The organism is Curtobacterium sp. VKM Ac-1393 (assembly GCF_015350995.1).
GTDB lineage: Bacteria > Actinomycetota > Actinomycetes > Actinomycetales > Microbacteriaceae > Curtobacterium.
Genome location: NZ_JADKRW010000003.1, coordinates 53,618 through 168,168, shown reverse-complemented (window position 1 = coordinate 168,168; position 114,551 = coordinate 53,618). Strand labels below are relative to the sequence as shown.

At 70.4% G+C, this 114,551-nt stretch carries 103 protein-coding genes (2 of these 103 running past the window's edge); 45 read left to right on the top strand and 58 right to left on the bottom strand.

Annotated features, from left to right (window positions below; all coding sequences use genetic code 11):
* The 4 genes in view from ITJ59_RS07905 to ITJ59_RS07890 are tightly spaced (at most 11 nt apart) and all read right to left on the bottom strand, a layout consistent with a single transcriptional unit that may run on beyond the window.
* Positions 1-934 carry the 5' portion of an ABC transporter substrate-binding protein gene (locus ITJ59_RS07905; protein WP_194650564.1) on the bottom strand. It extends 77 nt beyond the left edge of the window, so only the first 934 of its 1,011 coding nucleotides appear in the window; it begins with the start codon at positions 932-934; its stop codon lies off the left edge, out of view.
* An 11-nt stretch (positions 935-945) separates the two neighbouring features.
* A complete protein-coding gene (locus ITJ59_RS07900) occupies positions 946-1,806 on the bottom strand; it encodes an ABC transporter ATP-binding protein (protein ID WP_194650563.1) in 861 nt (286 codons plus the stop codon).
* Positions 1,803-2,954, bottom strand: a complete 1,152-nt coding sequence (locus tag ITJ59_RS07895; protein WP_323749448.1) for a FecCD family ABC transporter permease — start codon at positions 2,952-2,954, stop codon at positions 1,803-1,805. The genes ITJ59_RS07900 and ITJ59_RS07895 overlap by 4 nt, the downstream gene beginning before the upstream one ends.
* Positions 2,951-4,030, bottom strand: a complete 1,080-nt coding sequence (locus tag ITJ59_RS07890) for an iron ABC transporter permease (protein ID WP_323749447.1) — start codon at positions 4,028-4,030, stop codon at positions 2,951-2,953. Before ITJ59_RS07890 ends, ITJ59_RS07895 begins: the two co-directional genes overlap by 4 nt.
* A gap of 28 nt (positions 4,031-4,058) precedes the next feature.
* Between ITJ59_RS07890 and ITJ59_RS07885 the strand changes: the two genes are divergently transcribed.
* Entirely contained in the window at positions 4,059-4,898 is an 840-nt protein-coding gene (locus ITJ59_RS07885) for a siderophore-interacting protein (RefSeq protein ID WP_194650561.1), read from the top strand.
* A gap of 201 nt (positions 4,899-5,099) precedes the next feature.
* On the opposite strand, the gene ITJ59_RS07880 is transcribed toward ITJ59_RS07885, so the two are convergent.
* The 3 genes from ITJ59_RS07880 to ITJ59_RS07870 are packed head-to-tail and all read right to left on the bottom strand — an operon-like array spanning position 5,100 to position 8,397.
* Entirely contained in the window at positions 5,100-6,014 is a 915-nt protein-coding gene (locus ITJ59_RS07880; protein ID WP_194650560.1) for a carbohydrate ABC transporter permease, read from the bottom strand.
* A 1-nt stretch (position 6,015) separates the two neighbouring features.
* On the bottom strand, positions 6,016-6,987 hold the full coding sequence (locus tag ITJ59_RS07875; RefSeq protein WP_194650559.1) for a carbohydrate ABC transporter permease: 972 nt from the start codon (positions 6,985-6,987) through the stop codon (positions 6,016-6,018).
* A gap of 54 nt (positions 6,988-7,041) precedes the next feature.
* Entirely contained in the window at positions 7,042-8,397 is a 1,356-nt protein-coding gene (locus tag ITJ59_RS07870; RefSeq protein ID WP_194650558.1) for an extracellular solute-binding protein, read from the bottom strand.
* A gap of 272 nt (positions 8,398-8,669) precedes the next feature.
* On the opposite strand from ITJ59_RS07870, the gene ITJ59_RS07865 reads away from it, so the two are divergent.
* Positions 8,670-10,175, top strand: a complete 1,506-nt coding sequence (locus ITJ59_RS07865; RefSeq protein ID WP_194650557.1) for an alpha-N-arabinofuranosidase — start codon at positions 8,670-8,672, stop codon at positions 10,173-10,175.
* A 321-nt stretch (positions 10,176-10,496) separates the two neighbouring features.
* Here ITJ59_RS07865 and ITJ59_RS07860 read toward each other — a convergent pair whose 3' ends face one another.
* The gene (locus tag ITJ59_RS07860; protein WP_194650556.1) at positions 10,497-11,531 is read right to left on the bottom strand and encodes a LacI family DNA-binding transcriptional regulator; all 1,035 of its coding nucleotides are present in this window, start codon (positions 11,529-11,531) and stop codon (positions 10,497-10,499) included.
* Between the two features lie 190 nt (positions 11,532-11,721).
* Between ITJ59_RS07860 and ITJ59_RS07855 the strand changes: the two genes are divergently transcribed.
* The 4 genes from ITJ59_RS07855 (at position 11,722) to ITJ59_RS07840 (ending at position 16,987) form a co-directional block, all read left to right on the top strand.
* Positions 11,722-12,669 (top strand): carbohydrate ABC transporter permease, encoded by a 948-nt coding sequence (locus ITJ59_RS07855; protein ID WP_194650555.1) that lies wholly within the window; start codon positions 11,722-11,724, stop codon positions 12,667-12,669.
* Positions 12,666-13,655: a carbohydrate ABC transporter permease gene (locus ITJ59_RS07850; RefSeq protein ID WP_194650554.1), complete on the top strand. Its 990-nt coding sequence runs from the start codon at positions 12,666-12,668 to the stop codon at positions 13,653-13,655. Before ITJ59_RS07855 ends, ITJ59_RS07850 begins: the two co-directional genes overlap by 4 nt.
* Positions 13,656-13,755: 100 nt before the next feature.
* The gene (locus tag ITJ59_RS07845; RefSeq protein WP_194650553.1) at positions 13,756-15,090 is read left to right on the top strand and encodes an ABC transporter substrate-binding protein; all 1,335 of its coding nucleotides are present in this window, start codon (positions 13,756-13,758) and stop codon (positions 15,088-15,090) included.
* A 70-nt stretch (positions 15,091-15,160) separates the two neighbouring features.
* A complete protein-coding gene (locus ITJ59_RS07840) occupies positions 15,161-16,987 on the top strand; it encodes a glycoside hydrolase family 35 protein (protein ID WP_194650552.1) in 1,827 nt (608 codons plus the stop codon).
* Positions 16,988-17,080: 93 nt separating this feature from the next.
* On the opposite strand, the gene ITJ59_RS07835 is transcribed toward ITJ59_RS07840, so the two are convergent.
* Genes ITJ59_RS07835 through ITJ59_RS07825 form a run of 3 tightly spaced genes read right to left on the bottom strand, consistent with a single transcriptional unit; the run spans position 17,081 to position 18,945 of the window.
* Entirely contained in the window at positions 17,081-17,386 is a 306-nt protein-coding gene (locus ITJ59_RS07835) for a biopolymer transporter Tol (protein WP_194650551.1), read from the bottom strand.
* 22 nt (positions 17,387-17,408) lie between these two features.
* Positions 17,409-18,509 (bottom strand): SDR family oxidoreductase, encoded by a 1,101-nt coding sequence (locus ITJ59_RS07830; RefSeq protein WP_194650550.1) that lies wholly within the window; start codon positions 18,507-18,509, stop codon positions 17,409-17,411.
* 37 nt (positions 18,510-18,546) lie between these two features.
* The gene (locus tag ITJ59_RS07825) at positions 18,547-18,945 is read right to left on the bottom strand and encodes a DUF3253 domain-containing protein (RefSeq protein WP_194650549.1); all 399 of its coding nucleotides are present in this window, start codon (positions 18,943-18,945) and stop codon (positions 18,547-18,549) included.
* Positions 18,946-19,026: 81 nt separating this feature from the next.
* On the opposite strand from ITJ59_RS07825, the gene ITJ59_RS07820 reads away from it, so the two are divergent.
* A complete protein-coding gene (locus tag ITJ59_RS07820; RefSeq protein WP_323749446.1) occupies positions 19,027-20,361 on the top strand; it encodes an alpha-amylase family glycosyl hydrolase in 1,335 nt (444 codons plus the stop codon).
* A 90-nt stretch (positions 20,362-20,451) separates the two neighbouring features.
* Here the strand turns inward: ITJ59_RS07820 and mmsB are convergent, their stop codons facing one another.
* From mmsB to chvE, 3 genes are all read right to left on the bottom strand, one after another.
* Entirely contained in the window at positions 20,452-21,633 is a 1,182-nt protein-coding gene (mmsB, locus tag ITJ59_RS07815; RefSeq protein ID WP_194650548.1) for a multiple monosaccharide ABC transporter permease, read from the bottom strand.
* On the bottom strand, positions 21,620-23,170 hold the full coding sequence (gene mmsA / locus ITJ59_RS07810) for a multiple monosaccharide ABC transporter ATP-binding protein (RefSeq protein ID WP_194650547.1): 1,551 nt from the start codon (positions 23,168-23,170) through the stop codon (positions 21,620-21,622). The genes mmsB and mmsA overlap by 14 nt, the downstream gene beginning before the upstream one ends.
* 102 nt (positions 23,171-23,272) lie before the next feature.
* Positions 23,273-24,403 (bottom strand): multiple monosaccharide ABC transporter substrate-binding protein, encoded by a 1,131-nt coding sequence (gene chvE, locus ITJ59_RS07805; protein ID WP_194650546.1) that lies wholly within the window; start codon positions 24,401-24,403, stop codon positions 23,273-23,275.
* A 183-nt stretch (positions 24,404-24,586) separates the two neighbouring features.
* Between chvE and ITJ59_RS07800 the strand changes: the two genes are divergently transcribed.
* Positions 24,587-25,636 carry a substrate-binding domain-containing protein gene (locus ITJ59_RS07800; RefSeq protein WP_194650545.1) on the top strand — a complete coding sequence of 350 codons (1,050 nt, stop codon included), beginning with the start codon at positions 24,587-24,589 and terminating at the stop codon, positions 25,634-25,636.
* 158 nt (positions 25,637-25,794) lie between these two features.
* On the opposite strand, the gene ITJ59_RS07795 is transcribed toward ITJ59_RS07800, so the two are convergent.
* The 4 genes from ITJ59_RS07795 to ITJ59_RS07780 form a co-directional block, all read right to left on the bottom strand.
* Positions 25,795-26,748 carry a carbohydrate ABC transporter permease gene (locus ITJ59_RS07795; protein ID WP_123291928.1) on the bottom strand — a complete coding sequence of 318 codons (954 nt, stop codon included), beginning with the start codon at positions 26,746-26,748 and terminating at the stop codon, positions 25,795-25,797.
* Positions 26,749-26,751: 3 nt separating this feature from the next.
* A complete protein-coding gene (locus ITJ59_RS07790; RefSeq protein WP_194650544.1) occupies positions 26,752-27,711 on the bottom strand; it encodes a carbohydrate ABC transporter permease in 960 nt (319 codons plus the stop codon).
* 74 nt (positions 27,712-27,785) lie between these two features.
* Positions 27,786-29,093 (bottom strand): ABC transporter substrate-binding protein, encoded by a 1,308-nt coding sequence (locus tag ITJ59_RS07785; RefSeq protein ID WP_194650543.1) that lies wholly within the window; start codon positions 29,091-29,093, stop codon positions 27,786-27,788.
* Between the two features lie 4 nt (positions 29,094-29,097).
* Complete coding sequence (locus tag ITJ59_RS07780; protein WP_194650542.1) at positions 29,098-31,095, bottom strand: glycoside hydrolase family 127 protein; 1,998 nt, start codon at positions 31,093-31,095, stop codon at positions 29,098-29,100.
* A 172-nt stretch (positions 31,096-31,267) separates the two neighbouring features.
* Here ITJ59_RS07780 and ITJ59_RS07775 point away from each other — a divergent pair, with 172 nt between their 5' ends.
* The 10 genes from ITJ59_RS07775 (at position 31,268) to ITJ59_RS07730 (ending at position 44,639) form a co-directional block, all read left to right on the top strand.
* Positions 31,268-32,281: a LacI family DNA-binding transcriptional regulator gene (locus tag ITJ59_RS07775; RefSeq protein ID WP_194650541.1), complete on the top strand. Its 1,014-nt coding sequence runs from the start codon at positions 31,268-31,270 to the stop codon at positions 32,279-32,281.
* A 520-nt stretch (positions 32,282-32,801) separates the two neighbouring features.
* Positions 32,802-34,532: a xylulokinase gene (locus tag ITJ59_RS07770; protein WP_194650540.1), complete on the top strand. Its 1,731-nt coding sequence runs from the start codon at positions 32,802-32,804 to the stop codon at positions 34,530-34,532.
* Complete coding sequence (locus ITJ59_RS07765; protein WP_194650539.1) at positions 34,529-35,290, top strand: L-ribulose-5-phosphate 4-epimerase; 762 nt, start codon at positions 34,529-34,531, stop codon at positions 35,288-35,290. The genes ITJ59_RS07770 and ITJ59_RS07765 overlap by 4 nt, the downstream gene beginning before the upstream one ends.
* A complete protein-coding gene (araA, locus tag ITJ59_RS07760; RefSeq protein WP_194650538.1) occupies positions 35,287-36,807 on the top strand; it encodes an L-arabinose isomerase in 1,521 nt (506 codons plus the stop codon). The genes ITJ59_RS07765 and araA overlap by 4 nt, the downstream gene beginning before the upstream one ends.
* Before the next feature lie 10 nt (positions 36,808-36,817).
* Complete coding sequence (locus ITJ59_RS19590) at positions 36,818-38,077, top strand: D-arabinono-1,4-lactone oxidase (RefSeq protein WP_194650537.1); 1,260 nt, start codon at positions 36,818-36,820, stop codon at positions 38,075-38,077.
* A 210-nt stretch (positions 38,078-38,287) separates the two neighbouring features.
* Entirely contained in the window at positions 38,288-39,145 is an 858-nt protein-coding gene (locus ITJ59_RS07750; protein WP_194650536.1) for a hypothetical protein, read from the top strand.
* Between the two features lie 217 nt (positions 39,146-39,362).
* Positions 39,363-41,027, top strand: a complete 1,665-nt coding sequence (locus ITJ59_RS07745) for an ABC transporter substrate-binding protein (RefSeq protein ID WP_194650535.1) — start codon at positions 39,363-39,365, stop codon at positions 41,025-41,027.
* Positions 41,024-42,712, top strand: a complete 1,689-nt coding sequence (locus tag ITJ59_RS07740) for an ABC transporter ATP-binding protein (RefSeq protein ID WP_194650534.1) — start codon at positions 41,024-41,026, stop codon at positions 42,710-42,712. Before ITJ59_RS07745 ends, ITJ59_RS07740 begins: the two co-directional genes overlap by 4 nt.
* Positions 42,709-43,644 carry an ABC transporter permease gene (locus ITJ59_RS07735; protein WP_194650533.1) on the top strand — a complete coding sequence of 312 codons (936 nt, stop codon included), beginning with the start codon at positions 42,709-42,711 and terminating at the stop codon, positions 43,642-43,644. The genes ITJ59_RS07740 and ITJ59_RS07735 overlap by 4 nt, the downstream gene beginning before the upstream one ends.
* On the top strand, positions 43,641-44,639 hold the full coding sequence (locus tag ITJ59_RS07730; RefSeq protein ID WP_194650532.1) for an ABC transporter permease: 999 nt from the start codon (positions 43,641-43,643) through the stop codon (positions 44,637-44,639). Before ITJ59_RS07735 ends, ITJ59_RS07730 begins: the two co-directional genes overlap by 4 nt.
* Before the next feature lie 312 nt (positions 44,640-44,951).
* On the opposite strand, the gene ITJ59_RS07725 is transcribed toward ITJ59_RS07730, so the two are convergent.
* From ITJ59_RS07725 to ITJ59_RS07715, 3 genes are read right to left on the bottom strand one after another with little or no spacing between them, the layout of a single operon-like run.
* Positions 44,952-45,419, bottom strand: a complete 468-nt coding sequence (locus ITJ59_RS07725; RefSeq protein ID WP_194650531.1) for a DUF2087 domain-containing protein — start codon at positions 45,417-45,419, stop codon at positions 44,952-44,954.
* Positions 45,419-46,738, bottom strand: coding sequence for a GNAT family N-acetyltransferase (locus ITJ59_RS07720; protein WP_194650530.1), 1,320 nt, complete (start codon positions 46,736-46,738; stop codon positions 45,419-45,421). Before ITJ59_RS07720 ends, ITJ59_RS07725 begins: the two co-directional genes overlap by 1 nt.
* 29 nt (positions 46,739-46,767) lie before the next feature.
* On the bottom strand, positions 46,768-48,243 hold the full coding sequence (locus tag ITJ59_RS07715) for a cryptochrome/photolyase family protein (RefSeq protein ID WP_194650529.1): 1,476 nt from the start codon (positions 48,241-48,243) through the stop codon (positions 46,768-46,770).
* A gap of 191 nt (positions 48,244-48,434) precedes the next feature.
* On the opposite strand from ITJ59_RS07715, the gene ITJ59_RS07710 reads away from it, so the two are divergent.
* Positions 48,435-49,112 carry a hypothetical protein gene (locus ITJ59_RS07710; RefSeq protein ID WP_194649449.1) on the top strand — a complete coding sequence of 226 codons (678 nt, stop codon included), beginning with the start codon at positions 48,435-48,437 and terminating at the stop codon, positions 49,110-49,112.
* A 96-nt stretch (positions 49,113-49,208) separates the two neighbouring features.
* On the opposite strand, the gene ITJ59_RS07705 is transcribed toward ITJ59_RS07710, so the two are convergent.
* The 7 genes from ITJ59_RS07705 to ITJ59_RS07675 all read right to left on the bottom strand — a co-directional run bounded on the left by ITJ59_RS07705 (position 49,209) and on the right by ITJ59_RS07675 (position 53,706).
* Positions 49,209-49,568 carry a hypothetical protein gene (locus tag ITJ59_RS07705; protein ID WP_194650528.1) on the bottom strand — a complete coding sequence of 120 codons (360 nt, stop codon included), beginning with the start codon at positions 49,566-49,568 and terminating at the stop codon, positions 49,209-49,211.
* Between the two features lie 20 nt (positions 49,569-49,588).
* On the bottom strand, positions 49,589-50,254 hold the full coding sequence (locus ITJ59_RS07700; protein WP_194650527.1) for a hypothetical protein: 666 nt from the start codon (positions 50,252-50,254) through the stop codon (positions 49,589-49,591).
* 85 nt (positions 50,255-50,339) lie between these two features.
* Positions 50,340-50,867, bottom strand: a complete 528-nt coding sequence (locus ITJ59_RS07695; RefSeq protein ID WP_194650526.1) for a hypothetical protein — start codon at positions 50,865-50,867, stop codon at positions 50,340-50,342.
* Between the two features lie 11 nt (positions 50,868-50,878).
* Entirely contained in the window at positions 50,879-51,508 is a 630-nt protein-coding gene (locus tag ITJ59_RS07690) for a signal peptidase I (RefSeq protein WP_194650525.1), read from the bottom strand.
* A complete protein-coding gene (locus ITJ59_RS07685; protein WP_194650524.1) occupies positions 51,505-52,401 on the bottom strand; it encodes a hypothetical protein in 897 nt (298 codons plus the stop codon). Before ITJ59_RS07685 ends, ITJ59_RS07690 begins: the two co-directional genes overlap by 4 nt.
* Positions 52,398-52,994: a TasA family protein gene (locus ITJ59_RS07680; protein WP_194650523.1), complete on the bottom strand. Its 597-nt coding sequence runs from the start codon at positions 52,992-52,994 to the stop codon at positions 52,398-52,400. The genes ITJ59_RS07685 and ITJ59_RS07680 overlap by 4 nt, the downstream gene beginning before the upstream one ends.
* Positions 52,995-53,151: 157 nt before the next feature.
* Positions 53,152-53,706 (bottom strand): alternate-type signal peptide domain-containing protein, encoded by a 555-nt coding sequence (locus ITJ59_RS07675; protein ID WP_194650522.1) that lies wholly within the window; start codon positions 53,704-53,706, stop codon positions 53,152-53,154.
* 356 nt (positions 53,707-54,062) lie between these two features.
* Here ITJ59_RS07675 and pnuC point away from each other — a divergent pair, with 356 nt between their 5' ends.
* From pnuC to ITJ59_RS07655, 4 genes are all read left to right on the top strand, one after another.
* Positions 54,063-54,728: a nicotinamide riboside transporter PnuC gene (gene pnuC, locus ITJ59_RS07670; RefSeq protein WP_194650521.1), complete on the top strand. Its 666-nt coding sequence runs from the start codon at positions 54,063-54,065 to the stop codon at positions 54,726-54,728.
* A gap of 103 nt (positions 54,729-54,831) precedes the next feature.
* Entirely contained in the window at positions 54,832-55,533 is a 702-nt protein-coding gene (locus tag ITJ59_RS07665; RefSeq protein ID WP_194650520.1) for a TetR/AcrR family transcriptional regulator, read from the top strand.
* 64 nt (positions 55,534-55,597) lie between these two features.
* A complete protein-coding gene (locus ITJ59_RS07660) occupies positions 55,598-56,032 on the top strand; it encodes a chemotaxis protein CheY (RefSeq protein ID WP_194650519.1) in 435 nt (144 codons plus the stop codon).
* Complete coding sequence (locus ITJ59_RS07655) at positions 56,029-56,349, top strand: winged helix-turn-helix domain-containing protein (protein ID WP_194650518.1); 321 nt, start codon at positions 56,029-56,031, stop codon at positions 56,347-56,349. The genes ITJ59_RS07660 and ITJ59_RS07655 overlap by 4 nt, the downstream gene beginning before the upstream one ends.
* An 83-nt stretch (positions 56,350-56,432) precedes the next feature.
* On the opposite strand, the gene ITJ59_RS07650 is transcribed toward ITJ59_RS07655, so the two are convergent.
* The 6 genes from ITJ59_RS07650 to ITJ59_RS07625 form a co-directional block, all read right to left on the bottom strand.
* The gene (locus tag ITJ59_RS07650) at positions 56,433-57,653 is read right to left on the bottom strand and encodes an ABC transporter permease (RefSeq protein WP_194650517.1); all 1,221 of its coding nucleotides are present in this window, start codon (positions 57,651-57,653) and stop codon (positions 56,433-56,435) included.
* Positions 57,650-58,585 (bottom strand): ABC transporter ATP-binding protein, encoded by a 936-nt coding sequence (locus tag ITJ59_RS07645; protein WP_194650516.1) that lies wholly within the window; start codon positions 58,583-58,585, stop codon positions 57,650-57,652. The genes ITJ59_RS07650 and ITJ59_RS07645 overlap by 4 nt, the downstream gene beginning before the upstream one ends.
* A 145-nt stretch (positions 58,586-58,730) precedes the next feature.
* Complete coding sequence (locus tag ITJ59_RS07640; protein WP_194650515.1) at positions 58,731-60,392, bottom strand: glycoside hydrolase family 13 protein; 1,662 nt, start codon at positions 60,390-60,392, stop codon at positions 58,731-58,733.
* A gap of 89 nt (positions 60,393-60,481) precedes the next feature.
* Positions 60,482-61,387 (bottom strand): carbohydrate ABC transporter permease, encoded by a 906-nt coding sequence (locus ITJ59_RS07635; RefSeq protein ID WP_194650514.1) that lies wholly within the window; start codon positions 61,385-61,387, stop codon positions 60,482-60,484.
* Complete coding sequence (locus tag ITJ59_RS07630) at positions 61,387-62,334, bottom strand: carbohydrate ABC transporter permease (protein WP_194650513.1); 948 nt, start codon at positions 62,332-62,334, stop codon at positions 61,387-61,389. The genes ITJ59_RS07635 and ITJ59_RS07630 overlap by 1 nt, the downstream gene beginning before the upstream one ends.
* Before the next feature lie 11 nt (positions 62,335-62,345).
* A complete protein-coding gene (locus ITJ59_RS07625) occupies positions 62,346-63,608 on the bottom strand; it encodes an ABC transporter substrate-binding protein (RefSeq protein WP_323749445.1) in 1,263 nt (420 codons plus the stop codon).
* A gap of 168 nt (positions 63,609-63,776) precedes the next feature.
* Here ITJ59_RS07625 and ITJ59_RS07620 point away from each other — a divergent pair, with 168 nt between their 5' ends.
* Positions 63,777-65,009: an ROK family protein gene (locus tag ITJ59_RS07620; RefSeq protein ID WP_194650511.1), complete on the top strand. Its 1,233-nt coding sequence runs from the start codon at positions 63,777-63,779 to the stop codon at positions 65,007-65,009.
* Here ITJ59_RS07620 and ITJ59_RS07615 read toward each other — a convergent pair.
* Positions 64,924-65,610, bottom strand: coding sequence for an NUDIX hydrolase (locus ITJ59_RS07615; protein WP_194650510.1), 687 nt, complete (start codon positions 65,608-65,610; stop codon positions 64,924-64,926). The genes ITJ59_RS07620 and ITJ59_RS07615 overlap by 86 nt on opposite strands.
* Before the next feature lie 173 nt (positions 65,611-65,783).
* Here ITJ59_RS07615 and ITJ59_RS07610 point away from each other — a divergent pair, with 173 nt between their 5' ends.
* From ITJ59_RS07610 to ITJ59_RS07590, 5 genes are all read left to right on the top strand, one after another.
* Entirely contained in the window at positions 65,784-66,320 is a 537-nt protein-coding gene (locus tag ITJ59_RS07610) for a hypothetical protein (protein ID WP_194650509.1), read from the top strand.
* A 73-nt stretch (positions 66,321-66,393) separates the two neighbouring features.
* A complete protein-coding gene (locus ITJ59_RS07605) occupies positions 66,394-66,552 on the top strand; it encodes a hypothetical protein (protein WP_194650508.1) in 159 nt (52 codons plus the stop codon).
* A gap of 47 nt (positions 66,553-66,599) precedes the next feature.
* A complete protein-coding gene (locus ITJ59_RS07600; protein ID WP_194650507.1) occupies positions 66,600-67,067 on the top strand; it encodes a hypothetical protein in 468 nt (155 codons plus the stop codon).
* Positions 67,068-67,107: 40 nt separating this feature from the next.
* On the top strand, positions 67,108-67,497 hold the full coding sequence (locus tag ITJ59_RS07595) for a hypothetical protein (protein WP_194650506.1): 390 nt from the start codon (positions 67,108-67,110) through the stop codon (positions 67,495-67,497).
* 129 nt (positions 67,498-67,626) lie between these two features.
* Positions 67,627-68,220, top strand: coding sequence for a hypothetical protein (locus tag ITJ59_RS07590; RefSeq protein ID WP_194650505.1), 594 nt, complete (start codon positions 67,627-67,629; stop codon positions 68,218-68,220).
* 130 nt (positions 68,221-68,350) lie between these two features.
* On the opposite strand, the gene ITJ59_RS07585 is transcribed toward ITJ59_RS07590, so the two are convergent.
* Positions 68,351-68,557, bottom strand: a complete 207-nt coding sequence (locus ITJ59_RS07585; protein WP_194650504.1) for a hypothetical protein — start codon at positions 68,555-68,557, stop codon at positions 68,351-68,353.
* Between the two features lie 124 nt (positions 68,558-68,681).
* On the opposite strand from ITJ59_RS07585, the gene ITJ59_RS07580 reads away from it, so the two are divergent.
* Complete coding sequence (locus tag ITJ59_RS07580; RefSeq protein WP_194650503.1) at positions 68,682-68,969, top strand: hypothetical protein; 288 nt, start codon at positions 68,682-68,684, stop codon at positions 68,967-68,969.
* Between the two features lie 110 nt (positions 68,970-69,079).
* On the opposite strand, the gene ITJ59_RS19070 is transcribed toward ITJ59_RS07580, so the two are convergent.
* The 11 genes from ITJ59_RS19070 to ITJ59_RS07525 all read right to left on the bottom strand — a co-directional run bounded on the left by ITJ59_RS19070 (position 69,080) and on the right by ITJ59_RS07525 (position 84,703).
* Positions 69,080-70,066 carry a family 16 glycosylhydrolase gene (locus tag ITJ59_RS19070; RefSeq protein ID WP_228511246.1) on the bottom strand — a complete coding sequence of 329 codons (987 nt, stop codon included), beginning with the start codon at positions 70,064-70,066 and terminating at the stop codon, positions 69,080-69,082.
* A 276-nt stretch (positions 70,067-70,342) separates the two neighbouring features.
* Complete coding sequence (locus tag ITJ59_RS07570) at positions 70,343-71,536, bottom strand: alpha-hydroxy acid oxidase (RefSeq protein ID WP_228511282.1); 1,194 nt, start codon at positions 71,534-71,536, stop codon at positions 70,343-70,345.
* Between the two features lie 128 nt (positions 71,537-71,664).
* On the bottom strand, positions 71,665-73,140 hold the full coding sequence (locus tag ITJ59_RS07565; RefSeq protein ID WP_194650501.1) for a rhamnulokinase: 1,476 nt from the start codon (positions 73,138-73,140) through the stop codon (positions 71,665-71,667).
* Positions 73,141-73,161: 21 nt separating this feature from the next.
* The gene (locus ITJ59_RS07560; protein ID WP_194650500.1) at positions 73,162-75,264 is read right to left on the bottom strand and encodes a bifunctional aldolase/short-chain dehydrogenase; all 2,103 of its coding nucleotides are present in this window, start codon (positions 75,262-75,264) and stop codon (positions 73,162-73,164) included.
* Between the two features lie 5 nt (positions 75,265-75,269).
* The gene (gene rhaI / locus ITJ59_RS07555; RefSeq protein ID WP_194650499.1) at positions 75,270-76,442 is read right to left on the bottom strand and encodes an L-rhamnose isomerase; all 1,173 of its coding nucleotides are present in this window, start codon (positions 76,440-76,442) and stop codon (positions 75,270-75,272) included.
* Between the two features lie 158 nt (positions 76,443-76,600).
* Complete coding sequence (locus tag ITJ59_RS07550; protein WP_194650498.1) at positions 76,601-78,928, bottom strand: alpha-L-rhamnosidase; 2,328 nt, start codon at positions 78,926-78,928, stop codon at positions 76,601-76,603.
* Between the two features lie 120 nt (positions 78,929-79,048).
* Positions 79,049-79,855: a carbohydrate ABC transporter permease gene (locus tag ITJ59_RS07545; protein ID WP_323749468.1), complete on the bottom strand. Its 807-nt coding sequence runs from the start codon at positions 79,853-79,855 to the stop codon at positions 79,049-79,051.
* 86 nt (positions 79,856-79,941) lie between these two features.
* On the bottom strand, positions 79,942-80,877 hold the full coding sequence (locus ITJ59_RS07540; protein WP_323749444.1) for a sugar ABC transporter permease: 936 nt from the start codon (positions 80,875-80,877) through the stop codon (positions 79,942-79,944).
* A 4-nt stretch (positions 80,878-80,881) separates the two neighbouring features.
* Complete coding sequence (locus tag ITJ59_RS07535; protein WP_194650497.1) at positions 80,882-82,231, bottom strand: ABC transporter substrate-binding protein; 1,350 nt, start codon at positions 82,229-82,231, stop codon at positions 80,882-80,884.
* A gap of 294 nt (positions 82,232-82,525) precedes the next feature.
* On the bottom strand, positions 82,526-83,611 hold the full coding sequence (locus ITJ59_RS07530; protein WP_194650496.1) for a LacI family DNA-binding transcriptional regulator: 1,086 nt from the start codon (positions 83,609-83,611) through the stop codon (positions 82,526-82,528).
* An 81-nt stretch (positions 83,612-83,692) separates the two neighbouring features.
* Entirely contained in the window at positions 83,693-84,703 is a 1,011-nt protein-coding gene (locus tag ITJ59_RS07525) for a LacI family DNA-binding transcriptional regulator (RefSeq protein WP_194650495.1), read from the bottom strand.
* 181 nt (positions 84,704-84,884) lie between these two features.
* On the opposite strand from ITJ59_RS07525, the gene ITJ59_RS07520 reads away from it, so the two are divergent.
* Together ITJ59_RS07520 and ITJ59_RS07515 are read left to right on the top strand one after the other, a co-directional pair.
* Positions 84,885-85,799, top strand: coding sequence for a metallophosphoesterase (locus ITJ59_RS07520; protein ID WP_194650494.1), 915 nt, complete (start codon positions 84,885-84,887; stop codon positions 85,797-85,799).
* Positions 85,800-85,972: 173 nt separating this feature from the next.
* On the top strand, positions 85,973-86,977 hold the full coding sequence (locus ITJ59_RS07515) for an NADP-dependent oxidoreductase (protein WP_194650493.1): 1,005 nt from the start codon (positions 85,973-85,975) through the stop codon (positions 86,975-86,977).
* On the opposite strand, the gene ITJ59_RS07510 is transcribed toward ITJ59_RS07515, so the two are convergent.
* Genes ITJ59_RS07510 through ITJ59_RS07500 form a run of 3 tightly spaced genes read right to left on the bottom strand, consistent with a single transcriptional unit; the run spans position 86,970 to position 89,903 of the window.
* Positions 86,970-87,839, bottom strand: coding sequence for an ABC transporter permease (locus ITJ59_RS07510; RefSeq protein WP_228511245.1), 870 nt, complete (start codon positions 87,837-87,839; stop codon positions 86,970-86,972). The genes ITJ59_RS07515 and ITJ59_RS07510 overlap by 8 nt on opposite strands.
* Positions 87,826-88,788, bottom strand: a complete 963-nt coding sequence (locus tag ITJ59_RS07505) for an ABC transporter ATP-binding protein (protein ID WP_194650492.1) — start codon at positions 88,786-88,788, stop codon at positions 87,826-87,828. Before ITJ59_RS07505 ends, ITJ59_RS07510 begins: the two co-directional genes overlap by 14 nt.
* 38 nt (positions 88,789-88,826) lie before the next feature.
* The gene (locus ITJ59_RS07500) at positions 88,827-89,903 is read right to left on the bottom strand and encodes a LolA family protein (RefSeq protein WP_194650491.1); all 1,077 of its coding nucleotides are present in this window, start codon (positions 89,901-89,903) and stop codon (positions 88,827-88,829) included.
* 206 nt (positions 89,904-90,109) lie between these two features.
* Here ITJ59_RS07500 and ITJ59_RS07495 point away from each other — a divergent pair, with 206 nt between their 5' ends.
* Together ITJ59_RS07495 and ITJ59_RS07490 are read left to right on the top strand one after the other, a co-directional pair.
* A complete protein-coding gene (locus ITJ59_RS07495; protein ID WP_194650862.1) occupies positions 90,110-91,093 on the top strand; it encodes an Abi family protein in 984 nt (327 codons plus the stop codon).
* Positions 91,094-91,142: 49 nt separating this feature from the next.
* On the top strand, positions 91,143-92,612 hold the full coding sequence (locus tag ITJ59_RS07490) for an FGGY-family carbohydrate kinase (protein ID WP_194650490.1): 1,470 nt from the start codon (positions 91,143-91,145) through the stop codon (positions 92,610-92,612).
* A gap of 88 nt (positions 92,613-92,700) precedes the next feature.
* On the opposite strand, the gene ITJ59_RS07485 is transcribed toward ITJ59_RS07490, so the two are convergent.
* From ITJ59_RS07485 to ITJ59_RS07470, 4 genes are read right to left on the bottom strand one after another with little or no spacing between them, the layout of a single operon-like run.
* Positions 92,701-93,183: a ribose-5-phosphate isomerase gene (locus ITJ59_RS07485; RefSeq protein ID WP_194650489.1), complete on the bottom strand. Its 483-nt coding sequence runs from the start codon at positions 93,181-93,183 to the stop codon at positions 92,701-92,703.
* Positions 93,180-94,922, bottom strand: a complete 1,743-nt coding sequence (locus ITJ59_RS07480; protein WP_194650488.1) for a dihydroxyacetone kinase family protein — start codon at positions 94,920-94,922, stop codon at positions 93,180-93,182. Before ITJ59_RS07480 ends, ITJ59_RS07485 begins: the two co-directional genes overlap by 4 nt.
* Positions 94,923-94,933: 11 nt before the next feature.
* A complete protein-coding gene (locus ITJ59_RS07475; protein ID WP_228511244.1) occupies positions 94,934-96,250 on the bottom strand; it encodes an MFS transporter in 1,317 nt (438 codons plus the stop codon).
* Positions 96,251-96,277: 27 nt separating this feature from the next.
* Entirely contained in the window at positions 96,278-97,414 is a 1,137-nt protein-coding gene (locus ITJ59_RS07470; RefSeq protein WP_194650487.1) for a zinc-binding dehydrogenase, read from the bottom strand.
* Between the two features lie 106 nt (positions 97,415-97,520).
* Here ITJ59_RS07470 and ITJ59_RS07465 point away from each other — a divergent pair, with 106 nt between their 5' ends.
* Entirely contained in the window at positions 97,521-98,369 is an 849-nt protein-coding gene (locus ITJ59_RS07465) for a GolD/DthD family dehydrogenase (protein WP_228511243.1), read from the top strand.
* 61 nt (positions 98,370-98,430) lie between these two features.
* On the top strand, positions 98,431-99,393 hold the full coding sequence (locus ITJ59_RS07460) for a sugar-binding transcriptional regulator (RefSeq protein WP_194650486.1): 963 nt from the start codon (positions 98,431-98,433) through the stop codon (positions 99,391-99,393).
* Between the two features lie 79 nt (positions 99,394-99,472).
* Here ITJ59_RS07460 and ITJ59_RS07455 read toward each other — a convergent pair whose 3' ends face one another.
* Complete coding sequence (locus ITJ59_RS07455; RefSeq protein ID WP_194650485.1) at positions 99,473-99,997, bottom strand: DinB family protein; 525 nt, start codon at positions 99,995-99,997, stop codon at positions 99,473-99,475.
* A gap of 191 nt (positions 99,998-100,188) precedes the next feature.
* Here ITJ59_RS07455 and ITJ59_RS07450 point away from each other — a divergent pair, with 191 nt between their 5' ends.
* Positions 100,189-101,733 carry an MFS transporter gene (locus ITJ59_RS07450; RefSeq protein WP_194650484.1) on the top strand — a complete coding sequence of 515 codons (1,545 nt, stop codon included), beginning with the start codon at positions 100,189-100,191 and terminating at the stop codon, positions 101,731-101,733.
* 203 nt (positions 101,734-101,936) lie between these two features.
* On the opposite strand, the gene ITJ59_RS07445 is transcribed toward ITJ59_RS07450, so the two are convergent.
* Positions 101,937-102,965 carry a GTP-binding protein gene (locus ITJ59_RS07445; RefSeq protein ID WP_194650483.1) on the bottom strand — a complete coding sequence of 343 codons (1,029 nt, stop codon included), beginning with the start codon at positions 102,963-102,965 and terminating at the stop codon, positions 101,937-101,939.
* 57 nt (positions 102,966-103,022) lie between these two features.
* Between ITJ59_RS07445 and ykgO the strand changes: the two genes are divergently transcribed.
* Entirely contained in the window at positions 103,023-103,145 is a 123-nt protein-coding gene (ykgO, locus tag ITJ59_RS07440) for a type B 50S ribosomal protein L36 (protein ID WP_022905672.1), read from the top strand.
* A gap of 28 nt (positions 103,146-103,173) precedes the next feature.
* Positions 103,174-103,830, top strand: coding sequence for a histidine phosphatase family protein (locus ITJ59_RS07435; protein ID WP_194650482.1), 657 nt, complete (start codon positions 103,174-103,176; stop codon positions 103,828-103,830).
* A 100-nt stretch (positions 103,831-103,930) separates the two neighbouring features.
* Here ITJ59_RS07435 and ITJ59_RS07430 read toward each other — a convergent pair whose 3' ends face one another.
* A complete protein-coding gene (locus ITJ59_RS07430) occupies positions 103,931-105,676 on the bottom strand; it encodes a glycerol-3-phosphate dehydrogenase/oxidase (protein WP_194650481.1) in 1,746 nt (581 codons plus the stop codon).
* A gap of 191 nt (positions 105,677-105,867) precedes the next feature.
* Between ITJ59_RS07430 and ITJ59_RS07425 the strand changes: the two genes are divergently transcribed.
* From ITJ59_RS07425 to ald, 4 genes are all read left to right on the top strand, one after another.
* Complete coding sequence (locus ITJ59_RS07425) at positions 105,868-106,830, top strand: sugar-binding transcriptional regulator (protein WP_228511242.1); 963 nt, start codon at positions 105,868-105,870, stop codon at positions 106,828-106,830.
* 48 nt (positions 106,831-106,878) lie between these two features.
* Positions 106,879-107,838, top strand: coding sequence for a helix-turn-helix transcriptional regulator (locus ITJ59_RS07420; protein ID WP_194650480.1), 960 nt, complete (start codon positions 106,879-106,881; stop codon positions 107,836-107,838).
* 53 nt (positions 107,839-107,891) lie between these two features.
* Positions 107,892-109,280 (top strand): FAD-binding oxidoreductase, encoded by a 1,389-nt coding sequence (locus ITJ59_RS07415; protein WP_194650479.1) that lies wholly within the window; start codon positions 107,892-107,894, stop codon positions 109,278-109,280.
* 128 nt (positions 109,281-109,408) lie between these two features.
* Positions 109,409-110,509, top strand: coding sequence for an alanine dehydrogenase (ald, locus tag ITJ59_RS07410; RefSeq protein ID WP_194650478.1), 1,101 nt, complete (start codon positions 109,409-109,411; stop codon positions 110,507-110,509).
* Positions 110,510-110,680: 171 nt separating this feature from the next.
* Here ald and ITJ59_RS07405 read toward each other — a convergent pair whose 3' ends face one another.
* The gene (locus tag ITJ59_RS07405) at positions 110,681-111,481 is read right to left on the bottom strand and encodes a tryptophan-rich sensory protein (protein ID WP_194650477.1); all 801 of its coding nucleotides are present in this window, start codon (positions 111,479-111,481) and stop codon (positions 110,681-110,683) included.
* 154 nt (positions 111,482-111,635) lie between these two features.
* Here ITJ59_RS07405 and ITJ59_RS07400 point away from each other — a divergent pair, with 154 nt between their 5' ends.
* Together ITJ59_RS07400 and ITJ59_RS07395 are read left to right on the top strand one after the other, a co-directional pair.
* The gene (locus ITJ59_RS07400; protein ID WP_323749443.1) at positions 111,636-112,619 is read left to right on the top strand and encodes a magnesium and cobalt transport protein CorA; all 984 of its coding nucleotides are present in this window, start codon (positions 111,636-111,638) and stop codon (positions 112,617-112,619) included.
* Positions 112,620-112,636: 17 nt separating this feature from the next.
* On the top strand, positions 112,637-114,551 hold the 5' portion of the coding sequence (locus tag ITJ59_RS07395; RefSeq protein ID WP_194650857.1) for an alpha-galactosidase. Its footprint extends 200 nt past the window's final position; only the first 1,915 of its 2,115 coding nucleotides appear in the window; it begins with the start codon at positions 112,637-112,639; its stop codon lies beyond the right edge, outside the window.

Below are 114,551 nucleotides of genomic sequence, written 5' to 3'. Positions count from 1 at the left end.
CCGGGAACGTGAAGCTGTGCACCTGGCCGGCTTCGAGCGCCGCGTTGTCGGCGAAGGTCGGCTGCTTCTCGAGGTCCGCGACCTGGTAGCCCTGCTGCGACAGCAGCAGCACGTCGGCCTTGATCTGGCCCGCGTTCTCCCACGAGTAGATGCCCCAGTAGAAGCCCTTCGGCTTCGGGTTCACGAAGTCGACGCCGAACGACGAGTACATCTGCAGCAGCGGCTCGTCGGTCGGGCGGGTGACGTAGGCACCGTCGCCGTCGGCGTACATGGAGACGACCGACAGGTCCTGCTCCTTGGCGACCTTCTCGAGCTCGTCACCGGCGGTGTCGAAGCGCTTCTCGGCGGCCTCGATCGTCGACTCCTTGGCGCCGAGGGACTCGGACAGGTCGGCGATCTTCTCGATGACGTCCTCGCCCTTGCCGCCCCACTTGACCTGGACGACCGGGGCGATCGCCTCGATCTGCTTCTCCTGCTCGTTGTCCTTGAAGCCGTAGCCGGGCTGGGTGTCGTCGAGCGTGCCCTTCTCGTCCTTCGGGTAGACCGAGGTCACGACGAGGTCGGGCTTCAGCGCGGCGAGCTTCTCGAGGTCGATGTCGCCGTACGCGGTGCCGAGCTGCGTGATGCCGTCGGTGTCCAGGTCGTCGAACCGGGCGTCCTTCGCCATGGTCAGCTGCCCGAAGGTGCCGATCGGCTTCAGGCCGTACTCGATGAACGAGATCGCGATGTCGTTCAGCACGACGACGCGCTTCGGCGTGTGGTCGACCTTGACGGTCGTGCCGGTGGCGTCCTCGTAGGACCAGGCCTTCGACGCCGCGGTGTCACCGTCGGAGTCGTTCGAGTCGGTGCTCGAGCAGCCGGCGAGGAGGAGGGCCGAGACGGCCACGGAGGTCAGGAGGGTGGCTCGGAGGGAGCCGCGTCGGGAGAGCTTCACGTTAGGAGAGGCTAACCTAAGTCTGCCGCGGTCGCCAGCACGGTGTCGCGTTCGCGGATCGGCGACGGGTCGTGCTCGTCGGCCTCGGGCACGATCATCGGGGCACCAGTCACGGGATCCGGGAACACCCGGGCGTGCAGCCCGAAGGCCCGCTCGAGCAACGCCGGGGTCAGGACGTCGTTCGGCGCGCCGTCAGCGACCACACCGCCCTCGTGCAGCACGACGAGCCGGTCGGAGAACCGGGCCGCGAGCGACAGGTCGTGCAGCACCATCACGATGGTGGAACCCTGCTCGCGGTTGAGTCGACGGACCAGGCGCAGGACCTCGAGCTGGTGCGCGAGGTCGAGGTAGGTCGTCGGCTCGTCGAGCAGCAACGTGTCGGCCTGCTGCGCGACCACCAGGGCGATCCACGCACGCTGGCGCTGCCCACCGGACAGGCTCGCGACGTCGCGGTGCGCGACCTCGGTCAGGCCGGTCGCCGCGATGGCCTGCTCGGCGACGTCGGCGTCGTCCGCGGTCCACGGCTTCGCCCACGACTGGTGCGGGTTGCGGCCACGCATCACGAGGTCGAGCACGCTGGTGCCGGCGGGCGCGACGGGGGACTGCGGCAGGATCGCGAGCTTCCGTGCGACCTGGCGGTTCGGCTCCTTGCGGATCGGAGCGCCGTCGAGCAGGACCTCGCCGGACTGCGGCTTCAGCACGCGGCCGAACGCCTTGAGCAGGGTCGACTTGCCGCAGCCGTTCGCGCCGAGGAACGTCGTGACGGTGCCGCGCTCGATCCGCAGGTCCAGGTCGGTCAGCACGGGGTGCCGGTCGTAGCCGACGGACAGGCCGCGGGCTTCGAGGACCGGGGTGGACGGGGGTGTCGTCATCGGGACATCTCCTTGCGGTGACGGATGAGGAGCCAGATCAGGTAGGGGGCGCCGATCACGGTCGTGATGATGCCGACGGGCACCTGCCACGGGAACGCCGATCGGGACAGCAGGTCCGCGGCCAGGACCAGCGCGGCGCCGAGCAGGCCGGCGAGCAGGAGCGGTGGTCGGTTCGTCCCCGCCAGCCGGAGTCCGACCTGCGGGACCACGAACGCGACGAAGCCGACCGGTCCGGCGGCGGCCACGGCTGCTGCGGTGAGTACCACCGCCAGTGCGATCACGAGCAGACGGTGCCGCTGCACGGCGAGCCCGACGCCTGTGGCGACCTCGTCGCCGAGCTGCCCGATGCCGAGCGCCGCACTCGTCGCGAGAGCGATCGGCACCGCGACCGCGGCGACGATCAGCAGCGGCCAGACGCTCGACCACGAGGTGCTCGACAGGCTGCCGACGAGCCACTGCGACGCCGCCGTGGCGACGGTGATCTTGGCGCGGACGAGCAGGTAGCTCGTCACGGCGTCGAGGGTCGCGCTCACACCGATGCCGACCAGGATGAGCCGGTAGCTCTGCACCCCGCCGCGCCAGCCGAGGCCGTACACGACGGCTGCCGCGATGAGCGCACCGATCGTCGCAGCGACCGGGATCCCGCCGCCGAGCACCACAGAGGACACCGAGTACGTGCCACCGCCGAGCACGATGGCAGCCACGGCGCCGACGCTCGCACCCGACGTCACCCCGATGATGTCCGGGGTGCCGAGGGGGTTCCGGGTGAAGGTCTGCGTCAGAGCGCCGGCGATGCCGAGGGTCAGGCCGACGAACGCACCGGTGAGCACCCGGGGCAGCCGGAGCGTGGTGACGATGAAGGCGTGCGGACCGCTCTCGAGCCCGAGCAGCGAGCGCACCACGATGCCCGGGGCGATCCAGGTCGACCCGATCGCGACGCCCAGGACGACGAGCACCAGGACGAGGCCGAGGGATGCGACCGTGTACCAGAACACCCGCGGGCGCCAGGCGAGACCGATCGGGCCGATGCGGACACCGGTGCGGCCGGGTGCCCGGACCGTGACGGCGGCCACGGACACAGCTGCGCCGTCGGTCGTGCCGCGCGTGCGGTCGGTCGTGCCGCGCGTGCGGTCGGTCGTGCCGCTCACAGGGACACCAGCGATCGACGACGGGCGACGGCGACGAACACCGGACCGCCGATGACAGCGAGGACGATGCCGACCTCGACCTCGGAGAACCCGCCGATCAGACGTCCCACGACGTCGGCGAGCAGCACGAGCGCCGCCCCGACGAGCCCGGAGACCGGCAGCGTCCACCGGTGTCCGGTGCCGACCAGGGCCCGGGCGACGTGCGGAACGGTCAGGCCGACGAACCCGATCGGGCCGGCGGCCGCGGTCGCGCCGGCGGCGAGCAGCGTGATGCCACCGAGCCCGACGAGCCGCGCGGCGAGCACGTTCTCGCCCAGGCCCTTCGCCAGGTCCGACCCGAGCCCGAGCGCGTCGAGCGCCCGCACGTTCAGGACCGCGAGCACCAGCCCGGCGACCAGGAACGGCCACACCGCGCCGAGGATGTCGAGCTGCCGCGCGGCGAGGGACCCGACGACCCACAGGCGGTAGGCGTCGAGCGAGTCCTGGTCGGTCAGGACGACGAACGAGGTGAGCGCGCCGAGCAGGGCCGAGACGGCGGCGCCAGCGAGGGCGAGCGGCACCGGGCTGGCCGTCCCACTGCCCGCGACGGTCACCGAGAACACGACGACGCTCGCGACCAATGCCCCGCCGAGGGCGAACCACACGGTCGCACTCGTGCTGGTGACCCCGAACACGTACACACCGAGGACGACCGCGAGTCCGGCACCCGACGAGACCCCGAACAGCCCGGGGTCGGCGAGCGGGTTGCGGGTGTGCCCCTGCATCAGGAGCCCCGCGATGCCCAGGGCCGCACCGACCGCGGCGCCGATGAGCGTGCGCGGGACCCGGGAGCCCCAGACGATCGCCTCGTCGGTGGTCGATCCCGTCCGCAGCAGGCCGTCGAGCACCCGGTCGACGCCGATCCGGTTGCTGCCGAGGAGCATGCTCGCGACCGCCACCACGACGAGCGCGACGAGCAGTCCGACGATCACCAGGACGCGTCGGCGCACCGCGGTCCGGTGGACGCCGAGGGCTGCTGACGCTTCGGCGGTGCGGGCCTCCGAGACGGAAGCCAGGGCAGGAGAAGGGGCTGGCACGGAAAACATCTTAGGTTAGCCTTGCCTCATGGCGAAGACTCCGCGGCTCCTGCCCGAGAACCCCCGGCTCTTCCGCGCCCACGTCCTGCGGACCGAGCGCACCACGCCGTCGATGCAGCGCGTCACCGTCACCGGCGACGACCTGCACGAGTTCCCGTTCCTGGGCTTCGACCACTGGTTCCGCCTGTTCACCGGTCGCCCGGACCAGGACGCGTTCCGGATGCCGGACCTGGACGGCAAGAAGTGGTGGCCGACCTTCCTCGCGATCCCGGAGGACATCCGCCCGCACTGCGCGAACTACACCGTCGCCGCGTTCCGCCCGAGGCCCGACGGCACCGCGGAGATGGACATCGACTTCGTCGTGCACACCGACGCCGACGGCGAGCCCGAGGGCCGCGCAGCGATCTGGGCCTGCGCCGCCCGGGCCGGCGACCAGCTGGCGATGCTCGACCAGGGCTGCATCTTCGACTGCCCCGACGACACCAGCGAGATCGTGATCGCTGCCGAGGAGACCGGCCTGCCCGGCGTCCTCGGCATCGCCGCGTCGCTGCCCCGGAACGCCGTCGGCCGCATCATCCAAGAGGTCCCCACCGCCGGGGACGTCCGCGCGATCGACGCTCCGGCCGGGGTGGCGGTCACGTGGATCGTCCGCGACGAGGTCGACCACCACGCGGTCCCGGGCCGCGCTGCGCTCGCCGAACTGCAGCGGCACGTGCCCTCCGACGACCGCGGCTACGCCTTCGTCGTCGGCGAGTCGACGCTCGCCACCGAGGGGCGCCGGCACCTGCACCGCGCGGGCCTGCCGAAGTCGCGCATCACGTTCTCTGGGTTCTGGAAGCACGAGGCCAAGGAGTCCGTCTCCGCCTGAGCGGCGCCCGTTCCTTCCCATGGCGTGTGCGATGCCTGGTGCTCCCGGGCGTACCGTCACGGAACTTCTCGGCGGGTACGCCCGTTTCCGCCAGGTACGCCCGATTCCGGCAGGCGACCCGCGCCCGGGACGCGACCGACACGACGGACGGGAGGCCCGGTGCCAGCTGGCACCGGGCCTCCCGTTCGTCGTGGGGTGGCGTCAGCCCTTGAGACCGGAGCCCGTCACGCCCTCCACGATCTGCCGCTGGAAGATCAGGTAGAGGATGATCAGCGGCAACGCCGCCAGGATCGCCCCGGCCTGGATGTCCGCGTAGCGCTGACCGAAGCTGCCCTGGACCGTGGCGAGCCCGACCGGGATCGTCATGAGGTCCGGGTTCGACAGCACGAACAGCGGCAGCAGCAGGTTGTTCCAGACCCCGACGAAGGTCAGGATCGTGACCGCGGCGATCACCGGACGCGACAGCGGCAGGATGACCGACCAGTAGACCTTCCAGATGCTGGCACCGTCGATGCGTGCGGCCTCTTCCAACTCCTTCGGGATCCCGTCGAAGAACTGCTTGAAGATGAACACCGCGATCACGGCGGGGACCTGCGGGAAGATCACCGACCAGTAGGTGTTCAGCAGACCGACTGCGTTGAGTTCCTGGAAGATCGGGATGATCAGCACCTGCGTCGGGATCATGATCCCGAGGATGATGAGCAGGAACGCGATGTTCCGACCGCGGAACACGAGTCGGGACAACGCGAACGCCGCCATCGAGGCGAAGAACACCGTGAGCACCGCGGTGACGACGCTCGTGATGGCACTGGCGAGGTACCAGTTCCAGATGTCCCCGGCGCCGAAGAGCGACGCGTACGAGTGCAGTGTCGGGTTCCAGTTCGACAGGATCGAGTTCGCGCCGAGGGCTGCGACACCGTTGTCGGACAGGGACGTCTTCAAAGCGAACAGGCTGGGGATGAGCCAGATGATCGCGAACACCGACAGGATGATGCCGGCGACCAGGTTGAAGCCCTTGCCGGAGACGCCGATCTTCGCCGCGTTCGCGGGTGCTGCGGCCGAGACGCCGGTACGGAGCTTGGAACGACCGGTGGTGATGCTCTCAGTGGCGGTCATGTCAGGCCCCGATCTCACGCTTGGCGGCAGCGCGCTCGACGAGCTGCCGGATGACCGCGATCGCGACGATCACGATGAACAAGAGGACCGATGCGGCCGATGCGGCGCCGAGTCGGTTGTCGGTGAAGCCGACACCGGTGATGAGCTGCAGGGAGACCTGGGTGGAGATGCCCGGCCCGCCGTTCGTCATCAGGTACACCTGGTCGAAGATCTTCAGGCTCGCGATGATCTGCAGCAGGATCACCAGCGTCGTGGTGCGGCCGAGCAGCGGTAGCGTGATCGACTTGATCTGCTGCCAGTTCGACGCGCCGTCGACTGCGGCGGCCTCGTACAGTTCGCGCGGGATCTCCTGCAGGCCGGCCAGGTAGAGCACGAAGTTGAAGCCGAGGGTCCACCACACGGTGGCGATCGCGACACCGATCATCGCGGTGTTCGGGCTGGACAGCATGCCCGAACCCGGTGTCATGCCGAGCAGGGACTGCATGCTCGCCCACAGGCCGGTCGCCGGCGTGAAGATGAACACCCAGATGAGGGAGATCGTCGCCGACGGCAGGATGAACGGCAGGAAGAACGCCAGACGGAAGAACCACTGGCCCCTGTTCATCCGGTTCGTCAGCACGGCGAACAGGAAGGCCAGGATGACGAGCGGCGGGGTCGTGTACAGCGTGAACTGCAGGGTGTGCCAGAGCGAGGACCAGAAGTCCGGGCGTCCGAGCATCTCCGCGTAGTTCGCGAACCCGGCGAAGCTGCCGAGCCCGGTGCGGACCGTCGAGGTGTTGAAGAAGCTCGAGACGATCATCCAGACCGTCGGGCCGAGCAGGAACGCCACGTAGAACAGGCCGAACGGGGCGAGGAACAGCCAGCCGCTCCGGCCCTGGCCGCGGGTGAGACTGGTGCCGTAGGTGCGGTTCCGGCGCGGACGCGGCGCGGCAGTCGCGTCCGTGGGCCGGTCGAGGACAGGTGCTGTGGTCACGTCATCGTGCCTTTCGCGCGGTGTTCACGGCGTTCGTGGTGCTCGCGTGCCCGGTCACAGGGGGCTCGGGGTGTTGAGGTACGTCGCGAGCTGCGACTTGATGGCGCTGAGCGCCTGCGCAGGAGAGGAGCTGCCCTGTTGGACGAGGGCGAGCTGTGCGCCCACCGTGCCCTCGAAGGTCGATCCGGACCCGCCGTACCAGGCGGCGTCGTCGAACACGGCCGTCTCGGCGGCGGCCGCGTAGTTCGATTGTGGCGTGAGCTTCTTGTAGGCACTGCTGTCGAACGTGGGGATGTAGGCGGGCACGTGTCCGCCCTCGGCCCAGGTCAGGCTCTGCTCGAGCATCTGCTTGATGAACAGCATGTGCTGCTTCCGCTGCTCCGGCGTGCGGTCCTTCTTCGGCAGGACGAAGGTGTGCGAGTCGGCCTGGGTGGCGGGCTTGTCGTACAGCTGCGGGATCGGTGCCATGCCGAACTTCAGGCCCTTGATGGACTGTGCGGTGCTGATCTCCCATTCGCCCTGCATGAAGAAGCCGACCTTGCCCTCGAACATCAGCGACTCGGCGGTCGCGTAGTCGAGTGCCTTGTTCAGCCAGCCTTCCTTGACCCACTTCTGGGTGCGGCTGGTGACCTCGTTGTAGGCGTCCTCGTTGACGGTCAACTTCGAGCCGCCGTCGCTGATGAACGGCGTCGCGTCGTTCATCTGGTTGTACAGCGTCCAGAAGAAGCGCCACGGGGTCGCGGTCTCGGGCACGACGTTCGCGACGTTGAGCGCGTTGCCGCCGGTGACCTTCGAGACCGCGGCGAGGGCGCTCTCGAAGGCGTCCATGCCGTTCAGGTCCTTGAGGTTGCCGTCGCTGTCCAGCAGGCCGGCCTTCTTGCACACATCAACGTTGTAGAAGAGCACGAAGGGGTGGGTGTCGAGCGGGATGGCGATGTTGTTGCCGTCGGTCTTCTGCGCGGTCCACGCCTTCTGGTTGAAGTCGGCGGCGCTGAGACCGACCCCTGCCAGGTCCTCGGAGGTGATCGGGTCGAGCAGGTCGCCGTCCCAGAGCGGCTTCGCGCGGGTGAGGTGCGCGACCGCGACGTCCGGCGGCTTGTTCCCGACGGTGGCCAGCGTCAGCTTGGAGTAGTACGGGTTGCCCCACGCGAACGTGGTGGCCTGCAGCGAGCTCGAGCCCCCGTGCTGCTTCGCGTAGCCGGCTTCCATCGCCTGCATGCGGAGGCCGTCACCACCACCGAAGAGGTTCCAGAAGACGAGCGTCTCGGGGTCGAGGGCGCTGCCGGCCAGGCCGGCGGCGATCGGGCTCGAGCACGCGGCGAGCGGCAAGACCGTCGCGGCGGCCGCTCCGGCGGCGAGGAAACCGCGGCGCGAGAGGCGCGACGCGGGTGTTGCTGGTCGGTTCGGCATGGCATCACTCCATCGGGATGGGCCGGGCTCGGGAGCAGGGTCGGTGCTCCCGTCGGAGCGGTGGGTCGGTGCTCCGTGAGCGCTCACATTAGCGCTCGCGAAGATCATCCGCCACCCCTTTCGCGTCGCCGTGGAACCCGGTAGCGTTTCTGTCAGGTGAGCGCTCACTTTCGTGACGGCCCGCAACGGTGTCCGCACCCTGGCCGCATCGATCCCCACGTCGCTCGCCGCACGACCAGAAGCACCCGCACTCGCACGATCGAAGGAGATCCATGCCCCGCACACACCTCGTCCTCGACGCCGCGTTCACCGTGGGGCCGGTACGACGTCGCCTGTTCGGCGGGTTCGTCGAGCACCTCGGCCGCCACGTCTACGACGGCATCCACGAGCCCGCGCACGAGACCGCCGACGAGCACGGTTTCCGCCGGGACGTGGTCGAGCTCGTCAAGGAACTCGGCGTCTCCGCCATCCGCTACCCCGGCGGCAACTTCGTGTCCGGCTACAAGTGGGAGGACGGCGTCGGCCCCGTCGAGCAGCGTCCGAAGCGCCTCGACCTCGCCTGGCACTCGACCGAGACCAACGAGGTCGGTCTGCACGAGTTCCAGCACTGGCTCGACCAGGTCGGCTCGGAGCTCATGCTCGCCGTGAACCTCGGCACGCGCGGCACCGCCGAGGCGATCGAGCTGCTCGAGTACGCGAACATCGACGCCGGCACCGCACTGTCCGAGTACCGCAAGTCCAACGGCCGCCAGGAGCCCTTCGCCATCAAGATGTGGTGCCTCGGCAACGAGATGGACGGCCCGTGGCAGCTCGGCCACAAGAACGCCGAGGACTACGGCAAGCTCGCCGCCATGACCGCGAAGGCCATGCGGCAGATCCAGCCCGACCTCGAGCTCGTCGCCTGCGGTTCCTCCGGAGCGTCGATGCCGACGTTCGGCGAGTGGGAGCGCACCGTCCTCGAGCACACCTACGACGACGTGGACTACATCTCGGCGCACGCCTACTACGAAGAGGGCGACGACCTGCCGTCGTTCCTCGCCGCCGGCGTCAACATGGACCACTTCATCAAGACGGTCACCACCGCCGCCGACCACGTGCAGGCGCAGAAGAAGTCCGACAAGCGCATCGACATCTCGTTCGACGAGTGGAACGTCTGGTCGATCTCGAAGTGGAACGAGCAGCAGAAGACCTTCGGGCCGCAGGACTGGCCGGTTGCCCCGCGTCTGCTCGAGGACGTCTACACCGTCGCCGACGCCGTCGTCGTGGGTGGGCTGCTCATCTCGCTGCTCCGCCACGCGGACCGCGTCGCCTCGGCCTCGCTCGCGCAGCTCGTCAACGTCATCGGCCCGATCATGACCGAGCCCGGCGGCCCGGCCTGGCGCCAGACGACGTTCTTCCCGTTCTCGCTGACGTCGCGCCTGGCGAACGGTACGTCGCTGCAGGTCAAGGCCTCTGGTGACACCGTCGACGGCGGCAAGTACGGCGAGGTCCCGGTCGTGGACTCGGCGGCCACGGTCTCCGAGGACGGCAAGGCTGCGGTGTTCCTGATCAACCGCCACCCGTCCGAGTCGACCACCGTCACGATCGACCTCGCGGGCCTGGCGGCCTCGGGCGACGTCCGTGCCGAGGGTGTCTGGGACGACGACATCCACGCCGTGAACGACCTCGGGAACAACACGCGGGTGTCGCTCCGCACGAACGAGACGGTCAGCCGCGACGGCGACACCGTCACGATCGAACTGCCGCCCGTGTCCTGGACCGCCGTGTCGATCGGCTGAGACGCCTCGGCGTTCGCTGCGGCGGGCGTCGAGTGAGCACAGAGGACGTCGGGGGCGCGCGCCCGACGTCCTCTGCTCGTTTCGGCCGCGACTTTACGGGCTGGGCGACAGTTCACGGGGCGCTGCGCGCGTGAGGTGTCGCTGGGCACGAAACGTGCGCGCTGGCGGACGGGAGGCCCGTGGCGGGCTGGCACCGTGCCTCCCGTCCGGCGCGTGCGCGAGTTCACGGGCTGGGCGACAGTTCACGGGGCGCGGCGCGCGTGCGGTGTCGCTGGGCGCGAAACGTGCGCGCGCGTCGTGCGCGCTCGTCGTGCGCGCGCGTCAGCGCGCGGCGGGCGGCGGCGCCGTGCTCGCCCGCTCCACCAACCGCACGGGCACCAGGTCGGGGGCTGCCGACACGGACTCGCCGTCGATCTGGGCGAGCAGGTTGGCGACTGCTCGGCGTCCGACCTCGTCGAAGGACTGGTGCACGGTGGTGAGCGGCGGCCAGAACGAGTCGGACTCGGGGGAGTCGTCGAACCCCACCACGCTGAGCGACGACGGCACGGACCGCCCGGACTCGTGCGCGGCGCGGAGCACCCCGAGGGCGGTCTGGTCGTTGGCGGCGAACACGGCGGTGATGTCCGGGCGTGCGGCGATCTCGAGTCCGGCCGCGTAACCGTGCTCGGTGGTCCAGCCGCCGTGGAACACCGGCGGGACGACGCGACCGGCGCGCACGAGGGTGTCCCGCCACGCGGCCGAGCGGCGTGCGGCGGAGTACGACGAGGTCGGACCGGCGACGTGCCAGACGGTCTCGTGGCCCAGGTCGAGCAGGTGCTGCGTGGCCTGGCGGGCGCCGTCGGTCTGGTCGGTGTCGATCGCGGGGTGGTCGGTGCTGCCGGTGGAGTCGATGATGACCATGGGCACGCCGTCGGGCAGCACGACCTCGGCAGTGTCGATGATGTGCGACTCGATGATGATCACGACGCCGTCGACGGCCTGTTCGTGCAGGCGTGAGAACGCGGAGCGCACGCCTTCTTCGGTGCGCGAGGCCATCGGGAGCAGCGTGATCGTGAAGTCGGCGGCGCCCGCAGCATCGGCGATCGCCTCGAGCGTGCGCATGTTGCCGAACGAGGCGAGCGTGAACATGATCACGCCGATCGTGCGGAACCGTCCGGAGCGCAGTGCCCGGGCCGCCCGGTTCGGCCGGTAGCCCAGGGTGTCCATCGCGCGCTGTACGCGGTCGCGGGTGTCCGGGCTGACGTTCTCGAAGCCCCGGGCGACGCGCGAGACCGTCTGCATCGAGACCCCGGCGGCGTCGGCGACGGCGGCCATCGAGGGGGAGCGGCGAGTGCCGGCGGGGGACTCGGTCGTCATCGGCTCACGCTCCTTCCGGTGCGGGTTCGCGCAGTCTGCCTCCCCGGACGCTAGCGCATGTTGACGTTGCCATGCTATCGTCCTGACGTTCGATGTTGACGTCAACATCGGTGACCGCCCCGGACCCCTGATCCGTCCAGGGCTGCGACGCCGACATCGACCACCCGAACGCAGCAGACGAAGGAGTCACATGAGCACGCTCGCAGCGCGCCCCGGCGAAGCAGCCGCAGCGCAGCCGGCAGCGCCCCGCCCGGCCGGTCGGCGCACCAAGGCGCGGGGACGCTGGACCGGCTGGCTCTTCGTCGGGCCGTTCGTGGTCGTCCTGATCGCGATGCTCATCGTGCCGATCGGGTACGCCCTGTGGCTCAGCCTGTTCCGCGACCAGCTCATCGGCGGCAACCAGTTCGTCTGGTTCGCCAACTACGTGCAGCTCTTCCAGGACGCCAAGTTCTGGTCCGGGTTCGGCCGGGTCGCGATCTTCTTGGTCGTCCAGGTGCCGATCATGCTCGGGCTCGCTCTCGTCGCCGCCCTCGCGCTCGACAGCGCGCGACTCTGGGGCACGTCGTTCTTCCGCATCGCGGTGTTCCTGCCCTACGCGGTTCCCGGTGTCGTCGCGGCCCTGATCTGGGGCTTCATCTACGGCAACCAGTTCGGCCTGACGGGTGCGGCGAACGACGCGCTCGGCATCGACCTGCTGCAACCGTTCAGCCCCAGCTGGGTGCTCACCTCCATCGGCAACGTGGTCACGTGGGAGTTCCTCGGCTACAACATGCTGATCTTCTACGCCGCCCTGCGTACCGTCCCCGGCGAGCTGTACGAGGCCGCCGAGCTCGACGGTGCCGGCCCCCTGCGCACGGTCTTCTCGATCAAGCTTCCGGCGCTCCGCGGCCCGATGGTCATCGCCACGATCTTCTCGATCATCGGCAGCTTCCAGCTCTTCAACGAGCCGAACCTGCTGAAGACCCTGGCCCCGAACGTCATCGGCAGCGCCTTCACCCCGAACATGTACGCCTACTCGCTGTCCTTCAGCGGCCAGCAGTTCAACTACTCCGCCACCGTCGCGATCGTGATGGGCGTGATCACCGCGGTGATCGCCTACGTCGTCCAGGTCCGCGGAACCCGCCAGGAGAACCGATGAGCACCATCCAGCACCCCGCGACCGGCGCCGCCGGACCGGCCACGGTCACCGAGGCGACCACGACGCAGCGCGACCCACGCACCCGCTCGACCCGGGCCTCCCGGAAAGCCGAGCGGAAGGCCGAGCAGCACGTCGACGGACGCAAGCCGAAGCGTTCCGGCCTGCTCACCGCCGTCATGGTCGTCTTCGTCGTCTACTCGTTCGCGCCGCTGTTCTACCTGCTCGTGAACAGCACGAAGACGCAGTCGTCGCTGCTGTCCACCTTCGGGCTCTGGTTCGGCGGGGACTTCAACCTCTGGCAGAACATCGTCGACACCGTCACGTACAACGACGGCATCTTCCTGCAGTGGTTCGGCAACACGCTGCTCTACGTGGTCGTCGGTGCCGGTGGCGCCACGCTGCTCGCGACCGTCGCCGGCTACGGCATGGCGAAGTTCCAGTTCCCGGGTCGCCGCGCGGTGTTCGCCATCGTGCTCGGTGCCATCGCGGTGCCCGGCACGGCCCTGGCGGTCCCGACCTTCCTGCTCTTCTCCCAGGTCGGCCTGACCAACACCCCGTGGGCGATCATCCTGCCGTCGCTCATCAGCCCGTTCGGCATGTACCTCATCTGGACCTACGCGGTCGACGCGATCCCCGCCGAGCTCCTCGAGGCCGCCCGCATGGACGGCGCCGGCGAGTTCCGGATCTTCTTCACCATCGCGCTCCGCCTGCTCGCTCCCGGTGTCGTCACCGTCCTGCTCTTCGCGGTCGTCGCCACCTGGAACAACTACTTCCTGCCGCTCATCATGCTGAGCGACCCGAAGTGGTACCCCCTGACCGTCGGCCTGAACCAGTGGAACGCGCAGGCCACCGGGTCCGGCGCGCAGCCGATCTACAACCTCGTCGTCACGGGATCGCTCCTCACGATCATCCCGATCGTGGTCGCGTTCCTCTTCCTCCAGCGCTTCTGGCAGTCCGGCCTCGCGGCCGGGTCCGTCAAGGCCTGATCCGTCGGACCGGGAGGCCCGGGGCGACCCCGCCACGTGCCTGCCGGCCCGGCACACAGCAGCACTACCCCCTCTCCACGAAGAAGTGAAAGGCACCCCCATGAACAAGCGTGTCCGGCGTGGGCTCAGCGCCCTCGCCATCGGCGTCACCGCCGCGATCGCCCTCGCCGCCTGCGCGTCCGGCGGATCGTCCTCCGGTGGTTCGTCCGACGACATCACCAAGGCCTTGAAGGACGGTGGCACCCTGACCTACTGGTCCTGGACCCCGTCCGCCAAGGCCCAGGTCGCCGCGTTCGAGAAGCAGTACCCCAAGGTGAAGGTCAAGCTCGTCAACGCCGGCACCGGCGCCGACCAGTACACCAAGCTGCAGAACACCGTGAAGGCCGGCTCGGGCGCCCCCGACGTCGCCCAGGTCGAGTACTTCGCGCTGCCGCAGTTCGCCCTGTCCGACTCGCTCCTCGACCTGTCCGGCTACGGCTTCGACTCGCTCGAGGACAAGTTCGCGAAGAGCACCTGGAGCTCGGTGTCGATCGACGACAAGGTCTACGGCCTGCCGCAGGACTCCGGCCCCATGGCGCTGTTCTACAACAAGACGGTCTTCGACAAGCACGACATCGCCGTGCCGAAGACGTGGGACGAGTACGTCGCCGCCGCGAAGAAGCTGCACAAGGCCGACCCGAACGCGTACATCGCGGCCGACTCCGGCGACGCCGGCTTCACCACGAGCATGATCGCCCAGGCCGGTGGCACCCCGTTCACCACCGACGGCGACAAGGTCACGATCAACCTGCAGGACGCCGGCAGCAAGAAGTGGACGAGCACCTGGAACGAGCTCGTCGAGCAGGGCCTGCTGTCGAAGACGGTCGGCTGGACCGACGACTGGTACAAGCAGCTCGGCAACGGCGAGATCGCCACGATGATCACCGGCGCCTGGATGCCCGGCAACCTGGAGTCCGGCGTCGCCCAGGCCTCGGGTGACTGGCGCGTCGCCCCGATGCCGACCTACGACGGTGGCACCGCCCAGACCGCGAACAACGGCGGCAGCGCCGAGGTCGTCATGAAGCAGTCGAAGAACCCGGCCCTGGCCGCTGGCTTCCTGAAGTGGCTGAACTCGTCCAAGGAGTCGACCGGTGTCTTCATGAAGTCCGGTGGGTTCCCCTCGACGACCGCCGACCTCGACTCGACGGCCTTCCTCGACGAGAAGCCGTCCTACTTCGGTGGCCAGCAGATCAACAAGGTGCTCGTCGACGCGTCGAAGTCCTCGGACAACGACTTCACCTACCTGCCGTACCAGGTGTACGCGAACAGCGTCTACGCCGACACCGTCGGTCAGGCGTACGAGAACGGCACCTCGCTCGACGCCGGCCTCGAGGCCTGGCAGAAGGCGCTCGCCAAGTACGGCAAGGACCAGGGCTTCACGGTCTCGACCAAGTAGCACCGGCACCAACTCTCCGGGGTCGTGCGGACACCGTCCGCACGACCCCGCTGTCTGAAAGAGTCATCTCATGCGATTCGCCATCGGCGACACCGACTTCCTGCTCGACGGCGAGCCGCACCGGGTGCTGTCCGGCGCGATCCACTACTTCCGCGTGCACCCCGACCTGTGGGCCGACCGGATCCGCAAGGCGAAGCTGATGGGCCTCAACACCATCGAGACCTACGTCGCCTGGAACGCGCACGCGCCGTCGCCCGGCGTCTTCGACCTGACCGGCGGGCTCGACCTCGGCCGGTTCCTCGACCTGGTCGCCGCCGAGGGCATGCACGCCATCGTCCGACCCGGCCCCTACATCTGCGCGGAGTGGACCAACGGCGGCCTGCCGTACTGGCTCTTCGCCGACGGCACCGTCGGGGTCCGCCGCGACGAGCCGGGGTTCCTCGCAGCAGTCTCCTCGTACTTGCGGGCGTTGGCGCCGGTGCTGGTCCCGCGGCAGATCGACCAGGGCGGCCCGATCGTGCTCGTGCAGGTCGAGAACGAGTACGGCGCGTACGGCTCCGACCCCGTGTACCTGCAGAAGCTCGAGCAGATGCACCGGGCGATCGGGCTCACCGTCCCCTTCACGAGCGTCGACCAGCCGATGGGCACCATGCTCGAGGACGGTTCGCTGCCCTCGCTGCACAAGACCGGCTCGTTCGGCTCGCGGTCCGCCGCGCGCCTCGAGCGGCTCCGCCAGGCCCAGCCCACCGGCCCCCTGATGTGCTCCGAGTTCTGGGACGGCTGGTTCGACAGCTGGGGCGAGCACCACCACACCACACCGGCGGCTGCCTCGGCATCGGACCTCGACGTCCTGCTCGCCGCCGGCGGCTCGGTGAACATCTACATGTTCCACGGCGGCACGAACTTCGGCTTCACGAACGGCGCGAACGACAAGGGCGTGTACCGACCGATCGCGACGTCGTACGACTACGACGCGCCGCTCGACGAGGCCGGACGGCCCACCCCGAAGTTCCACGCCTTCCGCGCGGTCATCGAGCGCTACGCGCCCGTGGCGCCGCTGCCGGCGTCGATGGAGCCGGGTGGGTCGGGTCGCCTTGAATCGTATGACCATTCGGGCGACCGGGAGGCCCGGGTCATCCCCGCCACGGACCTCGCCGTCCGTCTCGACCGCGTCGCGTCGCTCCGCTCCCTGCTGCGCACGCTCACGACGTGGTCGGCGCACGACGAGCCGCCGACGTTCGACGCCCTCGGTGCAGCCAGCGGCTTCGTGCTGTACCGGACCGAGGTCGACCTGCCCACCGGCGGTGTGCTGACCATCGGCGAAGAGGTCCGCGACCGCGCGGTCGTCTCCGTCGACGGTGTCGTCGTCGGCGTCCTGGAGCGCGAGCACCACGACCGTGCCATCGCCCTGCCGCCGGTGACCGGCACGCTCGAACTGCTCGTCGAGGACCAAGGACGGGTCGACTACGGCGTCCGCATCGGCGAACCGAAGGGCCTGATCGGCAGGGTCGCCGTCGACGGTGTCCCGCTGTCGCGCTGGACCGCGGCACCGTTGGCGCTCGACCCGATCGCACCGTCCGCCCTCGAGGCGCTGTCCGCCGTGGACCCGACCGACGGCGACGTGCTCGCCGGGCCCACGTTCGCCGCGGGGTCGTTCGACCTCGACGCGGTGGACGACCGCTACCTGGCGCTCGACGGCTTCCGCAAGGGTGTCGCCTGGGTCAACGGGTTCTGCCTCGGTCGGTACTGGTCGCGCGGCCCGCAGCAGACCCTGGCGATCCCCGGTCCGGTCCTGCGGCAGGGGCGGAACGACCTCGTCGTCCTCGAGCTGCACGCCGCTGCGTCCCGCACGGCCCGCCTGCTCCTCGAGCCGTCGTTGGGCCACACCGAGGGGTAGCCGCGCGTACCTGGTCGAATCGGGCATACCTGGTCGGAACTTCCGACCAAGTATGCCCGATTCCGCTTTCCAACGCAGACGTCATGGGAAGGATCAGTCGCGGTCGAGAGCGTCCAGGTCGGCGAGGGCCTGCTCGGCATCGGCGATCCGGTCGGCCTCGGGACGCGTCCACCACTCCGGGCCCCGTTCGCCGAGCCCGTGCTTCGCCAGGCCGTTCCGGTGCCGGGCCGCGGCCAGCGCCTCGTCGTCGCCCGCGCCCTTGGCCTGCTTGACGGCGTTCCGCCCGCGGCCGAGGTGGCTCCGGAGCGCCGCCGCGACGTCCTCGGCGAGCACGGGGTCAGTCCGGCGCCATCGTCGCCCGTTGACGACGAAGAAGTGGTCGTCGGGTTCGGCAGTCATGGTCCGAGTCTGCTCCGACGACTCAGGGGATGAGCCGGTCGGCCCGGTAGCGCGCGAACAGGTCGGCGAAAGCCCGCTCGGTCCGACGGAACGCGGTGAACCCGGCCTCGCGGCTCTTCCCCATGTCGGTGACGACCTCCATCGCGCGACCGAGGTCGGCGTCGGTGTGCCACCACGAGGCGAGGCGCGTGATGTCCGCCTCGACCAGACCGTGTCGCTCGGCGATGCCGGCCCACTCGGACTCGTACGGCGCCATCTGCTGCTCGAGCGGACGCGGCTCGTCCTGGTAGCCGACCACGCGTGCGGGGTCGACGCCGAGGTGCGCGGCCAGGCGCGGCCACATCCAGCGCCAGCGGAAGACGTCGCCGTTCACGATGTTGAAGGCCTCGTCGGCGCCCTCCGGTGCGGTCGCCGCCCAGACCATCTGCTCGGCGAGGATCCCCGCTTCGGTCATGTCGGTCAGGCCGTTCCACTGCGCCTCGCTGCCCGGGAACACGAAGTCCAGGTCGAGTTCCTTCGCCAGCGTGGCCTGCACGGCGATCGTCAGCCCCATGTTCATCGCGTTCCCGACGGCGTGTCCGATCACGGTGTGCGAGCGGTGCACGGACCACGTGAACCCCTGGCGCTCGGCAGCGGCGAAGAGCTCGTCCTCTTGCGCGTAGTAGAAGTTCGGGGTGTCGAGCCGGGGCTCTTCTTCGTGGAACGGCGTGTCCGGCATCTCGCCCGCTGCGTAAGCCTCGAACGGGCCGAGGTAGTGCTTCAGCCCGGTCACCAGTGCGACGTGCGCCAGCGGTGCGTGCGCGAGTGCTGCGAGCAGGTCACGCACCATCCCGCCGTTCACGCGGATGTTCTCCGCCTCGGTCTCCTGGCGCTGCCATGCGGTGAAGAACACGTGCGTGGGGCGTTCGTCGGCCAGGGCGGCGCCGAGGCTGTCGGGGTCGCGGAGGTCGGCGGCGACGGTCCGGACGTCCTGCTGGGAGAGCGGTCGGCGGGACAGCGCGGTCACGTCCCACCCGAGTTCGAGCAGGTGGTTCACCAGGGCGGACCCGGTGATGCCGCTCGCTCCCACGACGAGGGCTCGGGGCTGGACAGGGGTCGGTTCGGTCGATCCGGTTGCAGTCATCCCTGTGCCCAACCGACGTTGCACGGCAGGTGTTCCCTCACCGCGGGCGGCGGATGCGGATCGGGCCCTTGGCGGTCGACGGGTCGACCACGGCGCCGCCCTGTGTGATCTCGACCTCGCCACGGGCCGTCATCCGTCGAGCGGCTCGCCGGGCGGGTTCCATGAGCGGCCGCCAGTCGTCGGGATCGAGCGACCGGGCGACCTCGGACGGGCAGATGCTCGAGGTCCGTGCCCGCGCGGCGAGCAGCTCGTCGATGCGCTGCTCGAGCGCCAGGTCCGTGGCGTCGACTCCGTGCCGACGGCAGGCGGCGGAGCACCACTTCGCCTCGGGCGCGGCAGACGACGGCATCCGGCGGCCGCACCCGGCGCAGGTCCGTTCCGCGTTCGCCGACTCCGACGCAGCAGCGTCCGCTTCCGTCCTGATCGCACGTCCCATGCCCACATCCTCGTCCTGCCGTCCCTGTCCGTTCCCAGCACGGGAGCGCCCAGCACAGGCGCGGCTGGCAGCATCGGAGCGGTGAGCACCGACACCGCACCGTCCCGTCCGCCCGAGCCCGCCTGGGTCCCGCACGTCATGTGGTGGCACGTGTACCCGCTCGGGTTCGTCGGTGCGGACGTCCGCCCCGGCACGCCGGTCGACGAGCGCGTCGTCGAGCACCGCCTCGGCCGCATCGAGCCCTGGCTGGACCACGTCGTGGACCTCGGCCTGAACGGCCTGCTGCTCGGACCGGTGTTCGCGAGTTCCACGCACGGCTACGACACGGTGGACCACTTCCGCATCGACCCGCGCCTCGGCGACGACGACGACTTCGACCGCCTGGTGACCGCTGCGCACGAGCGGGGGATCCGAGTGCTGCTCGACGGCGTCTTCAACCACGTCGGCCGCGAGCACCCGGCGTTCCGGGCGCTCGAGGAACAGGGGCCGGACGCGGCGGCGGAGCTGTTCGCGATCGACTGGTCGGGGTGGACGCCGGGGCAGCCGGTGCCGGTCGGGCTGTTCGAGGGGCACGACATCCTCGTCGCGCTCGACCACGACAGCCGAGCGACCGAGGACCTGGTCGTGCAGGTGATGACGCGCTGGCTGGAGCGGGGGGTCGACGGCTGGCGACTCGACGCGGCCTACGCGGTCCCGCCGGCGTTCTGGGCGCGGGTGCTGCTGCGGGTGCGCGAGCGGTTCCCGGACGCGTGGTTCAGCGGCGAGGTCATCCACGGCGACGCGGCGACGATCGCGCGGGAGTCGACGATGGACTCGCTGACGCAGTACGAGCTGTGGCAGGGCATCTGGCACGGCATCGCGGACGGCAACGGCCACGAGACGGCGCACGCGATCGAGAGGCACGACGCCCTGCTCGGGACCTTCGCGCCGACGACCTTCATCGGCAACCACGACGTGACCCGCATCGCGAGTGCGGTGGGCGAGCAGTTCGCCGGGCACGCGGCCGCGGTGCTGTTCACGGTCGCGGGGACACCGATCGTCTACGCGGGCGACGAGTACGGCTGGACCGCCGTCAAGGAGGAACGCGAGGGCGGCGACGACGCGGTCCGACCGGAGTTCCCGCCGACACCACCGGCGGCGGGCGACCTGACCCACGCGTACGAGGCGCTCATCGCCCTGCGCCGACGCAACCCGTGGTTGCACCTGGCGCACACCGACGTCGTCCACGTGACCAACACCGCGATCGTCCTGCGGACCGCGACGTCCGACGCGGCGGTCGTGACCGCCCTGAACCTGTCGGCCGACCCCGTCGAGGTCCCCGCGGGGGATGCGGCGCAGGTCGAGGCGGGCGGTGCGGACCTGCGGGACGGAACCCTGCGCCTCCCGGCCCAGGGGTGGGCAGTCCTGTCCCGCTGAACCGAGAAAGCGACAGAAGTGCGCGGATGTTCCGCAGCACTCTGTCGCTTTCGCGGGGGCAGGGGCCGGGGCGACCCCGGAAGGACGCCCCTACTTGCGCGCGGACGCCGCCCGACGCTTGTTGAACACGTCGAACGCGACGGCGGCGAGCAGCACGAGGCCCTTGATGAGGGACTGGTACTCGGTGCCGACGCCGAGGATCGACATGCCGTTGTTGAGCAGCCCGATGATGAGACCACCGACGATGGCTCCCGGCACGGTGCCGATGCCGCCCGTGACCGCTGCACCACCGATGAACACCGCGGCGATCGCGTCGAGCTCGAAGCCGTTGCCCGCACCGGGTGCCGCCAGGTTGAGCTGACCGGTGAAGACCACGCCGGCCAGGGCCGAGATGACGCCCATGTTGACGAACAGCATGAACGTGACCCGCTTGGTCTTCACGCCGGACAGCTGCGCGGCCAGGGCGTTGCCACCGATGGCGTAGACGTGGCGGCCGAACACCGCACTCCGCATGACGACCGAGTAGATCACCACGAGCGCGCCGAGGATGACGAGCACGATCGGGGTGCCGTTGTAGCTGGCCAGCAGCAGGGCCACGTAGACGACCAGCACGACGCCGAACACGAGCTTCACGATGAACCAGGCGAACGGCTCGCTCTCGAGCTGGTACTTGCGACGCGTGGCGCGGCCGCGGAACGCGGTGACCGCCATGACGGCCGCGGCGGCGAAGCCGAGGATCATCGTGAGCGGCTCGTACCCGGTGGTGCCGAACGAGGGCAGGAAGCCGGAGCCGAGGGCACGGAACCCGTCCGGGAACGGCGAGATCTGCTGGTTGTGCAGCACGATCTGGGCCGCACCGCGGAAGGCGAGCATGCCGGCCAGGGTGACGATGAACGCCGGGATCCCGAAGTAGGCGATCCAGAAGCCCTGCCAGGCGCCGACGAGCGCGCCGACGACCAGGCAGAGCACGACGGCGATCGGCCACGGGACGTGCCACTGCGTGATCATCACGCCGGCCATGGCGCCGGTGAAGGCGACGACCGACCCGACGGACAGGTCGATGTGCCCGGCGATGATGACCATCACCATGCCGATGGCGAGGATCAGGATGTAGCTGTTCTGGACGATCAGGTTCGAGACGTTGATCGGGGCCAGCGTGATGCCGCTGGTCGTCACCTGGAAGAAGATGACGATGACGATCAGCGCGATGAACAGGCCGATCTGACGGAGCTGCCCGGTGAGGTAGCCGGCGGCGGACTTAAGCGCGTTCATTGACAGGGGTCTCCCGTTCCTGGGTCATGTACTGCATGAGGACCTCTGGCGTGGCCTCGGAGCGGGGCACGTCAGCGGTGATCGTGCCCTCGGAGAGCGTGTAGATGCGGTCGCAGATGCCGAGGAGCTCCGGGAGCTCCGAGGAGATCACGATGACCCCCTTGCCCTGGTCCGCGAGGCTGTTGATGATCGTGTAGATCTCGTACTTCGCACCGACGTCGATGCCGCGGGTCGGCTCGTCGAGGATGAGCACGTCCGGATCGGTGTACATCCACTTCGACAGGACGACCTTCTGCTGGTTGCCGCCGGAGAGCTTCCCGGTGACGACGTCGACGTTCGGTGCCTTGATGTTGAGGTTCTTCAGGAACTGCCCGGCGACGGTGGTCTCCTCGGACGCGTTGACGAAGCCCCAGTTCGCGAGCTTGCCGAGCGCCGACCCGGAGATGTTCCGCTTGATGTCGTCGATCAGGTTCAGGCCGTAGCGCTTGCGGTCCTCGGTGACGTACGCGATGCCGTGGTCGATCGCCTGCGACACCGTGTGCGTCTTGATCGGGGTGCCGCGCTTGTAGACGGTCCCGCTGATCCCGGATCCGTACGACCGGCCGAAGACGCTCATCGCGAGTTCGGTCCGCCCGGCACCCATGAGCCCGGCGATGCCGACGATCTCACCGGCACGCACGTTCAGGTCGACCTGGTGGATGATCTCGCGCGAGCCGTCGAGCGGGTGGTGGACCGTCCAGTCCTCGATCCGCAGGAGCTCCTCGCCGATCTGCGGCTCGTGCTCGGGGTACCGGTTCGACAGGTCGCGGCCGACCATGCCGCGGATGATGCGGTCCTCGGACACGTCGTCGGCGTGCATGTCGAGCGTCTCGATGGTCTTGCCGTCGCGGATGATCGTGACGTTGTCCGCAATCGCCTTGATCTCGTTGAGCTTGTGGCTGATGATGATCGCCGTCATGCCCTCGGCCTGCAGCGAGCGGATGAGCTCGAGCAGGTGCGCGGAGTCGTCGTCGTTCAGGGCCGCGGTGGGCTCGTCGAGGATGAGGAGCTTGACCTCCTTCGAGAGCGCCTTCGCGATCTCGACGAGCTGCTGCTTCCCGACACCGATGTCCACGATCTTCGTGACCGGGTTGTCCTTGAGGCCGACGCGCTGCAGGAGCTCGGCAGCCGCCAGGTTCGTCTTGTTCCAGTCGATGAAGCCGCCCTTGGACCGCTCGTTGCCGAGGAAGATGTTCTCGGCGATCGACAGGAACGGGCTCAGCGCGAGCTCCTGGTGGATGATGACGACGCCAGCGGCCTCGGAGTCGTTGATGTTCGCGAACGAGACGGGTGCGCCGTCGAGCAGGATCTCGCCCTCGAAGGAACCGTGCGGGTAGACGCCCGACAGCACCTTCATGAGGGTCGACTTGCCGGCGCCGTTCTCGCCGCAGATCGCGTGGACCTGGCCGCGCTCGACCTCGATCGAGACGCCCTGCAGGGCCTTCACACCGGGGAACGTCTTGGTGATGTCACGCATCTCGAGGATCGTGTCCGTCACGTCGACCGCCTTCCGTAGTGCGCGCCGTGGCGCGCGGATGGGGCGGACGGGAGGCACGGGGCGGGGTCGACCCGTGCCTCCTGTCCGACAGGTGGGTTGCGACTACTTCAGGTCGGCTTCGGTGTAGTAGCCGGAGTCGACGAGGACTTCCTTGTAGTTGTCCTTGGTGACGACCGTCGGCTGGAACAGGAAGGTCGGGACGACCTTGACCTTGTTGTCGTAGCTCTTCGTGTCGTTGACCTCGGGCTTGTCGCCGCTGAGCAGGTCCTCGGCCATGGTGACCGACTGCTTCGCGAGCTTGCGCGTGTCCTTGTAGATGGTCGAGTACTGCTGACCGGCGATGATCGACTTGACCGAGGCGGCCTCAGCGTCCTGACCCGTCACGATCGGGAGCGGACGGTCACTGGTGCCGTAACCGGCGCCCTGCAGCGCCGAGATGATGCCGATCGAGATGCCGTCGTACGGCGAGAGCACGCCGTCCAGCGTGGTGCCGCCCGAGTAGGACTTGGCGACCAGGTTCTGCATGCGGGCCTTGGCGGTCGCCGGGTCCCACTGCTGCGTGGCGGCCTGGGACAGCGAGTCCTGCCCGGACTGGATCTTCAGCGTGCCGTCCTCGAGGTACGGCTTGAGGGTCTTCATGGCGCCGTTGAAGAAGAAGCCCGCGTTGTTGTCGTCGAGCGAGCCGGCGAAGACCTCGATGTTGAACGGGCCCTTCTTGCCGGTCTTCTCGCCCTTGTCGTCCAGGACGCCGAGGCCGGTGAGCAGGCTGGTGGCCTGGTCGACGCCGACCTTCTCGTTGTCGAACGACACGTAGTAGTCGACGTTCTTGTTGCCCGTCAGCAGGCGGTCGTAGGAGATCACCTTGATGCCGGCCTTGGCGGCGGCGTCGAGCTGGTCGGAGAGCGCGCCACCGTCGATCGACGCGATGATCAGGACCTTCGCGCCCTTCGTGATCATGTTGCTGACCTGCTGGGCCTGCTGCTGGACCTTGTTGTCGCCGTACTCGAGGTCGACCTTGTAACCGGCCTTCTCGAGGTCGCTCTTGACGGCGTTGCCGTCCTTGATCCAGCGTTCGGAGACCTTGGTCGGCATCGCGACGCCGACGAGTGCGCCCTTGTTGTCGGAGCTGCTGCCGCCGCCGTCGGTGGACGCACGGCCGCCGGCCGAGCAACCGGCAAGGGCGATGGCGATGCCGAGGGCTGCGACGCCCGCGACGATCTTGCGCTTCATCATCGAAGTACCTCTGTTCCTGCGCGTCGACATCGACGCGCTCGGGTGCCGGGGCTGCTGTGCCCCGAGGGATGTTGCTCGAAGTGAGCGCTCACATAATGGGGGATTCCGTTACGGGGTGTCAACTCGTCGTGACCGTTTCGCGATCTTGTCGCGCGGACCGGACTGCGCGGTACGGTTGGCCACGTGACGACCACGACCGCCCCAGAGGGCACGGGCGGCAAACGCCGGAAGGCGCCGACGATCTTCGACGTCGCCGAACGCGCGGGCGTCTCGCACCAGACCGTCTCCCGCGTGATCAACGGCGACCCGACCGTGCGGGACGCCTTCCGCACCCAGGTCACCGACGCCGTCGTCGAGCTCGGGTACCGTCCTCGCGCCGCCGCCCGGGCGCTCGCCGGGGGCCGCAGCCGTGCGCTCGGCATCATCACCGCGGGCGACGCCCTGTACGGTCCGTCGAGCACCGCGATCGGCTTCGAACGTGCGGCGCGGTCAGCCGGCTACCACGTGTTGCTCTCCACCCTGCCAGAGGACCCGACGCCGACGGACCTGACCGGCGCGCTCACGACACTGCTCGCGCAGGACGTCGCGGCGATCGTGCTCGTCGCCGCGGACAACCGGGTGCTCGACGCCCTCGCGTCGCTCACCGTGCCGGTCACCGTGCCCGTGGTCGTGTCGAACGCCGTGCAGCGCGACGCGGTCCGGACCCCGGTGGCGCCGACCGTCGCCGCGGTCGCGATCGACCAGGCCGCGGGGACCGAACTCGTCATGCAGCACCTGTTCGACCACGGACACCGCCGGATCGTGCACATCGCGGGGCCGCACGTCTCGCAGGAGTCCGAGGTCCGCCGGGCCACCTACGTGCGGATCATGCAGCAGGCGGGTCTCGAACCCGTCGTGCTCGAGGGCGACTGGACCCCGGCGAGCGGGTTCGCGGCTGCACGGCACATCGACGTGACGGTCGTCGATGCGGTGTTCGCCGGCAACGACCAGATGGCGCTCGGGGTGCTGCACGCCTTCGCCGACGAGGGGCTGCGCGTGCCCGACGACATCGCGGTGGTCGGGTTCGACGACGTGCCAGAGGCCGCGCACTTCACGCCGCCGCTGACCACCGTGCGGCAGGACTTCCGGGCCATGGGGGAGCGGGTGCTCGACACCGTGCGGGCCCTGGTCGAGGGGGAGCCCCGCGACGAGACGCTGCTGGCCCCCGAGCTCGTGGTGCGGCGGAGCGCCTAGCTCGGCGGACCTCGCACGGTGCGAGGGGTGGTGTCGAACGGTGCGAGGTTCCGTGCTCCGTGCGAGCCACCGGGCCTGGCACGGAGTACGGAACCTCGCACCGGAGCGGACCCTCGCACGGTGCGGGGCAGGCGCGGCCTGAAGGGCTGACCCGACCGTCAGCCCTTCAGCGCGCCCGACGACAGGCCCGCGACGTAGAACCGCTGCAGCCCGACGTAGAGCGCGATGCACGGGATCATCGCCACCACCGACCCGGCGACGAGGTTGCCGTACGACACCTGCCCGTACGCCCCGGTCTGCAGGTTGAGCAGCGCCACCGGCAGCGTGTAGAGCGAGTCCTTCGTCAGGAACGTCAGCGCCCCGAGGAACTCCGTCCACGACGCCAGGAACGCGTACAGCGCGGCGGTCGCGGCGCCGGGCAGCAGGAGCGGGCGGAGCACGGACACGACGACCCGGAAGCGGGACGCCCCGTCGACGAACGCCGAGTCCTCGAGCTCGGTCGGGATCGACTCGAACGCGTTCCGCATCACGAACACCCCGAACGGCAGGTTCACCGTCGTGTAGAACAGCACGAGCCCGAGCAGCGAGTTCGTGAGCTTCATGGCGTTCATCTCGAGGTACAGCGGGGTGAGGATCGCCTGGAACGGCACCATCATCGTCAGCAGCACCAGGCCGAAGACGATGCCCGACCCGCGGAACCGGAAGCGGGCGAACCCGTACCCGGCCATCGTCGCGATCACGGCGGTCAGCACCGCGGTGGCGATCGACACGATCAACGAGTTGAACACGCCGGTCAGCAGGTGCGACGACGAGCTGAACACCGCCGCGAAGTTCTGCCAGCCGAGCTGGAAGAAGGTCGCGGGGTCGGCGGCCTGCGTGATGACGGCCTCGGACTGGAACGCCCGCAGGATCGACCACAGCAGCGGGACACCGAAGACGAGCACCGACCCGACGCCGGCGATCACGTACAGGGTGCGCTTGACGGCGGTGTCGCGGGGGTGCCGGACGCTGCCCTGGTGGTGGCGTCGACGGCGTCCGTCACCAGTTGTGGTCAGCGTACGGGTGGACAGGTCCGGCGCCGCGAGGCCGGCACGGGAGGTCGTGGTGCTCATGGCTCAGTCCTTCTCTCGCAGTGCCCAGAACTGGAACACCGTGACGGCGGCGATGACGACGACCAGGGCGATCGACTCGGCGGTCGCGGCGCCGAGCTGCAGGTTGACGAAGCCACGGTTGTAGATCGCGTTGACGATCGTCGTGGTCTCGGTCCCCGGCCCGCCCTGGGTCAGGATGTAGAACTGGTTGAACGCGAGCAGCGAACCGATCACCGAGATGATGGCGCTGAGGGCGATGGTCGAGCGGATCATCGGCAGGGTGATGAGCCGTTCGGTCTGCCACCAGGACGCGCCTTCGAGCTGGGCGGACTCGTACACCTCGTCGGGGATGCCCTGCATGGCCGACATCAGGAGCACCATCGTCAGGCCGGACACCGCCCAGACCACGAGCACGCAGATGAGCAGCGTGGCGAGGGGGCCGTTGACGAGCCAGGCGGTGCTGCCGTCGGTGATGCCGAGCCAGCGGAGCACCATGTTCACGGCTCCGGAGTTCGGCTGCGCCTCGAGCACGAGCATGAACGACAGCGTGGTCAGGCCGACGACGTACGGCAGGAAGAACACCGTCCGCAGCAGGGTGCTGCCCCGTCGCCGTGCCCGGATGAGCACCGCCAGGAAGTAGCCGAGCACCAGGATCGGCACCGTCACGATCGCGGTGTACAGCAGCGTGTACCCGATGGCGTGCACGAACGTCGGGTCCTGGAACAGCGTCAGGTAGTTCTGCAGCCCGATGAACCGGTACGGGCCGATCAGGGGCCAGTTCGTGAACGAGATGTAGAGCGCGAACACGAGCGGCGCGAGGACGAACACCGCGACGAAGACGATCGCCGGGGTGACGAGCACGGCGCCGGCGCGCGGCGGGTGCGTGAGCGACCCGCGGGACGGCCCCGAGCGGCCCGGGCGGCCGGCGTCGCGGCCGACGGTGGGTCGGCCGGCGCCGGTCCGTCGGTTGGAGATGGTGGTCATGTCTGCACCTCTCTGTGCTTGTCGAACTGCGGGCAACGAACGAGCGAGCGAACGAACAGGCGGACGAGCGACGGTCAGGCCTGGACCTGATCGAGGATGCGGGTGTAGTCCGCCTGCGCCGTCTTCATGGCGGCAGCGGTGCCCGAGCCGAACACCGCCTCGCGGAACATCGCGAAGTACGGCGACGACGGCTGGTTGACGAGCAGGTTGTACGCCAGGGTTTGCGGCGCGTAGCCCTTGTCGATGGCGTCGAGCGGGCCGAACGCCAACGGGAACCGCTTCCGGTACTCGGGTGTCGCGGCGTCGGAACGGGTGGGGAAGTACCCGCCGTCGGGCAGTGCCTGCTGTTGCTGCAGGCCGTTCGCGTACTGCATGAACGCCCAGCCGCCGGACGGGTTCGCCGCGCCGTTCGGGATGCACATGTTGTCGCCGCCGTCGAAGAACGACCGCTGGCCGTCCCACGACGGGATGAGCACCGTCTGCATCTTCGCCCGCATCGCCTTGGTGGCGGCCGGCACCGTGGCGCCGTACGAGGTCGGGAAGATCCCGACCTTGCCGGCCCGGAAGTCCGCGCCCCACGTCGTGCCGGCGTCCGAGTAGGTCGCCTTCGACAGCGCGCCGTCCTTCCAGAGCTGCCGGTAGAACTCGAGCATCCGTTCCAAGGCTTCGTTGCCGGTGATGTTCGCCGTCTGCTTGCCGACCTCGCCGGACATCATGTCGACGCCCGTCGCCCACACGTGCGGCTGCGTGACGAAGCCGATGATGCCGGCGGCGTTGCCGGAGATCGACCACCCGTAGACGTCGTCGTCGAGCTTCCGGATGGCCTTCGCCGCGTCGAGCAGCGTGGAGAGGTCCTTCGTGGAGTCCTCGACGTCGAGCCCGGCCCGGTCGAACAGCTCGGTGTTGACGAACAGCTGCGAGTTGTCCGCCAGGTAGGGCAGCCCGTAGTACCGGTCGCGGTACTCGAGCAGCCGCAGGTGTCCCGGTGAGATCGCGTCGAAGTAGTCGAGGCCCTTGACGACGTCGGTCAGGTCGGCGAACGCCTCGCGGAAGATGAACAGCTGCGAGTTGATGTCGTCGATGTCCACGACGTCCGGCGGCTCACCGCCCCGGATCGCGGTCGCGAGCTTCGTCACGTACTGACCGTCCGGCACCGGGGTCAGCTCGACCTGCAGCTTCGGGTTCGCCTTGTTGAACCCGGCCACGGCCGAGGTCAGTCCGGCCTGGGTCGCGGACCGGCACCACACGTGCACGGTGCCGGTCGCGTCCTTCCCGAAGCTCGCCACCTTCGCGTCCACCTTCGGCAGGGTGCCGGAGCACCCCGCCAGGGCGAGGGCCGCCCCGCCGGCGACGCCGCCGACCAGGAACGCTCTGCGGTCCATCACGTCACCGCGCCAGCGGGAGCCACACGCGCATCGGCGCAGCCCCGCGGTTCGCCCAGGCGTAGTAGGGAACCGCTGTCGCGGTGACGGCCGGGAGGTCCGTGGTGGCGACCTGCGAGCCGGCCGCGTCGTCGACGCTGGTCGCGCTCACGGCGTGATCCGCGCCTCCCGGTCGGGTCGCGTCCAGCCGCTGGTACGGCCACGCTGCCTGCTCGTGTGCGGCAGGGGCGTGTCCGGGCACGCGCAGCGTGACGATGCCGTCGAGGACGTCGTCGCGGCGTTCCTCGGTGATCGGGGCGGCGGCGTCGACCGTCAGGTCGTCGACCGTGAAGCCCTGCTGGTCCGCCTGCTCCACCGCGTACACGAGGGGGCCGCGCTCGATGGCGACCTGGCCGCGGGCGGCGTCGATGCGGGAGTCCGCGACGTACCGGTGCGGCGTCGTGTCGAAGGCGAGCTCGACGGTGTCCCCGGCGGTCCAGTGCCGGTCGATGACGTGCAGCGTGCCCGGCTCCGGGTGCGCGGCCCCATCCGGTCCCTGCACCGTCGTCGCGTCCGACCAGACCGGGATCCGCAGGCCGAGGGCGAGCAGGCCGTCCTCGGTGACCGTGACGACCACGTGGCCGTCGTGCGGGTAGCCCGTCTCGACCGACACCGGGCCGAGGTCCGCGGTCGCGTACTGGTGGATCTGCAGGCCGCCGTCGGTCGCGGTCGCCAGGTAGCCGTCCAGGCTCGCGAACGTGCGCATGATGTTCGGCGGGCAGCAGGCGCAGTCGAACCAGCCGCGGCGCCCGTGAGCGGGGGAGCGGTTCTCGTCTTGGTGCGCGTGGTCCCGCTGCTGCAGGGGGTTCACGTAGAAGTACTCGGTGCCCGCCAGGCTCACGCCGGCCAGGAACGCGTTGTACAGCAGGCGCTCGATCGCGTCGGCGTAGACCGGCTTGCCGGTGGCGAGCAGCAGGCGCCACGCCCACTGCACACCGCCGATCGCCGCGCAGGTCTCGGCGTAGCCGCGGTCGGTCGGCAGCTCGTAGGGGTCGCCGAACGCCTCCCAGTCCCAGCGCGCCCCGAGGCCGCCGGTGATGAACGCCTTCGTCGCCATCATGTCGGCGAACTGGCGCTCGCTCGCGGCCAGCAGCTCGGTGTCGCCGGTCTCGATCGCGACGTCGACGGCGCCGGCTGCCAGGTACACGGCGCGGACGGCGTGGCCCTCGACGGTCGTGGCCTGCCGGCTCGGCACCCGGTCGGAGAAGTACGTCGGCTCGCCGCCGGCGCGCTCGATGATGCCCGTGCCGCGGGCGTCGACGAACCAGTGCGCCAGGTCGAGGTAGTCGCGGTTGCCGGTCTCGCGGTACAGCTCGACGAGGCCCATCTCGACGACGGGGTGGCCGTCGACGTCGCGGGTCTTCGGCGTGCCGTCCGGTGCGGTGCCGTCGCCGAACGTGCGGACGAGGTGGTCGGCGTTCTTGACCGCGACGTCGAGCAGACCGGTGTCGCCCGTCGCGCGGTGCTGCGCCACGGCCGCCTGGTACAGGTGCCCGGCGCAGTACATCTCGTGGCTCCACTTGAGGTCCGTGTACCGCTCGCCCTTGCCGCGGATCTGCTGCACGGAGTCGAGGTAGCCGTCGTCGGCCTGCGCCTGGGCGTACAGGGCGGTGACCTCGCGCTGCAGTTCGAGCAGGTCCTCGGACGGGGCGCGGCCGTACTCCCACGCCACCGCCTCGAGCCACTTCGTCACGTCCGAGTCCATGAAGATCGGACCGGTGGCCTCACCCTCCTCGAGCCCGGCGGCGATGCGCAGGTTGCGGAAGTTGCCGGCGGTCTCGAGCAGGGCGTACCCGCCGCGGACCGCGTCACGGCCGTTGCGCTCCTGCCGGAGTGCCCAGAAGCCGCCGGTGATCCGGGCGTCGCCCGTCGGCAGGGGCCGGAGCGTGAGGTGCGCGTCGGCGGTCGGGAGGACCGGGGTCGCGGTGTGCGCACGGCTGTCGGTCGCGAGCGTGGTGGTCATGTCGCCTCCTTGCGATGTGACGGGGACCGTCCCGGTGCCGCCGTTCGTGCAGCGTTTCGGAAAACGGTTTCTGCGGTGGACGTTACGACACTGGTCTTCGCCGCGCAAGAGGAGTGCTGGGTTTTCTGCGTATGCTCGTCATCACGTCCCGCGATCCGGAAAGGAACTTGCCGTGACCCTCGAGCGCACCGGTGTCGACCGCGGCACGCAGCCCGTCCGGATCACCGACGTCGCCGCGCTCGCCGGGGTGTCGATCGGCACGGCGTCGAAGGCGCTCAACGGCACCGGGCAGCTCCGCGACTCCACGCGCGCACGGGTCAAGGACGCCGCCGAGAAGCTCGGGTTCGTCGGCGACGCCCGGGCCCGGGCACTGTCCTCCGGCCGGACCTACACCGTCGGCATGATCACCACCGACTCGTTCGGCCGGTTCGCGATCCCGGTGCTGCTCGGCGCCGAGGACGCCCTGTCTGCCGGGCAGATGGCCGTCCTGCTGTGCGACACCCGCGACGACCACGTCCGCGAGGCCCACTACCTCCGTTCGCTCGCCGCCCGCGGGGTCGACGGCATCATCGTGACCGGTCGCTCCGCTGATCCCCGGCCGCCGATCGACGTGTCCATCCCCGTTGTCTACGCGTTCACGCCGTCGACCTCGGCGGAGGACGTGTCGATCACGCTCGACGACTCCGCCGGGTCTGCCATCGTCGCCTCGCACGTGCTGACGCTCGGTCTCTCCCGGGTCGCGATCGTGACCGGGCCGCAGCGCCACCAGTCGGCGGTGCGTCGCGTGTCCGGCGCGACGTCGGTGCTCGGATCTCGTCTGGTCACGCCGCCCCTGTTCGGCGAGTGGTCGGAACGGTGGGGGCGCCAGGCCGTCGACGTGCTCGCGCGGCAGTCGCCCGACGTCGACGCGATCGTGTGCGGCAGCGACCAGATCGCCCGCGGCGTGTGCGATCGGCTGCGGGAGCTCGGGCGCTCGGTCCCCGGCGAGGTGGCGGTCACCGGATTCGACGACTGGGACGTGATGGCCCTGGCCTGCCGGCCGCCGCTGACGACCGTGGACCTGCGGCTCGAGGAGCTCGGGCGCGTGGCGGGGCAGGCGTTGCTCGGGCTGATCGACGGCGGGGGTGCGGCCTCGGCGACGGTGACCCCGTCCCTCGTCATCCGCGAGAGCACCGCCGGCGCGTAGGGCGCCGCGCCCGCGCTCCCCGCCCGCGCTCCCCGCCCCGAGGTTCCGAAATCTCGGCATCTGGGCGCGGATCCGAGGCGTTCGTGGAACCTCGGCGTACCGCGGGCGGCGAGTTGTGGAACCTCGGCGGAAGAGAGTGGGCGCGCCATCGCCGGAGGTGGGCTGGACGGGCGCGCTCGAGAACGCTCCCGGAGTGCCCGGCCCGGAGTTCCCGGTCCGAGCTGCCTCGCCGCCCGGGGGTCCAAGATTTCGGCATCTGGGCGCGGATGCGCGGCGTTCGTGGAACCTCGGCGTACCGCGGGCGGCGAGTTGTGGAACCTCGGCGCAACGCAAGCGGCGAGTTGTAGAACCTGGGCGTACCGCGGGCGGGGAGTGTGGAACGTCGGCGCACCTCGGCGGGCGAGCGGGGCGCTCATGCGGCAGGCGCGGAGCGGACGGCGCGCCCGGACGTTGCGAGAGTGAGCGCTCACGTGCCAGGATGTGAGCGCTCACGGAGGACGACGGAGTTCTGGAGGAACGCATGGGCGACGACCCCACCCAGCAGGTCGCGAACGGCCGCACGACACTCGGGATCGAGCTCGGCTCCACCCGCATCAAGGCGTGCCTGGTGGACGAGGACCTCGTCCCCATCGCCGCCGGCTCCCACGAGTGGGAGAACGAGTTCGTCGACGGCCGCTGGACCTACTCGCTCGAGGCTGTCGAGACCGGACTCCGCGCCGCGTACGCCGCGCTCGTCGCCGACGTCGAGGCGCAGTTCGGCGTGCGCCCGACCACCTTCCGCGCGGTCGGCGTGAGCGCGATGATGCACGGCTACCTGGCGTTCGACGCCGCGGGCGAGCTGCTCGTGCCGTTCCGGACCTGGCGCAACACCTCGACCGGCCCCGCCGCCGAGCGTCTGAGCGATGCGCTCTCCTTCAACGTCCCCCTCCGCTGGTCGATCGCACACCTGTACCAGGCCGTCCTCGACGACGAGCCGCACGTGTCCGAGATCGCCGGCGTCACGACCCTCGCGGGCTACGTGCACCGGCGCCTGACCGGGCGGAACGTGCTCGGGGTCGGGGACGCCTCTGGTGTGTTCCCGATCGAGAGCGGCCCCGTCGACAGCGGCCCCGGCGACCCCGGCTCGCGCGACTGGGACGGGTCCATGCTCGCCACGACGCAGGACCTGCTCGGTGCGCACGTCCCTGACCTCCGAGCGATCCTGCCGCAGGTGCTCGTCGCGGGTGAGGAAGCGGGGGCCCTCACGCCTGAAGGCGCCGCGTGGCTCGACCCCACCGGAACGCTCGAACCCGGCGCACCCCTGTGCCCGCCCGAGGGTGACGCCGGCACCGGCATGGTCGCGACGAACGCCGTGGCACCACGGACCGGCAACGTCAGCGTCGGCACGAGCATCTTCGCGATGGTGGTCCTCGAGCACCCGCTGAGCACCCCGCACGAAGAACTCGACGTCGTGACCACCCCGGCCGGTGACGCCGTGGCGATGGTGCACTGCAACAACGGTGCGAGCGAGATCGCGAGTTGGGCGAAGGTGTTCGGACGCTTCGCCCAGACATCGGGCAGCCCGATGGCGACGGACGACGTGTTCCGGGTGCTCCTGGACGAAGCCGAACAGGCCGACCCCGACGCCGGCGGCCTGCTTTCGTTCAACTACCTGGCCGGTGAACCCGTCACCCACGTCGAGGACGGTCGACCCCTGCTGCTCCGGACCCCCGACGCCCGCTTCACCCTGGGCAACCTGGTCCGTTCCGAGGTACACGGCGCGTTCGCCACCCTGGCGATCGGCATGGACGTCCTGCACGGCGAACAGGTGCAGGTCGACCGGATGACCGCGCACGGCGGGCTCTTCCGCACGCCGGGTGCTCCGCAGCGACTGCTCGCCGCAGCCCTGCGAGTGCCGATCGCCCTCGAGGAGACCGCTGGTGAGGGCGGGGCCTGGGGCATCGCCGTCCTGGCCGCCTACCTCGAACACACCGACCAGCAGCTCGCCGACTTCCTGACCGACACCGTGTTCGGCGGGGACGCCGTGCACGTGGCCGACCCCGAGCCGGCCGACGTCGACGGCTTCCAGACGTACCTCAGCCGGTACCGCGCTGCCCTGCCCGTCCAGGCCGTGGCGGCAGCGGTGACCCGACCAGACGCGACCGGAACCGGTGCGGCAGCCGCCCCCGGCGCCGACGCGACCACCGACCGAGGCGAGGAGACAGCGGGAGCCGAGCCGCGCCTCCCGGCAGAGCAGGAAGTGACCCGATGACCGACGCGACCCAGCAGGACGCGACCCAGCAAGACGCGACCCAGCAGGACGCGACCCAGCACGACCCCGACACCCAGCACGCCGTCGCCGCGACCCGCGAACGCGTCGCCCGCCTGCACGGAGAACTCGTCCGCTACGGCCTCGTGATCTGGACCGGCGGCAACGTCTCCGAGCGGGTGCCCGGCACGGACCTGTTCGTCATCAAGCCGAGCGGTGTCTCGAGCGACGACCTGACCCCCGAGAACCAGGTCGTCTGCACGCTCGACGGTGTGCCGGCGGACGGCTGGGGCAATGCCCACGGCCCGTCGAGCGACACCGCCGCGCACGCCCACGTGTACCGGAACATGCCCGAGGTCGGCGGTGTCGTGCACACCCACTCGACCTACGCGACGGCGTGGGCCGCACGAGCGGAACCCATCCCGTGCGTGATCACCGCGATGGCGGACGAGTTCGGCGGGCCGATCCCGGTCGGGCCGTTCGCGATCATCGGCGACGACTCGATCGGCCACGGCATCGTCGAGACACTGACCGGCCACCGCAGCCGCGCGGTCCTCATGCAGAACCACGGTGTCTTCACGATCGGCAAGGACGCGAAGGACGCCGTGAAGGCCGCCGTGATGTGCGAGGACGTCGCGCGGACGGTGCACATCGCGAAGCAGGGCGGGGACGTGGTCCCGATCCCGCAAGCAGACATCGATCGACTCTTCGATCGCTACCAGAACGTCTACGGACAGAACCCCGAAGGAGCCATGCGATGACGCAGGTGAACCCCCAGGCCACCCTGGACAGCTACGAGGTCTGGTTCCTCACCGGGTCCCAGGGCCTGTACGGCGAGGAGACCCTGCGCCAGGTCGAGGAGCAGTCCCGGGCCGTCCACGCGGAGCTCGCCGGGCACCTGCCGGTGAAGCTCGTCTGGAAGCCCGTGTTGAAGGACGCCGACGGCATCCGCCGCGCCCTGATCGAGGCGAGCGCCGACGACAAGGTCATCGGCGTGACGACGTGGATGCACACGTTCAGCCCCGCGAAGATGTGGATCGGCGGGCTGCAGGCGCTGACGAAGCCGCTGCTGCACCTGCACACGCAGGCGAACGTCACCCTGCCGTGGGCGGACATCGACTTCGACTTCATGAACCTCAACCAGGCGGCGCACGGCGACCGTGAGTTCGGCTACGCCCTCGCCCGTCTCGGCGTCCGGCACGCCACCGCGGTCGGGCACGTCTCGGACCCCCGCGTCCAGCAGCGGGTGTCGAACTGGACCCGTGCCGCGGCCGGTGCCGCAGCCGTCCGCGAGCTGAAGTTGACGCGCTTCGGCGACAACATGCGGTACGTCGCCGTCACAGAGGGCGACAAGACCGAGGCGGAGATCGAGCTCGGCGTGCAGGTCAACACCTGGGCGGTGAACGAGCTGGCCGCCGCGGTGTCCGCTGCGTCGGACCAGGAGATCGACGCACTCGTGGCGACGTACGAGCGCGACTACGACGTGGACCCGTCGCTGCGACGCGACGGCGGTGACCGTCACCAGTCCCTCCGTGACGGTGCCGCGATCGAGATCGGCCTCCGCACCCTGCTCGCGCAGAACGGATCCGCCGCCTTCACCACCAACTTCGAGGACCTCGGCACGCTCAAGCAGCTGCCCGGCCTGGCCGTCCAGCGCCTGATGGCCGACGGCTACGGCTTCGGCGCCGAGGGCGACTGGAAGACGGCCGTCCTGGTCCGTGCGATGAACGTCGCCGGCGCCGGCCTGCCGGGTGGTGCGAGCCTGATGGAGGACTACACCTACGACCTCACCCCCGGCGCCGAGAAGATCCTCGGTGCGCACATGCTCGAGGTCTCGCCGACGCTCACCACCACGAAGCCGACGCTGGAGATCCACCCGCTCGGCATCGGCGGCAAGGACGACCCGGTGCGCCTGGTCTTCACCGCCGACTCCGGCGAGGCCGTCGTCGTCGCCCTCTCCGACACCCGCGACGGCTTCCGCCTCACCGCGAACGTCGTCGACGTGGTGCCCCCGACTTCGGCGTTGCCGAAGTTGCCGGTCGGCCGTGCCGTCTGGGAGCCGCGTCCGTCGTTCCCCGTCGCCGCCGAGGCCTGGCTCACCGCCGGTGCCGCCCACCACACGGTGATGACGACGGCCGTCGGCCTGCAGGTCGTCGAGGACCTCGCGACCATGGTCGGCACCGAGTTCCTGGTCATCGACGAGCACACCACCGCACGCGGTTTCCGCGACGAGCTGCGTCTCCAGCAGACGTGGCACCGTCTCGACCGCGGCTTCTGAGGCCGTGACCGTGTCCTCGGCGACGGGCACCAACTGGGCGGGCAACGTCACCTACCGGGCGACGTCGCTCGAGCGCCCGACGTCGGTGGCGGCGCTGCAACAGGTCGTCGCGTCGACCCCGCGCCTGACGGCGCTCGGCTCGCGGCACTCGTTCAACACCATCGCCGACACGGACGCCGTCCAGGTGTCGCTGCAGGACCTGCCTCCGGTGCTCGACATCGACACGTCGCGTCGCGTGGTGCGCGTGGCCGCCGGCCTGACACACAGTCAGGTCGCGGCCGGCCTGGAGGCCCGTGGCTGGGCACTCGGGAACCTCGCGTCCCTGCCGCACATCTCCACGGCCGGTGCCGTCGCCACGGGCACGCACGGCTCCGGCGTCCGCAACCCGTCGCTCGCGCAGGCGGTGGTCGGGCTCGACGTCGTCCGCGCTTCCGGGGCGCTCGAGCACGTCGACGCGTCCTCGCCGGACGGTGCCCTCGACGCCCACCGGGTCGCGATCGGTGCGCTCGGGGTCGTCACCGAGGTGGAGCTCGCCATCGAGCCCACGTTCCAGGTCGCGACGACGGTGCACCTCGACCTGCCGTGGGACGCCGTCGCCACGCACTTCGAGCAGGTGATGTCCGACGCCTACTCGGTGTCGATGTTCACGTCGTTCGACGATCGCGGCGCCCGGCAGGTCTGGGTGAAGCACCGCGTGGACGAACCCGCACCGACCGTCGACCTGGTCGACCTCGGAGCGCGTCCTGCCGACGGCCCCGTGCACCCGGGGGAGAACGACCCTGCCGGCGTGACCGAGCAGGGCGGTGTGCCCGGGCCGTGGGCCGAACGGCTGCCGCACTTCCGGTCCTCGTTCACCCCGTCGACCGGTGCCGAGATCCAGGCCGAGTACTTGATCCCGGCAGCGTCAGCGGTGGCGGCCCTGCAGGCGCTCCGGCCGCTCGAGTCGGTGTTCGCGCCGATCCTCATCGCCGCCGAGGTCCGCACGATCGCGTCCGACACGGCCTGGCTCGCGCCGTCGTCCGGTCGGCAGTCGGTCGGCCTCCACTTCACGTTCCGCCGTGATGCCGCTGCCGTGGCGGCCGCGGTGTCGCGGATCGAGGAGGTGCTCGCGCCGTTCGACCCCCGGCCGCACTGGGGCAAGGTGTCCGGCATGAGCGTCGAGCGCCTGCACGAGGCGTACCCGAGGCTGTCGGACTTCGCGGCGGTCGCGCGCGACGTCGACCCCACGGGCCGATTCCGCAACGCGTACCTGGCGCGCGTCCTGTCCTGACGGGGCGAGGTCCTGACGCGGCGAGGTCCTGGCGGGCGTCGAGTGAGCAGAAGACGACGGTTCCGTCCCCGGGCACCCGTCGTCTTCTGCTCACTCGGTCGCGCCACGGACGCGGGCTCGGTGACGCTCACAGGGGATGCCCATCGGATGTGCGGGCGACCCGCCGGTTCGTCGCTGGGAGCGCACATGTGCATCCACAAAGGTCGGGGGATGGCGAACTTCAACCGCATCCTCGGCATGGCCTCGAAGGTCATCGACAAGCAGCTCCAGAAGCGTGGGCAGGGGGACGGTGCGCCCGGCAACGGAGCGCAGCGCGCTGGCGGGACCGACTGGCGTGACGTCGTCCGCGGTGCAGCGGACCGGCTGACGGGCGACGACCGGAGCCAGCAGCAGCGGCCGCAGCAGCAGTACGGGCAGCCGCAGCAGCACGGCCCGGCCGACTCCGACAAGGTCGCCCTGGCGAAGTACGACTACCTGCTCCGCACCTCGTCGCCGGACCAGCTCGAGCAGGTGCACCACGACGCCTTCGCCCGCCTCACCCCGGCGCAGCGCCAGCAGGTGCGGAATCGCCTGAACTCCGAACTCCCGCCGCACGAGCACCTGCGCGACGACTCCGCCGGCGGCATGGCGCGCGCGATGACCCGCGGCGAGGTCCGCCGTCCGGGCCTGATCCGCCGTGTCCTCGGCGGCTCGAGCAACGGCACCGGCAACGGCAACGGCAACGGCCGCGGGCGTGGTGGCGCCTTCGCGGGTGGTGCCGCGGTCGGCGCCGGGGCGATGGCACTCGGCGGCATCGGTGTCGCGGTCGCCGGGGGAGCGGTCCTGAGCGCCGCTGCCGGGCCCGTCCTCGCCGAGGCCGCGAACCTCGGCGTCGACTTCGACGGCATCGCCTCGGGCATCGGTGACCTCGGGCTGGCGGACCTCGGTGCCGACCTCGGCGGTGGCTTCGAGGGCATCGCGGGCGAGGGCGAGCAGCTCCTCGGCGGCCTCGGTGAGCAGGCGTCGGGCCTCGGCGAGCAGGCCTCGAACCTGGGCAACGACTTCCTCGGGGGCCTGTTCGACCGCTGACCGACGCCCCTCGGGCGGACTCGGTGCAGATCCATCGGGAATAGACGGACGTCGCACGGGACTTGGATTGTTTCGTCGTGCGACGTCGGTCGCACGTGTGATTCGGACGGGCGACCGCCGCGGTGTCAGTATGGACGCCGCCCGGTGACCCGGTCCGCGGAACCGCATGCGGCTGCACCACGGTCGCCACCACCCTTCCCCGAGGAGCTCCACGGTCATGAGACGCCCCAACCGCCTGACGATCACCGCGGCCGTCGCCGCTGCAGCAGCCCTGGTCCTGACCGGCTGCTCGGGTGGGAGCTCGTCGGACGACGGTGACGGCACGGCCAAGGGCGGCACGCTCAACATCCTGACGCCGCAGACGTCGTTCCACCTCGACCCGGCGACGAGCCAGAGCCTCGGCATCACGTCCCTCGGTCTCGTCGCACGGCGACTGACCACGTGGGACGTGGAGCCCGGCAAGACCGCGAAGGTGGTCCCCGACCTCGCGACGGACACCGGCAAGTCCAGCGACGGCGGCAAGACGTGGACGTACACGCTGAAGGACGGGCTGGAGTTCCAGGACGGCACCCCGATCACCACGAAGGACATCAAGTGGGGCATCGAGCGCTCGTTCGCCCCCACGCTCTCCGGCGGCCTGAGCTACCACAAGTCGCTCCTGGTCGGCGGCGACAGCTACAAGGGCCCGTTCGACGGCAAGACCCTCGACAGCATCGAGACCCCGAACGACAAGACCATCGTCTTCAAGCTGAACGACGCCTACGGTGACTGGCCCTGGCTGGCATCGATGCCCGCGTTCACCCCGGTCCCCGAGGGCGACGGCAAGGACACCGGTGCCTACGACCTGAAGCCGGTCGCCTCCGGCCCGTACCAGGTGCAGTCGAACACCCAGGGCACCCAGGTCACCCTCGTGCGCAACAAGTCCTGGAGCGCGAAGACCGACGACGTCCGGACCGCCGGCCCCTCGAAGATCGTGTTCAAGGAGAGCCAGGACGCTTCGACGATCACGCAGACGCTCATCGCGGACAACGGCGACGCCAAGGACTCCTTCGGCGCCATCTACCTCGGGGCTGCCGAGCTGAACCAGGTCCGGAGCAACCCCGCCGCCCAGGACCGCCTCGCCACCTCGAAGGCCGGCCCGATCACGTACATGGCGATCAACACGCAGAAGGGCCAGCTGAAGGACCTCAAGGTCCGTCAGGCCCTGCAGTACGCCGTCGACAAGAAGTCGTTCCGGATCGCCGCCGGTGGCGCGATCGCCGGTTCGTACGCGTCGACCCTGATCACCCCGGGCATCGCCGGGCGCGAGGACTACGACCTGTACAAGACGGGCGCCACGGGCGACGTCGACAAGGCCAAGTCGCTGCTGAAGGAAGCCGGCGTCAGCAACCTCAAGCTGACCCTCGTCACGCAGAACGACCCCACCTACCTCGCGCAGGCGCAGGCGCTGCAGTCCGGCCTGAAGCGTGCCGGCATCACGGTGACGCTCAAGCCGCTCGACTACGACTCCTTCACGCAGGCCACCACGAACGGGACGGACTTCGACCTGTCGCTGTCGAGCTGGCAGCCGGACTTCCCGAGCGCGAACGCCAACCTGCAGCCGCTGTACGACTCGTCGCAGATCGGTGGCGGCGGCTACAACGTCTCGAAGTACAGCAACCCCGAGGTCGACGCCCTGATCGAGAAGGCCAGCGCCACCGTCGACCAGCAGGACGCGCAGAAGCTCTGGGCCGAGGCGGACCAGAAGATCATGGCCGACTCCCCGTCGGTGCCGCTGATCTACGCGAAGCAGTCGTTCCTGGCCGGCTCGAACGTGCAGAACTTCCAGATCGCGGACTTCCCGGCGTACCCGAACTACCTCAAGGTCTCGCTCGCGAAGTGAGTTCCCCGCTGCTCGAGGTCGAGGGGCTCCGCGTCGCGTTCGGCGACGCGGAGCCCGTCGTCCGTGACGTCTCCTTCACCCTGACCCCCGGCCGCGTGCTCGCCCTCGTGGGGGAGTCCGGCTCGGGCAAGTCGGTCAGCGCGATGAGCGTGCTCGGCTTGCTCCCACCCGAGGCCCGGGTGTCCGGCAGCGCCCGGTTCCGCGGCGAGGAACTCGTCGGCGCGTCCGACGAGACCCTCCGCGCCGTCCGTGGTGCCGGCATCGGGGTCGTGTTCCAGGAGCCGATGAACTCCTTCACGCCCGTCCTGTCCATCGGCACGCAGGTCGCCGAGGCAGTCACGGCGCACCCGACGGACCTCGGCCGAGCGGCGGTGTCCGCGCGCGTCGACGAGCTGCTGCGTGCCGCGGGACTCACCGACCCGGAGCGGATCCGCAAGGCCTACCCGCACGAGCTGTCCGGTGGGCAGCTGCAGCGCGCGATGATCGCGATGGCCCTGGCCGGCGACCCGGTCGCGCTCATCGCCGACGAGCCCACGACCGCGCTCGACGTGACGGTGCAGGCCGGGATCCTCGACCTGCTCCGTCGACTCGGTCGCGAGCGCTCCCTCGCCGTCCTGCTCATCACCCACGACATGGGTGTGGTGGCGGACGTCGCGGACGAACTCCTGGTGATGCGCCGCGGCGACCCGGTCGAGCACGGGACGGTCGCCGAGGTCTTCGCGCACCCCGCCGCCGACTACACGCGCCAGCTCCTCGCGGCCGTCCCCAGCCTGGAGGCCCGTGGCGGTCCCGCCGACGCAGCTGCGGATGTCGAAGGGGACCCGTCCACGGCGCGAGCCGACGAGGCGGAGGCGAACCGCGCCTCCCGGCCGCTGGTCGCGCAGCTGCGCGACGTCGCCGTGCGGTACACGCGCCGCGGCGGACCGACCGTCTCCGGCATCGACCTGGACCTGCGGGCCGGCGAGACCGTCGGGCTGGTGGGGGAGTCCGGTTCCGGCAAGTCGACCATCGGACGCGCCCTGGCGGGCCTGGTGCCCGTCGTCGCCGGCTCGGTGCAGGTCGACGGCAGCGACCTGCGGACCGCCAAGGGTCGGCGGCTCCGCGAACTCCGCAGCCACGTCGGCATCGTCTTCCAGGACCCGGCGTCGTCGCTCAACCCGCGGCAGACGATCGGGTGGAGCATCGCCGAGCCGTTGCTCGTGCACGGCACGGCCTCGGGCCCGGACCGCGAGGACCGGGTCCGCGAGCTGCTGACCGCCGTGCAACTCGATCCGTCGTGGGCCGAGCGGTTCCCGCACCAGCTGTCGGGAGGCCAGCGCCAGCGCGTCGCTGTCGCGCGTGCGCTGGCGCTCCGACCGGCCCTCGTCATTGCCGACGAGCCGACCTCGGCGCTCGACGTGACCGTGCAGGCGGCCGTGCTCGACCTGCTCGCCCGACTGCAGGACGAGTTCGGGTTCGGCATGCTGCTCATCAGCCACGACCTCGCCGTTGTCCGGCAGCTCGCCGACCAGGTGCTCGTCCTGCACGACGGCCGCGTGGTCGAGCGGGGGAGCACCGAATCCGTGCTCGACGACCCGCAGCAGGACTACACGCGCATGCTCCTGGCAGCCGCACCCGTCGCCGACCCGGTGCGACAGGCAGCTCGCCGCGAAGCCTGGCGCGCCTGGGAAGGAGTGGCCTCGTGACCGCCAACGTCGTCGAGCGCCCCGTGGCGTCGTCCGGACGCACGACCGGCTTCCGCGCCGTGGTTCGCCGGGTCCGGCAGGACCGCTGGGCCGTGACCTCGGCCGTCGTCATCGTCGTGTTCCTCGTCGTCGCCGTCGCCGCGCCGCTCATCAGCGCCCTGACCGGGCAGGACCCGTACGGGTACGACATCGACGCGCTGAACTCGTTCGGTGCGCCGAAGGGCTTCGGCGGCGGCATCAGCGGGGAGCACTGGTTCGGCGTCGAGCCGCTCACCGGACGCGACCTGTTCGCGATCGTGACCTACGGTGCCCGCACGTCGCTCGGCATCGGCCTCGCCGCGACCGTCGTGTCCATCGTGATCGGCGTGCTCGTCGGCGTCACCACCGGCTTCTTCGGCGGCTGGTACGACCGCGTGCTGTCGCGGGTGGTCGACGTGATCTTCGGGTTCCCGTCGCTCGTGTTCATGATCGCCCTCACCGCGATCGTGCCGACCTCGTTCCCGAAGCCGATCCTGGTCGTGCTCGTCATCGGGTTCTTCGGCTGGCCGTCCGTGGCCCGCGTGGTCCGTGGCCAGACCCTGTCCCTCGTCAGCCGGAACTACGTCGTCGCGTCCACGGCGATGGGGGCCGGGCGGTGGCACGTCATCCGCACGCAGCTGCTGCCGAACCTCGCCGCGACGATCACCGTCTACGCGACGATCTCGATCCCGTCGATGATCGGAGCCGAGGCCGCGCTGTCCTTCCTGGCCGTCGGCGTGAACCCGCCGACGCCGTCGTGGGGCCGCAGCATCGGTGACGCCATCGGCTGGGTGCAGACCGACCCCATGTACCTCGTGTTCCCCGGAGTGGCCCTGTTCCTCATCACCCTCGCGTTCAACGTGCTCGGCGACGCCCTGCGCGACGCCCTCGACCCGAGGGGAGGCCGTCGGTGACCACGTTCCGCTTCATCGCCATCCGGATCCTCGGGGCCGCCGTCGTGCTGCTCGTCGTCGCCGCGATCACCTACGCGTTGTTCATGCTGTTGCCGACGAACCCCGCGCGGGCGATCTGCGACAAGCCCTGCACGCCGGACCGGCTGCGCGAGGTGCAGGCGTTCCTGGGCACCGACAAGCCGTGGATCGCGCAGTTCGGCGCGTACCTGGCGGGGATCTTCACCGGCCGCACCTTCGGCAGCGGCGCGTCCGTGATCACCTGCGCCGCACCGTGCTTCGGGTACTCGTTCCAGCTGCACGAGAGCGTCACCGAACTGATCCTGTCCCGCCTGCCCGTCACCGCATCGATCGCCGTCGGCGCGGCCGTCCTGTGGCTCGTCACCGGGGTGTTCGGCGGCGCCGTGTCCGCGCTGCGACGGGGGACCTTCGTCGACCGGGCCGTGATGACCGTCGCCGTCGCCGGGGTCTCGTCGCCGGCGTACCTGATCGGGCTGCTCGGCATCCTGCTGTTCGGGTTCGTGCTCGGCATCCTGCCGACGAGTGGCTACGTCGCGTTCACCGACGACCCGGTCGGGTGGTTCACCCACCTGATCCTGCCGTGGTGCGTGCTCGCGTTCATCAGCGCGGCGATCTACGCCCGGCTGACCCGTGGCGAGATGCTCGAGTCGATGTCGCAGGACTTCGTCCGGACCGCTCGGGCCAAGGGGCTGCGGGAGCGCCAGGTCGTCGTCCGCCACGGACTCCGCACCGCGATCCTGCCGGTGGTGACGCTGTTCGGGCTCGACCTCGGTTCGCTGCTCGGGGGTGCGGTCATCACCGAGAAGGTGTTCTCGATGCAGGGCCTCGGGGCGCTGCTCATCGACGCCGTGCACACGCTCGACCTGCAGGTCGTCGTCGGCTTCACGCTGTTCTCGGCGCTGTTGATCGTCACCGCGAACGTGATCGTCGACGTGGTCTACGCGTTCGTCGACCCGCGGGTGCGGCGGCGGGCGTAGGTCGCGGTCGAGCCCTCGCACCGTGCGAGGTCCGGCGTCTGCCCCCGCGCGTGTGGTGCGAGGTTCCGTGCTCGGTGCGAGCTTGCACGCATCCCACGGAGTGCGGAACCTCGCACCAGAGCGCAGACCCCTCGCACGGTGCGAGGGCGGGCAGCCGGTGCGAGGTTGCCCGCTCCGTGCCCTACTGCAACCCCGCACCGAGCGGGCAGCCCATCACTGTCCGACGAACCCCGCACCGTGCACCAGCGACGACCCCCTCGCCGGCCGATGCAGTGAGCGAGACATCAGCCGCTGTGGCCGCCGCGGCCGCCGTCAAGCCGAGCGGCCAGCCACGAAGCGGTAGACCGAACCGTCGTCGGTGCGCGTCAGCACGCCGAGATCCACAGCGTCCCGTCGCACGACGGACACGTCGGCTGCGAACATGCCGACCGCGGCGTTCAACACGGCCTCCGGCATGGCGCGGTCACGCCCGAGGCGCTCGAACACGAGCTCCACGATCCGGACGGACAGCGCATGTCGGTCGACGTCCTTCACCGGCATCCGCTCGATCCGGCCGAACTCGAGCACCGCGGCCGCTGACTGCAACCGCTGCAGCTCCCGTGCCGTCCGACCGAGCACCGGGGCGTCGGGGTCGTCGTCGGTGACCCAGTCGAACGAGCCGATCGCCGCCCGGGTGCGGTCGTCGGTAGGGGCTCCGCCGAACACCGCCGCTCGGAGGGCCGGGGACGCCATGACGGAGACGACCTGTCGCGCCCGACCGACGACCCCGGCGACGTCCATCAGAAGTACGTGATGCCGTGCGGGGTCCGCGGGGGCAGGAGCATCGCGCGGAGCAGCTCGACCGATGCGGGGTCTGCAGCGCGGACCAGGCCGGCGGCCGCCAGGGTGACCGGCGAGACCGACCCGATGAGCAGCGCACCGAGCTCGGCCACGTTGAGCTGGACGTCGGAACCGGCCACGTCGGCGTCGTCGGCGACACGCGTGACGGTGCCACGGGCCTCCTGGACGTCCAGGCGGTACGTGCCGGTCGTGTGGCCGAGCGCATCGGTGACCGCGAGGGTCAACGAGCCGTCGACGGCGAACGGCCGCGACTCGAGCACCGCGGCCACGTCGAGGACGCGCAGCCAGACGTGGTCCTCTTCGTGGTCGACGTCGTACGCACGGTTGTCGCCGAGGGCCGCGACGATCGGGTCGTCGAGCCGCGAGCGGTTGTACTTCACGACGTCGTTCAGGTCGATCGACAGCACGAACTCCCACAGCGCCGTGTAGGCCTGGTCGTCCGCGTAGACCAGGTCGACGATCTCGAGCACGGTGTCGGACGATCCGTCCTCTTTGACGCGCCAGGTGACGTACCCGTCGATCTCGTCCGTGCCCTCGGCACGGTGCACCGCCGCACGGACGTCCTTCGCCTTCTGCCCGTCGTTGCCGAGCAGCCCGAAGACGACCGGCCACGTGCCGGTGTTGCGGACCATGGAGCCGGGCGTGCGGGTGTGGAACCGCTCGAAGACCGCCTTGCCGGGGCCGTCGGCGAGCCACTGCGGCGTGACGACGGACACGGAGCCCGACGTCGGGGCGAGCAGGGGGAGGGCACGCTCGCGACGGACGCGCACCGCGCGCTCGCGGATGGCGCTGCCGAAGCCGAAGCGGCGGTAGATCGTGCCCTCGGACGCCGTCAGGGACGCGACCGCGTAGCCCTCGGCGACGCCGCGCTCGAGCGCGTGCGTCATCATCCGGCGCAGGATGCCGCGGCGACGCTCGGTGGGGCGGACCGTGACCGCCGAGATCGCCTGCGTGTCGACGGATGACCCGTCGCCCCAGCTCAACGCCTTGCGGAACCAGGTGAAGGTGCCGGCGGGCCAGGTCTCGTCGACGGAACCGGGGAAGGGCTTCCGGACGTACACGCCCAGGAACGTCTCTTCGTCGGCGATGAAGTGGGACGCCATGCGTGCGGCGCCCTCGGCGTCGGGATCGGCTTCGTGGAAGCCGAGGCCGACGGCCTGCATCCACGATGCGGTCTCGGCGTTCGGTGCCCCCTCGTCATCCGTCCCGGGCGCGAACTCGCGCAGCTCGTAGCGGTCGTCGAATGCCTCGTTGCTCACGCTGACGACCCTATCGGGACCGTGTGACGTCAGGGCACGGTGCGGCGGGACTCTTGCGCGACGACCTCGTCGAGGTCCGACAGCGACCGCATCTGCTGCAGCGGGCGGGCCATCCGGTGGTTGTCACGGAGCGCGGGCTCGGTGCGCGCGAGGAACGCCCAGTACCCGGCGGTGAACGGGCACGCGTCGTCACCGACCCGTTTCGTCGGATCGAAGCGACACCCACCGCAGTGGTCCGACATGCGGTCGATGTAGCGACCGCCCGACGTGTACGGCTTCGTGGCGACCATGCCGCCGTCGGCGTGCTGGGACATGCCGATGATGTTCGCGGGCATCACCCAGTCGGTGCCGTCGACGAACACGTCGGTGAACCACTCGGTCAGGTGCACCGGGTCGTAGCCGCGCTGCAGCGCCCAGTTGCCGAGCACCATGAGCCGCTGGATGTGGTGCAGCCAACCGTGGTCGTGCAGTCCCTCGATCGCCGTCCGCACGCAGACGGCGTCGATCTCGGAGGCATCGAGCTCCCGCCACCAGTCGGGGAGCCGTCTGTGCGCACCGAGGGCGTTCTCGGACGCGCCGTAGTCGTCGCCGAACCACCAGTAGAGGTGCCAGACGTAGTCGCGCCAGCCGGCGACCTGGCGGACGAAGCCCTCGACGCTGGCGAGCGGGGCGGCCTCGGTGCGGTGTGCTTCGAGCGCGGCGTCGATCGCCTGCCGCGGGTCGAGCACGCCGAGGTTCATCGGCACGCTGAGGAGCGAGTGCGCCATGGTCCAGTCGTTCGTCAGGGTGGCGTCCTCGAACGGTCCGAAGTCGCCGAGGCGCACCGCGACGAAGTCGTCGAGGGCGCGCTGGGCCTCGTCGGCGGTCACCGCGAAGCGACGGGTGTCGTCACGGCCGACGAACCGCGCGGTGCCGTCGCGCTCCCAACGGTCCAGGTCGTGCCGCACCTGCGCGTCGATGTCGTCCTCGTCCGGCCACCACGGCTCGGGCAGCCCGAGGGTCGTCGCACCCTTGGGCGGCGGCTGGCGGTTCTGGTCGTCGAGGCTGAACTTCCCGCCGATGGGCTTGCCGTCGCGCAGCAGCCAGCCTTCGCGGCGCCGGACCCGTTCGTAGTGGTTCTCCATGCGGAACCGGTCCGAGCCCTGGGCCGCCCACTCGGCGAACTCGGCTTCGTCGGTCACGAAGCCGCGACTGGGCAGGATCGCGGTGCCCTGGCCCCAGTGCCGGACCTGCGCGCGGAGGGTGCGGGACGGCGGGTCGATCACCTCGAGGTCGTCGCGGCCGGTGAGCGCCTCGCGGAGGGTGTCGACCTGGACGTGCTCGGCGCGGTCGCCCAGTTCGTGGACCCGGTGGCGCAGGGCGCTCAGCCACAGGTGGGCCTTCGCGCGGTGGACGGGGCGGGCGGTGAAGAACTCGCGTGCTTCGACGACGAGGGCGGGACCGCCGTCGTCGAACACGGGGCCGTACTGGCCGGGCAGCACCAGGCGGCGGCGTTCGGGGGACATGGATGGAAGGTACTCCTGCCCCCTGACCAGGGGTATTCCGCACATCGGATGTCACGATGCGGTAACGGGGTACGGGATTCCAATCCGTTCACCCGAGGCCGCCGAATAGCTTGTACAGGGCAAAAGCCCAGGGCGCTTCCCGGTCACACCCGGCCGGTCTGCAGCTCCCACACAGCAAAGGATTGTTCACCATGCGCAAGAGCCTGAAGACCTCCATCACCCTCGCCACGACCGGCGCCCTCGTCCTCGGCGGTGCCGCGTTCGGCATCTCCTCCGCCCAGGCAAGCACCCCGGCGATCCACACGGTGTCGTCGTCGTCGAAGATCCCCGCACCCGTCGCCTCGGTCCCCGAGGTCCTCGGCGGTTCCACCGCCGTGAAGCTCGACTCCGGCTTCACCGACGCCCTCACCGCCCTGAAGCTCACCCCCGGCGTCTCCGGCGACGCGACCCTCGCCGACGGGTCGGTGTCGTTCCCGATCACCGCCGGATCGGTCACGTACTGGTCGCCGGATGGCAACTACAAGCCGTACGTGCAGGGCCTGCTCAACCACGACGACTCCGGCCTCACCCTGAAGGCCGGCGACACCACCGTCACGCTGGAGAACTTCGTCGTCAACCCGGGCTCCTCGAAGCTCTACGGTGACGTCCTGGTCAACGGCAAGGTCGCCGCGTCCAACGCGTACCTGTTCGAGCTCTGGGGCGGTTCCCTCAAGCCCCTCCAGCTCGAGGGCGACAACGCCATCCTGACCGGCACCACCGTCCACGTCTCCGAAGACGCAGCCGGCCTGCTGAACAAGACCTTCGGCACCGACGCCGTCAAGCGCGGCCTCCTCGTCGGCACCGCCACCATCACCGCACAGATCAAGTAACACCCAGCACCACCGCACCACACACGAAGGTCCCGTCGATCTCGACGGGGCCTTCGTCGTTCCCGCTGGTCCTCGACGGACGTGGACTGCTCCGGACTAGGGCTTGTCGTCGACGAGGGCGATGAACCGGCTGCCGATCCCCTCGACCTCGCGGCGCGTGAGCCCGGCGGTGGGTTCGGGTGCCTGGTACGGCTCGTGGTAGTCGCACATCAGGTAGTCCCACTCGGGCCACCACTTCTTGGGGCGGGCATCCTCGGCGTACCGGCAGACGACGCACTCGAGGCGGACCCAGACCTTCTTGCCCGTTCGGTTGGCCCGCGATTGCACCAGCCATGCGGGCGGATCCTGCTCGATCGCTTCGAGCTCGGCCTCGCTGAGCCGCGTCGGGATTCCGTGGTGGGTCGCCATCTCGAGGGGGATGTCGAGTCGAACGGCGGCGTCGCGTCGGGAGAGCATCAGACCAGGGTAGGCGGTCGCTACCGCCGCCGCGGCGAGCTCTGCGTCCCGTCCGGCCGGACGAGATCGCCCGGGGCGGTCACGCCCGAGGGCTCCGGCACCGGGTCGAACAGGGCGACGGGCAACGGTCCGGCGTCGTCGCAGTCCGCGTCAGGGAGCCCTGCGGTGGAAGCGACTCGCATCACGCCGGCGTGGTCGCGTTCGAGCCGGAACTCGCGTCCGAACGCCCGGAGGCCGCCCAAGGAGTCGCCGGGGTCCATGCTCCACTTGCCAGCGACGCACCCGCGCACCGCCGCGACGTCGTCGCCCTGGTCCCAGTACCCCACTTCGACCTGTGTGGGCGTGAACGGCAGCGGTCCGGGCAGGAGCGTGGTGGTCTCGTTGTAGCGCAGGGCCTTGATCGCCGTTCCGGACGCGCGATCGATGTACTCCGGCGTCGCCGTCTTCGCGAACGCGTCGAGGCTGAAGTCGTTGCGGTTGCGGGCCACGGCCTCGGCCACGAGTTCTGCGCGGACCGCTCGGACCCACGGGTCACGATCGAGGCGCCCGCTCGGCGCAGCGCCCACCCACCGGACCTCCGGGTCGACGGGAGCCGGCTCCTCGGTCGTGCACCCGACCAGCCCGACGACCGCGAGGCCGACCACGGCGGCGGCGCCGATCGACGAGCGACGAGATCGTCGCGTCACGGACGCCCGATGTGCGCTCGACGGCGCTGTTCGTTCCTGCATCGCTCGGTCCCCCTCCGACAACGGCACCCACTGTACCGAGGGATCAGTCCGTCGCACCCCGCGGCGGCTCGACGAGCAGCCCGACCCGGTCGGTCAGGTAGTCGGCGAGCGGGACGGTGGAGCCGGCAGCCGGAGACCAGCGGACGAGCGGCACGTCGTCCTCGACGAAGAGCACACCGGTCGCGTCGACGAGCGTTCCGTCCAGCGCGATCGCCGTGGCGCCGTGGTTCACGGTGTCGCCCGCGGTGAAGTGCCCCTTCGCCGCAGCCGCTCGGTACGCCCGGCGGACCTCGGCGGAGACCGACTGGAACTGCGCCCGGCCCGGATCGGTGACGCGGGTGATCGACCCGGTGGCCCAGACCCGACCGCCGGACTCGAGCGACGAGCCGATCAGGAGCGCGCCGACCCGCCAGACACGACCGAGGGGCCGCATGGTCGCTTCGCGTCGGATGCCGAGCACCGCCTTCGGCTGGACGTACTCGCCGAGGGCCTCGTCCGGCACCCCAGCTGTGCGGAGCCGACGGGCGGCGTCGTCGAGCAGTTCGCGCGCTCGCTGCACTCCGTCGGTCACGTCCACCGAGCCTAGACCGGAGCGTGGCCGTGGCTCGGGCCGGTGCCCTGGCCGGCGCGGGCGGCGCTGCGTCGCCCGCGACCGGTGGCCCGGCGACGACGGCGCGCTGCGGCGACGATGCCGACCGTGATCATCACGCCGCCGTAGGCCAGCAGCACACCGGCGACGGTCGGGATGAGCCAGCTCCGCGACCCGTTGACGAGCTGGTTGACGACACCGATCTCGGGGACGCTGTACCAGACCACGCCTCGGACCTGCGCGGCGGTGACGGGGTGCGGGTCGGCCTTCGCGTTGTTGTCGCCCTTGAGCACGAAGGTGCGCGCACCGTTCGAGGACGATTCCACCGCCACCACGCGGTGGCTGATGACGGCCGGCTGACCCGAGGTGATCTGGTAGGTCACGACGTCACCGACCTCGATGTCGTCGACGGCGGTGGGGCGCACGACCAGCAGGGTGCCCGGGGGCAGCGTCGGCTCCATCGACTGGGTCAGGACCGTCAGCGGCATCGAGCCGGTCGCCTTGGGGACGACGATGAGCACGACCGCCAGGGCTGCGACGAGCAGCAGGAGCCCGATGGTCACGCCGAGCAGGACGGCATGCACGACGGCGCGCGTGCCGGAACGCTCCACGGCCCGGGTCATGCGCCGCACCGGATGGCTGCGCCGTTGTTCTGCGTGAAGAGCGTGACCGGTCCGCTGCCGGCGACGGTCGAGGTGGGGTTGCCGGCGCTGTCGAGCACCTTGACGGTCACGGTGAGCGTGCCGGAGGTGCCGGCGCTCGCGGGGACGTCGCTCGGGGCGATCGTGATGAACGCCGAGTAGTCCTGTGCCTTCTTGCCCACCGCGGTGGTGCCGACGAAGGCGCCGTACCAGGTGTCCATCGGTCGGTTCGCGGCGTCCCACCGCACCTCGAGGTACCAGCCGTCGTGGTCCGTGCAGACCAGCGCGGGGCTGGTGTCGGTGACGGGTGCCGTGGTGGTCAGGGTGAAACCGCCTGCCACGACGCCGGAGGTCCAGCTGCCGTTCGCCACGGTCAGGTTCACGGTGATGTTCGCGGTGGCCGACGCCGGTGCCGACGACTTCGGTGTGCTGCGGGTGCACCACACCGCCGAGGCTCCGCCGGCGAGCTTGGACGTCATGCTCGGCAGCGACGCCCAGGTGCCGGTGACCGATCCGCTGCCGACGGCGGTGTTGGTCGTGCACGCCGCGGCCTGGGCGACGGGCCACGCGACGACGGTGACCGCCTGGGCGAGCGCGGTCGAGCTGCCGGAGCCGACGGACACGGTGGTCGTCGCGGTGCCGGAGATGGTGCCCGTGTCGGAGAGCGTGATCGGCTTCGTGACCGACGTGACCGTGGACGAGAAGGTCGTGGTGAGGTCGCTGGTGCCGGCGATCGAGGCGGAGAGCTTGCCGACCGTGACGCTCGAGGCGGTGGTGCCGGACGCGCTCCACAGCGCCCAGGCCGCGCTCGACCCGCCGCCGACGAACACGGCGGTGAGCAGCACGGCGACGAGGAGCCGGAAGCGGCGGTTCATGCGGAGACCTGTGTTCCGGTGACGGTGAGGGTGAAGTCGGTGACGGCTCCGGACACGCTCTGCGGTGCGTCCGCGTCGAGGACCATCTCGACGCAGCCGACGGAGCTCGCACCGGGCTGCAGTGTGGACGAGCCGCTGCCGGTGTCGAACGTGGCGAGACGGCCGCTGGCGCCGGACAGCCCGGCGGTGCAGGCCGACGCCGAGGACACGGTGGTGAGCCGGAGCGTCAGCTCGCCGAGGACGGTGGCGGACGAGGCGCTCGTCGCGGAGGAGACCTTCGTGGACGTCGTCGCGAAACGCATCGCGAGCGGGATCGAGCCGGTGTTCTTGACGGCGAAGGTGCCGGTCACACCCGTGCCGGGGCCGAGCACGGTGGTCTTCATCGTCGAGAGGGTGCCGACGGTGATCGTCGCCGTCGCGGACTTGACGGTGGTGGCGGCGGTACTGGCGGTGCCGTTCCAGAGTGCGTAGGTGCCACCGGCGCCGATCAGTGCCGTGACGACCGCGACGACCAGGGAGAGCGCGACGGGCAGGATCCACCGGTGGCGTCGGACAGCGCGGCGGCGGCCCGTCGTCCTCGGTGTCCCGGTCATGGTCGTCCCCTGGTCGTCGTGCGTGAGCGGTGCGGCGGTCGCGCCGGAAGTGGCTGCGGACCGATGCGGCGAGCCGCGGCGGCCCACGGCTCGCCGCGGCGGGCCACGGCGGGTGGATCAGGGACCAGCCGTGGCCCGGGTCAGTGCGATCGGGGGATCAGGAACCGATCGCGGTCTGGGTGAGCGTGAAGGCGAGAGCGCCCACGTTGACCGAGCCGCCCTGACCGGTCGTCGCCGAGGACGGCAGCGCGATCGTGAAGACGACCTTGACGGTCGAGGTCGATGCCGACGGGGACACCACGAAGGTGTTCGCGTTCGCCGTGGACTGCACGACCGCGGCGCTCGAGGACGTCACGGCGAGGGTCTTCTGCGTCGCGGCGAGCAGGGCGGAGTCGCCGGTGATGGACTGGCTCGCGTAGGTCAGGTTCGCCTTGAGGTCCTGGCCGGTCGCGCCGATGTTCAGCGTCTGCGTGAACTGGAACGTGTTGCCCGGCACCATGAGGGCCGTCGCCGGGTTGATGACGTTCGAGCGACCGCCCGTGACGTCGGTCCAGACGCCGTCGTTGTTCGCGCTGAGGGTCAGGGTGCCGGAGCTCACCGCGGACGCGGCGCTCGAGGCGCTGGCGTTCCAGAGGGCGAAGGTGCCGGCCCCGCCGAGGAGGAGGGCGATGCCGGCTGCGCCGGCGATGGTGCCGGTGACGATCTTGTGCATGGGGGAGTGGTCCGTTCTGCGCTTCGGGGCGCGCTGAGCACCACCGGCTCGAGGGTTCGGGTCGTCGAGTGGTGGGACGGTGTCATCGACCTCGCGGGTGAGGGGTCGCGGCTGACTGGTGCCGACAGCGGTCGCCGGGCTCCGGAGCGCAGATCTGCGGCTCGGGCGGGCTGGACTCGCTCTGGTGACGACGCTACCTGTCCCCCGAAGTGCGGACAAGCGAAAACCGGCCGCTGCATGGACCCAGAACGGGGGTGATTTTTGTCCTCGCTGTGGAGGACATATTTGTACCCCGAGTCTGCGCGGAATGTGATGGACGACCGCGCCGTTGCACCGACCGGAAACGAGGAGGGCCCATGGGTATCGTGCGCTGGTTGTTCGACGCGCAGATCGTCATCGGTGACCAGACGGTGCTCTGGCGCGAGGTGATCGGCAACGTCTTCGGACTGCTCAGTGCGCTCGGCGGGATGCGCCGCAAGGTCTGGGCGTGGCCGGTCGGTCTCGTCGGCAACGCGCTCCTGTTCACCGTCTTCATGGGGGCGCTCTTCGACACCCCGAACCCGGTCAACCTGCTCGGTCAGGCCGGTCGGCAGGTGATGTTCATCATCGTGAGCATCTACGGCTGGTACCGCTGGACGCACCGCCCGGCCGACACCTCGGCTGTGGTCGAGCCGCACTGGGCGTCCTGGCGCACCCGCGTGCTGCTGGTCGTCGGCATGGTCGGCGGGACCGCTCTGCTCACCCCGGTGTTCCGCGCGCTCGGGTCGTACGAGCCCGTGTGGAGCGACGCGTGGATCTTCGTCGGATCCGTGCTCGCCACCTACGGCATGGCGAAGGGCTGGGTCGAGTTCTGGCTCATCTGGGTCGCGGTCGACCTGGTCGGTGTGCCGCTGCTGTTCTCAGCCGGGTACTACGCGTCGGGTCTGATGTACGTCGTCTACGGGGTGTTCACCCTCACTGGGTTCTTCGTCTGGATGCGCCAGCGGGTGCGGCCCTCGGCGGTACCCGTCACGGTGGGCTGAGCGACCCGGGGCCGACGACTGAGTCCGCGACGATCCGGGCCGGATGTGACGTCCCTCGGTCTGGGACGCGACAATGGAGTCCTGCTCACGATGGGATGGTCCAATGGAACCCCAGCACGACGAACGCGTCGAGGACGACGAGTCCCTCGCCGAGCGCATCGTCCGGGGGGCCATCCGTGCCTACCGGCTCCACCCGTTCGACGTGGTCGACGCATCGGTCATCGCCGAGGTCGCCGGTCTGTCGCTCGAGACCGTGCAGCGGCTGTTCCCCGCGTGGGAAGCACTGCTCCTGGTGACCTACGACCGCTGGACGCAGCTGCGGGGCACGCGGCGGAAGGCCCCTCCGGCGTGCACGATCGACCACGTCCGACTGACCCTGGCCGAGGATGTCGCGGACCCCGGGCTCGTCCGCGTGCTCGCCGGCGTCATCACCATCGCCAGCTCGGAGTCGGGGTTCGCGGAGCTCTTCCGCAAGCGGTTCGACGAGTACGTCGAGCAACTGGCGAACGGGTTGCAGCGTGACTTCGACTCCGGTGTCGAGGAGTCCGGCATCCCCGCCTACCAGGCCGCCACGCAGCTGCTCGCCGTGTACGAGGGGCTGCAGATCCAGATGCTCGTCCGTCCGCACATCGACGTGCTGGTCGAGTTCGACCGGTCGGTCCGGACGCTCCGACAGGGCTGGAAGCAACACGAACTGCCGTCCTGGGACCTCGACGCCGCCGTCCCCGAGCGCGAAGCGCCCCGACCGCAGCAACGGACACAGCCACAGCAACCCCAGCAGCAACCGCAGCAGAACCACATGTGATTCCGGCAAGCACTTGCCAAATTGGAAAGTGCTTGCGATGATGGTGTCAACCAGAGGGGACACCATGGAACACATCACCGCACGACCCGGCCCGGCTGAAGCTGCCCGACTGCTCGAGCACGCTGACCGGATCACCCGGCGGGCACACGACGCGGTCCGGTGGCCGTACATCACGTTCATCACCGCGCTCGGGGTGGCCACGGCACTCGGCACGCTCGGCATGGGGCTCACCACCGGCGACGCCTTCGCAGCGGTCTACGTCGGGACGCTGGCCGCCTTGTTCGCGCTCCTCGTGTTCTTCATGATCGGGATCCGGGGGCGGTCCGCCTTCGCTCGCAGCCGACGGTGGACCGTGTACATCGCGAGCTGGACCGTGACCTACATCGGCGCGATCGCCGTGGTCGGGTGGGTCCACGGCTCGGTCCTCTGGTCGGGCATCACGTCCGGGCTCATCCTGGTCGTCTCCCTCGCCTGTGCTGCCTGGGAGGCGAGATCGTGACCGCCGTCGCGCAGACGCACCCACGCCACGAGCTCGACGACCTGCTGCTGCACCCGGTGCGGTTCTCGGTCGTCGCGGCGCTCGCCCGGGCTGGCACGCTCGGCTTCCGCGAGGTCCGTGACGCGGTCGAGGTCAGCGACTCGGTGCTGAGCAAGCAGATGTCGTCGCTCGAGGACGCCGGCTACGTGACGGTGGGCAAGGGGTTCGTCGGCAAGACGCCGAGGACCTCGTTGACGCTCACCGCGCGGGGCCGTGCCGTGTGGGCGGCCCACCTCGATGCGCTGCGACGCATCGCCGACGCATCGCCGCCGGACTGAGCCAGCGCGCAGACCCGGCGCGCCGACCCGGCGCGCCGACCCCGGCGCGCAGACCCCGGCGCGCAGACCCCGCGCGTGACCGATCAGCGGGCAGTCGGCCGCCGCCACGACACGATCTGCCGCAACGTCACCTTCGACCCGTACTGCGCGACCGAGTGCCGGAACAGGTACTCGGCGAACCACAGCAGCAGGCCGGCGGCGACGAACACCTCGACGATGCAGACCACCGACTCGACGACGCTCAGCGAGCCGACGGCGTTCCGCACCATGGCGGTGATGGGTGTGAACGTCGGGAAGTACGTGAAGAACGCCGCGACGGGGGACGACGGGGTGGTCATCACGAAGAACGCCGCGTAGACCGGGATGATCAGGGCGAAGATCGCAGCCGACTGCAGCGCCGAGGCGTCCTTGATCGACGGCACCGCGGCACCGACGGCGACGAACAGCCCGGACGCCAGCAGCACGCCGCCGATGAGCAGCAGCGCGCCGACGAGCATCCGCCACGGGTCGATCGTCAGCCCGCCCAGCTGCGAGGCGATCAGCGGCAGCGCCGCGAGCATCCCGATCAACCCCGGCACGACGAACACGCCGACCTGCACGAACCCGACCAGCAGCATCGCGATCACCTTGCCGCGGATCAGGTCTCCGGCGGTGACAGTCGTCAGGATCATCTCGGAGATGCGGTTCTCCTTCTCCTCGACCACGACGGTCACCATGCGCGCGGCGAGCAGGATGACGAGCCCGAAGAAGGCGGCGACGTACAGGAACGGCGGCACGATCGACAGCCAGCCGGGCGCGACCTGCCCGTCGGCGTAGGTCGTCAGGTCGGTGGCCGGTGGGGAGCGCAGGAGCTGGACGGTCTCGGGGTCGTCGACGGTCGCGGCGACGCTCTGCTCGAGCACCCGTTCGGCGAGTGATGAGTACCCGCCGTTCGCGAACAGGCCGCGGTCGGCGGCGTCGACCCGGATCGCGGTGGTGGACGGTGACGCGGGGAACTCGATGAACGCGTCGAGGGCGCCGGAGCGCACGGCGGCGCGGTCCGCGCCCGCGTCGGTGGACGGCGACCCGCCCCACTTCGCCGCGACGGACTCGGACACCAGCCCGGAGTGGTCGACGTAGCGGAACGGGGTCTTCGTGGCCGACGAGCCCGAGACGACCGAGTCGGCGCCGGCCGCCTGTCCGATGCCGACGAGCAGGGACACGATGACGATGACGACCGGCAGCGCGAGCGTGCCGATCCAGAACGCGGGCTTCTTGACCGCGCGGACGAACTCGAACCGGACGACGGTGCCGAGCCTGCTCATGCGGCGACCCCGTCCACCGAAGCCGCTGCGAGCGCGTCATGGCCGTAGACCTGCACGAAGATCTCGTCGAGCGGGATCCGGCGCATCTCGAACGCTGTGACCCGCACGCCCTCGGCGACGAGGGCAGCGAGGATGTCGGCGCCGTCCGGAGCCGCGGCGGACGTGGGCACGAGGTAGGCGACGTGCCCCTCGTGTCGCGCGAGCTCGTAGAGCGGCGAGCGGGGGACCGGTCCGTCGAGGCCGACTCGGGCGACGGCACCGCCGAAGGCATCCTGCACGTCGGGGATCGACCCGTAGGCGGCAGCGGTGCCGTCCTTGAGCAGCAGGATCCGGTCGCAGAGCCGCTCGACCTCGTCCATGTGGTGGGTGACGAGGATGACGGTCGCACCGTCGGCCTTCCGTTCGTCGACCAGGTCGAGCAGCAGCCGTCGGTTGACGGGGTCGAGGCCCTTCGTGGGTTCGTCGAGGATGAGCAGCCGCGGCCGGTCCATGATCGTGATGCCGAGCTGCACCTTCTGCTGCTGCCCGCCGGAGAGCTTGTCGACGCGGAGCTTGGCACGGTCGGCCAGGCCGACGCGGGCGAGGTAGTCCATGCTCCACGCGATGGCCTCGGAGGCGCGCAGACCGCGGAGTCGTCCGAAGTACGACATCACGTCGATGACGGATTCCTTGCGGTACAGGCCGCGTTCCTCGGGCAGGTACCCGATGCCGCCGGTGGCCGGCCGGTAGGGCTGACCGTCGATGGTGAGCCTGCCGGAGGTGGGCGTGGTGATGCCGAGCAGGGCGCGGATCGTCGTGGTCTTGCCGGAGCCGTTGCTGCCGAGCAGGCCGAACGTCTCGCCGGAGGCGATGTCGAACGACAGTCCGTCGACCACGTTCCGGTCCCCGAACCGCATGACGAAGTCCTGCACGCTGATGGTCGCCCCGCTCATGCGGCGACCCTACCGGCAGCGGCTGACGTCTCGGCCGCTGGTCGCGGCCCGAGATGGTGACCCCACGGCGGACGGGAGGCCCGTGGCCTGCCAGCCACGAGCCTCCCGTCCGCCACCTGGTCGCGTCCACGACGCGCACCCTGCGTCAGGAACGCAGCCAGGCCGTCCCCACGCCCGTCAGGGCGCCGTCTGCCACCGGCGCCGAGGCGAGCAGCAGCTCGCCGGCGGGGAGTTCGTAGGGTTCGTCGCCGAACACCGTCACGCTCGTCCAGCCGTTCGGTCGACGGAACGCGAGCACGTCGTCGCGGCCGGTCTCGAGCCACTCCAGGTGTTCCTCGGACTGCAGCTGGCCGCGCAGCCCGAGGGCCTTCCGGTACAGGTGCAGGGTCGAGTCGGGGTCGGCCTCCTCGGCTTCGACGCTCGTGTCCCCGAACCACGCCGGCTGCGGCAGGTGCGCGGTGCCGGAGCCGAAGCCGAACGACGGGCCGGACCGCGTCCACGGGATCGGGACGCGGCAGCCGTCGCGGCCGACGTCGACGCCCGGGTTCCGGAAGAACGCGGGGTCCTGACGGTCGGCGTCGGGGATGTCGCCGACCTCGTGCAGACCGAGCTCCTCGCCCTGGTACAGGTAGGCGGAGCCGGGCAGCGCGAGCTCGAGCAGGGTCGCGGCCTGCGCCCGCCGCAGCCCGAGCGAGCGGTCGAGGGCGTCCTGCGAACCGCCGGCGAGCAGCCACGCACCGCCCTGCTTGTCGGGAGAGCCGTTCCGCGCCGGCAGCGCGTAGCGGGTGGCGTGCCGGACGACGTCGTGGTTCGAGAACACCCACGTGGTCGACGACCCGGACTGCTCGGCCAGGCCGAGGTTGAACTCGATGATCTCCTTGAACGAACCGGCCTCGAAGTCGGCCTCGAGCAGGTCGAAGTTGAACGCCTGGCCCAGACCGTCGGCGCTGGCGTACCGGGCGCGGCGGTCGGCGGCGACCCAGGCCTCGGCGACCGCAGTGCGAGCCGGGGTGTACTCGTTGAACACGGTCCGCCACTCGGCGTAGATCTCGTGCACGTCGTCGCGGTCCCACAGCGGGTGCGAGCCGTCCTTCGGGATCTCGGCGAGCTCCGCCCAGGTCGGCAGGGCGCCGGAGGGCAGGTCCTTCGCGAGCCCGTGGGCGACGTCGATGCGGAAGCCGTCGACGCCGCGGTCCGACCAGAAGCGCAGGGTGTGCAGGAAGTCGTCGCGGACCTCGCGGTTTGCCCAGTTCAGGTCGGGCTGCTCCTTGGCGAAGGAGTGCAGGTACCACTGGCCGTCGCCGACCGCGGTCCACGCCGGGCCGCCGAAGATCGAGATCCAGTCGGCCGGAGCCTGCTCGCCGGACGGCCCGGTGCCGTCGCGGAAGACGTACCGGTCTCGCGCCGGGGAGCCCTTCGGCGCGGAGAGCGCCTCGCGGAACCACTCGTGGCGGTCGCTCGTGTGGTTCGGGACCACGTCGACGATCACCCGGATGCCCGCGGCGTGCAGCGCCTCGACCATCCGGTCGAAGTCGTCGAGGGTGCCGAGCTTCGGGTCGACGTCGCGGTAGTCGTCGACGTCGTAGCCGCCGTCGGCCAGCGCGGACGGGTAGAACGGGCTGAGCCAGACGGCCTCGACACCGAGCGACGCCAGGTACGGCACGCGCTCGGTGATGCCGGGCAGGTCCCCGATGCCGTCGCCGTTCGCGTCCGCGAAGGAGCGCGGGTAGATCTGGTAGACGCTCGCCTGGCGCCACCAGGTCTCGTCGGTGGTGGTGGTGGCGGGCTGGGCGAGGGTGTCGGTCACGACGGGCCTTTCGTGGTTGCTGGTCTGGGCGGTGGTCGGGGCGGCCGGGGCGGCCGGGGCGGCCGGGTCGGCTGTGTCGGCCGGGGCGCTCACTTGATGGCGCCCTGCGTCACACCGGCCATCACCCATCGCTGGGTGACGAGGTAGACGATGATCGCCGGTGCCATGGCCATCAGGTACGAGGCGAACGACACGTTGTAGTTGTTGCTGAACTGCGTCTGGAACATCTGCTGCAGCACCGGCAGGGTCTGCAGCGCCGGGTCCGAGGTGATCAGCGACGGCATCACGAAGTCGTTCCACGACGCCAGGAACGCGAAGATTCCGACGGTGGCGCTCATCGGTGCGAGCAGCGGGAACACGAGTCGCCAGAACACCTGGCCGGTGCTCGCGCCGTCGATGCGGGCGCTCTCCTCGAGCTCGGCGGGGATCGACCGCAGGAACGCGGTGAAGAGCAGCACGCTGAACGACAGCTGGAACATGACGTGCAGGATCGCGACGCCGAACGGGTTGTCCAGGTGGGCGAGCCCGGTGAGCTTCACCTGCGACAGCGCGAGCACCGGGAACGGCAGGAACATCGCGGCCAGCAGGTAGAAGAACGACCAGCGGAACAGTCGGCGGTCCCAGTTCCGGGCGATCGCGAACGCCGTGAACGACGCGAGCAGGATCGTGCCGACGACGGTGATCGCGGCGACGAGCACCGAGACGCCGAACGCCCGCGGGAAGTCGGTGAGCTCCCACGCCTGCACGAATCCGTCGACGCTGAAGGGGGCCGGCAGCGAGAACGCGTTGCCGTCGACCGCCTGGCCGGTCGTCTTGAACGCCATCGTCAGGGTGACGTAGAGCGGCACCAGGATCGAGAGCGCGCAGAGGACGAGGACGACGGTGACGGGCCAGTTCGAGCGGCCGCCCCGTCGGCCGGCGGTCCGGTCGGCGTCGACCGACCGGATGCTGCCCGTCTTCGTCGTCTCCGGACGGAGGGGTGTCTGGATGGTCATCAGAGCGCTGCCTTCCCGCGGGTCGCCCGCAGCTGGATCACGGCGATGACGACCGCGATGACGAAGAAGATCGTGGCGTTGGCCATCTGGTAGGCGTAGTCGCCGCCGTTGAAGCCCTTGAAGATCGACATCGCGACGCTGGTGGTCGAGGTGCCGGGGCCACCGTCGGTCAGGCCGACGATGATGTCGTACGAGTTCAGGAAGTTCTTGAACCCGATCACCAGGTTTATCAGGATGTAGCCGGCCGTCAGGGGCGCGGTGATCGAGATCAGCTGGCGCCAGGCGCTGGCGCCGTCGAGGGCGGCCGCTTCGTAGACCTCACCCGGGATCGACAGCACGCCGGCGATGTAGATGAGGAGCGTCGACGGGATGGCCTGCCACGCGGTGACGATCACGATGGCGACCCACGCCAGGTCGGGGTTCGCCAGGATGCTCTGCTCGAGCGGCCCGAACCCGATGGCACTTGCCAGGGCCGGCAGGCTGTTCGCGAAGAGGAACGAGAACACGTAGGCGATGACGATGCCGGAGATCACCATCGGCAGCACGAACACCGCGCGGAGGGCGATCTTGCCGCGGATCTTCGAGGTCAGGGCGATGGCGAGCAGGAACGCGACCGCGTTGACGACGATCACGGTGACGAGCGAGAACCCGAGCGTGAACAGGTACGCCTGCAGGATCGCCGGATCGGAGAACACCGCGACGTAGTTCGTGAGCCCGATGAACCGGAACTCGCCGAACCCGACGGAGTTCGTGAAGCTGAGCACGATGCCCATCACGGCCGGCAACGTGATCGCGAGCGTGAAGAGCAGCAGGGTGGGGAGCAGGAACCCCAGGAAGATCGGTTCGATCCGCTTTCGCTTGTGGGGGACGGCCGGGAGGCCCGGGGCGGCTCCGCCACGTCGGCGGCGGTCCGCCGTCGTGATGGATTCAGTGGTCGTGGTTGCCATGGGACGTCTCCTTACGCTGCCGTGCGGAGCGCGAGACGCGCCCAGTCGGCGTCGAGGGTGCGGAGCTGGCGCTGCGGGTCGCCGCCGAAGGCGATCGACTGCGCGTAGTTCGCGACCGGGATCTCGGCGGGGATGAGCTGCGAGGCGCCGAGGTAGAAGGCTGCGTCGTCGTAGTACGACTGCATGCCGGCCAGCGCCGGGTTCGACGCGGGGGGAGCGTCCTTCCGCACGCCGAAGCCGTTGTTGTCGGCGTTGTACCGGTCGTTGACCTTCGACTGCGTCAGGTACGTCAGGAACTCGCGGGCGGCCTCCTGCTTGCGGGACGCCTCCGGGATCCAGAGCGCCAGATCGACGTTCACCCGGACCTTGTTGTCCGCCGCGTCGTCGGTGACGGGCAGCGGGAAGGTGCCGAGGTCCATGTCCTTGTTCGTCTTCGCGATCTCGCCGAGCGCCCACGGCCCCTGCAGGTACATCGCGGCCTTGCCCTGTGCGAAGGCGAGGTTGCCGTCGCCGTACCCGCGGCTGGCGGCACCGTCCTGGTGCCAGGCGCGCAGCAGGGTCATGCGCTCCATCGGCGTCCGGAAGTCCTTCTCGAACGACACGGACGAGTCCTTGCCGACCTTCGTGCCCTCGTCGCGGAGCGCCGAGAACGTCTTCGGGGTGTCGATCGCGCCGCCGACCGTGTAGTCGAACATGCCCTGCGCGATCGTCCAGTTGTCCTTGAACGTGCCGTAGATCGGGGCGATCTCGGCTTTCTGCAGCCGCTCGCACAGGTCGGCGAACTCGCTCCACGTGGTCGGGACCTCGAGGCCCTGGTCGGCGAACAGCGCCTTGTTGTAGATCACCGAGGCGGCGGTCACCGAGTACGGCAGGGCGCTCTTGCGTCCCGGGTAGTCGGCGGTCTGCTCCATGAGCGGCCACAGGTCGGGGTTGATCGTGTCGGCCTGCGGCAGATCGGACAGGTCCGTCAGCGCACCGTGTTCGACGAACGGCACGACCGAGAAGTTGTAGTTCCAGCAGCCGAGGTCCGGTGGGCGGTTCCGGACGAAGTTCGCGGACATGCTCGAGGTCGAGTCGCGGACGACCCGCACCTTCGACTGGCTGTCGTGGAACCGCGCGATGACGTCGTCGAAGTACCCGATGACCTCGGGCTTCGAGACGTAGAACGTGATGGTCTCCGGCTTGGCGCTCGAGGACCCGATCGGGGCGCACCCGGCGAGCGCGAGCCCGCCTGCGATGCCGCCGGCTCCGAGCAGGAACGAGCGTCGGCTCACCGATGCCGCAGTCCTGGTCGTGGCGTGTGGTTGCACGTCGTCTCCGTCCGTCCGGACCCGGCAGCCCTGCCGTTCCGTCCCGCGATCGGCTCCGATGCCGTCCGCGTGACTAAATCTAGCGACAAAATCTAATTACGCAAGGAACTCGTTGCGCGGTAGGGTCACGACATGCCGCCGCACCGTCGAACGAGCGCCGAGACCCTGCTCGCGCACGCCTTCGACGCCGGCGCCTTCACCGCGACCGAGGCCATCGACGCCACCGGCCTGACCCGCTCGACCGTGCTGGCCGCGTGCGAGGAACTCGTCCGGCTCGGCTGGCTCCACGAGCTCGACGACGCCCGCGCCGCCGGGGAGTACCGGATCGGTCGCCCCGCCCGCCGCTACGAGCTCGACACCTCCGCCGGCGTCGTCGTCGGGGTGGACGCCGGGCAGCACCGGGTCACCGCCTTCGTCGCGGACCTGCGCGGGACCGTCCTCGGTCGGTCCGAGGGCGCGCTGGGGGAGTCCGGGCTCGAGGTGCCCGTCCGGCTCTCGGTCCTCGCGGACACCGTCGCCGCAGCGCTCGCCGAGGCCGGTGTCGACCGATCTCGTGTCCTGGTCACCGTCGTCGGCATCCCCGCTCCCGTCGACGCGGGTGGTGTGTCGCCGGGTGACGGTGGCTTCTGGGACCGGATGAACCCGGGCTTCGCCGACACCGTCCCGCACGGCCGCGTGGTGGTCGAGAACGACGCCAACCTCGCCGCGCTCGCCGAGCGGCCGTCGTCGGGGGATGCCTCGTTCGCGGCGCTGCTCTCCGGCGAGCGGTTCGGCAGCGGGCTCGTCGTCGACGGTGTGCTGCTCCGTGGTGCGCACGGCGGCGCGGGGGAGATGCGCGTGCTCGACATCGTCGACGGGGTCGGGTCGTCGGACGGGATCGGTGCGACGGCGCGGACGCTGGTCGCCGAGGCCGTCGCCGCGGGCGAGGTCCGGCCGGGCAGCCCGCTGGCAGTGGACGCCGGCGCCTCTGCCGTGTTCCGCGCGGCGCGGGACGGCGACACTGTGGCGCTGACGATCGTCGACCGCCTCGGCGACCGACTGGCCCGCGTCTGCGTCCTGCTCGCCAGCCTGCTCGACATCGACCGCGTGGTGGTTGCGGGTGCGATCGCGCAGCCCGCCGTCGCCGTCATCGACCGGGCCCGCGCGCTGCTCGACGGCTGGCACTTCGACCCCGTGCCCGAGCTCGTGGCGTCCACGCTCGGTGCGGACGTCGTCGTCATCGGCGCCGTTGCCCACGCGGTGGACGCGGTCCGTGCCGACCCGCTGTCGTTCCCGCTGGTCACCCCAGGGGGAACTCGCGATCCCGGTCCCACGGCTCCGTCCACCCGAGCCGGTCGAACAGTGCATCCAGCAGCATCGCGGTGAAGCCCCAGAGCAGGTGGTCGCCGGTCGGGGTGGTCACCATGAAGCCCGGCCCCCGCCACTCCTGACCACCTCGGCGCAGCACCGTGACCCCGCGGTTCGCCGGGTCGAGCAGGTCAGCGACGGGCACGCGGAACACCGCGGCGGATTCGGCCTCGTCGACGACCCGGATCGGGGACGGTTCCCGCCACCACGCGAGCACCGGGCGCACCAGGTGGTTCGAGAACGCGAGCGGGACGGCCGGCAGTGTGCCGAGGACCTCGACGCCGGTGGGGTCGAGCCCGGTCTCCTCGTGGGCTTCGCGAAGGGCAGCGGCGACCGCGTCGGCGTCGCCCGGATCGATCCGCCCGCCGGGGAACGCGACCTCGCCCGGGTGCGCGCGCAGGGTCGTGGCACGGGCGAGCAGCAGCACGTCGAGGTCGCGCGGGACGTCTGCGGCGGCTGCGGGCCGATCACTCGGTGTGCGGTCGAGCGCCCCGAAGAGCATCAGGACGGCGGCGTGCCGTGGCGAGGTCGTGCTGCCGGGTTCGACGAGCGGCTCGGCGTCGCCCCACCCGGTCGCCGCGACCCTCGCCAGTGCCGCCCGCGCGTGCCCGTCGTCCATCACCCGCCCACCCTAGGCGCGCCGCACCGAGTGAGCAGAAGACGTCGGGTACCCGCGCGGGACCCGACGTCTTCTGCTCACTCGATGGATGGCTGGGCACTCAGGCGCCTCTCGGACGCCGTGGGCATCGTGGAAGAACCGAGAACCGCTCGAAGTCTTGACGAGGAGACCCCGTGGACCGCTTCCGACGACTGCCGCTGCCGGCACTGCTGCCGATCGTGTTCGTCCTGGTCGGCGGACTGTACTTCGCCATCGGCCTGGCCTCGAACCCCGACGGCGGCGAACTGGCCGGTCGCGCGATCTCATCGCTGATCTACGCCATCCTGCTGACGGTGTTCTTCGGCTTCCTCATCGCCTACCGTCGGCGCCGAGCCGGCGGGACGGAGACCGCGGCCGCCATCCAACGCGCAGTCCGCACCGGCGAGCTGCCCGGCGACGTCGACCACGTCGTGTGGACCCGCGAGCTCGAGTCGACCCGCAAGCGGTACCGGAACAACCGGGTCATCGTGCCGATCATGGTCGTCGTCTTCGCGGCCTTCTCGGTCTGGGCGGCCCTGACGGTCAGTCCGTTCTGGTGGGCGATCCTGGTCCTGTTCGTGGGGATGTGTGCGTACTCCGTCTGGGAGACCCGACGGGCCCTGCGGAACATCGACCACCTGCTGACCGCCCTGCGCGGAACCTGGACCGTGCCGCAGTCAAGCGGCACGTGACCCACCCTCGAGACGTGCCCCTGTTCATCCGCTACCAAAGCGCGGCCAACGGCATCCGGCACAACGGCCTGTGATGTGCGACGGGTACCTCGACCTCCTCGACCGGTACCGCATCCCCTGGGTCGAGCTCCGCACCACCTCACCGGGGCACATCACGTACGAGGACGAAGTGCAGATCGTCGCGACCCCGATGGACCAGTCCCACGACTGGCCGTTCAGACAGTTCCAGTAGCGGATCTACCCCCGGGGCTGTGGACATGTTGCGTAGGCTCTGTCGTCGTGCGCCGCAGGGTCAGTCTTCTCGTTGTCTTCGTCGTCACCTTCGCGATGCTCGGTGGAGGTACGGTCATCGTGCTGTCTGGTCGGCAAGTGGGTGCTGACCCCGGTGCTGACGTCGCATGGGTCCGGCTTCTGACCGGGGTCGGCATGGTCACCTGGGGTGTTCTGTTCGCGCGGTTCGATGCGCAGACGCGGGCTGTGGCAACGGAACGCCCCGACGAGGAGTCCCAGACGGACGCGGCTGAACACGACGACACTCCGCGACCGATGAAGGTCGTGTTGTGGGTCATCGTCGGGGCCGGCACGTACTCGGTGCTGCGTGGCTGGACAGCGAGCGTGCCGTTCGCCGCTGCGGGTGCGGTGATCACGCTCGGCCTGCCGCTGCTGAACCGCCTCCTTGATGGAGTGATCGAGCGGCAGGAGGCGCGAGGAGACGGCGGACCCGCGAGCGGACCAGCAGGTGACTGAGCCACGACCAGAGATGCCGCCAGCTCGAGAGGAGACCGCGATGGATGAAGTGCTCTTGTACGACCTCTGCAGTCGCGCTCGCCTCGTTCAGGTCCGGTTCGTCTCGACCGAAGCAGGTCTCCGTGGGCTCACCGACTTCATCGGTCGTGCTGCTCGCTGCTCGGAGAGCCATTCGCATGCGCGTCTGCTGCAGCTGATCCAGGCTGCGCCGCGGCCAGTCGGCGTCCGCTACGGCTTCCGTCGGCTCGAAGCCGTCAGTGCGAGTCGGACCGTAGCCCCGGACACGTTCACCGACGCCGAACGTGGTGAGTACGAGGCTGCGCAGAGCGCACTCCTGAAGAGCGTCGGCAGTGACTCCGGGGAACCGGCGCCCGGAGCGGGAGGAGTGGTGCGGAACGTGCTCGAGCAGTTCATCCTCCGCTGGTTCTGAGGGAGATCTCGAACCAGAGGCGATCCTGTTCGGGGATCGTCAACCGGACGGTTCGCACTCCGCTGTCGCAGTGCTCACGGTGACGGGGTGAGCATTCCACTGCACCGCGGGTTCTGGCATTGTCGAGCCGTGCGCCCGTCGACGATCCTCCTCGCCGCCATCACCGTCGTCTTCGGCGTCGCGACGATCGTCCTCGCGGTCGTGATCGGCACCGACGAGGGACGAGCCCTGTCCACCGAGCTCCGTCTCGGCATCCTCATCACGTTCGGGTTCGGCGTCGCCTGCGTCACCACCGAGGTCAACCACCGCCGGCGGGCGCGCCTACAGCAGAAGGCCGAGACCCATCCCGGTACCGCGTTCGTCACCGCGCACGCGACAGAATCGACGGCCGCCGACCTCGCGGCTTGGAGCCCGAGGCTGCGCGTCTGGTTCCCGTGCGACCTCGGTTTCGACCGGACGGGCATCACGAGCTGGTCGACGCGCAACGACGAGCAGGGGACACCGATCGCCCTCCGTTCGGAGGTGCTCGGCTTCGACGTGTTCAGCGAGCCCACGCCGCGCGGTGTCGCGTATCGGTGGGGGATTGTCGTCCTCCTCGCATCCAGAACATCGGGGCCCGGAGCAGTCCACCTGTGGGTGGCCGACGACCAGCCGGCGCAGGACGAGTACGCGATGCGCCGGACGATCAGGCGGATCGAGTCCGCGCTCGGCACGGGCCGCTGACCGAGCCCGGAGTGATGCAGCCATCCGGGAAGGGCGTTCCGGCGGGAGGCTTCGGTCGTTTGGCGCGGGTGCGATTCCATCCGGCACTCGTGCAATGAGAGTGGTCGGCGCTGGCGTCGACCCGTCGGGTTCACGACTGGTCGCGCTTCGCCGATCGTCGAGCGAAGCGCCACAGCATCACGCCCACGACGAGCAGCAGGATCCCGTAGAGCGCGTTCAGCAGGATGAGCGCGACGTCAGAGTCCGCTCGCACAATCCGTACGATCGAGGTCACGACGAAGACCGCGCCGCCCAGCAGTGCGAGCGTCCCGAGCACCTTCGCACTGACGACGTCCATCGCCCGAACGTACCGCGTCACCGCCACCGAGTGAGCAGAAGACGTCGACTCCTTGACAGAAACCCGACGTCTTCTGCTCACTCGGCGGGCCCGCGGTGCGGCTGCCGCCCCATAAGATCCACAGGTGACCGAACTCTCTGCCGGCCGACGCTTCGGCACCACCACGGGCGACTTCGCGCTCCTGATGACCGTGACCATCCTGGCTGGGGTCCTGTTGCCTGCCGGTGGGCTGCTCGCCGCGTTCGGTTTCCTGTTGACGGGCGTCCGAGCGGACCGACGTCGCACCCGCGCGCTGTTCATCGTGGCGGTGTCGCTCCTCGTCCTGCAGGTGCTGTTCGTCAGCTTCGCGGTCTGGGGCCCGACCGAGCTGTGTGCGTCGTTCGGCAACGGGCCGACGACCTGCACGGGCTGACGATCCCGAACTCCCCGCTGGGCACGTCCACCCAGTGAGCAGAAGACGTCGGGGTACCGGTGGGAACCCGACGTCTTCTGCTCACTCGGCGGTGGCGGCCGCGCGCTCGCTCACTCGGTCGTGGAGACCCAGTCGATGAGCAGGTTGCCCTTGGCGCCCCAGTTGCCGACCTGGAACATGAAGCGGTGCGGCGTGGTGGGCACGTCGTGGGTGACGGTGTCGAGGACCTCGCCGTCGACGCTGTACGTGACCGACTCTCCGGGCACCCAGTCCACCGTGTAGGTGTGCCAGTCGCGCCACGAGACACCGGTGCCGATCTGGACGCGGTCGGCTTCCTTGCCCGGGGTCATCGAGTGGTGGAACGCCGAGGGGCTGTCCTCGAAGTTGCCCTCGGGGAAGTCGATCTCGCCGTCGGACCAGGTGCCCGACGTGGGCCAGAGCATGAACGCCGCACCGTTGCCGTCGCCACCGGTGGCCTTGGCGCGGACGGAGAACGAGCCGCCGACGTGGTCCCAGGCTCCGGCGGAGGAGCCGAACGTGCCGGCTGCTCCCGCTCCGGTGCCGAGGGCGACGTCCATGACGCCGTCGTGCACCGACACGGTCTTGCTCGGCGCGTAGATGCCCGAGGTGCCGTCGGGGTAGGGCTGCCATGCCTGCGGGTAGAGCGACGCGACGAGCCCGGTGACGGCGTCCGTCGCGAAGTCCTCGACGAACGACGCGGACGGCGCGACAGCAGCGTCGTCGGCCTGCGGCTCGGCGGCGGTCTCGCGCTCCGCATCGGCCTCGGCATCGGTCGCGGGCTCGGCGTCGGCCGCGGGGTCGGCGGCTTCGGGCTCGGCCGCCGGTGTGGTGTCCTCGATCGGCGCGGCATCGGCGGTGGGAGCGGGTGTCGGCGTCGCATCCGACTCATCGTCGTCCGAGGGAGCCGGGGTCGCGGTGTCGGAAGGGGTGGGCGTCACCGGGGCGTGCTGCCCGTGGCGGTGTCCGCCCCAGCCCCACCAGCTGTCGGCGGAAGCGGAAGCGGAGGCGGCTGTCGGGACTCCGAGTGCCAGGCAACCGGCGGTCGCTGCCGCCAGGATCGCGCGACGGCGGCTCATCGGGTCGGCCGTTCGATGGCGGAGAGGGTGGGCGTGGTGGTCGCGGGGGTCGTGCCGCGCATGGGCGTGCACGTGCTTCGGGTCGAGATGTCGGGCTCCTCGTGGTGCTCGGGCGCAGGATGCGGGGAGGGGACGGGCGCGCCAGGGGGCAGGATGCCGAGGGGTTCGGTGACGCGTCCACGGACATCTTGCATCATCTGTGCCCCGTTCGGGGGTAATGGCCCGAATCGGCAGCCGAACGCGCGGTGAACGGTGGGCAGCCCGGTGCCCGCCGCCTCAGTCGCGCGGCACCGGCTGCAACCGCTGCAGCTGTGTCACGTGCCCGGGCTCGAGCTCGTCGAGCGACGTGACCCCGAGCAGCCGCATCGTGCGCTCGATCTGCTCCGACAGGATCTGGATCATCCGGTCGACGCCGGCTTCGCCGCCCGCCATCAGCCCGTACAGGTACGCCCGGCCGACCATCGTGAACTTCGCTCCGAGTGCCACGGCGGCCACGATGTCCGCGCCCGACATGATGCCGGTGTCGAGGTGCACCTCGGTGTCCATGCCGACCTCCTTGACCACGGACGGCAGCAGGTGGAACGGCACGGGTGCCCGGTCGAGCTGGCGTCCGCCGTGGTTCGACAGCGTGATCCCGTCGACGCCCATGTCCGCCAGACGACGCGCGTCGGCCAGGGACTGCACGCCCTTGACGACGACCTTGCCCTTCCACTGGTCGCGGATCCAGGCGAGGTCCTCGTAGGTGACGGTGGGGTCGAACATGTGGTCGAGGAGCTCCCCGACGGTGCCGGACCACCGGTCGAGCGAGGCGAACGCCAGCGGCTCGGTGGTCAGGAAGTCGAACCACCACCACGGCCGCGGGATGGCGTTCAGCACGGTCCGGGCGCTGAGCTGCGGCGGGATCGAGAAGCCGTTGCGCTTGTCCCGCAGTCGCGCGCCGGCGACGGGCACGTCCACGGTGACGAGCAGCGTGTCGAACCCGGCCTTCTCGGCGCGGGAGACCAGCGCCATCGACTTCTCGCGGTCCTTCCACATGTACAGCTGGAACCAGTTGCGGCCGTTCGGGTTGGCGTCGCGGACGTCTTCGATCGCCGTGGTGCCCATGGTGGAGAGCGAGAACGGGATGCCCGCACGACCGGCCGCCCGGGCCCCGGCGCGCTCGCCCTCGGTCTGCATCATGCGCGTGAACCCGGTGGGGGCGATGCCGAACGGGTACGCGACCGGCGCCCCCAACACCGAACGCGAGGTGTCCACGGACGACACGTCACGCAGGATCGCGGGCGTGAACTCGATGTCCTCGAACGCCTGGCGGGCGCGGGCGAGCGAGATCTCGGCCTCGGCGGCACCCTCGGTGTAGTCGAACGCGGCCTTCGGCGTGCGGCGGGCGGCGATGTCGCGCAGGTCCCAGATCGTCAGCGCCGACTCGAGACGCTGTCGCCGACCCGGCAGGGAGGGCTTCTTGAACTGCATGAGCGGCGCGAGGTCACGCACCGTCGGCAGCTGCCGCTTGATCGGTGTCCGCCGGGTCGACGCTGCCCCAGGGGTCGCTGCCGGAGCCCCGGTTGCGGGGTCGACTCGGTGCTGGTCGTCGATCGAGGTCATACAGACATCCTACGTCTCGGAGCGGATTGTGGGGAGGTGTGATCGGCCCGCGGGGTGTACCGGACGGGCTCGACGGTGCGGGCGATCGTTGCGCGCAGGGCCTCGAGCGATGCGCCGCGCAGGCCGCCGAATCCGGATGCCCGCGCCTGCACCAGGATGTTGCCGAGCGCTGTCGCCTCGACGGGCCCGGCCAGGACGGGCAGCCCGGTGCGGTCGGCCGTCAGCTGGCAGAGCAGTCGGTTCTGCGATCCGCCGCCGACGATGTGCACCTGTCGGACGTCTTTGCCCGTGATGGTGCTGATCGTCGCAAGTGTCTCCGCGTACGCGGCGGCCAGCGACTCGAGGATCGAGCGCACGAACTCGGCCCGCGACGCGGGCGCGCTCAGCCCGTGGTCGCCGCACCAGGCGGCGATGCGCGCGGGCATGTCGCCAGGCGCCGTGAACGACTCGTCGGCGGGGTCGAAGACGGGGACCGGGGCCGTGACTGCCGCGGCGGAGGCGAGCAGGGCCTCCAGGTCGATGTGGTAGCCACCACGCTCCCAGGTGCGGACGCTCTCGGACAGCAACCACAGTCCGGACACGTTCTTCAGGAACCGGACGCGGCCGTCGACCCCGCCCTCGTTGGTGCAGTTCGCGTCGCGCGCCGCGTCCGACAGGACGGGTGCGTCGAGCTCGATGCCGACGAGTGACCAGGTGCCGGAGGAGATGTACGCGAAGTCCGGTTCGGTCGCGGGGACCGCGACGACGGCGGAGGCGGTGTCGTGCGAGCCGACGAGCGTGACGGGCGCCTGCCCGCCGACGGCGTCGGCGACGGACGGCAGCAGGGGCCCGAGTCGGTCGCCCGGGTCGCGCAGCGTGGGCAGGAGGCCGGCCGGGAGGCCCGCAGCAGCCCGCAACGCCGGGTCCCATCCACGGGTCGTCGCGTTCAGGACCCCGGTCGTCGACGCGTTCGTGCGCTCGGCCGCCTGGACACCGGTGAGCCAGTAGCCGAGCAGGTCGGGGATGAGCAGCGCCCGCTGGGCGAGCTGCAGTGACGGGTCGGCGGCGAACTGGAACACCGTGTTGAAGGGCAGGTGCTGCAGACCGTTCCTGGCGTACAGCTCGGCAGTGTCCATCCGTCGGTGCACGCGGTCGACGCCGCCCTCGTGCCGCTCGTCGCGGTAGTGGGACGGCAGCCCGAGCAGCCGACCGTCGCGCAGCAGGCCGTAGTCGACCGCCCACGAGTCGATGCCGATGCTGACGATCGCCGGGTGTGTGGCGAACGCCTGCCGGAGGCCGTCGGTCACCTGCCGGTACAGCTCGACGACGTCCCAGTGCAGGGCCTCGCGGTCGTGCTCGTGCAGGGTCACGGGGCCGTTCGGGAACCGGGCGACGTGCTCCATCCGGACGCCGTCGGTGTCGACGTGCCCGAGGATCACCCGGCCGCTCGTCGCCCCGAGGTCGACCGCGGCGACGGTGCCGCTGGTGGACATGCTCTTACCTCTTTTCGTGCATCAGCGCAGGAACGCGGCGGCGACACCGGCGTCGACGGGCACGTGCAGTCCGGTCGTGTGCGAGAAGTCGTCGGTGCAGATGGCGTAGACGGCGTTGGCGACGTTCTCCGGCACGACCTCGCGCTTCAGGATCGTGCGCTGGGCGTAGAACGCCCCGAGGTCCTGCTCCTCGATGCCGTAGGTCTTCGCGCGGTTCGCGCCCCAGCCGGAGGCGAAGATGCCCGAGCCACGGACGACGCCGTCGGGGTTGATGCCGTTGACGCGGATGCCGTGCTCGCCGAGCTCCGCCGCCAACAACCGCACCTGGTGCGCCTGGTCGGCCTTCGTGGCCGAGTACGCGATGTTGTTCGGGCCGGCGAACACCGAGTTCTTCGACGAGATGTACACGATGTCGCCGCCGAGGGCCTGCTCGATGAGGACCTTCGCCGCCGCCTTGGACACCAGGAACGACCCCTTCGCCATGACGTCGTGCTGCAGGTCCCAGTCCTGTTCGGTGGTCTCGAGCAGGCTCTTGCTGAGCGACAGTCCGGCGTTGTTCACGACGAGGTCGAGACCGCCGAAGTGCAGCAGGGTTTGCTGGATCGCCTGCTCGATGTCCGCTGCACTCGTCACGTTCGCCGCGACGCCGATCGCCTGGTCCGGGCCACCGATCTCGGCGGCCGCCTCCTGTGCCTTCGCCAGGTCGAGGTCCGCGATGACGACCGCGGCACCCTCGGCCGCCAGGCGCTTCGCGATGGCCTTGCCGATGCCGCTCGCGGCGCCGGTCACGAGTGCGATCCGGGTGCTCAGCTTCGCAGGGGCGGGCATCCGCTGCAGCTTCGCCTCTTCGAGGGCCCAGTACTCGATGCGGAACTTCTCGGCCTCGTCGATGGGGGCGTAGGTGCTCAACGACTCGGCTCCGCGCATGACGTTGATCGCGTTGACGTAGAACTCCCCGGCGACGCGGGCCGTCTGGGCGTCCTTGCCGTACGAGAACATCCCGACGCCGGGCACCAGCACGATGAGCGGGTCGGCGCCGCGGATCGCGGGGGAGTCCGGGTTCGCGTGGCGGTCGTAGTAGGCCTGGTAGTCCGCGCGGTACTGCTCGTGGAGTTCGTGCAGGCGGGCGGTCTGCTCGTCGACGCTCGCGGTGGCGGGCAGGTCGAGGATGAGCGGCTTCACCTTGGTGCGCAGGAAGTGGTCCGGGCAGCTCGTGCCGAGGGCGGCGAGCTCGTCCGCGCGTGCGCTCGCCAGGAAGTCGAGCACGACGTCGGAGTCGGCGAAGTGCCCCACCACCGGCTTGTCGTGCCCGGCGATGCCACGGATCGTCGGGGCGAGGGCGGCGGCACGAGCGTGGCGCTCGTCGGCCGGCAGTGCTTCGAACCCCGCTAGGACCGCGCCGAAGGGCTGCTCGGCGCCGTGCTCCGCGATGTACCGCTCGGCGGTGTCGATGATCCAGCGCGAGTTCGCCTCAGCCTCCTCGCTCGTCGCACCCCAGGCCGTGATCCCGTGGCCGCCGAGGATCGTGCCGATCGCCTGGGGGTGGTCCCGCTTGATCGCGGCGATGTCGAGCCCGAGCTGGAACCCGGGTCGGCGCCACGGCACCCACACCACCCTGTCGCCGAAGATCGTCGACGTCAGGGCCGGTCCGTCCGCCGCCGTCGCGATGGCGATGCCGGCGTCCGGGTGCAGGTGGTCCACGTGCGCGGCGTCGACGAGGGCGTGCATCGCCGTGTCGATGGACGGGGCGGCACCACCCTTGCCGTGCAGGGTGTAGTCGAACGCGGCGACCATCTCGTCCTCGCGCTCCACCCCGGGGCCTGTGTCTGATGCGTACATGTCCTGGAGTGCACGGACCCGGTCGAGGCGGAGCACTGCGAGGCCCGCCGGGGTGAGGGTTCCGAGGTCGCCCCCTGAGCCCTTCACCCAGAGCAACTCGACCGGTTCGCCGGTCACCGGGTCGGTGTCGGTGCCCTTCGCCGAGGTGTTCCCGCCGGCGTAGTTCGTGATCCGCGGATCCGAGCCGAGCGCGTTCGAGCGCGCGATGAGCGCCGTGACCGTCTCGTCTGCGGACGTGGCGTGCGTTGCGGGGTCCACCCGTGCCTCCAGGCTGTCGATCGTCATGGTGTCTACGCGCCCCAGCCGGCCTGAACGCCGCCGACGCGGTCTTCCGCGATCTGCCGCTGGTAGCCGGAGTCCAGGTACGCGCGCATCGGGTTCGCCGGCAGGCCGCGTGATTCACGCCAGGCCGCGAGGTCCGCACGGACGTCGGTCTGGTACGCGTCCATGAAGACCTCGTTGGCACCGAGGACGTCGTGCGCCTCTTGTGCTGCGGTCAGGGCCACGCGGTCGAGGAGCAGCGCCCGGGCCGTCATCTCCTGCACGTTCAGCACGGAGCGGATCTGCCCGGGGATCTTGTCCTCGATGTTGTGGCACTGGTCGAGCATGAACGCGACGTCGTGGTTGTCGTAGCCGCCGCCGCGGATGACCTCGACCAGGATGCGGAAGAGCTGGAACGGGTCCGCTGCCCCGACGATCAGGTCGTCGTCGGCGTAGAAGCGCGAGTTGAAGTCGAAGGAGCCGAGCTTGCCGAGGCGCAGGAGCTGCATCACGATGAACTCGATGTTCGTGCCCGGGGCGTGGTGGCCGGTGTCGAGGCAGACCATCGCCTTGTCGCCGAGCGCCGACGTCTGCACGTAGCTCGTGCCCCAGTCCGGAACGTCCGTGTGGTAGAACGACGGCTCGAAGAACTTGTACTCGAGCACCAGGCGCTGGTGTGCGCCGAGGCGGTCGTAGATCGTGCTGAGCGACTCGTGCAAGCGGTCCTGGCGTTCACGCATGTCGGCCTGGCCGGGGTAGTTCGAGCCCTCGGCGAGCCAGATCTTCAGGTCGCGGCTGCCGGTGGCGTCCATCACGTCGATGCAGCGCAGGTGGTGGTCGATCGCCTTCTGCCGGATGCTCGCGTCGGTGTGCGTGAGGGCGCCGAACTTGTAGTCGTCGTCCTGGAAGGTGTTCGAGTTGATCGTCCCGAGCGCGACGCCGTGCTCTTCGGCGTGGCGCTTGAGGTCGCTGAAGTCGTCGACGAGATCCCACGGGATGTGCAGCGCCACGGTCGGTGCGAGGCCCGTGTACTGGTGCACCTGGGCGGCGTCGGCGATCTTCTCGTACGGGTCGCGCGGGGTGCCTGGCGTGCTGAACACCTTGAAGCGGGTGCCGGAGTTGCCGAAGGCCCAGCTGGGCAGCTCGATCTGCTGTCGTGTGAGCTGGTCGGCGATGCCGGTGAAGGTCGGGGTCGATGTCATCGTGCACTTCCTCGTGGCTGATTGAATCGTTTCATACAGTACGGGTCGCGGCGGTCGGCCGCAACCGTGTGGGGGTGTGAGTGGCGGGAACCAGGTTCCGGACACAGCACCACGCATCTCCGCGGTGTTGTGTCCGGAACCTGGTTCCGCCAGGCCCGCTACGCCGCGGGGACCGCAGCGGGCGCACGCAGCTCGTGCGAGCCGGCTCCGAGCCGCTGCTCCGCCGTTCCCGGCAAGCGCACCACCGCGGTGACGCCCTCCGGCACCTGTGCACGGACCAGCAGCTCGCCGTCGACGAGCTCCCACCGCACCGCGATGTGCCCGTGCACGGAGTCGAGCGAGGTCGACGCCCACGTCAGGCCGCCGCCCGGCTGCGGCGCGATGAGCACGGAGGCGTACCCCGGTTCGAGCGCCGACAGGCCGCCCACCACCCGGTGCATCCAGTCCGCCACCGCCCCGAGCGCGTAGTGGTTGAACGAGGTCATCTCACCCGGGTTGATGGTGCCGTCCGGCAGCATCGAGTCCCACCGCTCCCAGACCGTCGTCGCGCCCATCGTCACCGGGTACAGCCACGACGGGCACTCCGTCTGCAGCAGCAGCCGGTACGCGTCGTCGAGGTGGCCGGTCTGCGTCAGCGCGTCGGTGATGAACGGCGTGCCCGCGAAGCCCGTCGAGATCCGGTACCCGGACTGCTCGGCCAGCTCCGCCAGGCGGTCACCCGCACGGCGCTCGTCGTCCTCGTCGAGGATGCCGAACACGATCGCGAGCGCGTAGACGGTGGTGCAGTCGCTCCGGATGCGGCCGTCGGTCACGTAGCGCTGACGGAACGCGGCCTGGAGGCCCGTGGCCAGCTCCTCGGCTTCGGTCGCCTCCGCCTCGTGGCCCGTCAACCGCGCCGCCTGCGCCACCAGGGTCGCGCTGCGGTACGCGCACGCCGTCGCGACGACGCCCGGGTCGGCCTTCGCCTTGGCAGCGTCCTCCGGCGGGGCGTCCGGGTCGAGCCAGTCGCCGAACTGGAAGACGGTGTCCGACAGGCCCTCGGGTGACAGGTGGCCCCTGATGCGGCGGAGGTGCGCCATCATCGAGTCGAGCTGCTCCTCGAGCACCGCGGTGTCGCCGTACGCCTGGTACAGGGTCCACGGCACCCACACGCCGGCGTCTGACCAGATCGCGGTGGCGTCGGGGGTGCCGAAGTCCTCGGCGGGGGAGTACTTGAGCACGTCCGGCACCACGAACGGGATCACACCGTCGGCGTGCTGCTGCTCGAGCCACACGTCGCGGAGCCAGTCGCCCAGGAAGGCGCGGGTGTCGAACAGGTACGACGCCGTCGGCGCGAATGCCGCGATGTCCCCTGTCCATCCGAGCCGCTCGTCGCGCTGCGGGCAGTCGGTCGGGACGCTCAGGAAGTTGCCCTGCATGCCCCGGATGACGTTGTCGTGGAACGTGTTGAGCAGCTCGTGGCTGGACTCGAACGTGCCCGTCCGGGTCAGGTCGGAGCCGACCTGCACCGCGGTGACGGCCGATCGGAGTTCGTCGAGCGTGCCGGTCCAGCCGTCGACCTGGGCGTACCGGAAGCCGTGGAAGGTGAACCGGGGCTCGAACACGTCCGGGGTGCCGGAACCGTCCGCGCGGCTGCCGCTCAGGGTGAAGTGGTCCGTCGCCTTCGCGGTGCGCAGCGGGCGGGTGCCGAGTTCGTCGTGCTCGAGGACCTCGGCGTGCGTGAGGGTCAGGACGGTGCCGGCCGGTCCGCTGGCGGTCACGCGGACCCAGCCGACCAGGTTCACGCCGAAGTCGATCAGCGTCGCGCCGGACGGGCTCGTCCAGACCTCGACGGGAGCGATCTCGGCGAGGGGCCGGACCGGCGGCACGGTGTCGGCCACGAGTTCGCGTTCGCCGAGGTCGACGGTGCGCACGGCGCTGGTGCGTCCCTCGTGGCCGTCGACGCTCGGCGTGGTGACCTCGCCGGGCGTCAGGAAGGAGCCGTCGCGGAGTCGGGCGTCGATGTCCTCGCCGTCGTACAGCTCGTCGGCGGTGATCGCGCTGGACAGGGCCTGCCAGTCCGTGTCGGTGGCGACGAGCTGTTCGTGGCCGTCAGCGAAGGTGATGCGGAGTTCGGCGAACCCGGCGGGCTCGTCGGCGTACCAACCGCCACCACCACCCCAGGCGAGCCGGCCGGCGGCCCAGCCCTTGCCGAGCACGAGGGCGAGCACGGCGGCGCTGCCCGCGGTCGTCTCGGCCAGGTGTGCCGTGACGTCGTGCGAGACGACGCGGATGCGCCACTCGTAGCTCGTCCACCCCGGTTCGAGCAGGTGGTCGGAGACGCGTTCGCCTCCGAGCCACGCCTCGACGACGCCGAGGGCGCTGACGTCGAGGGTCGCCCCGGTGACGGCGCCGTGGCCGTCGTCGAGGGTGAACTCACGGCGCAGGATCGGTGCGCTCCCGAGGTCGTCGACGCTCGTGATGAACGGTGCGGTCCAGGTGGTCATGTGGTGTGGTCCTTTCACGCGACCGGTCGTCGTCGACCGGTGCGGGGTCGTGGGCCCGGCCGTCTGCCGGGGCGGGGCTCCCCGGCGGAGGCGGGTCGGGCCTCCTGGCCGGGGTGGGCGTCAGCCCTTGACGGCGCCGCTGGTCATGCCGGCGACGATCTGGCGGTTGAAGAAGACGTAGAGGATGAGCGGCGGGATCGTGATGAGCAGCACGTCGGTGAACAGCAGGTTGAGCTGGCTGACGGACTGGCTCTGGAACGAGTAGAGCGTCTGCTGCACGGTGGCGTTCTCGGACCCCGGCAGGAAGTACAGCGGGTTCGTGAAGTCGTTGAACACCGTGACGGACTGCACGAGCACGACCGTGATGATCACCGGCTTGAGCAGCGGCAGCACCACCCCGAAGAACAGTCGGATGGGGCCGGCGCCGTCGAGGACGGCGGCCTCGTCGAGCTCCTTCGGGATCGTCGCGACGAACGCCCGGAACAGCAGGATGCAGAACGACAGGCCGAAGGTCGCCTCGATGAGGATCATCCCGCCCATGGTCTTGAACAGGTTCAGGCCCTGCAGCACCCAGATCGTCGGGACGATCGCCGGCGGGACGATGAGCCCCGCCAGGACGAAGAAGTTGATCACGCCGTTCCACTTGCTCGGACGACGCTGCAGCACGTACCCGACCATCGCGGAGAACACGACCATCACGATGACGCTGCCCACGGTCAGGACCGCACTGTTCAGGAACGCACGGACGATCACGCCGTCACCGGAGCCGAACACGGCCTGCAGGTTCTGCCAGAGCTGCCACTCGGTCGGCAGGCTGAAGCCGAGCTGGTTCGCCTCGGCCGGGTTCTTCATGGCCTGCAGCAGGACGAAGACGAACGGCACCAGGAACACCACGAAGCTGACGACGATGGCGATCGAGCCGATGATCCACCGGCGGGCACGCCCCGGGTGGCGGTTCTTCGTCGCCGGTGTCGGCGCGCGGCCGGCGGTCCGGCGGGGGCTGGTGACGGCGGTCACAGGTCCGCCTCCTTGCGGTTGAGGAGCCACGAGATCGGGACCATGATCGCCGTGACGACCACGAACAGGACCACGTTGCCGGCGGTCGACAGGCCGTAGAACCCGGCCTGGTACTGCTTGTAGATGACGCTCGCGATGACGTCACTGGTGAACCCTGGTCCGCCGCCGGTCATCGCCCAGATCAGGTCGAAGGACCGCAGCCCGCCGATCAGCGACAGGATGATGACGGTGCCCATCGCGGGACGCGACAGCGGCAACGTGATGTTCTTGAAGATCGACCACGCGCTCGCGCCGTCGACCCGTGCTGCCTCGAAGTACTCCTGCGGGATCGCCACGATGCCGGCGATGAAGATGAGCGTCGCGATGCCGACGCCCTTCCAGACGTCCACCGCGGCGACGCTCCACAGGGCGAGGGCCGGGTCGGTCAGCCACCCCGGAGTGGGGAGGCCGACCGAACCGAGGACGCCGTTGATGATGCCGTGGAACGGGTCCATCAGCGCCTTGAACGTGATGCCGATGCCGATCGTCGACACGAGCACCGGGAAGAACACGACCGCCCGCAGGTAGCCACGCCCCAGCACGGGCGACGTGAGGAGCAGGGCGAGGGCGAGTCCGATGACCACCTTCGCCGCGCTCGTCACGAAGCCGTACTGGAACGTGTGCACGAACCCGGAGACGAGCTGCGGGTCCTGGAAGAACCGGACGAAGTTGTCGAAGCCGATGAAGGTCTGGTCGAACAACGTCCAGCGGGTGAGGGAGAAGTAGAACCCGGCGAAGGTGGGGACCGCGAAGAACACGACGTACAGCGCGATCGCGGGGATGAAGAACCACGCGGGGTAGAACGAGCGCATCCGCTTGCGCGCCGGCCCGGACCCGCCGGAACCGGCGCGGGTCTTCGCCGGTTCGAGTGCCGTCGTGAGTGTCGCGGTCACCGGGTCACCAGCCCTTGATGCCGAGCTGCTGCGCCTGCTGGACGACGTCGTCGTCGTACTGGTCAGCGCCCTTGGCCGCGTTGGTGATGCCGGATCCGACCTGCACGCAGATCTTCTCGAGGTTCGGGCCCTTGATCGGGGACAGGAACTCGAGCGCCGGGCTCGCCTTGCCGTCGTCCAGGTACTTCTGCAGGTCGTCGATCATCGGGGGCACGTCGTCCGGCAGCGAGCAGGTCGAGATGACGTACGGGCCACCGGGCGTCCCGGTGTCGTTCTGCACCTTGCAGCCCTCGGTCGAGTTCGCGAACGCGATGAACTTCTTCGCGGCCGCGAGCTTGTCGCCCTCGCTGGTCTTCGGGATGTACAGGCCGTTCGGTTCCCAGATGGTCAGGTTCGTGTCGTCGGCGTCCTCGGCCGGCAGCGCGAACGCTCCGATGTCGTCGACCGCGTCGGGGCTGTCCTGCTGCAGCGTCGAGATCGCGTTCGTCAGCATCGGGTACTGGGCGCCGGTGCCGTCGGCGAGCATCTTCAGGCCGTTCGCCTGCGTGGCGGACGCGTAGTCCTCGTTGTAGAGGTCCTTGTCCTTGCCCTCGGCCAGGTGGTCGAAGCCGGCGAGTGCTGGTTCCTTGGCGTAGGACTCCTTGTTGGCGGTGTAGTCGTCCGCCCAGTCCTTCTGCTGCGCCGTGATGTTGGCGAAGTCGCCGAGGACGAACAGCTGGCTGGTCCAGGTGTCGCCGTACGTCTGGATGATCGGCGCGACCTTGCCCGCGTCCTTGATCTTCTCGCTGTTGCTGATGAACTCGTCCCACGTGGTGGGGACGCTCAGCCCGAGGTCGGCGTAGACCTTCTTGTTGTACATGACGCCGCCGCCGAAGCTGGTGCCGAACGGTGCGCCGTAGACGCCCTTGTCGGTGCTGACGACCTTGGTGAACTGCGGGTCGACGTCCTTGGTCCAGCTCTCGTCGGACAGGTCCACCAGGGTGTTGTCCGGGTTGAGGGCCTGCATGAGCGAGCCGGAGTTGTAGTTGAAGACGTCGGCCATCTCGCCGGTGGACAGCTGGGTCTTCACCAGGTTGTCGCCGTCGGTGCCCTGCGGGCGGGTGTCGAACTTGACCGTGATGTCGGGGTTGGCCTTCTCGAAGGCCTCGATGAGGGGCTTCGCGGTGGCTGCGGTCGCGGGTGAGTTGTCGGCCTGGTAGGTGATCTGGACCTTGCCGCCGCCTTCGTCGGCGGAACCGCCGGACGAACACGCCGCGAGCCCGCCGATCAGGACCGTGGCTCCGCCGATGGCGACGAGACGGGTGAGGGCCGCGCGCGTGGTGAGCGTCCTCGTGGTCAGGGAACGAGCTGACATTCCTTACCTCCTCGTAAGGCCCGGGGCGGGGGGAACCCCGGGTGAAACGGACCCGGATCCCGCGTCGTCGTGGGCTCCGGTTGCTGCTGTTTAGAACGTTTCAATCAGGATGGAACCACGTGGATTGAAGCGTGTCAATCGCTGCGCCGAATTCGTTACGTCGAGCGCGCACGCCGCGCACCGCAGCCCACCCCATCCGCGAAAGCGACACCGTGCCGCGAACTGTTCGCGTGGATCTGTCGCTTTGCCGGACCGGACGGCGTTCCGTCCCGCAGGACTGTCGCTTTCGCGCGGTCAGGCCTCGGTGCGGCGGGGGTCGCTCGGCGCCGTGGCACGCGCGGCTGCTGCACCGGCACGGCCGAGCGTGCTCTCGCGGGGGACGAGTTCGCTGCCGAGCACGACCGCGCGGTGGACGTGCTCCGGGTCGGTGAGCTCCTCGAGCAGGAGCTCGACAGCAGCCGCCCCCATCTCCGCGCCGTGCATCGTCACCGAGGTCAGCGGCACGGCGCCGCCCCACGCCACCGAGTTGTGGTCGCAGCCCGACACCGGGATGTCCTCGGGCACGCGGATGCCGGCCGCGCGGAGCTCCGAGACGACGGCCATCGCGAGCAGGTCCGTGACGCCGAGGACACCGTCGGGTCGCTCGTCGGCCGGCATGGCGGCGATGCGCGCACCGGCGTCGGTACCGCCGGGTGGGTCGATGTCACCGGCGTCGACGTCCACGAGCTCGACGCCGGGATGCTCGGCGATCGCCCGGACGACGCCGTTCCGACGCAGCGCCACCGGCTGCAGGTCGGGGCGGGCACTCACGAAGCCGATGCGCCGGCATCCTCGCGCGATGAGGTGCTCGGTGGCGATGAAGGCGGCGTGCTCGTTGTCGACGACCACGGAGCACGCGTCGACCGTCGTCGGCGCGAAGTTGACGTAGACGACCGGCCGACCGTGTCGACGGGTGAGCTCGACCTGTTCGCGGGACTCGGTCATCGAGGCGAGCAGGATGCCGGACACCCGAGCGCTCTCGAGGTACGCGAGGTGTTCGCCCTGCGCCTGCATATCGTCCTCGCTGCTGGCGATCAGGAGGGTGAACCCCCGCTCCCGTGCCGCGAGCTGCGCGCCGTTCACCATGTCGCTGAACAAGGAGTTCCGGAGCGACATGACCACGAGCCCGATCGAGCGGCTGCTCCCCGACGCGAGCGCCCGGGCATTGCGGTTCGGCGTGTACCCGAGATCGGCGATCGCGTCGCGGACCCGAGCCGTCGTCGCGTCGGCCACCCGCTCGGGGTGGTTCAGGACGTTCGAGACCGTCGCCAGCGAGACGCCGGCGCGAGCTGCGACGTGGTGCACACTCGGCGGGCCGTCGCGCCGGGGGACATGCACCATGCTCCGATCGTAGGCCGCAGCGGCAGGCGGTCGTCCCGCAGGGCCTGGCGGGCTGGCTGGCTGGCAGGTGAGCGGGGTCGACTACGCGTCGGCGACGGAGGACTGGCGGACCACGAGCTCCGGTGTGAACTCGACGTGCTCGAGGTCGATGTCCTGCCCGAGCTCGACCTGCTTCGTCAGCAGCTCGATCGCCTGACGTCCGAGGTCCTGCGCTGGCTGGCGCACCGAGGTCAACGGGACGACGGCCGCTTCGGCGAAGGCGATGTCGTCGTAGCCGACGATCGCGATCTCGTCCGGCACGGCGATCGTGCCCCGCATGATGAACGCCTGCTCGAGGCCGACCGCGAGCAGGTCGTTCGCCGCGAACACCGCGTCCGGCCGTTCGGCGCGTGGGCGTGCCTGCAGCGCTTCGCCCACCCGACGCCCTTCGAGCACGGACAACGATGCGGTCGGCAGGACCTCGAGCGCGATCCCCGCTGCCCGGGCCGCCGACAGTGCCCCGGCGTGCCGATCGGCGACCTGGCGGATGGTGGACGGGCCGCCGACGAACGCGATGCGCTTGCGCCCGATCGCCGCGAGGTGCTCGACCGCGATGCGTCCACCCGCGACGTCGTCGACCGACACCGAGGCGAAGTGCTCGTCGTCGGCGCGGCGGTCCACGAGCACGACGGCGGTGCCCTGGTCACGCAGGCGGGCGAGGCGCGACAGGTCGTCGCCGGCGGGGGAGACGAGCACGCCGGCGACCCGGCGTTCCTCGAACAGGTCGACGTAGGTGCGCTCACGGTCGGTGGACTCGTCGGAGTTGCCGATCAGGACCGCGAGGCCCCGGTCCATCGCAGCGTCCTCCGCACCACGCGCGACGTCGGTGAAGAACGGGTTGCCGCCGTCGAGCACGATCAGGCCGACGGTGGAACTGCGGCCGGCTCGGAGCTGCCGTGCGGAGTCGTTGCGCACGAAGCCGAGCGTGGCGATGGCCGACTGCACGCGGTCCACGGTGGTCGGAGCCACCTTGTCGGGGCGGTTCAGGACGTTCGACACCGTGCCCAAGGACACGCCCGCGAGCGCTGCCACCTCTCGCACACTGACCGCCATGTGGCCATCCTGGCATCGCACCTGCGCTTCCGGGCGGTGCACGCCGTGATCTGTGGAAAACGGCGCACGGTGCGAGCTCGTGGGTGCAGGTGCACCGGCGAGTGAGCAGAAGACGACGGGTCCGCGCCACTGATCCGATGTCTTCTGCTCACTCGATGCCCGCGTGGCTACCGTGGACCCCATGCAGCCGCCCGCAGCAGGAACCCTCCGCGTCCTCCACCTCTCCGACACCCACCTGACCGGGGACGGCGCCCTGCACCAGGGTTCCGTCGACACCACCGCAGCGCTGGACGGCGTGCTCGCCCGCGTCGACGGTGTGCCCGGCATCGGCCTCGTCGTGATCTCCGGCGACGTCTCCGAGGACGGCAGCCCCGAGTCCTACGCCGCCGTCCTCGAACGGGTCGGTGGCTGGGCCGAACGCCACGGCGCCGCCCTCGTCGTGGTCCCCGGCAACCACGACCTGCGCGAGGGCTTCCGCCAGGTCCTGTCCAACGGCCACGTCCTCGGCGAGGGCGGACGACCGGTCATGCACACGATGGAGTACCACCCGCCGACCGTGCCGGTGTGGGGGCAGTCCCTCGTCGCAGGCCGGAGGATCGTCACGGTCGACACGAGCGTGCCGGGTGCCGGCTACGGCGAGATCAGCGACGCCGGCCTCGAGCGGCTCCGCACCGCGCTCGCCGAGGACCACGCCCCACACGGCACGATCGTCGTCCTGCACCACCCACCGCTGCCGGCTCCGACGGAGCTGCACGAGGCACTGCGGCTGCAGAACCCCGACGCGCTCGCCGACGTCATCCGTGGTTCGGATGTGCGGGTCGTCCTCGGCGGCCACTACCACCACCACTTCGCCGGGTCGCTGGCGGGCGTCCCGGTCCTCGTCGCCCCCGGGGTCGCGAACGACACCGACGTCACCGGCGCGTACGGCGAGGAATCGGCGTACGTCGACAGCGGCGCCCTGGTCGTCGACGTCGCCGAGGACGGCTCCGTCTGGTCGACGCCGTTGCGCGTCCCCCGCCCGGACGCCGACCCGCTCGCGTTCCACCTCGACGCCGAGACCGTCGCGTCCGTCATCGCGGCTGCCGGCAAGCACTGAGCACGCGGCAGCGCACTGGACGCGCGCGCAGGACGGACGGGAGGCCCGTGGCGGCGTCGCCACGGGCCTCCCGTCTGCCGGTCGGTGCTGTCCACGGCGGTACCCCGCATGCTCGGGTTGCATGCGGGAACAGCGAGTAGGCCGGGTCCACACCTCCAGCGAAGGAGCACCACATGCGGACTGGCAGCGCAGTGCAGTACGACCGGTACGGCGGATTCGACGTCGTGCAGGTGGTCGACCAGACCCAACCGAAGCCCGGACCCGGCGAGGTCGTCGTCGAGGTCTCGGTCGCCGGCCTGAACCACATCGAACGATTCCTGAGAGAGGGACGGTTGCAGGAGTTCGTCGACCTCGAGTTCCCCGCACACCAGGGCGTCGACTTCGCCGGTGTCGTCCGGGCACGCGGCGAGGGCGTCCGCGAGTTCCACGTCGGCGACGAGGTGATGGGCCACGCGCCCCACGGCGGATCCCACGCGACGTGGGTGACGGTGCCGACCGGGGCCGTCGTGAAGAAGCCCTCGACGATGACGTTCGAGGTCGCCGGCAGCCTGTACCTGGCCGGCTGCACGGCCCTGTCGATCGTCCGCTCCCTGAAGCTCGGGCCGCAGGACACCGTCGTGATCAGCGCTGCCGCGGGCGGGGTGGGCCACATCGAGTGCCAGCTCGCGCGCGACACGGGCGCGACGGTCATCGGTCTCGGCAGCCCCCGGAACCACGACGCCCTGCGGCAGATCGGTGTGCTGCCGGTCGCCTACGGCGAGGGCGAGGAGCAGCGCATCGCCGACATCGCCGACGGCCGGCCGATCACCGCGTTCATCGACAACCGCGAGCACGGCGAGAACGTGGCGCTGGCGAAGCACCTCGGCGTCGACGAGAAGCGCTTCGTGACGAGCGACGACCGGCGCGACCTGGAGATCCGGTTCCTACGCGCACCCGGTGACGACGCCGAGGCGAAGGAGATGCTGACGACCCTGGGCGACCTGGTGCAGCGGCACAAGGTGCAGTTCATCATCTCGGGGTACTACCCGTTCGAGTACATCGTCGACGCGTACGAGGACCTGGCCGAGATGCACTCCCGCGGCAAGGTGGTCGTCGGCATGCAGCCCGTCGAGACCGGGGCACGGCTGCACTGGTACAAGTCCGAGAAGTCCCGCGACCTGCGGGACCCCGTCAGCTAAGGATGTCCTTCGAGGCGAACCGGCTGTAGGTCAGCGCGCCGAAGACCACGACGTAGCCGAGCTGCAGCAGTGCGTTCGACCCGAACGAGTCGAACGCGATCGGGTCGCGGAGCAGGTCGCCGAACCCCAGCCACTGGTGCGAGAACAGGTACGGGTGCAACCAGTCGAGCTGGGGCAGCTGGTCGAGGACCTGGGATGCCCCGGCCAGCACGACCGTCGCGGCCATCGCCCCGACCGGCACGTTCGTCAGCGTCGATGCGAACATGCCGATCGCGACCAGTCCGAGCATCGACATCGCGACGTAGAGCGCGAGCAGCAGCGCGCGACCGGCGTACGACGCCCCACCGACCTGCGTGCCGGACAGCAGCGTGACGGGGCCGATCGGGAACAGCACGGCACCGATCGCCGCGCCGACGAGCACGACCAGCAACGTCGCCGCCAGGCAGAACGCGACCGCGCCCGCGAACTTGACCAGGATGAACCGCACCCGGCCGGTCGGTGCGACGAGCAGGTAGCGGATGGTGCCGTGGCTGGCCTCGCCTGCCACGGTGTCACCCGCGACCACGCCGACGGTCAGGGGCAGGAACAGCGGGATCGACACGGTCAGGGCGGTGAACGCCACGAACAGGCCGTTGTTGGTGATGTCGCCGAGGAACGCCGGACCGCCCTCGTCGCCGTCGGTCGTCAGCCGGACGGCGACGGCGATGAGGATCGGCACCAGGGCGAGCGCCCCGAGCATCGCCCAGGTGCGGCGCCGGCGGAACACCAGCGCGAGCTCAGATCCGAGCAGGGCGAACGGACGCTGGCGGTGCGGTGCCTCGGCGGTATCGCGCAGTGCAGGTGCAGTGTCAGGCAGCGACATCGAAGCCCTCTCCGGTGAGCGCGACGAACAGGTCCTCGAGCGTGCCGCCGCCGACGGTCAGCCCACGCACGCGGACGTCGGCGCGGACGAGTTCGGCGGTGATGGTCTCGGGCAGCAGCTCGTGCGGCAGGTCGGCGACCAGCACGTCGGCCCCGCCCTCGTGCCGGGGTGCGAGCCCGAGCCGCGTCAGCACGCTGCCGGCCTGTCCGACGTCGGGCGTGCGGACGGTCACGGTGCGCGCCCCGGCCGAACGGAGTTCGTCGAGTTCGCCCTGCGCGACGAGCTTGCCGGTGCGCATCACCGCGGCGTGGGTGCAGACCTGCTCGATCTCGGCGAGCAGGTGGCTCGACACGAACACCGTCGTGCCGTCGTCCGCCAGGGACCGGATGAGGTTGCGGACCTCGCGCGTGCCCTGCGGGTCGAGGCCGTTCGTCGGTTCGTCGAGCACGAGCAGGTCCCGCGGCGACAGGAGTGCGTTCGCCAGGCCCAGTCGCTGCTTCATGCCGAGCGAGTACGCGTGCGCCTTCTTGTCGGCGGCGTGTGTCAACCCGACACGGTCGAGGGCACTGGCCACGCGGTCCTTGCGGGTGCGTGGGTCCGACGTCGTATCCGCAGCGTCGAACCGCTGCAGGTTCGCGCGGCCGGACAGGTACGGGTAGAACGCCGGTCCCTCGACCAGGGCACCGACGCGCGGCAACACCTGGTGCAGGGCCTTCGGCATGGGCTGGCCGAGTACCTCGATCGTGCCGCCGGTCGCGCTCGACAGCCCGAGCAGCATTCGGATCGTCGTCGTCTTGCCCGAGCCGTTCGGGCCGAGGAACCCGAACACCGCGCCGCGCGGCACCGCCAGGTCGATGCCGTCGACGGCGCGCTGCTTGCGGAAGACCTTCTGGAGGCCCGTGGTGCGGATCGCGAGGTCGGTGTCCGTGGTCGTGCGGGTCGCGTCCACGGCGGTCGGTTCCGTCGTGTGCGCGGGTTCCGGTGCGCTCACTTCGCGGCGGCGACCAGCGACGACACCGGCACGGCGCCGGCGAGGACCCGGCCGTCGTCGGTCAGGTAGACCGACACGAGCGAGGTCTGGACGGCACGGCCGCCGTCGACGGCCTTCGTCAGCTGTCCGAGCAGACCCGAGGCCTCGTCGCCGAGGGACGACTGGTCCACGGTGCCGGCGGGGAGCTCGGCGATGGTGCTCCAGCCCTCGCCCGTGAACGTCGGCTCATCGCCGGCGTGCGCACCCCGTGCGTGGTCGCCCTTCGCGTGCGCACCGTGCTCGGCGTCGGACAGGTCCTTCTCGGTGACCTTCGCGTTCGACGGCGGCGTGAAGTCGAAGAGCCGTGCGGCGGGGGCACTGTAGTCGAGGCTCGTGAACCCGACCTGCACCGCGGGGTCGTCCTGCCCGGCGGCCTGGATCGTCGCACGGAGCGGGAGGCCGGTCTGCTGGTCGACGGCGAGCCGGACCGTGCCGACCAGGGTGTCGGGGGACTTCGGCGTCAGGGTGATCTGCCAGGCGTCGTGACCCGCGACGCTGACCTCGGTCGGCTTCGAGACGGTGGTGCTCGGGGTGATCGCGGCGATGGCCTGCTCGGCGATGTCCGTCGGCGTGGTGGCGCCGTCCTGCGGGTCCTTCGCCGAGTCGGAGGGCAGGGTCACGTGCGTGGCCGTGCGGTCCTTCGAGTCCCACGTCCAGACCTCGGACCCGTTGCGGACCACGTCCTGCTCGGCGAGCTGCTGCGTCAGCTGGACGCGCTGCTTGCTGGCGCCGTCGACGTACACGCGGGCGGTGTGCGACGAGGTGAGCAGGCCGAGCACGTCCGAGGCGTCGCCCTCGAGCGAGGTCCCACCGGAGCCGGTGGGGAGTTCGGGGAGTCCGAGGTCGCTCGACTGTGCGAGCTTGCCGGAGTACTGCGCGTCCGAGGACTTCGCGATGCTGGCGATGACGTCAGCGGCGCTCGGGTTCGTCCCCGCGATCGGGTCGTTCGCCGCGTTCGCGATCATCGGCGCGGCGACGGCGCCGGCGACGACCACCGGTGCGAGGACTGCTGGCAGCCAGGCTGACTTCTTCATCGTGTTCCCCTCGTGGTGCATTGGAGTCGGGAGTACGGTACGTCCGGCCCCCGACAGGACGCTGGGCGTCTCGACCAGGCAGAACTTGTTGTCCACACTCGTCCATCGGACCCCACCGCGTCGTCACCATCGGGTATCATCGAACCCATCACGATCAGCCCGTCGCCATTCGGCCCGGGCTGATTTTCTTTTCACCTGGGGGTGTGGTGGTCGAGTACTCGAAGCCCTGGCTCACGCTGGATCAGCAGGTCGAGCGGCTTCGCAGCCGTGGGCTCGTCGTCGAGTCCCACCGGGCGGCTGCCGGCCTGCTCGACCGAGTCGGTTACTACCGCCTGACGGGCTACCTCCACCCGCTCCGACAGCCGGACTCCGTTGATCGTGGATGCGAGGTCGCGGGGCACATCACGCTGCGTGAGACGTACCGAACCGGAACGTCGATCGAGCACGCCCGTTCCCTGATGGACTACGACCGCGCGCTGCGGCTCCTCGTGCTCGACGGCGTCGAGCGGATCGAGGTCGCAGTACGCACCAAGATCGCCCACGTGCTCGGCCTGAACGGACCGTTCGCGCATCGGGATCCGGTCTCGTTCACTCCGTCGTTCCTCCAGGTGGGCGAAGCAGGAACGAGCGGTCACGAACGTTGGATCGAGCGGGTTCGAGCCCGGCAGGACCGATCAGACGAGGTCTTCGTCGCGCACTTCCGGACCAGGTACGACGGACAGCTGCCGGTCTGGGCGCTGACCGAGATCCTGGAGTTCGGACAGGTCGCCCGACTGTACGGCGGTCTCTCGAACGTGCTCGGGACGGAGATCGCGATGGCGCTCGGAGCGCCGTCGAAGCGTGTCCTCGGCAGCTGGCTCGCCTCGATCAACTACGTCCGGAACGTCGCGGCGCATCACGCCAGGCTGTTCAACCGCAAGCTCGTGGTTGCTCCGAAACGCCCCGCGAACGTCCCCGAGTTCGACCACCTTCGACGAACCGAACACGCGAAGGTGGTGTTCGGGGTCTACGGAGTGTTGGTGGTCATGGCCTTCCTGCTGCGCCGGATCGATGCTGACTGCGCGTGGCGCGAGCGTGCCACCGCCCTGCTCCACGACTTCCCCGACGTTCCGGGTATGGGCACTGCGGATCTCGGCGCGCCGGAGAGCTGGGGTCTGGAGTCGATCTGGCGGCGCGCGGAAGGTTCGTAGACTCGGGAGAGGCGACCGACGGCGGTCGTGTGGCGGCGAAGGAGACGGCATGCGGGCGGTGCTCGGTCTGGACATCGGGACGTCGAGCACGAAGGCGCTGCTGGCCCGGTTCGACGGCACCGTGATCGCCGAGGTGAGCCGTCGGCACGAGGTCGACCGCCCCGAGCAGGGCCTGGTCGAGATGGACGCGGCCGTGTGGTGGGACGAGTTCGGGGCGCTGACCCGTGAACTCCTCGCCCGGGCCCCCGACGCCGAGGTGCAGGCCGTGGGGGTGAGTGGCATCGGACCCTGCGTCCTGCTCACCGACGATGCCGGCGCCCCGTTGCGTCCGGCGATCCTGTACGGCGTCGACACCCGCACCGCCGACCTGCTCGACGAGGTCACGGCGGAACTCGGCGGCGAGGCCGCGATCCGTGCGCGCTGTGGCTCCGGCCTGAGCACCCAGGCCGCCGGGGCGAAGCTCGCGTGGGTCGCACGGCACGAGCCGGAGGTGTGGGCGCGTGCCGTCCGCTTCACGATGCCGGCGTCGCGGATCGTGGAGCTGCTGACGGGGGAGTACGTCCTCGACCACCACTCGGCCAGCCAGACCACCCCGCTCTACGACGTGCACGAGAACACCTGGATCCCCGAGTGGTGCGACCGGCTCGCGCCCGGTCTGCCCATGCCGCGGCTGCTGTGGTCCGGCGACCGGGCGGGCGTGGTGACGGACGAGGCGGCCGCGGCCACGGGCCTCCCGGTCGGCATCCCCGTGACGGCCGGCACCATCGACGCCTGGGCGGAGGGCGTGAGCGTCGGCGAGTCCGTGCCGGGCCGGATGTTCCTGCAGTACGGCACCACGATGTTCATGATCGTGCCGACCGCCGAACCGACGCCCGTGCCGGGGATGTGGACGACCGTCGGCACGCACCCGGGGCAGCCGAGCGCGTCGGGCGGGATGGCGACCTCCGGTGCGATCACCGACTGGCTGCGGCGGCTGGTCGACGGCGAGTGGCCGACGATGCTCGAAGAGGCTCGGTGTGCGGGCATCGGCGCGAACGGGCTGCTGATGCTGCCGTACTTCGCGGGGGAGCGGACGCCGATCGCCGACCCGGATGCCCGAGGGGTGATCGCGGGGCTGACCGTGCGGCACACGCGCGGCGACATCTACCGGGCGACGCTCGAGGCGACGGCCTACGCGGTCCGGCACAACATCGAAGTGTTGCGGGACGCCGGGGTCGAGGTCCGCGAGCTCGTCGGGGCCGGCGGCGGGTTGCTCGGACGGCACTGGCCGACGATCGTGAGCGACGTGACCGGGCTGCGGCAGACGGTGCCGTCGGTGACCGTGGGAGCGTCGTACGGGTCGGCGTTCCTGGCGGCAGCGCTCGTTGCCGACGTCGACATCCGGCAGTGGAACCCGCCGTCCACGGTCATCGAGCCGGACCCGTCGGTGACGGCGGCCTACGAGCCCGGCTACCACGACTACCGCGAGCTCTACGAGGCGACGAAGGCCGTCGTACACCGCCTTGCCGCGCGCAGCTGACCGCGCCACACCGTGCAACGGACACAGCACCGCGCAGATGCACGGTGCTGTGTCCGGAACCTGGTTCCGCGGGGCTGGGGCGCCGCGCCTACGCCGGCGCGTCGACGCCGGCGGGCGCGCTGCCGTCGTACTCGCAGATGGCCTGGACCTTCGACGCGCTCGCCGAAGACGGGTCGAACTCGTAGCCGAGCCACTCCTTCGCCATCCGGCGTGCGACCTCGACGCCGACGACCCGCTGGCCCATGCAGAGGACCTGGGCGTCGTTCGACAGGACCGAGCGCTCGACACTGAACGAGTCGTGCGCCGTGACGGCCCGGATGCCGGGGACCTTGTTCGCCGCGATCGCGACACCGAGTCCGGTTCCGCAGATCAGGATCGCGCGGTCGGCCTCACCGTTCGCGACCATGCGCGCGGCATCGACGGCGACGTGCGGGTACGCGGTGTGCCCGTCCGCGTCGACGCCCACGTCGACCACGGACACGACCCGCGGATCGGCCTGCAGATCGGTTTTGATGATCTCCTTGTAGTCGAACCCGGCATCGTCGGACCCGATCACGAGACGGTACGTCATGCGTGTGTTCCTTCCAGTTCGTGCGGACGGGCAGCGAGGACCTCGCCGACCCGAGTGAGGATCATCCCCATCGAGGTGGCACCCGCGTCGGGTGTCCCCAGGCTCTTCTCCGCCAGCGGCCGGGCTCGCCCGACCTTCGGCGTGAGGTCCGCGGTGGCCTCGGCCTGCTCGACCGCGACCACAGCCGCAGCCTGCCACGCGTCGGTGAGCGCGTCGCCAGCCGACACCGAGGTCCGGAGTGCGTCCACGAACGGCAGCAGCGCGTCGAGCAGCGTCTTGTCCCCGCGGGACGCCCCACCCAGGTGGACGATCGAGTCGGCGAAGGTCTGCGCGGCCTCGACGACGTCGGACCCCTCGTACGCGGAGCGGTCGTCGCGCAGCGACCGTCCGAAGGCCTCGAGTGCCGCACCCCACAGGACTCCCGAGGTGCCGCCCGCGAACTCGGCCCACGCGTCACCGGCGCGTCCGAGGACGAAGGCGACCCCCGCCTCCTGGCCGACCCGACCGACCGCCTTCCGGGCCGCGCCGATCCCCTTCACCATGCCGCGTCCGTGGTCGCCGTCGCCGGCGACCGCGTCGATGCGGCCGAGTTCCTCCTCGTGCTCCCGCAGCAGCGTGTCGATCGCGTCGATCGCGTCGCGTGCCGTCTGCGCGGCCTGCCGGGAGGCACCACTCGCGTCCGGCACGACCGTCGCCTCGTCCTCGGCATCGTCCACTGCGTCGGCCGGCAGCAACGCCGCGATCGGCGCCGCCGTCTTGCGGTACGCGGGCGTGTAGGTGTCGGCGCGCCACAGCGGTTCGAGCTCGTCGTCGAGCCACTGCAGGGTGAGCGAGCAGCCGCCCATGTCGAGGCTCGTGACGAGTTCGCCGACCTCGGGTTCGACGACCCGCAGACCGGCGTCCTGCAGCAGCGGGAACGCGCGGCCCCAGAGCAGGAACAGTTCCTCGTACTTGGTGTCGCCGAGGCCGTTCAGGATCGGGGCGACCCGGGTACCCGCGTTCGCCGGTCGGTCGGCGAGCAGCCGTTCGACGAGCAGCGCCGCGAGGTCGGTGGCGCGGAGCAGCGGGACGTCCACGATGCCGGGCTCGCCGTGGATGCCGAGCCCGAGTCCGAGGTGGCCGTCGGGCACCGTGAAGAGCGGCTCGGTGGCGCCGGGCATGGTGCACCCGGAGAACGCGACGCCGATCGTGCGGGTCGCCGCGTTCGCTGCGTTCCCGAGGCGTTCGACCTCGTCGAGGCTGGCTCCGGTCGCCGCTGCGGCTCCCATCGCCTTGAAGACCGAGAAGTCCCCGGCGATGCCGCGGCGCTTCGACTCCTCGTCGGCGCTCGCGATGTCGTCCGTGACCACGACGATCCGGGTGTCGATGCCCTCGGCGCGGAGCCGCTCGGCAGCGAGCCCGAAGTTCATCGTGTCCCCGGCGTAGTTGCCGAACGACAGCACGACGCCCTTCCCCTGGTCGGCCGCCTTGGCGACCGAGTAGACCTGCGCGGTCGACGGCGAGGTGAACACGTTGCCGACGACGGCCCCGGTGGCGAAGCCCGGGCCGACGATCCCGCAGAAGGCGGGGTAGTGGCCGGAACCGCCGCCGACGACCACCGCGACCTGCGGGTCGGCGCCCTCGGTGGGCAGGGTGACGACGCCACCGTGGACGCCGCGGACGCGGTCGGCGTAGAGCGCGAGCCAGCCGGCGAGCTGGTCCTCGGCGAACTCGTCGGGGGCGTCGTGGATCGTGGTCATGCTGGAGTCCTTCAGTGGGAGGTACGGGTGCCCTGCGGCACCTTGAGGAAGTGGATCATCACGAACGCGCAGGCGTACAGGCCGACGAACGTCCACGTGGCGGCCTGGCCGCCACCGCCGAGCGCGAAGACCGCGGCGACCACACCGGTGCCGAGGAACGCCGCGCCACCGGCCGCCGTCGTGTACATCGCCATCGCGGCGCCCTTGTGCTCGGGGGCGAGCGCCGGCATGATCGCGCCCATCGGCACGAAGCCGGCGAGCAGGCAACCGAACACGCAACCGGCGACGACGGAGAGCACGTAGCCCCAGTCCGATCCGGCGGGGACGAGCTGCGGGACGTACCACCAGGCGATGAGGCCGAGGGCGGAACCGACGATGCCGAACCACTTGACGGTGCGCTGCCAGCCGATCTTGTCGCCGACCCAGCCGAACAGGGCGTTCACCAGGATGTTCGTCGCGTAGACGCACACGGTCATGAGCAGCCAGCGGCTCTGGCCCCACCCGCGCTCGTTCGCGATGACGGCGGGCAGCACGACGAACATGCCGAACTCGGGCGCCGTGTTGATCAGGCGGACCAGGAAGCCCATCAGGATCTTCGGCCGGGTGACGGTCAGGCGGATGCCGCTCGTCAGCACCTGCCAGGCGCTCTCGCCGGCCGGGGCGATGCGTGAGAAGCCGTTCGGCAGCCGCACGCCGAACAGCATGATGAGGAACCCGATCACGACCAGGCCGATCGAGGCGACCATCGCGCCGGTCTCACCGATCGCGCCACCGCCGAACACCGGGATGGCGCCGATCGCGAAGAGGGATCCGAGCGTCGGCAGGCCGCCGGTGAACGCGACGTAGAACCAGCCGACCGCCGAACCGTTCCGCTCGACCGGGGTGGTGATGTTCACCCAGACCAGGAAGGCGAACGCGAAGAGCGGGTAGCCGAACCCCCGGACGGCGTAGGCGACGGCGGCGAACGGCACGCTGCCGACGTTCAGTGCGAGCAGGAACAGCACCTCGAAGACGACCCACACCGCGAACCCGAGGATCATCACGCGGCGCGGACCGATCAGGTCGGACAGGGCGCCGGAGACGTAGCTGCCGATCAGGGCGGCGAGGCTGTAGAACGTCACGATCGTCGCCACGGTGGCCTCGGGGCTGCCGAGGACCGCGACCATGTGCGGGGTGATGAAGTTCGACTCGACGCCGTTGCCGGTCATGAAGACCAGGACGGCGACGAACCCGAGGGCGAGCGGGCGGGGGATCCCCATCCGGTCGAGGCGGCCCTCGGGACGGTGGGTCGTGGGTGCTCCGGTGGTGCGCTGTGTCGTCGTTGACATGCTTGCTGACTCCAGTGGTGGGCGGGCTCAGGCCTGCAGGGACGGGATGATCGACACCTTGACGCTGGCGCCGGCGGAGTCGCCGACCAGGTCGAGGGCCGCCTGGAACTGCTCGAGCGGGAACTGGTGCGTGCAGATCTCCGACATCGGCAGGGTCTCGGCCTCGAGCAGCTTGATGGCGGCCGGCCAGGTGTGCGGGCCGAGGTGGGCGCCGCGGACGTCGAGCTCCTTGTCGTCCGAGATGATCGACCAGTCGACGGAGACGTTGTCCTTGAACACCGAGTACTCGACGAAGGTGCCGAGCTTGCGCAGCAGGTTCAGCCCCTGCGGCACGGCCGACGGGTGGCCGGTCGCCTCGATGTAGACGTCGGCGCCGTAGCCGTCGGTCAGCTCCTTGACCCGGGTGACCGCGTCCTCTTCGGCGATGTTGATCGTCAGGTCGGCGCCGACCTTGCGGGCCAGTTCGAGCTTCGCGTCGACCACATCGAGGGCGATGATCCGCAGCGGGTTCTTCTGCCGTGCACCGGCGATGGCGGACAGGCCGATCGGGCCGGCGCCGGCGATCACGACGGTGTCGCCGAACTTGATGTCGCCGCGCTCGACGGCGTGGAACGCGCAGGACAACGGCTCGGCGAACGCGGCGACCTGGCCGGGCAGGGCGCTCGACACCGGGTGGGTCAGGGCCTTGGCGGGCACGAGGACGTACTCGGCCATCGCGCCGTCGTAGCCCTTGAACCCGAACATGTCGTGGACGTTGCACATCCAGTACGCGCCCTCCAGGCAGTACCGGCACTCCCAGCACGGCACGATCTGCTCGCAGGCGATGCGGTCGCCGAGCGAGACCTTCCGCTTCGCCAGGGTGTCGTCGTCGCCGGAGACGATCGTGCCGACGAACTCGTGCCCGGGGATGCGGTCCCGCTCGGCCCAGGCGGCGCGGTTCTCGTCACCCCAGAACTTGGCGGCGCCGTGGTAGCACTTCAGGTCGCTCGCACAGATGCCGACGGCGTCCGTGCGGAGCAGGAGTTCGCCTGGGCCGGGCGTGGGGACCGGGCGTTCCTCGAGGCGGTAGTCACCGGGCCCGTGGACGACGACGGCTCGCATCGTCGTGGGGATGTCGGTGGTGGCCGAGGTCGTGGCTTCGGGTTCGTTCGTCGTCGTCGACATGCGCTGCTCCTCCGTTGGATGGCTTCGGCGACGACTGTACACCTCGCAGAACGTTTGTCCAGAACACAATTTCTGGTAGGTTCCGACCGAACGCAAAGGAGCGACCATGACGACCAGCAGCGTCACCAGCACCACCACCGACTTCGCCGCAGCCCTCCGCCCGGGCCCGGACACCGTCGACCTGACGAACGACTTCACCGGCCGCACCGCGGTGGTGACCGGCGGCGCCTCCGGCATCGGGCACGCGATCGCCCGGGCGCTCGCCGCACGGGGTGCGCGGGTCGCGATCGTCGACGTCCGCGCGGACGGCGCCACGACCGCGGCAGCCGACCTGCCGGGCGCGGCCGACGCACCGGATGCGGCCACGGGCCTCCATGCCGGGTTCGCCTGCGACGTGACGGACGAGACCTCCGTGGCCCGCACCGTCGCCGACGTCGCCGCGCACTTCGGCCGCATCGACGTGCTCGTCAACTGCGCCGGCATCGCGGCGTTGGCCCCGGCCGACGAACTGTCCGCCGAGACCTGGTCGAGGACGATCGACGTCAACCTGACGGGGACGTTCCGCGTCGCCCAGGCCGTCGGTCGGCACATGCTCGCCGCCGGGTACGGGCGCGTGGTGAACATCGCCTCGCAGGCCGCGCACGTCGGCATCGACGGGCACGCGGCCTACTGTGCCTCGAAGGCGGGCGTCATCGGACTCACCCGGGTGCTCGCACTCGAGTGGGGCGGGCGTGGTGTCACCGTGAACACCGTGTCGCCGACGGTCGTGCTCACCGACCTGGGCCGTGCCGCGTGGGCGAACGAGAACGGCATCCGGCACCAGGACGAGATCCCCACCGGCCGCTTCGCCACCCCGGACGAGATCGCCGCCGCGGTGCTGTTCCTGGCAGGGGAGTCGAGCGCGATGGTGAACGGTGCCGACCTCCGGGTGGACGGCGGGTTCACGATCCGCTGACGTGCCAGAAACGCTGACGTGTGCGAGGAGAACTGACGTGTGCCAGGGATACGATCGGCCCATGTCCACCGAGAACCCCGCCGCCGAGGGTTCCAGGACCCGGTTCCCGCTCGACACCGTGTACCAGGCGGCGCGGATGTACTACCTCGAGGACGCCACCCAGGTCGAGATCGCCTCGCGCCTCGGTGTCTCCCGCCCGACGGTGTCGCGGCTCGTCGCCGAAGCGCGCAAGGCCGGACTCGTCCGCATCGAGGTCGTCGACCCGTTCCAGGACGAGACCGTCGCGCTCGCCGAACGGCTGCAGGTCGTGCTCGGCATCCGCGCCGTGCACCTGGCGGCCGTCACGCACACCGCCACGCTCGGCGCCGACCTCGCAGCACCCCTCGCCGCCGCGGTGGAGGGCATGGGGCTCGTCCCCGGCGACGCCGTCCTGATGTCGTCCGGACGCACCGTCTACGACGTCGCGCACTCCGGCATGCCGAGCCTGCCCGGCGTCCAGATCGTCCCCACGGTCGGTGGCCAGGCCGACCCGATGCCGTGGTTCCAGACGAACGAGATCTCCCGGACCGCCGCGGAGCACTCCGGAGCGATCCCCGCGTTCCTGTTCGCCCAGGCGCTGCCGTCGCCCGCGATGCGGTCCTCGCTCGACGAGGACCCCGCCTTCCAGCACGTCGTCGGGCTCTGGGGTCGGGCGAAGGGTGCGATCCTCGGCATCGGGGCGCCGACACCGACGCGCGACGCGCTGGCACGGGGCGTCCCCGTCGACGACGCCGTGTTCGACCAGGCCGCTGGTGACGTCTGCCTCAACTTCTACGCCGCCGACGGCTCGGCCATCGAGTTCCCCGGCAGCGACCGGATGGTCCGGACCTCGCGCGAGGTCCTGTCCGGCGTGCCGCACGCGGTCGGCGTCGCCGTCGGCAGCGCCAAGGTCGGCAGCATCGTCGGCGCGGTCCGGGGTGGGCTCGTCAACGAGCTGGTGACGGACGCCGCGACGGCGCGCGCCCTGCTCGACGCGCTCGCCTGAGCGGTCTGCCGCGACCACAGGGCGGACGGGAGGCGCGGGGCGGGCCCGACCCGTGCCTCCCGTCCGCCTGCCCCCGTGTCTAGTGCGTGCGCCGCACGTCCCACAGGTGGTGGACGGGGTCGTGCGCGTAGTAGGTGGCGAGCGACGCGACGGTGAAGGCGCTGCCGTCCGACCGCAGCCCGGTGCGCTCGAGCTGGTCGTCGCGGACCGCGTCGAACGCCCGCGCGGCACGGTGTGCGGCCTCGCCGAGCTCTCGGAGGACGACGGTCGGGTCCTGCTCGCCGTACCGGTCTTCGATCGCGGTCGCGTCCTGGTCCCAGTTCGGGAACGTCGGGGCGTCCTCGGCGAGCATCAGCGCGAGGCGCTCGGTCATCTTCCGGTGCACGTCACGCACGTGGGCGCCGTACTCCAGGGGAGACCAGGTGCTGTCGTCGGGGCGGTCACGGACGCCGTCGCGGTCGAGCGCCTCCGGCCAGGCGGTCGTGTTCGCGTCGATGATCCCCGGCACGTCGCGGATCGACACCGCGGTGCCGTCGTAGCCGCACTCGGGGCAGGTGCCCTCGATGACCCAGGTCCAGCTCTTCGTCTCGGGTTCGATCGCCATGGGCCGATGTTACGACCTCGTTACTCAGCCTTGCGGATCCGCAGACGCATGCGGATCGGGCCTTCCCCCCGTTCGGGTGACACGCCGTTTCCTGAGAATCACCGGCCAATGACATTTCGGTTGCTCGGTAACGTCGCTCGCTGTTCTGGGCCGGTTCCCGTCGGCCCACCGATCTTCTCGAGGAGCGATGCATGGGTTCCGACCCCAGCAGTACCCCCACCCGACCACACCGACGACTGCGTGAGAGCGACGTCACCGTGGTCGACAAGAGCATGATGCGCCGCGCGGTCAGCGGCATGGTCGTCGGCAACACGATGGAGTGGTACGACGTCGGTGTCTACGGCTACCTGGCGGTCACGATGGGGAAGGTGTTCCTGCCGACCGCCGAGCCCGCCGTGCAGATCCTGTTCAGCCTCGGTGTCTTCGCCGCGACGTACATCGCCCGTCCGCTCGGCGGCATCGTCTTCGGGCGGCTCGGCGACCGCATCGGGCGCCAGAAGGTGCTGGCGACGACGCTCATCATGATGGCCGCGTCGACGTTCCTGATCGGGGCGCTGCCGGCCTACGCCACGATCGGGGTGTTCGCGCCGATCGTCCTGGTCGTGCTGAAGCTCGCGCAGGGCTTCTCGACCGGTGGTGAGTACGCCGGTGCGACGACCTTCGTCACCGAGTACGCCCCCGACCGTCGCCGCGGGTTCTTCGCGAGCATCCTGGACTTCGGCAGCTACATGGGCTTCGCGCTCGGGGCATCTGTCGTGACGGTCCTGCAGATCACCCTGGGCGAGGACGCGATGGTCGACTACGGCTGGCGCTTCCCGTTCCTGGCCGCCGGTGTCATCGGTGTCGTCGCGATCTACTTCCGGCTGCGCATCGAGGAGTCGCCGGTGTTCCAGGCGACCCAGGCGGCGCAGGAAGCGTCGTCCGAAGCGCGTGCCGACGCCGAAGGGCAGCGTCCCGCCAACGTCGTGGCGATGGTCCGCCAGCACTGGCGCCCGATCGTCATCGCGATCATGCTCGTCGCGGCGTCGAACACCGTCGGCTACGCCCTGACCTCGTACATGCCGACGTACCTGACCGACTCGCTCGGCTACTCAGCGCTCGACGGCACACTGCTGACGATCCCGGTGCTCGTGCTGCTCGCCGTGATGCTGCCCCTGACCGGCAAGCTGTCCGACAAGCTCGGCCGACGCGTCGTGATGTGGATCGGTGCCGCGACGACCGTGGTGCTCGTCGTACCCGCGTTCATGCTGATCGGGCACGGGGCGCAGTGGTCCACGCTGGCCGGGCTCGGGCTGCTCGCACTGATGACCGCGCTGTGGGTGTCCAACCAGGCGGCGTCGCTGCCGGCGCTGTTCCCGACCTCGACGCGGTACGGCGGCATGGGCTTCGCCTACAACATCGCCATCGCGGTGTTCGGCGGGACCACGCCCCTGATCGTGCAGGCGCTGCTGACCGTGACCGGCGACGAGCTCGCTCCGGCGTACTTCCTGATGGCGATGAGCGTCGTCGGTGCGATCGGCGTCTTCTGCATGAAGGAGTCCTCGCGCCGTCCCCTGCCCGGGTCGATGCCCGCGGTGGAGACCGAGGCCGAGGCGAAGGAACTCGTGCTCACGCAGGACACCAACCCGCACCTGGACCTCGGGGACCTGCCGTTCGCCGCGCAGGACGCCGCTGCCCGGGCCGCGGGCGACGCCGCTGAGGCCGAGGCCGAGGCCGAGGTCGCGCCGACGCGCTGACGCTGGGGGCGCTCGCGGGTCGTTCGACTCGGAACGACGAGGTCGATGTCGTACGACATCGGCCTCGTCGTTCGTTGCACGCGCGGGCTGTTGCACGGGGGCGGGAACGACATCGTGGTCGTCGCACGACGTCGAGGATGTCGTTCGGAGTCGGAGTCGGAGTCGGAGTCGGAGCCGGAGTCGGAGCAGTCGCGCTCCCGCCCTCAGTCGTGCCGGTGCTCCGACGCCGGGTCCACCGCGGGCCACACGGGGAACGGGTCCGCCCACCCGCGCCACAGGTCCGGCCCGGCCAGCAGCTCCGGGGGCGTGAGCAGCGCGCCGTCGAGGGCTCGTTCGATCGCGCGCACGTCGAGCCGCTCGCCGACGAACCACAGGGCCTGCCCGATCGGGGCATCGGCGTCCCACGACGGGTTCGCGGTGGGGTCGAGCGCGAGCATCGCCCCGAAGCTCGACCACGAGCCGACGTGGTCCGGGCGTGAGGCGAGCCGGAAGAACCCCTTCGAGCGGAGCACCCGTCCCGAGGCCCCGGCGGCCAGGTCACGCTCGATGACGGCTGCGAGTCGCCCGGGGTGGAACGGCAGCGGCTCCCGGTACCGCAACGCGACCAGGTCGTCGCGGGTGTCCCGGCCGGTGTCGGCGCCGCTCGACAGTGCCCGCATCCACCCGGCTCCCGATGCCAGGACCCGTGCGGCTCCGCCGTTCGAGGCCGGCAGGTCGCGCGCGGTCCGGATCGCCGTCAACCCCACGATCACGGCCTGTGGTGCCAGCCGGTGCAGCAGCGCGACCAGCGTCCGCCGACGGCGGAGCGACAGTGGGGCGAGCCGGTCGAGCACGATGACGGTCGCGTACTCGACGAGCGACGCCACCCGGTCGGCAGCCACGAACGCGTCGTCGACGTCGGACCACAGCAGGTGTGCGACGTCGTCGGCCCGCAGCACCCCGACGACGTGCCGCAGGACCCGGTCGTCACCGGTCTCGGAGCGGGCGGCGTTCGCGAGCATCATGCCCACGGCGCGGGCGTCCGAGCCGGGCTGCAGCGTGACGACGAGTCCGTGGTCGGCGTCGGGGCCGCACACGCGGTCGAGGTGGTCGGCGCGCTCGGCGACGGCACGGGCCGCGGCGAACGCGCTCCCGTCGACGTGCATCCGGTGCCCCGTGGTGATCCGGGCGGCGACGCGGTCGGCGTCGACCTCGTGGAGGGCGGTGACGAGGGTGATGGCAGCAGCACGCATGTCGGGTACCCTACCTGAAAACCGTTCTCAACAGGAGGACACCGACGGAGGAGAACCATGAAGGTCCGCAACTCGCTCAAGGCACTGAAGAAGATCCCCGGCTCGCAGGTCGTCCGGCGCCGCGGCCGCGTCTACGTCATCAACAAGCAGAACCCGCGCTGGAACACCCGCCAGGGCTGACGTCGGCGGTGGTCCCTAGGGTGGATCCATGCGACTGCTGCTCATCCGCCACGGCCAGACCCCTTCGAACGTGAACGGCGTGCTCGACGCCGTGGTGCCCGGACCGGGTCTGACCGAGCTCGGCCAGCAGCAGGCGGATGCCCTGCCGGCAGCCCTCGCCGACCGGGGGATCGAGCGGCTCTTCGCCTCGACGATGGTCCGGACGCAGATCACGGCGGCGCCGCTCGCGGCGTCGCTCGGCCTCGAGCCCGTCGTGCTGCCCGGGCTCCGCGAGATCGAGGCCGGGGACACCCAGGGCAAGACCGACACCGTGTCCGTGCAGCTGTACATCTCGACGGTGCACGGCTGGTCGCACGGCGACCGCAGCACGCGGATGCCCGGCGCGGAGAGCGGGTTCGACTTCTTCGAGCGCTACGACGACGCCGTGCGGCAGATCGAGGCCACCGGCGTGCAGGTCGCAGCGGCCGTCAGCCACGGCGCGGCGATCCGCACCTGGGCCAGTGCGGCCGCGCAGAACACCCCGGACCACTTCGGCACCAAGCGGCACCTGGAGAACACCGGGATCGTCGAGCTCGAGGGCTCGTTCGCCGACGGCTGGCACCTGGTCGACTGGGAGGGTGAGCCGATCGGTGGCGAGCAGCTCATCGACCGGACTGCCCTGGACCCGACCGGCGAGCGTTACTGACGCGCGGTCGCGACCAAGTGACCGAGACGCAACCCAAGACAGACGGGAGGCCCGGTACCAGCTGGTACCGGGCCTCCCGTCCGCCTCGTGGTCGCGTGTACTACGCGAGCTGCGACGCCGACGCCTGTGCCGTTGCGGACGTCAGCGGCACGATCACGCGGTGCGCCTCGCGCAGCACGTCGAGCGTGCGCTGGACCTCGTCCGCGCGCTCCTCGGGGGTCCACTCGAGCGTCGTCGCGAGCACGTCGGCCAGCTCGTCGAGCAGGTCGATCGTGACACCGCCCACGAACGCCAGGTTCGTGCGGCGCAGGACCACGTCGACCAGGTGGACGGCTTGCTCGTGGCGTGCGAAGTAGGCGACCTCGGCGCGGGTGAGCGACGGGTCGGACTCGAGGGCCTCGACCGGGCCGTCGGTCAGGACGTCCACGACCTCGGCGGCACGGGTGCCGTAGCGCTCGAGCAGGCCCTCGACGAGCGACTCGTCGAGTCCGTCACGGTGCGAGGTGATCCACAGGGCGCGCTGCGCGTCGGTGGTGGGGAACTCCTTGCCGCCGCCGATCGCCATGCCGGTGGTGTCGACCTTGCGGGCCAAGCCGAGCTTCGTGGTGGCCTCGGTCGACAGGTGCGCGGCGAGGGCACGGAACGTCGTCCACTTGCCGCCGACGAGCGACAGCACGGTCGAACCCGGCAGGCCGGCGATCTGGGTGTCCACGATCCGGTAGTCACGGGACACGAAGCCGGGGGCGGTGTCCTCGTGGCGGGGGAGCGGGCGGATGCCGGAGTAGCTGTAGACGATGTGGTCGCGGGTGACGTCGATCTGCGGGAACACGTGCTTCACGAGCCCGAAGAAGTAGTCGATCTCCTCGTCGGTGGTCGTGACCGGCTTCGATGGGTCGGCGTCGATGTCGGTCGTGCCGATGAGCACCCGGCCCTTGAGCGGGTAGATGAGGACGATGCGTCCGTCGTCGTTCTCGAAGAACAGTTCGCGGCCCTTGGTCGCCTCGAGCAGCTCGTCGTTCTGGACGACGATGTGCGAGCCCTTCGTGCCGCCCATGAACTTCGTCTCGCCGCCGAACGCCTCGTTCGTCAGGTCGGTCCAGGGGCCGGAGGCGTTGATGACGACCTCGGCGGAGAAGACGAACTCCTCGCCGGTCTCGCGGTCGCGGAGCAGCACGCCGCCGTCGCGGGTGCCGGCGGCCTCGACGTAGTTGACTGCGCGTGCCTTGTCGGCTCCCGCGGCCAGGCCGTCCTTGAGGACGTCGAGGGCCAGGCGCTCGGGCTCGTGCACGCTCGCGTCGTAGTAGGTGCCCGTGTACTTCAGGTCCTTGTTGAGGGCGGGCATGTCCTCGAGCGCGGCCTTCTTGGTGCGGAAGACGTGCTTCGGGACGGAGCCGCCGTCGCGCGAGAAGGAGTCGTAGATCGTCATGCCGATCTTGATGAGCATCGCCCCGCGCTCCTTGGTGGAGCGCTGCTTGTGCGTCAGCATGCGCAGCGGGGCGTTCATGATGCCCGAGAACGTCGAGAAGATCGGCATCGTCGTCTGCAGCGGCTTGACGTAGTGCGGGGCGATGCGGATCAGGCCGTTGCGCTCCTGCACGCTCTCGCGCACCAGGCGGAACTCGCCGTTCTCCAGGTAGCGGATGCCGCCGTGGATCATGTGGCTCGACGCGGCGGACGCACCGGAGGCGTAGTCGCCGCGCTCCACCAGGGCGACGTCGACGCCCTGCAGGGCGAGGTCGCGGAACGTGGCGATGCCGTTGATGCCGCCGCCGACGACGAGGACCTGCGCGTTCGGGCGCTCGGTGAGGGCGGTCACCGTGTTCCGGGGCTGTGTCTTCTTCGACATGGTTCGTCGCTTCCTTCGTCGGTTCTCGTGGTCAGGATCGATCGTGCGCCCGTTTGAGAGGCCGGGCAACTTGCTTGCACGAACGTGCAGCACACGTGTCGTCCGCCCCGATCCGGGGGCCGGGAGGCGCGACAGGGGTTGCAGAGGCCGTGCACGTCCGTGCATGGTTGCGTTCGACAGATCGGAGCACCATGAGCGATGCGGCTCAGCCCATGCGCACGCAGCAGGCGCTGCGCGCCGCCCACCTGTACTACCTGCAGGACCTGACGATGGACGCCATCGCCGACGAGCTCGCGACCTCGCGCTCCTCGGTGTCGCGGCTGCTGAAGTACGCCAGGGACACCGGTCTCGTCGACATCCAGATCCGATCGCCCCTCGACCAGGCCGCCGCGCTGAGCCGCAGCATCCGGTCGCGGTTCGGAGTGCACGCGCACGTCGTGCCGGTGCCGGACCACACGAGCGACGTCGACCGACTGGAACGCGTCGCCCTGTCCGCCGCGCGGATCCTGACGCAGTACGTCGAGTCGAACATGGTGATCGGGATCTCGTGGGGATCGACGGTGAGCGCGGTCAGCCGGTACCTGGTGCCGAAGACCACCCACGGCTCGACCGTCGTGCAGATCAACGGGGCGGCGAACACCCGGACCACGGGCATCGTGTACGCCTCGGAGATCCTGCGGCGGTTCGGCGAGGCGTACGGCGCGTTCGTGCAGCAGTTCCCGGTGCCGGCGTTCTTCGACGACCCGGCGACGAAGGAGGCGCTGTTCCGCGAGCGCTCCATCCGCCGCGTGCTCGACCTGCACGAGCGGATGGACCTGGTGGTGTTCGGCGTCGGCGCCCCGCAGGCCCCGGTGCCGTCGCACGTCTACTCCGGCGGGTACCTCGACCCGGCCGACCGTGACGAGCTCACGAAGGCCCAGGTCGTCGGGGACGTCTCGACGGTGTTCTACCGCGCCGACGGGTCGTGGCGGGACATCGGCGTGAACGCGCGCGCCGGCGGTCCGGACCTCGACATCATCAAGCGCGCTCCGCGTCGGGTCTGCGTCGTCGCGGGCCGGTCGAAGGCCGCGTCGTTGCGGGGTGCGCTGGCGTCCGGGCTGGTCACCGACCTGATCCTGGACGAGAGCGTCGGGCAGGCGATCCTGCAGCCCTGAGTCAGGATCCGACCCGGTTTGTCGGTGGTTCGACCTACATTGGCGAGCATGGTGCTCTCCATCGACCGACCGCGTGATCGGTACTCCCGCCGCGTGGTCGGCAGCGACGTCGACCAGGCGCTCGCGTTCTTCGGGGGCGACTACGACCTGCGGGCACCGTCCGTCCGACGGACCCAGCAGCGTGCCCACTGGGACTTCGCCGCGGTCGGCGACGAGCGTCTCTCGCTCCGATCGACCCGGTTCCTGGTCGATCTGCGGACCGAGTGCCACGTCGACGACCAGTTCGTCGTCGCGTGGACACGCAGCGGCACGAGCCGGATCGAGTCAGGCGGTGTCACGCACGAGGTCGAGGTGGGGGTGCCCGTGGTCCTCCCCTTCGGAGAGGCGTACGCGTCGCACAACCGCGACATCGCACTGAACCTGCTGCACCTCGACCGCGACTTCGTCCGGGCGCTGGTCGGCGAGGACGACTTCGCCTTCGACCCCGTGCAGCGGCCGGGTGTCCAGGGCCTGGCCGCGTGGCAGGCCGTGGTGCGCCGACACGCGTCGACGTGGCTCGACGTCGACCACGAGCTCACCCCGATCGCGCGCCGCGACATCGCCGAGGCGTTCGCGACCGCCGCGATCCGAGCCTTCCCGCGGCGTGACCGGTGGCGGTCGTCGGTGCCGGGCGGCGGCCCGGAGCACCGACGACTCCGCCGCGCGCTCGACTTCGTGCACGAGCACGCGCGCGAACCCATCGGGACCCCGGAGATCGCCGCTGCCGCCGGCCTCAGCCCGCGCGGCCTGCAGCAGTCCCTGCGCCGGCACCTCGAGCAGACCCCGGGGGACCTGCTGCGTGGGGTCCGTCTCGACGGTGCGCGGTCCGATCTGCTCGGCGGCGCGCGCGACGAGACCTCGGTCGCCGAGGTCGCGCGGTCGTGGGGGTTCGGTCACCTCGGACGGTTCTCGGCGACGTACCGTGCCCGGTTCGGCGAGCTGCCGAGCGAGTCGCTCCGCTCGCGCTGACCGGCGTGGGCACCGGGCAGGGGGAGCGCACCCCGCGCCGGTAGCGTGGCGGCATGGACACCGTCGTCACCGCGCTCCGCTCCGCCCTGCACGACCCCGACGGAGCCGTCGTCCGGACCGACCCGGACGTGCTCGACGCCGCACGGACCGACAAGTCCGGCTGGATCGCACCCGGCGGCCCGGTCGCCGTCGTCGAGGCCCGCACAGTCGAGCACGTGCAGGCGACACTCCGGACCTGCTCGGCCCTGGGCGTCCCCGTCGTCCCGCGCGGCGCGGGCACGGGCCTGGCCGGCGGCGCGAACGGCACCGAGGGAACAGTGGTGCTGAGCGTCGCCCGGATGAACCGCATCGTCGAGGTGTCGGTGGTGGACGAGCTCGCCGTCGTCGAGCCCGGGGTGCTCAACGGCGCGTTGAACGCCGCTGTCGCCGAGCACGGACTGCGCTTCGCACCGGACCCCGCGAGCGCGGCGATCGCGAGTGTCGGCGGCAACATCGCCACGAACGCCGGTGGCCTGCGGTGCGTGAAGTACGGCGTCACGCGCGAGGCCGTGCTCGGGCTCGACGTCGTGCTGGCGGACGGCCGGCTCGTGTCCACGGGCCACCGCACAGTGAAGGGCGTGACCGGCCTCGACCTCACCGCGCTGCTCGTCGGGTCGGAGGGCACGCTCGGCGTCATCGTCGGCGCGACGGTGCGCCTCGTGCCGATCCCGGCGGGGGAGCCCGCGACGCTCGGGGCCGTCTACCCGACCGTGCAGCAGGCCGCCGCCGCGGCAGCGGCCGTCGTGGCCGGTGCGGACCGGCCGTCGACGGTCGAACTGCTGGACGCCCTGGCGCTCGAGGGGATCGCGGCGTACCTGGGACCCGAGGTGATCGCCGAGACGGTGGGGAGCACCGCGGCGGGCGCGGTCTTCCTGCTCGTGGAGTTCGACGGCCCGGGTGCGACGGAGGCGGCGCTGGGAGCCGTGCCGCGCCTCCAGGCCGAGGGCGGGACCGTGCACCTGGCCGGGTCGGCGGCGGAACGCGAGCGCCTGCTGACGATCCGCCGGTCCTTCCACGCGGCCATGGAGTCGCGCGGCCGGGTGCTCATCGAGGACGTCGCCGTGCCCCGCAGCCGGCTCGCCGAGATGTTCGCCCGCGTCGAGGCGATCGGCCGCGAACACGGCGTCCCGATCCCGACGGTGGCGCACGCCGGCGACGGCAACCTGCACCCGAACTTCGTCTTCGACGGTGCCGAGGTGCCCGCACACGTGTGGGACGCCGCCGACGCGATGTTCCGGGCGGCGATCGAGCTGGGCGGGACCCTGACCGGGGAGCACGGGGTGGGGGTGCTGAAGCGTCGGTGGATCGGTGACGAACTCGGCGACGACGTGCTCGAGCTGCAGCGGGGGATCCGCCGGGTGTTCGACCCGACGGGCATCCTGAACCCGGGCAAGGTCTTCTGAGGCGTCACCTGCCGAATCTCTTCGCACGGATGCGCGATCGGGCATCCGGATGTTCGGCTGTAACCTCGCTGCAACGAATCCGGCGCTGAATGGTGGGGACGAGAGCACCACCCACGAAGGAGTCTGCGATGCACATCGGCGTCCCCACCGAGATCAAGAACAACGAGTACCGCGTGGCGGCCACCCCGGCCGGTGTCGCCGAACTGGCGCTGCACGGCCACCGGGTGCTCGTGCAGGCCGGTGCCGGCACCGGGTCGGCGTTCCCCGACGACGAGTACCGCACCGCGGGAGCCGAGATCGTCGACACCGCGGACGAGGTCTGGTCGCGTGCCGAGCTCATCCTGAAGGTCAAGGAGCCGGTCGCCTCGGAGTACCCGCTCATCCGTCCGGGCCAGGTGCTCTTCACGTACCTGCACCTGGCCGCTGACCGTCCGCTGACCGACGCGCTCCTCGACTCGGGCGCGACGGCGATCGCCTACGAGACCGTGCAGCTGCCGGACCGCTCGCTGCCGCTGCTGTCGCCGATGTCCGAAGTCGCCGGGCGGTTGTCCGCCCAGGTCGGGGCCCACAACCTGATGCGCACGAACGGCGGACGCGGGCTGCTGCTCGGCGGCGTCCCGGGCACGCCGAAGGGTCGCGTCGTCGTGATCGGCGGCGGCGTCGCGGGGGAGCACGCCGCGACGATGGCGCTCGGCATGGGTGCCGACGTCACGGTGTTCGACATCAGCCTGCCGCGCCTGCGTGCGCTCGACGCCCGGTTCGACGGACGGGTCACGACGCTGCGGTCGTCGGCGCACGCCATCGCGGAGGCCCTGCGCGACGCCGACCTGGTGATCGGTTCGGTGCTGATCCCGGGGGCGTCCGCGCCGAAGCTCGTCACCGACGCCATGGTCGCGGACATGCGGCCGGGATCGGTGCTCGTCGACATCGCGATCGACCAGGGCGGCTGCTTCGAGGGCTCGCACCCGACCACCCACGACGACCCGACGTTCGCGGTGCACGACACCGTGTACTACTGCGTGGCGAACATGCCCGGCGCCGTCCCGCGTACGAGCACCATCTCGCTGACGAACGCGACGCTGCCGTACGCCGTCGCGATCGCCGACCGCGGGTGGGAGGCAGCGCTGTCCGCCGACCCGTCGCTCGCGCTCGGGCTGAACGTGCACGCCGGTCAGGTCACGAACGAGGCCGTGGCTGCTGCGCACGGGCTCGTTGCCTCCGCGCGGTAGGTCCGGCCACGGGGTCGGCGCGCGTCTCTGGCCCTGGAACGCGAAAGCGACAGTTTGCCGCGGAACATCCGCGGCACACTGTCGCTTTTGCGGCACCGACCGGCTCGGCGCTGCGAGAAGTGTCGGTTTGCCGGGACGGACCGGGTCGGACCGCGGCGAGCCGCCCTCCGCTCAGGCCGTGCGCGCCGCCAGCCCGCGTGCGCCGGACCAGCCAGCCCGCGCCCGCACGGCGACCGTCACCACCACGACGGCAACGGCAGCGACCACCGCGGCGACGGCGGTCGGCGTCGACACCAGCGGCCCGTCGAGCCGCGCCACCGCCACCCACGCCAGACCCCAGGCCAGCGACGTCATCGGCGCCAGGCGGCCCCGACCCCACACCGCCAGCAGCAGCCCGACGAGCCCGGCGACCGCGGCGACGAGCACGCCCCAGACGTCCTGCCCGAGGTCGAAGCCCCGGAAGCCCGCGGCCGTCAGCACCGCGGCCGTGTTCGCCGCCGTCGCGACGCACACCCACCCGAGGTAGAGGCCGAAGGTGCCGTCGGTGACGATCGCCTCGACCACCCCCGAGGGCTTCGTCCGCCGCAGGATCGCGAAGGTCCAGACCAGCACCGCGAGCAGGGCGACGATGATCGGCTCGCTCGCCCACAGGAACCCGAACTGCACCGACAGGATCCACGCCGCGTTGAGCAGCAGCGACAGGATCGCCGGCACCGCCAGCTTCGTGTGCCGGTCGTCGTCGGACGTGCGGAAGAGCTGGCGGATCGCGTAGGCGATGAGCCCCACGTAGACGACGCTCCAGATCGAGAACGCCGGGCCGTCCGACGCGATCGCCGTCGACGACGCGGACAGTGCGCCGCCGGCGGCGTCCTGGATCGGTGTCCCGCCGGCCGCGCCCGACCCGACGAACGCCCCGACCACCGCGACGACGGCGCTCACGGCGACCGCGATGCGCTTCCAGATCCTCTTCATGACCGTTCCCTTTCATCAGCATGCTGAACACCTGCACCGTAGGCGGCGGCGACGGCTGGTCGTGCAGCGCGCGTTCAGGCAGGACGGGAGGCCCGTGGCGGGCCCGCCACGGGCCTCCAGTCCGAAAGCTGGTCACCCTGCGTACGGTGGTCCCGTGAGCGTCGAGATGAACACCGTGTACGTCGACCGGATCGCCCCGATGGCGAGTCCGTCGCTGGACGACACCTTCCGCATGCTCGACGAGCAGGGTGCGAGTGCGTGCATCGTGCTCTACCAGCCGGACGTCCAGGAGCTCGGCGACGTCGCGGTCGCCCTCGGCCTGCACGAACTCGCCGTCGAGGACTCCGCCGAGGGGCACCAGCGGCCGAAACTCGAGCGCTACGGCTCGACGCTCTTCGTGGTCCTCAAGCCCGCGCTCTACAACGACCAGCAGGAAGAGGTGGCGTTCGGCGAGGTGCACGCCTTCGTCGGCGAGAACTTCTTCCTCGTCGTGGTGAAGGCCGATCCGCGCGGCAAGCCCACGGTCCCGCGGGCGCTGCAGCGGATGAGCGGCAAGCCCGGCCTGGTGACGGTCGGGCCGCAGGCACAGCTCTGGGCGCTGATGGACACGATCGTCGACGGCTACGTGCCGGTGATCGACGGGCTGGAAGAGGACATCAACCAGATCGAGGACCAGCTGTTCTCGGGCGAGGCCGGGGTCTCCCGCCGCGTCTACGAGCTGTTCGGCGAGGTCGTCGACTTCCAGCGGGCCGCCCGTCCCCTGGTCTACATGATCGAGAACCTGCACCGCGGCGCGGAGAAGTACCACCTGCCGATCGAGATGCAGCGTCGGTTCCGCGACGTCCTCGACCACGCGATCCGGACGGTGGAGCGGCTGGACACCTTCCGGCAGCTGCTGCAGAACGCCCTGACGGTCGACTCGACCCTGGCGGCGCAGAAGCAGAACGACGACACGAAGAAGATCTCCGGCTGGGCGGCGATCCTGTTCGCCCCGACGCTCATCGCCGCCATCTACGGGATGAACTTCACGCACATGCCCGAACTCGGCTGGACCTGGGGGTACCCGCTGTCGATCGTCGCGATGGTCCTGTTCGCGGCGATCCTGTACGTGGTGTTCAAGGTCAAGCGCTGGTTCTGAGGAAGACTGGGGCGGTGATCCCGCACGACGACCTCGTCCACCTGACCGCCGGGGGCGTCTCCCTCGTCCTCGACTGCCGCGACGCCGCGTTGCCCGCCGTGGTGCACTGGGGCGAGGCGCTCGGCCCGCTCGACGCCGACGCCCTGACGGAGCTCGTCGACGCCGACGTCGCCCCGGTCGCCCAGAACGAGATGGACGACCCGGTCCGCGTCGCGGTGCTGCCCGAGCCGAACCGCGGCTGGAGCGGGCGCCCCGGCCTGTCCGGGCACCGTGACGGCCGCGACTGGTCGCCGGCGTTCACCGTCCGGTCGCTGGACGTCACCGACACGACGGTCACGGCCGACGCCGTCGACGACACCGCCGGGCTGGCGGTCCGCGTGACGATCGAGGTGCTCGTCTCCGGACTGGTCCGTGCCCGCGTGGCCGTCACGAACACCGCCGCCGGCGACTACACGGTCGACGACCTGACCGTGGCGATGCCGATCCCGTCCGGTGCGCGCGAGATCCTGGACTTCGCAGGCCGCTGGGGCAAGGAACGCACCCCGCAGCGCCGCGCGCTCGTCGTCGGCACCCACCAGCGCGAGAGCCGCAAGGGGCGCACGGGCGCCGACGCCGCGACCGTGCTGACGGTGGGGGAGCCCGGCTTCGGGTTCGGCCACGGACAGGTGTGGGGCGTGCACACCGGGTGGAGCGGGAACCACCGGCACCACGCCGAACGCCTGTCGACTGGCCGCCAGGTGATCGGCGGCGGCGAGCTCCTGCTGCCCGGCGAGGTCCGACTCGGCACCGACGAGACGTACGAGGGGCCGTGGGTGTACTTCGCCCACGGCACCGGCCTCGACGACCAGGCACGTCGGTTCCACCGGTGGCTCCGCAGCCGCCCGCAGCACCCGACGACCCCGCGCCCGATGACGATCAACGTGTGGGAGGCCGTGTACTTCGACCACGACCTGGCCCGGCTGACCGACCTGGCGGAGCGTGCCGCGGCCCTCGGCGTCGAGCGGTACGTGCTGGACGACGGGTGGTTCCGCGGCCGCCGCAACGACCACCTCGGGCTCGGTGACTGGTACGTCGACGAGGACGTCTGGCCCGACGGGCTCGGTCCGATCATCGAGCGGGTCCGGGCACTCGGCATGGAGTTCGGCCTGTGGTTCGAACCCGAGATGGTCAACGAGGACAGCGACCTCGCCCGTGCCCACCCGGAGTGGATCATGCAGGCGGACGGACGGCTGCCGATGCGGTCCCGTGACCAGCAGGTGCTCGACCTGGCGATCCCCGAGGCGTACGAGTACGTCCTCGAGCGGATGACGGCGATCATCGGCGAGTACGGCATCGAGTACGTCAAGTGGGACCACAACCGCGACCTGCTCGAAGCGGGTTTCCCCGGCGGTGGCGCTGCGGTGCACCAGCAGACCCTGGCGACCTACCGGCTGATGGCGACCCTGAAGGAGCGCTTCCCGTCGCTCGAGATCGAGTCGTGCGCGTCGGGTGGGGCACGGGTGGACCTCGGCGTCATCGAGCACACCGACCGCGTGTGGGTGTCCGACGACATCGATCCGCTCGAGCGCCAGCAGATGCACCGGTGGACCCAGCAGCTCCTGCCGCCGGAACTCCTCGGCGCGCACATCGCCAGTGGCAAGAACCACTCGACGGGTCGCGTCCACGACCTGTCGTTCCGGGCCGGAACGGCGCTCGTCGGGCACCTCGGCATCGAGTGGGACCTGGCCCAGGCGACCGCCGACGAGTCGGCAGCGCTCACCGAGTGGATCGCGCTGTACCGGGAGCTGCGCGGGCTGCTGCACGGCGGCGACCTGGTCCGGACGGACGAGGTCGACGACTCGCGACTCGTCTACGGCACGGTCGCGCCCGACCGGCGGCAGGCGGTGTTCTTCCTGGCGAGCATCGGCCGCTCCGAGGTGTCCGGCACCGGCC

Coding starts and splice junctions, on each gene's coding strand:
- ITJ59_RS07900 (WP_194650563.1), bottom strand. CDS start 1,806: ATGACGACACCCCCGTCCACCCCGGTCCTCGAAGCCCGCGGCCTGTCC.
- ITJ59_RS07885 (WP_194650561.1), top strand. CDS start 4,059: ATGGCGAAGACTCCGCGGCTCCTGCCCGAGAACCCCCGGCTCTTCCGC.
- ITJ59_RS07880 (WP_194650560.1), bottom strand. CDS start 6,014: ATGACCGCCACTGAGAGCATCACCACCGGTCGTTCCAAGCTCCGTACC.
- ITJ59_RS07870 (WP_194650558.1), bottom strand. CDS start 8,397: ATGCCGAACCGACCAGCAACACCCGCGTCGCGCCTCTCGCGCCGCGGT.
- ITJ59_RS07865 (WP_194650557.1), top strand. CDS start 8,670: ATGCCCCGCACACACCTCGTCCTCGACGCCGCGTTCACCGTGGGGCCG.
- ITJ59_RS07860 (WP_194650556.1), bottom strand. CDS start 11,531: ATGACGACCGAGTCCCCCGCCGGCACTCGCCGCTCCCCCTCGATGGCC.
- ITJ59_RS07855 (WP_194650555.1), top strand. CDS start 11,722: ATGAGCACGCTCGCAGCGCGCCCCGGCGAAGCAGCCGCAGCGCAGCCG.
- ITJ59_RS07850 (WP_194650554.1), top strand. CDS start 12,666: ATGAGCACCATCCAGCACCCCGCGACCGGCGCCGCCGGACCGGCCACG.
- ITJ59_RS07845 (WP_194650553.1), top strand. CDS start 13,756: ATGAACAAGCGTGTCCGGCGTGGGCTCAGCGCCCTCGCCATCGGCGTC.
- ITJ59_RS07840 (WP_194650552.1), top strand. CDS start 15,161: ATGCGATTCGCCATCGGCGACACCGACTTCCTGCTCGACGGCGAGCCG.
- ITJ59_RS07835 (WP_194650551.1), bottom strand. CDS start 17,386: ATGACTGCCGAACCCGACGACCACTTCTTCGTCGTCAACGGGCGACGA.
- ITJ59_RS07830 (WP_194650550.1), bottom strand. CDS start 18,509: ATGACTGCAACCGGATCGACCGAACCGACCCCTGTCCAGCCCCGAGCC.
- ITJ59_RS07825 (WP_194650549.1), bottom strand. CDS start 18,945: ATGGGACGTGCGATCAGGACGGAAGCGGACGCTGCTGCGTCGGAGTCG.
- mmsB (WP_194650548.1), bottom strand. CDS start 21,633: ATGAACGCGCTTAAGTCCGCCGCCGGCTACCTCACCGGGCAGCTCCGT.
- chvE (WP_194650546.1), bottom strand. CDS start 24,403: ATGATGAAGCGCAAGATCGTCGCGGGCGTCGCAGCCCTCGGCATCGCC.
- ITJ59_RS07795 (WP_123291928.1), bottom strand. CDS start 26,748: ATGAGCACCACGACCTCCCGTGCCGGCCTCGCGGCGCCGGACCTGTCC.
- ITJ59_RS07790 (WP_194650544.1), bottom strand. CDS start 27,711: ATGACCACCATCTCCAACCGACGGACCGGCGCCGGCCGACCCACCGTC.
- ITJ59_RS07785 (WP_194650543.1), bottom strand. CDS start 29,093: ATGGACCGCAGAGCGTTCCTGGTCGGCGGCGTCGCCGGCGGGGCGGCC.
- ITJ59_RS07780 (WP_194650542.1), bottom strand. CDS start 31,095: ATGACCACCACGCTCGCGACCGACAGCCGTGCGCACACCGCGACCCCG.
- ITJ59_RS07770 (WP_194650540.1), top strand. CDS start 32,802: ATGGGCGACGACCCCACCCAGCAGGTCGCGAACGGCCGCACGACACTC.
- ITJ59_RS07765 (WP_194650539.1), top strand. CDS start 34,529: ATGACCGACGCGACCCAGCAGGACGCGACCCAGCAAGACGCGACCCAG.
- araA (WP_194650538.1), top strand. CDS start 35,287: ATGACGCAGGTGAACCCCCAGGCCACCCTGGACAGCTACGAGGTCTGG.
- ITJ59_RS07750 (WP_194650536.1), top strand. CDS start 38,288: ATGGCGAACTTCAACCGCATCCTCGGCATGGCCTCGAAGGTCATCGAC.
- ITJ59_RS07745 (WP_194650535.1), top strand. CDS start 39,363: ATGAGACGCCCCAACCGCCTGACGATCACCGCGGCCGTCGCCGCTGCA.
- ITJ59_RS07725 (WP_194650531.1), bottom strand. CDS start 45,419: ATGGACGTCGCCGGGGTCGTCGGTCGGGCGCGACAGGTCGTCTCCGTC.
- ITJ59_RS07715 (WP_194650529.1), bottom strand. CDS start 48,243: ATGTCCCCCGAACGCCGCCGCCTGGTGCTGCCCGGCCAGTACGGCCCC.
- ITJ59_RS07710 (WP_194649449.1), top strand. CDS start 48,435: ATGCGCAAGAGCCTGAAGACCTCCATCACCCTCGCCACGACCGGCGCC.
- ITJ59_RS07705 (WP_194650528.1), bottom strand. CDS start 49,568: ATGCTCTCCCGACGCGACGCCGCCGTTCGACTCGACATCCCCCTCGAG.
- ITJ59_RS07690 (WP_194650525.1), bottom strand. CDS start 51,508: ATGACCCGGGCCGTGGAGCGTTCCGGCACGCGCGCCGTCGTGCATGCC.
- ITJ59_RS07685 (WP_194650524.1), bottom strand. CDS start 52,401: ATGAACCGCCGCTTCCGGCTCCTCGTCGCCGTGCTGCTCACCGCCGTG.
- ITJ59_RS07680 (WP_194650523.1), bottom strand. CDS start 52,994: ATGACCGGGACACCGAGGACGACGGGCCGCCGCCGCGCTGTCCGACGC.
- ITJ59_RS07675 (WP_194650522.1), bottom strand. CDS start 53,706: ATGCACAAGATCGTCACCGGCACCATCGCCGGCGCAGCCGGCATCGCC.
- pnuC (WP_194650521.1), top strand. CDS start 54,063: ATGGGTATCGTGCGCTGGTTGTTCGACGCGCAGATCGTCATCGGTGAC.
- ITJ59_RS07665 (WP_194650520.1), top strand. CDS start 54,832: ATGGAACCCCAGCACGACGAACGCGTCGAGGACGACGAGTCCCTCGCC.
- ITJ59_RS07660 (WP_194650519.1), top strand. CDS start 55,598: ATGGAACACATCACCGCACGACCCGGCCCGGCTGAAGCTGCCCGACTG.
- ITJ59_RS07650 (WP_194650517.1), bottom strand. CDS start 57,653: ATGAGCAGGCTCGGCACCGTCGTCCGGTTCGAGTTCGTCCGCGCGGTC.
- ITJ59_RS07645 (WP_194650516.1), bottom strand. CDS start 58,585: ATGAGCGGGGCGACCATCAGCGTGCAGGACTTCGTCATGCGGTTCGGG.
- ITJ59_RS07635 (WP_194650514.1), bottom strand. CDS start 61,387: ATGACCATCCAGACACCCCTCCGTCCGGAGACGACGAAGACGGGCAGC.
- ITJ59_RS07630 (WP_194650513.1), bottom strand. CDS start 62,334: ATGGCAACCACGACCACTGAATCCATCACGACGGCGGACCGCCGCCGA.
- ITJ59_RS07620 (WP_194650511.1), top strand. CDS start 63,777: ATGCCGCCGCACCGTCGAACGAGCGCCGAGACCCTGCTCGCGCACGCC.
- ITJ59_RS07615 (WP_194650510.1), bottom strand. CDS start 65,610: ATGGACGACGGGCACGCGCGGGCGGCACTGGCGAGGGTCGCGGCGACC.
- ITJ59_RS07605 (WP_194650508.1), top strand. CDS start 66,394: ATGTGCGACGGGTACCTCGACCTCCTCGACCGGTACCGCATCCCCTGG.
- ITJ59_RS07595 (WP_194650506.1), top strand. CDS start 67,108: ATGGATGAAGTGCTCTTGTACGACCTCTGCAGTCGCGCTCGCCTCGTT.
- ITJ59_RS07585 (WP_194650504.1), bottom strand. CDS start 68,557: ATGGACGTCGTCAGTGCGAAGGTGCTCGGGACGCTCGCACTGCTGGGC.
- ITJ59_RS19070 (WP_228511246.1), bottom strand. CDS start 70,066: ATGAGCCGCCGTCGCGCGATCCTGGCGGCAGCGACCGCCGGTTGCCTG.
- ITJ59_RS07570 (WP_228511282.1), bottom strand. CDS start 71,536: ATGCAGTTCAAGAAGCCCTCCCTGCCGGGTCGGCGACAGCGTCTCGAG.
- ITJ59_RS07565 (WP_194650501.1), bottom strand. CDS start 73,140: ATGTCCACCAGCGGCACCGTCGCCGCGGTCGACCTCGGGGCGACGAGC.
- ITJ59_RS07560 (WP_194650500.1), bottom strand. CDS start 75,264: ATGACGATCGACAGCCTGGAGGCACGGGTGGACCCCGCAACGCACGCC.
- rhaI (WP_194650499.1), bottom strand. CDS start 76,442: ATGACATCGACCCCGACCTTCACCGGCATCGCCGACCAGCTCACACGA.
- ITJ59_RS07550 (WP_194650498.1), bottom strand. CDS start 78,928: ATGACCACCTGGACCGCACCGTTCATCACGAGCGTCGACGACCTCGGG.
- ITJ59_RS07535 (WP_194650497.1), bottom strand. CDS start 82,231: ATGTCAGCTCGTTCCCTGACCACGAGGACGCTCACCACGCGCGCGGCC.
- ITJ59_RS07530 (WP_194650496.1), bottom strand. CDS start 83,611: ATGGTGCATGTCCCCCGGCGCGACGGCCCGCCGAGTGTGCACCACGTC.
- ITJ59_RS07525 (WP_194650495.1), bottom strand. CDS start 84,703: ATGGCGGTCAGTGTGCGAGAGGTGGCAGCGCTCGCGGGCGTGTCCTTG.
- ITJ59_RS07520 (WP_194650494.1), top strand. CDS start 84,885: ATGCAGCCGCCCGCAGCAGGAACCCTCCGCGTCCTCCACCTCTCCGAC.
- ITJ59_RS07515 (WP_194650493.1), top strand. CDS start 85,973: ATGCGGACTGGCAGCGCAGTGCAGTACGACCGGTACGGCGGATTCGAC.
- ITJ59_RS07510 (WP_228511245.1), bottom strand. CDS start 87,839: ATGTCGCTGCCTGACACTGCACCTGCACTGCGCGATACCGCCGAGGCA.
- ITJ59_RS07500 (WP_194650491.1), bottom strand. CDS start 89,903: ATGAAGAAGTCAGCCTGGCTGCCAGCAGTCCTCGCACCGGTGGTCGTC.
- ITJ59_RS07490 (WP_194650490.1), top strand. CDS start 91,143: ATGCGGGCGGTGCTCGGTCTGGACATCGGGACGTCGAGCACGAAGGCG.
- ITJ59_RS07485 (WP_194650489.1), bottom strand. CDS start 93,183: ATGACGTACCGTCTCGTGATCGGGTCCGACGATGCCGGGTTCGACTAC.
- ITJ59_RS07480 (WP_194650488.1), bottom strand. CDS start 94,922: ATGACCACGATCCACGACGCCCCCGACGAGTTCGCCGAGGACCAGCTC.
- ITJ59_RS07475 (WP_228511244.1), bottom strand. CDS start 96,250: ATGTCAACGACGACACAGCGCACCACCGGAGCACCCACGACCCACCGT.
- ITJ59_RS07470 (WP_194650487.1), bottom strand. CDS start 97,414: ATGTCGACGACGACGAACGAACCCGAAGCCACGACCTCGGCCACCACC.
- ITJ59_RS07465 (WP_228511243.1), top strand. CDS start 97,521: ATGACGACCAGCAGCGTCACCAGCACCACCACCGACTTCGCCGCAGCC.
- ITJ59_RS07460 (WP_194650486.1), top strand. CDS start 98,431: ATGTCCACCGAGAACCCCGCCGCCGAGGGTTCCAGGACCCGGTTCCCG.
- ITJ59_RS07455 (WP_194650485.1), bottom strand. CDS start 99,997: ATGGCGATCGAACCCGAGACGAAGAGCTGGACCTGGGTCATCGAGGGC.
- ITJ59_RS07450 (WP_194650484.1), top strand. CDS start 100,189: ATGGGTTCCGACCCCAGCAGTACCCCCACCCGACCACACCGACGACTG.
- ITJ59_RS07445 (WP_194650483.1), bottom strand. CDS start 102,965: ATGCGTGCTGCTGCCATCACCCTCGTCACCGCCCTCCACGAGGTCGAC.
- ykgO (WP_022905672.1), top strand. CDS start 103,023: ATGAAGGTCCGCAACTCGCTCAAGGCACTGAAGAAGATCCCCGGCTCG.
- ITJ59_RS07435 (WP_194650482.1), top strand. CDS start 103,174: ATGCGACTGCTGCTCATCCGCCACGGCCAGACCCCTTCGAACGTGAAC.
- ITJ59_RS07430 (WP_194650481.1), bottom strand. CDS start 105,676: ATGTCGAAGAAGACACAGCCCCGGAACACGGTGACCGCCCTCACCGAG.
- ITJ59_RS07425 (WP_228511242.1), top strand. CDS start 105,868: ATGAGCGATGCGGCTCAGCCCATGCGCACGCAGCAGGCGCTGCGCGCC.
- ITJ59_RS07420 (WP_194650480.1), top strand. CDS start 106,879: ATGGTGCTCTCCATCGACCGACCGCGTGATCGGTACTCCCGCCGCGTG.
- ITJ59_RS07415 (WP_194650479.1), top strand. CDS start 107,892: ATGGACACCGTCGTCACCGCGCTCCGCTCCGCCCTGCACGACCCCGAC.
- ald (WP_194650478.1), top strand. CDS start 109,409: ATGCACATCGGCGTCCCCACCGAGATCAAGAACAACGAGTACCGCGTG.
- ITJ59_RS07405 (WP_194650477.1), bottom strand. CDS start 111,481: ATGAAGAGGATCTGGAAGCGCATCGCGGTCGCCGTGAGCGCCGTCGTC.